The organism is Nocardia sp. NBC_01388, assembly GCF_045040085.1.
In the GTDB taxonomy this organism is placed as follows: Bacteria; Actinomycetota; Actinomycetes; order Mycobacteriales; family Mycobacteriaceae; genus Nocardia.
This window is the reverse complement of record NZ_CP109553.1, coordinates 1,894,896-2,009,120: the sequence shown is the minus strand read 5'-3', so window position 1 is coordinate 2,009,120 and position 114,225 is coordinate 1,894,896. Positions and strand designations below refer to the sequence as shown.

Annotated in this window: 111 protein-coding genes (2 of these 111 running past the window's edge); 45 read left to right on the top strand and 66 right to left on the bottom strand. The window is 66.8% G+C overall.

The features are described 5' to 3' along the window. On the bottom strand, window positions 1-58 hold the start of the coding sequence (locus OG716_RS09310) for an ArsR/SmtB family transcription factor (protein ID WP_405137249.1). Its footprint begins 299 nt before the window's first position; the window shows 58 of its 357 coding nt (coding positions 1-58); it begins with the start codon at window positions 56-58; its stop codon lies off the left edge, out of view. Window positions 59-210: 152 nt separating this feature from the next. Between OG716_RS09310 and OG716_RS09305 the strand changes: the two genes are divergently transcribed. Both OG716_RS09305 and OG716_RS09300 read left to right on the top strand, forming a co-directional pair. Further along, the gene (locus OG716_RS09305; protein WP_405137248.1) at window positions 211-891 is read left to right on the top strand and encodes a M23 family metallopeptidase; all 681 of its coding nucleotides are present in this window, start codon (window positions 211-213) and stop codon (window positions 889-891) included. Between the two features lie 205 nt (window positions 892-1,096). Further along, window positions 1,097-2,140, top strand: a complete 1,044-nt coding sequence (locus OG716_RS09300; RefSeq protein WP_405137247.1) for a hypothetical protein — start codon at window positions 1,097-1,099, stop codon at window positions 2,138-2,140. Here the strand turns inward: OG716_RS09300 and OG716_RS09295 are convergent. Then, window positions 2,091-2,417, bottom strand: coding sequence for a hypothetical protein (locus OG716_RS09295; RefSeq protein ID WP_355121557.1), 327 nt, complete (start codon window positions 2,415-2,417; stop codon window positions 2,091-2,093). The two genes, OG716_RS09300 and OG716_RS09295, sit on opposite strands and share 50 nt — an antisense overlap. 310 nt (window positions 2,418-2,727) lie before the next feature. Between OG716_RS09295 and OG716_RS09290 the strand changes: the two genes are divergently transcribed. Then, window positions 2,728-3,063: an RNA polymerase-binding protein RbpA gene (locus OG716_RS09290; RefSeq protein WP_297617393.1), complete on the top strand. Its 336-nt coding sequence runs from the start codon at window positions 2,728-2,730 to the stop codon at window positions 3,061-3,063. 66 nt (window positions 3,064-3,129) lie between these two features. Here OG716_RS09290 and OG716_RS09285 read toward each other — a convergent pair whose 3' ends face one another. The 9 genes from OG716_RS09285 to OG716_RS09245 all read right to left on the bottom strand — a co-directional run bounded on the left by OG716_RS09285 (window position 3,130) and on the right by OG716_RS09245 (window position 26,239). Further along, window positions 3,130-3,921, bottom strand: a complete 792-nt coding sequence (locus OG716_RS09285; RefSeq protein ID WP_355122579.1) for an ABC transporter permease — start codon at window positions 3,919-3,921, stop codon at window positions 3,130-3,132. A 77-nt stretch (window positions 3,922-3,998) separates the two neighbouring features. Then, window positions 3,999-4,991, bottom strand: coding sequence for an ATP-binding cassette domain-containing protein (locus tag OG716_RS09280; RefSeq protein ID WP_355121559.1), 993 nt, complete (start codon window positions 4,989-4,991; stop codon window positions 3,999-4,001). Beyond that, window positions 4,988-18,643 carry an amino acid adenylation domain-containing protein gene (locus OG716_RS09275; RefSeq protein ID WP_405137246.1) on the bottom strand — a complete coding sequence of 4,552 codons (13,656 nt, stop codon included), beginning with the start codon at window positions 18,641-18,643 and terminating at the stop codon, window positions 4,988-4,990. The genes OG716_RS09280 and OG716_RS09275 overlap by 4 nt, the downstream gene beginning before the upstream one ends. Window positions 18,644-19,033: 390 nt before the next feature. Beyond that, window positions 19,034-20,689: an apolipoprotein N-acyltransferase gene (lnt, locus tag OG716_RS09270; RefSeq protein ID WP_405139599.1), complete on the bottom strand. Its 1,656-nt coding sequence runs from the start codon at window positions 20,687-20,689 to the stop codon at window positions 19,034-19,036. A gap of 316 nt (window positions 20,690-21,005) precedes the next feature. Continuing rightward, on the bottom strand, window positions 21,006-22,601 hold the full coding sequence (locus OG716_RS09265; RefSeq protein ID WP_405137245.1) for an amidohydrolase: 1,596 nt from the start codon (window positions 22,599-22,601) through the stop codon (window positions 21,006-21,008). A gap of 78 nt (window positions 22,602-22,679) precedes the next feature. Beyond that, complete coding sequence (locus OG716_RS09260) at window positions 22,680-23,465, bottom strand: alpha/beta fold hydrolase (RefSeq protein ID WP_405137244.1); 786 nt, start codon at window positions 23,463-23,465, stop codon at window positions 22,680-22,682. 39 nt (window positions 23,466-23,504) lie between these two features. Continuing rightward, window positions 23,505-23,999 carry an FxsA family protein gene (locus tag OG716_RS09255; protein ID WP_355121568.1) on the bottom strand — a complete coding sequence of 165 codons (495 nt, stop codon included), beginning with the start codon at window positions 23,997-23,999 and terminating at the stop codon, window positions 23,505-23,507. 296 nt (window positions 24,000-24,295) lie between these two features. Beyond that, on the bottom strand, window positions 24,296-24,958 hold the full coding sequence (locus OG716_RS09250) for a response regulator (RefSeq protein ID WP_405137243.1): 663 nt from the start codon (window positions 24,956-24,958) through the stop codon (window positions 24,296-24,298). Window positions 24,959-24,985: 27 nt separating this feature from the next. Then, window positions 24,986-26,239: a sensor histidine kinase gene (locus OG716_RS09245; RefSeq protein ID WP_405137242.1), complete on the bottom strand. Its 1,254-nt coding sequence runs from the start codon at window positions 26,237-26,239 to the stop codon at window positions 24,986-24,988. 568 nt (window positions 26,240-26,807) lie between these two features. Between OG716_RS09245 and OG716_RS09240 the strand changes: the two genes are divergently transcribed. After that, a complete protein-coding gene (locus OG716_RS09240; RefSeq protein WP_405137241.1) occupies window positions 26,808-27,575 on the top strand; it encodes a TSUP family transporter in 768 nt (255 codons plus the stop codon). Here the strand turns inward: OG716_RS09240 and OG716_RS09235 are convergent. Further along, window positions 27,572-28,585, bottom strand: a complete 1,014-nt coding sequence (locus OG716_RS09235; RefSeq protein WP_405137240.1) for a TetR family transcriptional regulator — start codon at window positions 28,583-28,585, stop codon at window positions 27,572-27,574. The two genes, OG716_RS09240 and OG716_RS09235, sit on opposite strands and share 4 nt — an antisense overlap. 187 nt (window positions 28,586-28,772) lie before the next feature. Here OG716_RS09235 and OG716_RS09230 point away from each other — a divergent pair, with 187 nt between their 5' ends. Both OG716_RS09230 and OG716_RS09225 read left to right on the top strand, forming a co-directional pair. Beyond that, window positions 28,773-30,299, top strand: coding sequence for a TldD/PmbA family protein (locus tag OG716_RS09230; protein ID WP_405137239.1), 1,527 nt, complete (start codon window positions 28,773-28,775; stop codon window positions 30,297-30,299). Window positions 30,300-30,315: 16 nt separating this feature from the next. Then, window positions 30,316-31,719 carry a metallopeptidase TldD-related protein gene (locus OG716_RS09225; RefSeq protein WP_405137238.1) on the top strand — a complete coding sequence of 468 codons (1,404 nt, stop codon included), beginning with the start codon at window positions 30,316-30,318 and terminating at the stop codon, window positions 31,717-31,719. Here OG716_RS09225 and OG716_RS09220 read toward each other — a convergent pair. The 5 genes from OG716_RS09220 to OG716_RS09200 are packed head-to-tail and all read right to left on the bottom strand — an operon-like array spanning window position 31,703 to window position 36,896. Then, complete coding sequence (locus OG716_RS09220; protein ID WP_405137237.1) at window positions 31,703-32,110, bottom strand: MerR family DNA-binding transcriptional regulator; 408 nt, start codon at window positions 32,108-32,110, stop codon at window positions 31,703-31,705. The genes OG716_RS09225 and OG716_RS09220 overlap by 17 nt on opposite strands. A gap of 43 nt (window positions 32,111-32,153) precedes the next feature. Beyond that, a complete protein-coding gene (locus OG716_RS09215) occupies window positions 32,154-33,407 on the bottom strand; it encodes a glycosyltransferase (protein WP_405137236.1) in 1,254 nt (417 codons plus the stop codon). Beyond that, complete coding sequence (locus tag OG716_RS09210; RefSeq protein WP_405137235.1) at window positions 33,404-34,675, bottom strand: condensation domain-containing protein; 1,272 nt, start codon at window positions 34,673-34,675, stop codon at window positions 33,404-33,406. The genes OG716_RS09215 and OG716_RS09210 overlap by 4 nt, the downstream gene beginning before the upstream one ends. Window positions 34,676-34,686: 11 nt before the next feature. Beyond that, window positions 34,687-35,895 carry a GNAT family N-acetyltransferase gene (locus tag OG716_RS09205; RefSeq protein ID WP_405137234.1) on the bottom strand — a complete coding sequence of 403 codons (1,209 nt, stop codon included), beginning with the start codon at window positions 35,893-35,895 and terminating at the stop codon, window positions 34,687-34,689. Beyond that, complete coding sequence (locus OG716_RS09200) at window positions 35,892-36,896, bottom strand: LLM class flavin-dependent oxidoreductase (protein ID WP_405139597.1); 1,005 nt, start codon at window positions 36,894-36,896, stop codon at window positions 35,892-35,894. The genes OG716_RS09205 and OG716_RS09200 overlap by 4 nt, the downstream gene beginning before the upstream one ends. A gap of 333 nt (window positions 36,897-37,229) precedes the next feature. Between OG716_RS09200 and OG716_RS09195 the strand changes: the two genes are divergently transcribed. After that, the gene (locus OG716_RS09195; protein WP_405137233.1) at window positions 37,230-38,033 is read left to right on the top strand and encodes an alpha/beta fold hydrolase; all 804 of its coding nucleotides are present in this window, start codon (window positions 37,230-37,232) and stop codon (window positions 38,031-38,033) included. A gap of 24 nt (window positions 38,034-38,057) precedes the next feature. Here the strand turns inward: OG716_RS09195 and OG716_RS09190 are convergent, their stop codons facing one another. From OG716_RS09190 to OG716_RS09175, 4 genes are all read right to left on the bottom strand, one after another. Beyond that, complete coding sequence (locus OG716_RS09190) at window positions 38,058-38,447, bottom strand: hypothetical protein (RefSeq protein ID WP_405137232.1); 390 nt, start codon at window positions 38,445-38,447, stop codon at window positions 38,058-38,060. A gap of 3 nt (window positions 38,448-38,450) precedes the next feature. Continuing rightward, window positions 38,451-39,104 (bottom strand): hypothetical protein, encoded by a 654-nt coding sequence (locus OG716_RS09185; RefSeq protein ID WP_405137231.1) that lies wholly within the window; start codon window positions 39,102-39,104, stop codon window positions 38,451-38,453. A gap of 122 nt (window positions 39,105-39,226) precedes the next feature. Further along, complete coding sequence (locus tag OG716_RS09180; protein ID WP_405137230.1) at window positions 39,227-40,054, bottom strand: alpha/beta fold hydrolase; 828 nt, start codon at window positions 40,052-40,054, stop codon at window positions 39,227-39,229. 16 nt (window positions 40,055-40,070) lie between these two features. Then, window positions 40,071-40,682: a TetR family transcriptional regulator gene (locus OG716_RS09175; protein ID WP_405137229.1), complete on the bottom strand. Its 612-nt coding sequence runs from the start codon at window positions 40,680-40,682 to the stop codon at window positions 40,071-40,073. 150 nt (window positions 40,683-40,832) lie between these two features. On the opposite strand from OG716_RS09175, the gene OG716_RS09170 reads away from it, so the two are divergent. From OG716_RS09170 to OG716_RS09155, 4 genes are all read left to right on the top strand, one after another. After that, window positions 40,833-41,753 (top strand): NAD(P)H-dependent flavin oxidoreductase, encoded by a 921-nt coding sequence (locus OG716_RS09170; protein ID WP_405137228.1) that lies wholly within the window; start codon window positions 40,833-40,835, stop codon window positions 41,751-41,753. A 14-nt stretch (window positions 41,754-41,767) separates the two neighbouring features. Next, on the top strand, window positions 41,768-42,091 hold the full coding sequence (locus OG716_RS09165) for an AMP-binding protein (RefSeq protein ID WP_405137227.1): 324 nt from the start codon (window positions 41,768-41,770) through the stop codon (window positions 42,089-42,091). Window positions 42,092-42,161: 70 nt separating this feature from the next. Next, complete coding sequence (locus tag OG716_RS09160; RefSeq protein ID WP_405137226.1) at window positions 42,162-42,389, top strand: hypothetical protein; 228 nt, start codon at window positions 42,162-42,164, stop codon at window positions 42,387-42,389. Between the two features lie 259 nt (window positions 42,390-42,648). Continuing rightward, window positions 42,649-43,581, top strand: coding sequence for a S1C family serine protease (locus OG716_RS09155; RefSeq protein ID WP_405139595.1), 933 nt, complete (start codon window positions 42,649-42,651; stop codon window positions 43,579-43,581). Window positions 43,582-43,593: 12 nt separating this feature from the next. Here the strand turns inward: OG716_RS09155 and OG716_RS09150 are convergent, their stop codons facing one another. Further along, window positions 43,594-43,869 carry a helix-turn-helix transcriptional regulator gene (locus OG716_RS09150; protein ID WP_355121602.1) on the bottom strand — a complete coding sequence of 92 codons (276 nt, stop codon included), beginning with the start codon at window positions 43,867-43,869 and terminating at the stop codon, window positions 43,594-43,596. A gap of 77 nt (window positions 43,870-43,946) precedes the next feature. Here OG716_RS09150 and map point away from each other — a divergent pair, with 77 nt between their 5' ends. The 3 genes from map (at window position 43,947) to OG716_RS09135 (ending at window position 46,443) form a co-directional block, all read left to right on the top strand. Then, the gene (gene map / locus OG716_RS09145; RefSeq protein WP_405137225.1) at window positions 43,947-44,714 is read left to right on the top strand and encodes a type I methionyl aminopeptidase; all 768 of its coding nucleotides are present in this window, start codon (window positions 43,947-43,949) and stop codon (window positions 44,712-44,714) included. Window positions 44,715-44,948: 234 nt separating this feature from the next. After that, window positions 44,949-45,641: a hypothetical protein gene (locus OG716_RS09140; RefSeq protein WP_405137224.1), complete on the top strand. Its 693-nt coding sequence runs from the start codon at window positions 44,949-44,951 to the stop codon at window positions 45,639-45,641. Between the two features lie 106 nt (window positions 45,642-45,747). Further along, window positions 45,748-46,443 (top strand): TetR/AcrR family transcriptional regulator, encoded by a 696-nt coding sequence (locus tag OG716_RS09135; RefSeq protein WP_405137223.1) that lies wholly within the window; start codon window positions 45,748-45,750, stop codon window positions 46,441-46,443. Window positions 46,444-46,458: 15 nt separating this feature from the next. Here OG716_RS09135 and OG716_RS09130 read toward each other — a convergent pair whose 3' ends face one another. Further along, window positions 46,459-47,169 carry a glyoxalase gene (locus OG716_RS09130; protein ID WP_405137222.1) on the bottom strand — a complete coding sequence of 237 codons (711 nt, stop codon included), beginning with the start codon at window positions 47,167-47,169 and terminating at the stop codon, window positions 46,459-46,461. Window positions 47,170-47,280: 111 nt separating this feature from the next. Between OG716_RS09130 and OG716_RS09125 the strand changes: the two genes are divergently transcribed. Beyond that, window positions 47,281-47,664 (top strand): PPOX class F420-dependent oxidoreductase, encoded by a 384-nt coding sequence (locus OG716_RS09125; protein WP_405137221.1) that lies wholly within the window; start codon window positions 47,281-47,283, stop codon window positions 47,662-47,664. Window positions 47,665-47,685: 21 nt separating this feature from the next. Here OG716_RS09125 and OG716_RS09120 read toward each other — a convergent pair whose 3' ends face one another. Continuing rightward, window positions 47,686-48,225 carry a winged helix-turn-helix transcriptional regulator gene (locus tag OG716_RS09120; protein WP_405137220.1) on the bottom strand — a complete coding sequence of 180 codons (540 nt, stop codon included), beginning with the start codon at window positions 48,223-48,225 and terminating at the stop codon, window positions 47,686-47,688. A 116-nt stretch (window positions 48,226-48,341) separates the two neighbouring features. Here OG716_RS09120 and OG716_RS09115 point away from each other — a divergent pair, with 116 nt between their 5' ends. After that, window positions 48,342-48,854, top strand: coding sequence for an SRPBCC family protein (locus OG716_RS09115; protein ID WP_405137219.1), 513 nt, complete (start codon window positions 48,342-48,344; stop codon window positions 48,852-48,854). After that, window positions 48,854-49,900 (top strand): LLM class flavin-dependent oxidoreductase, encoded by a 1,047-nt coding sequence (locus OG716_RS09110; protein ID WP_405137218.1) that lies wholly within the window; start codon window positions 48,854-48,856, stop codon window positions 49,898-49,900. The genes OG716_RS09115 and OG716_RS09110 overlap by 1 nt, the downstream gene beginning before the upstream one ends. On the opposite strand, the gene OG716_RS09105 is transcribed toward OG716_RS09110, so the two are convergent. The 3 genes from OG716_RS09105 to cobN form a co-directional block, all read right to left on the bottom strand. Beyond that, on the bottom strand, window positions 49,897-50,277 hold the full coding sequence (locus OG716_RS09105) for a PPOX class F420-dependent oxidoreductase (protein WP_405137217.1): 381 nt from the start codon (window positions 50,275-50,277) through the stop codon (window positions 49,897-49,899). The two genes, OG716_RS09110 and OG716_RS09105, sit on opposite strands and share 4 nt — an antisense overlap. Window positions 50,278-50,443: 166 nt before the next feature. After that, window positions 50,444-50,983, bottom strand: coding sequence for a hypothetical protein (locus OG716_RS09100; RefSeq protein WP_405137216.1), 540 nt, complete (start codon window positions 50,981-50,983; stop codon window positions 50,444-50,446). Between the two features lie 327 nt (window positions 50,984-51,310). Continuing rightward, window positions 51,311-54,919 carry a cobaltochelatase subunit CobN gene (gene cobN, locus OG716_RS09095; RefSeq protein WP_405137215.1) on the bottom strand — a complete coding sequence of 1,203 codons (3,609 nt, stop codon included), beginning with the start codon at window positions 54,917-54,919 and terminating at the stop codon, window positions 51,311-51,313. 273 nt (window positions 54,920-55,192) lie between these two features. On the opposite strand from cobN, the gene OG716_RS09090 reads away from it, so the two are divergent. From OG716_RS09090 to OG716_RS09080, 3 genes are all read left to right on the top strand, one after another. After that, entirely contained in the window at window positions 55,193-55,480 is a 288-nt protein-coding gene (locus OG716_RS09090) for a hypothetical protein (protein WP_327139700.1), read from the top strand. A gap of 37 nt (window positions 55,481-55,517) precedes the next feature. Further along, a complete protein-coding gene (gene cobG / locus OG716_RS09085) occupies window positions 55,518-56,717 on the top strand; it encodes a precorrin-3B synthase (RefSeq protein ID WP_405137214.1) in 1,200 nt (399 codons plus the stop codon). 171 nt (window positions 56,718-56,888) lie between these two features. Further along, complete coding sequence (locus OG716_RS09080; protein WP_405137213.1) at window positions 56,889-57,437, top strand: hypothetical protein; 549 nt, start codon at window positions 56,889-56,891, stop codon at window positions 57,435-57,437. Here the strand turns inward: OG716_RS09080 and ddaH are convergent. Further along, entirely contained in the window at window positions 57,406-58,281 is an 876-nt protein-coding gene (gene ddaH / locus OG716_RS09075) for a dimethylargininase (RefSeq protein WP_405137212.1), read from the bottom strand. The genes OG716_RS09080 and ddaH overlap by 32 nt on opposite strands. Before the next feature lie 158 nt (window positions 58,282-58,439). Between ddaH and OG716_RS09070 the strand changes: the two genes are divergently transcribed. From OG716_RS09070 to OG716_RS09055, 4 genes are all read left to right on the top strand, one after another. Then, the gene (locus tag OG716_RS09070; protein ID WP_327139704.1) at window positions 58,440-58,877 is read left to right on the top strand and encodes an Lrp/AsnC family transcriptional regulator; all 438 of its coding nucleotides are present in this window, start codon (window positions 58,440-58,442) and stop codon (window positions 58,875-58,877) included. Window positions 58,878-58,939: 62 nt separating this feature from the next. Then, window positions 58,940-59,575 (top strand): precorrin-8X methylmutase, encoded by a 636-nt coding sequence (locus OG716_RS09065; RefSeq protein ID WP_405137211.1) that lies wholly within the window; start codon window positions 58,940-58,942, stop codon window positions 59,573-59,575. Beyond that, entirely contained in the window at window positions 59,572-61,593 is a 2,022-nt protein-coding gene (cobJ, locus tag OG716_RS09060; protein ID WP_405137210.1) for a precorrin-3B C(17)-methyltransferase, read from the top strand. The genes OG716_RS09065 and cobJ overlap by 4 nt, the downstream gene beginning before the upstream one ends. Window positions 61,594-61,607: 14 nt before the next feature. Beyond that, a complete protein-coding gene (locus OG716_RS09055) occupies window positions 61,608-62,174 on the top strand; it encodes a PadR family transcriptional regulator (protein ID WP_355121674.1) in 567 nt (188 codons plus the stop codon). Here the strand turns inward: OG716_RS09055 and OG716_RS09050 are convergent. Beyond that, complete coding sequence (locus OG716_RS09050) at window positions 62,171-62,956, bottom strand: cobalt-precorrin-6A reductase (RefSeq protein ID WP_405137209.1); 786 nt, start codon at window positions 62,954-62,956, stop codon at window positions 62,171-62,173. The genes OG716_RS09055 and OG716_RS09050 overlap by 4 nt on opposite strands. Before the next feature lie 170 nt (window positions 62,957-63,126). Here OG716_RS09050 and OG716_RS09045 point away from each other — a divergent pair, with 170 nt between their 5' ends. After that, window positions 63,127-63,279 carry a hypothetical protein gene (locus OG716_RS09045; protein WP_405137208.1) on the top strand — a complete coding sequence of 51 codons (153 nt, stop codon included), beginning with the start codon at window positions 63,127-63,129 and terminating at the stop codon, window positions 63,277-63,279. Window positions 63,280-63,304: 25 nt separating this feature from the next. On the opposite strand, the gene OG716_RS09040 is transcribed toward OG716_RS09045, so the two are convergent. After that, window positions 63,305-63,742: a hypothetical protein gene (locus OG716_RS09040; protein ID WP_405137207.1), complete on the bottom strand. Its 438-nt coding sequence runs from the start codon at window positions 63,740-63,742 to the stop codon at window positions 63,305-63,307. A 371-nt stretch (window positions 63,743-64,113) separates the two neighbouring features. On the opposite strand from OG716_RS09040, the gene OG716_RS09035 reads away from it, so the two are divergent. Both OG716_RS09035 and OG716_RS09030 read left to right on the top strand, forming a co-directional pair. After that, a complete protein-coding gene (locus tag OG716_RS09035; RefSeq protein WP_405137206.1) occupies window positions 64,114-64,659 on the top strand; it encodes a hypothetical protein in 546 nt (181 codons plus the stop codon). A gap of 191 nt (window positions 64,660-64,850) precedes the next feature. Beyond that, a complete protein-coding gene (locus OG716_RS09030) occupies window positions 64,851-66,050 on the top strand; it encodes a hypothetical protein (RefSeq protein WP_405137205.1) in 1,200 nt (399 codons plus the stop codon). Here the strand turns inward: OG716_RS09030 and OG716_RS09025 are convergent. Next, entirely contained in the window at window positions 66,047-66,220 is a 174-nt protein-coding gene (locus OG716_RS09025; RefSeq protein WP_405137204.1) for a hypothetical protein, read from the bottom strand. The genes OG716_RS09030 and OG716_RS09025 overlap by 4 nt on opposite strands. A 388-nt stretch (window positions 66,221-66,608) precedes the next feature. Continuing rightward, complete coding sequence (locus tag OG716_RS09020) at window positions 66,609-67,121, bottom strand: hypothetical protein (protein WP_405137203.1); 513 nt, start codon at window positions 67,119-67,121, stop codon at window positions 66,609-66,611. A 235-nt stretch (window positions 67,122-67,356) separates the two neighbouring features. Here OG716_RS09020 and OG716_RS09015 point away from each other — a divergent pair, with 235 nt between their 5' ends. Further along, window positions 67,357-67,626, top strand: coding sequence for a DUF2277 domain-containing protein (locus OG716_RS09015; RefSeq protein ID WP_405137202.1), 270 nt, complete (start codon window positions 67,357-67,359; stop codon window positions 67,624-67,626). 18 nt (window positions 67,627-67,644) lie between these two features. Here OG716_RS09015 and OG716_RS09010 read toward each other — a convergent pair whose 3' ends face one another. Continuing rightward, window positions 67,645-68,679 (bottom strand): alpha/beta hydrolase, encoded by a 1,035-nt coding sequence (locus OG716_RS09010; RefSeq protein WP_405137201.1) that lies wholly within the window; start codon window positions 68,677-68,679, stop codon window positions 67,645-67,647. Between the two features lie 422 nt (window positions 68,680-69,101). Between OG716_RS09010 and OG716_RS09005 the strand changes: the two genes are divergently transcribed. Then, on the top strand, window positions 69,102-70,070 hold the full coding sequence (locus OG716_RS09005) for a hydrolase (protein ID WP_405137200.1): 969 nt from the start codon (window positions 69,102-69,104) through the stop codon (window positions 70,068-70,070). Here OG716_RS09005 and OG716_RS09000 read toward each other — a convergent pair. The 3 genes from OG716_RS09000 to OG716_RS08990 are packed head-to-tail and all read right to left on the bottom strand — an operon-like array spanning window position 70,067 to window position 72,748. After that, a complete protein-coding gene (locus tag OG716_RS09000; RefSeq protein ID WP_405137199.1) occupies window positions 70,067-70,933 on the bottom strand; it encodes a DUF6081 family protein in 867 nt (288 codons plus the stop codon). The genes OG716_RS09005 and OG716_RS09000 overlap by 4 nt on opposite strands. A 29-nt stretch (window positions 70,934-70,962) precedes the next feature. Continuing rightward, window positions 70,963-72,000: an LLM class flavin-dependent oxidoreductase gene (locus OG716_RS08995; RefSeq protein ID WP_405137198.1), complete on the bottom strand. Its 1,038-nt coding sequence runs from the start codon at window positions 71,998-72,000 to the stop codon at window positions 70,963-70,965. A gap of 25 nt (window positions 72,001-72,025) precedes the next feature. Then, window positions 72,026-72,748 (bottom strand): SDR family NAD(P)-dependent oxidoreductase, encoded by a 723-nt coding sequence (locus OG716_RS08990; RefSeq protein WP_405137197.1) that lies wholly within the window; start codon window positions 72,746-72,748, stop codon window positions 72,026-72,028. A gap of 187 nt (window positions 72,749-72,935) precedes the next feature. On the opposite strand from OG716_RS08990, the gene OG716_RS08985 reads away from it, so the two are divergent. Then, on the top strand, window positions 72,936-73,361 hold the full coding sequence (locus tag OG716_RS08985; RefSeq protein WP_405137196.1) for a nuclear transport factor 2 family protein: 426 nt from the start codon (window positions 72,936-72,938) through the stop codon (window positions 73,359-73,361). Between the two features lie 18 nt (window positions 73,362-73,379). On the opposite strand, the gene OG716_RS08980 is transcribed toward OG716_RS08985, so the two are convergent. The 3 genes from OG716_RS08980 to OG716_RS08970 are packed head-to-tail and all read right to left on the bottom strand — an operon-like array spanning window position 73,380 to window position 75,782. After that, window positions 73,380-74,381, bottom strand: coding sequence for a zinc-binding alcohol dehydrogenase family protein (locus tag OG716_RS08980; protein ID WP_405137195.1), 1,002 nt, complete (start codon window positions 74,379-74,381; stop codon window positions 73,380-73,382). Between the two features lie 13 nt (window positions 74,382-74,394). After that, window positions 74,395-74,928, bottom strand: coding sequence for a hypothetical protein (locus OG716_RS08975; RefSeq protein ID WP_405137194.1), 534 nt, complete (start codon window positions 74,926-74,928; stop codon window positions 74,395-74,397). Beyond that, a complete protein-coding gene (locus tag OG716_RS08970) occupies window positions 74,925-75,782 on the bottom strand; it encodes an SAM-dependent methyltransferase (protein WP_405137193.1) in 858 nt (285 codons plus the stop codon). The genes OG716_RS08975 and OG716_RS08970 overlap by 4 nt, the downstream gene beginning before the upstream one ends. Before the next feature lie 195 nt (window positions 75,783-75,977). On the opposite strand from OG716_RS08970, the gene OG716_RS08965 reads away from it, so the two are divergent. From OG716_RS08965 to OG716_RS08955, 3 genes are all read left to right on the top strand, one after another. Continuing rightward, entirely contained in the window at window positions 75,978-76,913 is a 936-nt protein-coding gene (locus OG716_RS08965) for a TIGR03619 family F420-dependent LLM class oxidoreductase (protein ID WP_405137192.1), read from the top strand. A 31-nt stretch (window positions 76,914-76,944) separates the two neighbouring features. Then, window positions 76,945-78,426 carry an MDR family MFS transporter gene (locus OG716_RS08960; protein WP_405137191.1) on the top strand — a complete coding sequence of 494 codons (1,482 nt, stop codon included), beginning with the start codon at window positions 76,945-76,947 and terminating at the stop codon, window positions 78,424-78,426. Between the two features lie 243 nt (window positions 78,427-78,669). Further along, on the top strand, window positions 78,670-79,470 hold the full coding sequence (locus OG716_RS08955) for a BTAD domain-containing putative transcriptional regulator (protein WP_405137190.1): 801 nt from the start codon (window positions 78,670-78,672) through the stop codon (window positions 79,468-79,470). A gap of 3 nt (window positions 79,471-79,473) precedes the next feature. On the opposite strand, the gene OG716_RS08950 is transcribed toward OG716_RS08955, so the two are convergent. Together OG716_RS08950 and OG716_RS08945 are read right to left on the bottom strand one after the other, a co-directional pair. Beyond that, window positions 79,474-80,151: a TetR/AcrR family transcriptional regulator gene (locus OG716_RS08950; protein WP_405137189.1), complete on the bottom strand. Its 678-nt coding sequence runs from the start codon at window positions 80,149-80,151 to the stop codon at window positions 79,474-79,476. Window positions 80,152-80,203: 52 nt separating this feature from the next. Next, on the bottom strand, window positions 80,204-81,091 hold the full coding sequence (locus OG716_RS08945; protein WP_405137188.1) for an NmrA/HSCARG family protein: 888 nt from the start codon (window positions 81,089-81,091) through the stop codon (window positions 80,204-80,206). Window positions 81,092-81,262: 171 nt separating this feature from the next. Between OG716_RS08945 and OG716_RS08940 the strand changes: the two genes are divergently transcribed. Further along, a complete protein-coding gene (locus OG716_RS08940) occupies window positions 81,263-82,393 on the top strand; it encodes a hydrolase (protein WP_405137187.1) in 1,131 nt (376 codons plus the stop codon). A gap of 7 nt (window positions 82,394-82,400) precedes the next feature. Here the strand turns inward: OG716_RS08940 and OG716_RS08935 are convergent, their stop codons facing one another. The 6 genes from OG716_RS08935 to OG716_RS08910 are packed head-to-tail and all read right to left on the bottom strand — an operon-like array spanning window position 82,401 to window position 87,573. Then, a complete protein-coding gene (locus OG716_RS08935; protein WP_405137186.1) occupies window positions 82,401-82,892 on the bottom strand; it encodes a flavin reductase family protein in 492 nt (163 codons plus the stop codon). Between the two features lie 17 nt (window positions 82,893-82,909). After that, window positions 82,910-83,830 (bottom strand): MBL fold metallo-hydrolase, encoded by a 921-nt coding sequence (locus OG716_RS08930; protein ID WP_405137185.1) that lies wholly within the window; start codon window positions 83,828-83,830, stop codon window positions 82,910-82,912. Then, window positions 83,827-84,780 (bottom strand): aromatase/cyclase, encoded by a 954-nt coding sequence (locus tag OG716_RS08925; RefSeq protein WP_405137184.1) that lies wholly within the window; start codon window positions 84,778-84,780, stop codon window positions 83,827-83,829. The genes OG716_RS08930 and OG716_RS08925 overlap by 4 nt, the downstream gene beginning before the upstream one ends. Then, window positions 84,777-85,037, bottom strand: a complete 261-nt coding sequence (locus tag OG716_RS08920) for an acyl carrier protein (RefSeq protein WP_405137183.1) — start codon at window positions 85,035-85,037, stop codon at window positions 84,777-84,779. Before OG716_RS08920 ends, OG716_RS08925 begins: the two co-directional genes overlap by 4 nt. A gap of 38 nt (window positions 85,038-85,075) precedes the next feature. Next, window positions 85,076-86,308, bottom strand: coding sequence for a ketosynthase chain-length factor (locus OG716_RS08915; protein ID WP_405137182.1), 1,233 nt, complete (start codon window positions 86,306-86,308; stop codon window positions 85,076-85,078). Further along, window positions 86,305-87,573 (bottom strand): beta-ketoacyl-[acyl-carrier-protein] synthase family protein, encoded by a 1,269-nt coding sequence (locus OG716_RS08910; protein WP_405137181.1) that lies wholly within the window; start codon window positions 87,571-87,573, stop codon window positions 86,305-86,307. The genes OG716_RS08915 and OG716_RS08910 overlap by 4 nt, the downstream gene beginning before the upstream one ends. A 185-nt stretch (window positions 87,574-87,758) precedes the next feature. Here OG716_RS08910 and OG716_RS08905 point away from each other — a divergent pair, with 185 nt between their 5' ends. Next, complete coding sequence (locus OG716_RS08905; RefSeq protein ID WP_405137180.1) at window positions 87,759-88,559, top strand: SDR family NAD(P)-dependent oxidoreductase; 801 nt, start codon at window positions 87,759-87,761, stop codon at window positions 88,557-88,559. A 42-nt stretch (window positions 88,560-88,601) separates the two neighbouring features. On the opposite strand, the gene OG716_RS08900 is transcribed toward OG716_RS08905, so the two are convergent. Genes OG716_RS08900 through OG716_RS08890 form a run of 3 tightly spaced genes read right to left on the bottom strand, consistent with a single transcriptional unit; the run spans window position 88,602 to window position 90,837 of the window. Beyond that, entirely contained in the window at window positions 88,602-89,027 is a 426-nt protein-coding gene (locus tag OG716_RS08900; protein WP_405137179.1) for a hypothetical protein, read from the bottom strand. 59 nt (window positions 89,028-89,086) lie between these two features. After that, window positions 89,087-89,911 carry an SAM-dependent methyltransferase gene (locus OG716_RS08895; protein WP_405137178.1) on the bottom strand — a complete coding sequence of 275 codons (825 nt, stop codon included), beginning with the start codon at window positions 89,909-89,911 and terminating at the stop codon, window positions 89,087-89,089. A gap of 32 nt (window positions 89,912-89,943) precedes the next feature. Next, window positions 89,944-90,837 (bottom strand): helix-turn-helix transcriptional regulator, encoded by an 894-nt coding sequence (locus OG716_RS08890; RefSeq protein ID WP_355121705.1) that lies wholly within the window; start codon window positions 90,835-90,837, stop codon window positions 89,944-89,946. Window positions 90,838-90,992: 155 nt separating this feature from the next. Between OG716_RS08890 and OG716_RS08885 the strand changes: the two genes are divergently transcribed. The 3 genes from OG716_RS08885 (at window position 90,993) to OG716_RS08875 (ending at window position 94,119) form a co-directional block, all read left to right on the top strand. Then, entirely contained in the window at window positions 90,993-92,435 is a 1,443-nt protein-coding gene (locus tag OG716_RS08885; RefSeq protein ID WP_405137177.1) for a hypothetical protein, read from the top strand. Window positions 92,436-92,683: 248 nt separating this feature from the next. Next, entirely contained in the window at window positions 92,684-93,565 is an 882-nt protein-coding gene (locus tag OG716_RS08880; RefSeq protein ID WP_405137176.1) for a hypothetical protein, read from the top strand. Beyond that, on the top strand, window positions 93,562-94,119 hold the full coding sequence (locus tag OG716_RS08875; protein WP_405137175.1) for a hypothetical protein: 558 nt from the start codon (window positions 93,562-93,564) through the stop codon (window positions 94,117-94,119). The genes OG716_RS08880 and OG716_RS08875 overlap by 4 nt, the downstream gene beginning before the upstream one ends. Window positions 94,120-94,216: 97 nt before the next feature. Here OG716_RS08875 and OG716_RS08870 read toward each other — a convergent pair whose 3' ends face one another. Next, complete coding sequence (locus OG716_RS08870) at window positions 94,217-94,345, bottom strand: hypothetical protein (protein WP_405137174.1); 129 nt, start codon at window positions 94,343-94,345, stop codon at window positions 94,217-94,219. Between the two features lie 132 nt (window positions 94,346-94,477). Between OG716_RS08870 and OG716_RS08865 the strand changes: the two genes are divergently transcribed. The 4 genes from OG716_RS08865 to OG716_RS08850 all read left to right on the top strand — a co-directional run bounded on the left by OG716_RS08865 (window position 94,478) and on the right by OG716_RS08850 (window position 97,809). Next, window positions 94,478-94,774: a hypothetical protein gene (locus tag OG716_RS08865; protein ID WP_405137173.1), complete on the top strand. Its 297-nt coding sequence runs from the start codon at window positions 94,478-94,480 to the stop codon at window positions 94,772-94,774. Beyond that, window positions 94,774-95,772: a phosphotransferase family protein gene (locus OG716_RS08860; protein ID WP_405137172.1), complete on the top strand. Its 999-nt coding sequence runs from the start codon at window positions 94,774-94,776 to the stop codon at window positions 95,770-95,772. The genes OG716_RS08865 and OG716_RS08860 overlap by 1 nt, the downstream gene beginning before the upstream one ends. A gap of 8 nt (window positions 95,773-95,780) precedes the next feature. Further along, on the top strand, window positions 95,781-97,043 hold the full coding sequence (locus tag OG716_RS08855; protein WP_405137171.1) for an acyl-CoA dehydrogenase family protein: 1,263 nt from the start codon (window positions 95,781-95,783) through the stop codon (window positions 97,041-97,043). 142 nt (window positions 97,044-97,185) lie between these two features. Beyond that, window positions 97,186-97,809 carry a class I SAM-dependent methyltransferase gene (locus OG716_RS08850; RefSeq protein ID WP_405137170.1) on the top strand — a complete coding sequence of 208 codons (624 nt, stop codon included), beginning with the start codon at window positions 97,186-97,188 and terminating at the stop codon, window positions 97,807-97,809. A gap of 12 nt (window positions 97,810-97,821) precedes the next feature. Here the strand turns inward: OG716_RS08850 and OG716_RS08845 are convergent, their stop codons facing one another. Then, on the bottom strand, window positions 97,822-98,376 hold the full coding sequence (locus OG716_RS08845) for a hypothetical protein (RefSeq protein WP_405137169.1): 555 nt from the start codon (window positions 98,374-98,376) through the stop codon (window positions 97,822-97,824). A 674-nt stretch (window positions 98,377-99,050) separates the two neighbouring features. Between OG716_RS08845 and OG716_RS08840 the strand changes: the two genes are divergently transcribed. Beyond that, the gene (locus OG716_RS08840) at window positions 99,051-99,785 is read left to right on the top strand and encodes a YoaK family protein (RefSeq protein ID WP_405137168.1); all 735 of its coding nucleotides are present in this window, start codon (window positions 99,051-99,053) and stop codon (window positions 99,783-99,785) included. A gap of 110 nt (window positions 99,786-99,895) precedes the next feature. Here OG716_RS08840 and OG716_RS08835 read toward each other — a convergent pair whose 3' ends face one another. Both OG716_RS08835 and OG716_RS08830 read right to left on the bottom strand, forming a co-directional pair. Continuing rightward, window positions 99,896-100,726: an SAM-dependent methyltransferase gene (locus OG716_RS08835; RefSeq protein ID WP_405137167.1), complete on the bottom strand. Its 831-nt coding sequence runs from the start codon at window positions 100,724-100,726 to the stop codon at window positions 99,896-99,898. Then, window positions 100,723-101,640 carry a DUF5753 domain-containing protein gene (locus OG716_RS08830; RefSeq protein WP_405137166.1) on the bottom strand — a complete coding sequence of 306 codons (918 nt, stop codon included), beginning with the start codon at window positions 101,638-101,640 and terminating at the stop codon, window positions 100,723-100,725. The genes OG716_RS08835 and OG716_RS08830 overlap by 4 nt, the downstream gene beginning before the upstream one ends. A gap of 145 nt (window positions 101,641-101,785) precedes the next feature. Between OG716_RS08830 and OG716_RS08825 the strand changes: the two genes are divergently transcribed. Further along, the gene (locus OG716_RS08825) at window positions 101,786-102,001 is read left to right on the top strand and encodes a hypothetical protein (RefSeq protein WP_355121726.1); all 216 of its coding nucleotides are present in this window, start codon (window positions 101,786-101,788) and stop codon (window positions 101,999-102,001) included. Window positions 102,002-102,031: 30 nt separating this feature from the next. On the opposite strand, the gene OG716_RS08820 is transcribed toward OG716_RS08825, so the two are convergent. The 9 genes from OG716_RS08820 to OG716_RS08780 all read right to left on the bottom strand — a co-directional run bounded on the left by OG716_RS08820 (window position 102,032) and on the right by OG716_RS08780 (window position 111,016). Then, complete coding sequence (locus OG716_RS08820) at window positions 102,032-102,652, bottom strand: TetR/AcrR family transcriptional regulator (protein WP_405137165.1); 621 nt, start codon at window positions 102,650-102,652, stop codon at window positions 102,032-102,034. A gap of 98 nt (window positions 102,653-102,750) precedes the next feature. Next, window positions 102,751-103,752, bottom strand: coding sequence for an NADP-dependent oxidoreductase (locus OG716_RS08815; RefSeq protein ID WP_405137164.1), 1,002 nt, complete (start codon window positions 103,750-103,752; stop codon window positions 102,751-102,753). Window positions 103,753-103,793: 41 nt separating this feature from the next. Then, complete coding sequence (locus OG716_RS08810) at window positions 103,794-105,017, bottom strand: acyl-CoA dehydrogenase family protein (RefSeq protein WP_405137163.1); 1,224 nt, start codon at window positions 105,015-105,017, stop codon at window positions 103,794-103,796. A gap of 29 nt (window positions 105,018-105,046) precedes the next feature. Further along, window positions 105,047-106,156 carry an acyl-CoA dehydrogenase family protein gene (locus tag OG716_RS08805; RefSeq protein ID WP_405137162.1) on the bottom strand — a complete coding sequence of 370 codons (1,110 nt, stop codon included), beginning with the start codon at window positions 106,154-106,156 and terminating at the stop codon, window positions 105,047-105,049. Further along, window positions 106,153-107,346 (bottom strand): acyl-CoA dehydrogenase family protein, encoded by a 1,194-nt coding sequence (locus OG716_RS08800; protein WP_405137161.1) that lies wholly within the window; start codon window positions 107,344-107,346, stop codon window positions 106,153-106,155. Before OG716_RS08800 ends, OG716_RS08805 begins: the two co-directional genes overlap by 4 nt. After that, the gene (locus OG716_RS08795) at window positions 107,343-108,383 is read right to left on the bottom strand and encodes a phosphotransferase family protein (protein WP_405137160.1); all 1,041 of its coding nucleotides are present in this window, start codon (window positions 108,381-108,383) and stop codon (window positions 107,343-107,345) included. The genes OG716_RS08800 and OG716_RS08795 overlap by 4 nt, the downstream gene beginning before the upstream one ends. Before the next feature lie 20 nt (window positions 108,384-108,403). After that, entirely contained in the window at window positions 108,404-109,165 is a 762-nt protein-coding gene (gene fabG / locus OG716_RS08790; protein WP_405137159.1) for a 3-oxoacyl-ACP reductase FabG, read from the bottom strand. A gap of 49 nt (window positions 109,166-109,214) precedes the next feature. Further along, window positions 109,215-109,967 carry an SDR family oxidoreductase gene (locus OG716_RS08785; RefSeq protein ID WP_405137158.1) on the bottom strand — a complete coding sequence of 251 codons (753 nt, stop codon included), beginning with the start codon at window positions 109,965-109,967 and terminating at the stop codon, window positions 109,215-109,217. A gap of 221 nt (window positions 109,968-110,188) precedes the next feature. After that, entirely contained in the window at window positions 110,189-111,016 is an 828-nt protein-coding gene (locus OG716_RS08780; RefSeq protein ID WP_405137157.1) for an SDR family oxidoreductase, read from the bottom strand. Between the two features lie 234 nt (window positions 111,017-111,250). Here OG716_RS08780 and OG716_RS08775 point away from each other — a divergent pair, with 234 nt between their 5' ends. Then, complete coding sequence (locus OG716_RS08775; RefSeq protein ID WP_405137156.1) at window positions 111,251-112,183, top strand: alpha/beta fold hydrolase; 933 nt, start codon at window positions 111,251-111,253, stop codon at window positions 112,181-112,183. Window positions 112,184-112,202: 19 nt separating this feature from the next. On the opposite strand, the gene OG716_RS08770 is transcribed toward OG716_RS08775, so the two are convergent. The 3 genes in view from OG716_RS08770 to OG716_RS08760 are tightly spaced (at most 51 nt apart) and all read right to left on the bottom strand, a layout consistent with a single transcriptional unit that may run on beyond the window. After that, a complete protein-coding gene (locus OG716_RS08770) occupies window positions 112,203-112,706 on the bottom strand; it encodes a thioesterase family protein (RefSeq protein ID WP_405137155.1) in 504 nt (167 codons plus the stop codon). 38 nt (window positions 112,707-112,744) lie between these two features. Then, complete coding sequence (locus OG716_RS08765; RefSeq protein WP_405137154.1) at window positions 112,745-113,425, bottom strand: TetR/AcrR family transcriptional regulator; 681 nt, start codon at window positions 113,423-113,425, stop codon at window positions 112,745-112,747. Between the two features lie 51 nt (window positions 113,426-113,476). Beyond that, window positions 113,477-114,225, bottom strand: partial view of an alpha/beta fold hydrolase gene (locus OG716_RS08760; RefSeq protein ID WP_405137153.1) — the 3' portion only. It continues 28 nt past the right edge of the window; 749 of the gene's 777 nt are visible here — the last part of the coding sequence; its start codon lies beyond the right edge, outside the window; it ends in the stop codon at window positions 113,477-113,479.

Sequence of the window (114,225 nt, the reverse complement as noted above, 5' to 3'; positions counted from 1 at the left end):
TCAGTACCGCGACTCCATTAGCGACCACTTGAACAGGGTGTCCATCGCCGATGATCATGTCAATACACGCCGAGTGGCCCATCGCCGAGGTCATACCACAATTACCCGCGTGTCGTTACCTGCCCGTAACCTGCGAACTGGGCTTTCAGGTCGACGTGACGGCGATTACACGGTTTCTCGACTGGTTATAACCTCCCGTACGTTCGGTCCATGCCCGTAACCGTTCCGTTATCCAGAAGCCGTCAGGCCCGCCGGTACCGCGCGGCGGCCACCCGTGCAGTAGCCGTTACCGCGGTCGTCGGCGCCTCCATGGCGGCGCTCGCCGCCGCCGACCCGCACGCCGATGCGAATACCGATACGGTCGCCGCGAATGTCGCCGCGACCCACACCACGGAGTTCACCGCCTTCACCCCGCGCGAAGCGCAGATGCCGCAGACCGTGCCGCCGGAGGTCCTCGACTTCCTGAAGAACCTGGGCATCGAACAGGCCCGCCCGAAAACCGTTCGCCCGGTGAGCGGTCCGCTGACCTCCGGCTTCGGGGTCCGCTGGGGCGCCATGCACGCCGGCATCGATTTCGGCGAGGGCTTCGGCACGCCGATTCGCGCGGTCACCGACGGCACCGTCATCGAGGCCGGTCCGGCCTCCGGCTTCGGCCTGTGGGTGCGCGTGCAGCAGGACGACGGCACCATCGGCGTCTACGGCCATATGCAGGACATCCTGGTGCAGACAGGCCAGCAGGTGCGCGCCGGCGACGAGATCGCCACCGTGGGCAATCGCGGCTACTCCACCGGACCGCACCTGCACTACGAAGTGCACACCGCCCCGGGCTCGGCCATCGACCCGCTGCCCTGGCTCGCCGGGCGCGGCATGGATGTCGGCCAGGCCGGCTGACACACCGCCGGGCCGACCGGCACACCGAAGCTCAGGCGCCGCAACGACAATCGATGAGGGGTTGTCACTGCGGCCGTGCGCCACGAGCACGCTGACAGCCTCGCCCGGAGCACTCCGGACGGGGCCGTTGCAGTACTCGGGTACTACGTGCGAACCACACCTTCGGGGGACGTGGCCGCCGCAATCGCGCCCATAACGTCGGGATATGACCACCGCTGCCCTCGCCCCCGCCCTTCGACGGCTGCATCGCCCCCTGCTCGTCACCTCCGCCGCCATGATCGCGCTCGCCGTATTCTCCTTGTGCGCCATGCTCTTCGACGATCGCATGCTGCTGCACGAATCGGTCTGGCTCAAACCGCTCAAATTCGCCGTCGCCTTCACCCTCTACACCGGCACGCTCGCCTGGCTACTGTCCTTCCCGCACCGGGGGCAGCGGCTGACCTGGTGGATGGGCACTCTCTTCGCCCTGACCGCCTTCGTGGATGTCGGATTCATCGCCGTCCAGGCCGCGCGCGGCACCTTCAGCCACTTCAATACCCAGACCGATCAGGTCAACAGCATCGGGCAGATGGTCTTCGCCTCCGGCGTGCCCGGCCTGTTCGTCGCGAATCTGGTGATCGCACTGACACTTTCGTGGCAGCACATCACCGATCGGCCCACCACGCGCGCCATTCACGCCGGACTCGGGATCGCCGTGGTCGGAATGGGCCTGGGCTATCTCATGGGTTTCACCGGTAAGCAGGAGACCACCGACGCCTACGGCCATCCGGTGGAGCTGGCCGCCGGGCACACCGTCGAGCACGGCCGGCCCTTGGTCCGCGACGGGGTCGGCGGCATACCGGTCACGCACTGGAGCACCGTCGGCGGCGATCTGCGCATCCCGCATTTTGTCGGCCTGCACGGCATCCAGATCCTGATCGTGGCCGCCTTCGTCCTGACCCGACTCGCGCCCCGGGTGCCGTGGCTGCGTGCCGAACGCGTACGCGCCGACCTGATCTGGGTCCTGGCCCTCGGGTATGCCGGACTGCTCGGGGTGCTGCTGTGGCAGGCACTGCGCGCCCAGCCGCTCACGCACCCCGATGCCGCCACCCTCACCGGATTCGGCGCGGTCGCCGCCGTGGTGGCGGCGGGCACCGGCCTGGTCTACGCACTGCACCGCCGCGACAGTTCCTCGAGCGAGCCACTCACCACGCAGCTGCCTAGCGCAACCGCTCGGCCTCACGTGTCAGCTTCACCAATATCGCAGTGAGATCGGACAGTTCGATGGAATCGGCGCCCTCGGCGACGGCGGTGGCCACATCCTCGGCCGCACACCGGGCCGCGAACCAGCGGTCGGACAGATCCGCGACCTCCCCGGCCGTCAGCACCACCGAATCCTCCGGAATACCGGTGCCCTTCACACTGTTTCGATGCTCGTAGGCCCGCTGCCGGCAGGACTGGCGGCAATAGCGCCGACGGCGCCCGACCTCGGAATCGGCGATCTCTCTGCCACACCATTGGCAGGGCGGCGTCAGGCGGCGCGACATGACCGGAGACATTAGCGACGACCGGGGCGCTGCGTGCGAGTGGCACGCCGAAAAGGGCGGACAACCCTGGTGTTCGGGGCCCGCCCGGTTCTGGACTGACGGAGCAGAGGAGCGAAGCGGAGGAGCGGAGGAGGGAAGAACCGGGTTACGAGGGCCCCGAACCGCCGGAGCGAAGCGGAGGCAAATTAGACACAGAGTAGAATGGCTGGGTTCTCCCCACGGGAACGGAAGCCTGCGCTTCTGCGTTCACAAGGTAGAAGCGTTGAACTGAAGTCAAGACGTTGCCGATAGGCGAGAAGGGACCGCACTCATGGCAGATCGCGTACTCCGTGGCAGTCGGCTCGGAGCGGTGAGCTACGAGACCGACCGCGACCACGACCTGGCTCCCCGTCGGATGGCGAAGTACCGGACGGACAATGGCGAGGAATTCGATGTTCCCTTCGCCGATGACGCCGAGATCCCCCCGACCTGGCTGTGCCGCAACGGCCAGGAGGGCATCCTGCTCGAGGGCACCACACAGGAGCCCAAGAAGGTGAAGCCGCCGCGCACGCACTGGGACATGCTGCTGGAGCGTCGCAGCAAGGAGGAGCTCGAGGAGCTCCTGCAGGAGCGGATGGATCTGATCAAGAGCCGTCGCCGGGCGTAATTCCGCCGGACATACACGAAACGAGCCCCTTCCCGATCCGGGAGAGGGGCTCGTTTCGTGGTGTTGCTAGTGGCTGGCGACCTTGCGGTAGCGCAGCAGCGACAGCGGCACGGCAACGGCGAGGATCGCGAGCGAGCACAGCACCGAGTACTCGATGCAGTGGTCGGCGGGCCAGCCCGTGGCCGCGGTGAACCCGGGCGGGGAACCGTTGGCGAAGAGCTTGCGCCCGGCCGCCGAGACGGCGGTGATGGGATTCCAGGCCGCGACGGTGCGCAGCGGCCCCGGCAGCGTCTCCCCCGAGATGAACGCCGAGGAAATGAAGGTCACCGGGAACAGCCAGATCAGGCCCGCGCTCTGGGCCACCTCGACGCTCGGTGACAGCAACCCGGTGAGCGCGCCGATCCAGGACATGGCGAAGGCGAACAGCAGGATCACCGCGAAAGCCATGACGGCATCGATGATCCCGCCATTGATCCGCCACCCGACCGCGTACCCGCAGCCGACCATGACCGCCAGGGCGAGAATATTGACCACCAGATCCGACAGCGTGCGGCCCATGAGCACCGCCAGCCGCGACATGGGCAGGGTGCGCATGCGGTCGATAATGCCCTTGTGCAGGTCATTGGCCAGGCCGACGGTGGTGAAGGCCGCATTGAAAGCCACTGTCTGCGTGAAGATTCCGGCCAGCAGGAATTCGCGGTACTGCCCGCCGCCCAGGGACGCCCCGAAGATGTAGGCGAACAGGAACACGAACATGAGTGGCTGGATGGCGGCGGTCACCAGCAGCGTCGGCACGCGCAGGATGGTCAGCAGATTGCGGTAGGCGACGATGGCGCTGTCCCGAATGGCCCTGGGCAGCAGGACGGGCGAGGCGCCGCCGGGTTCACGCTGCCTGTCCTGCGCCGCCGCGGTCTCGGGGGCGGGAGCGGTGGTGGTCACGAGAGGATCTCCTCTTGCACGGTGTCGGTGCGTCGGGCCGCTGCTTTGCGGTCCGCGGATTTGCCGGTGAGAGAAAGGAATACGTCGTCGAGGCTGGGCCGGTGCACGGTGGCGTCGACCACGCACACGCCCGCGTCGTCCAGGCGGCGCAGTGCTTCGACCATGGTGCGGGTGCCGTCGCCCACGACGACGGTCACCTGATCGATGTCGGCGTCCGTGCTGGGCTCGCCGAGGCCGACCTGGGCCAGAATCTGCTTGGCGGGCTTGGGATCCTGACCCGCCGCGAGGGTGACGGTGAGTTTGTCGCCGCCGATGGAGGTCTTGAGCTCATCGGCCGATCCGCGGGCGATCACCCGCCCGCGGTCGATGACGGTGATGCGATCGGCGAGCAGATCGGCTTCCTCGAGGTACTGGGTGGTGAGCAGCACGGTGGTGCCGTCGTCCACCAATTCGCCGATCACCCGCCACATATCGATGCGCCCGCGCGGATCGAGGCCGGTGGTCGGTTCGTCGAGCACCACCACCGGCGGACGGCACACCAGTGCCCCCGCCAGGTCGAGCCGGCGCGACATACCGCCGGAGTAGGTGCCCGCCTGCCTGCCCGCCGCATGTTCGAGCCCGAGCGCGGCGAGCAGTTCGGTGGCGCGTTCGGCGGATTTGCGGTGGCTCATGCCGTACAGCCGTGCCACCATGCGCAGGTTCTCGAAGCCGGTCAGATTGGCATCGACCGCCGCGTACTGCCCGGACAGGCCGAGCCGGGTCCGGGCGCGGGCCGGATCCTTCAGCACGTCGATGCCCGCCACCCGGACGCTCCCCGCGCTCGGGGCCAGCAGGGTGGTGACGATCCGGACCGTGGTGGTCTTCCCGGCGCCATTGGGCCCGAGCAGGCCCATGACGGTGCCGGACGGGATCTCCAGATCCACCCCGTCCAGCACTCGGACCTTGCCGTAGTACTTGACCAGGCCGTCCACTTCTACCGCGAGGCTCATCGGCTTCCCTCCCGCTGGGTGCGTGAAACGTTGGTGGACAGGTGATCCCGCAGCACTGGTCCGATCACCGCGAGGGATTCGGGCGTGGTCATGCCCGAGTGCCGGCAGCGCACGAGCTGATCGCGCACCACGCCGGTGATGTGGGGATCCCAGGCCGCGGCGCAGCGGTCCGGATCGGCCCGGTTGATCTCGTCGTCGGCGGCGGTGAAGAAGAGCAGATCGCCGATGAAGACGCGGGGGTCGAAATTGTGCGCGAGCACCGCGCCATTGGCATAGCCGGTGTAGAGCCGTTCCAGATGGTCGACGGTGAGGGCCGCGAACGGTCCCGGCCGGCTGCGCAGGAATTCCGCCGCCTCCTGCAGGCTCATGCGCGGATCCACATCGGTGGTGCCGCCGAGCAGGTCGCTGCCGAATTCGCCGATGATATCGGCGACGCTGGGCACCGCCTCCTCGAGCCACTGATCGGAGAGCTGGTAGCTGTCCATGAGCGCGAGCAGCGCCACCTCCTCCCCGGCTTCCTGCAGCTGCACCGCGATCTCGTGGGCGAGCAGACCGCCCAGCGACCAGCCGAGCAGATGGTAGGGACCCTGCGGTTGCACCGACTTCATATGCGCCACATAACTTCTCGCGGCCTCGGCGACGGTGCGGTGATCATTGTCGCCGCTGACGTGCGGCGCCTGCAGACCGTAGACGGGCCGATCGGCGGGCAGGTGCGCGAGCAGTCCGGCAAAGCACCAGGCCAGCCCGATCGCCGGGTGTACGCAGAACAGCGGTGGCACACCGGCTTCGGTGATCGGCCGCAACGGCAGCAGCGGTTGCAGTGCGACGGCCAGGGCGGCCCCCGCATCACCGTCGGCGTCGGCGAGGCGGCGTGCGATGGCGGCGGGGGTGGATTCGCCGAACATGGCCTGCACCGGCAGGTCGACGCCCGCCGCCCGCAGCTGCGAGACCACCTTGGTGGCCAGCAGCGAATTGCCGCCCAGTTCGAAGAATCCGTCGTCCACCCCGACCTGCTCGACGCCGAGCACTTCGGCGAAGGCGGCGCACAGTGCCGCTTCGGTCGCCGTGCCGGGCGCCCGGTAACCCTCGCGGGCCGCGAAGACCGGTTCGGGCAGGGCATCGCGATCCAGCTTGCCCACCGGTGAGAGCGGCACCCGGTCCAGCAGCATGATCGACTGCGGGACCATGTAATTGGGCACCAGTTCCGCCACATGCGCGGTCAGGGCGTCCGCGGAGGGCGCGGTCCCGTTGCGCGGCTTCACATAGGCCACCAGTGCGGTCGCACCGGCCGGCGTGCGGTGTCCGATGGTGGTGGCGAACTCCACCTCCGGATGCCGGGCCAGGGCCGCGTCGATCTCGCCGAGTTCGATGCGGAAACCGCGAATCTTGACCTGATGGTCGGTGCGGCCCATGTACTCCAGATCCTGCACGCGGCCGCCGCGCTCGATCCAGCGCACCAGATCGCCGGTGCGGTACATGCGCTCGCCGGGCTTGCCGAACGGGTTGGCCACAAAGCGCTGTGCGGTGAGCCCGGGCCGGCGCAGGTAGCCGCGCGCCAGTGCGGCGCCGGACAATTGCAGTTCACCGGTGACCCCGGCGGGGACCGGGTGCAGCCGGCCGTCCAGGACGGTGGCGTGCACACCGCGGATGGGTCCGCCGATGGTGATGTGGCCGCCGGGGTTCATCGGCTGCGACATGACCGTCACGATGGTGGTTTCGGTGGGCCCGTACACGTTGTAGAGCTTGCGGCCCGGCGCCCAGCGGGTGACCAGGTCCGGCGGCAGCGCCTCACCGCCGACGAGGACATGCCGCAGCGCGGTGACACCGGCCGGATCGACCGTGCCCAGCGCTGAGGTGGTGATGAAGGCGTGGGTGATGCCCTCCTGCATGAACACCTGGCCCAGTTCCGCACCGCCGACCACACCGGGCGGGCTGATCACCAGGGTGGCGGCGCCGCCCAGTGCGAACAGCAGATCCAGCATGGCGGCGTCGAAACTCGGTGTGGCGAAATGCAGTACCCGGCAGCCGGGACCGACCTCGAAGCGCTGCGCGGTTTCGGCGGCGAAGTTGGACAGACCGCCGTGTGTGACCACCACGCCCTTGGGGATGCCGGTGGAGCCGGAGGTGTAGATCACGTACGCCGGATTGTCCATGCGCAGCGGGCCGGTGCGCTCGTCATCGGTGATGGGCGCGTCCGAGGCCGCCAGCACCCGGCGCCGGAACGAAGGCGCGTCCAGCACAGTCCAATTCGCGCCGTCGGGCATGCGCTCGCGGTGTGCGGCGAGGGTGATGCCCACGGCCGCACCGGAGTCCAGCAGCATATGGCTGATGCGCTGCTCCGGGTAATTGGGATCGACGGGCACGAACGCGGCGCCGGCCTTGGCGATGGCCAGGGTGACGGCCACCGATTCGGCCGAGCGCGGAATACCCATGGCGACCAGGGTTTCCGGGCCGACGCCGTAGCTGATGAGCGTGCGCGCCAGCCGGTTGGTCCAGCGGTCGAGTGCGTCGTAGGAGATCTGGGTGCCCGCCGCCCGCACCGCGATGGCCTGGCGGTTGAGATTGGCCGCGGCTTCGAACACCTCGGGGAAGGTGATCGGCAGCCCGGCTTCGGCGCCGCGGACCGGCGCCAGCGCCGACCATTCGCCGGAATCGAGCAGTGCCAGATCACCCACGGCGGTGGCGGGATTCGCCACAGCCGCACCGAGCAGTCGCACGAACCGGTCCGCCAGGCGCTGCGCGGTGTGCTCGTCGAACAGGTCCGTCGCATAGTTCACCGAGACCGTGATGCCGTCGGGCTGGCGACCCGGCGTCCAGGATTCGGTGAGCGTGAACTGCAGATCGAATTTGGCCAGACCCGGATCGGCGTCGTCGGCCTCGATGCGCAGACCGGGCAGTTCCAGCACCTGCGCGGGCTGGTTCTGCACCGAGAGCATGACCTGGAACATCGGGTGATGTGCCTGGGTGCGTGCGGGATTGAGCACCTCGACGAGCCGTTCGAACGGTACGTCGGCGTGTGCGAAGGCCTCCAGATCGGTATCGCGGACCGCATGCAGCAGATCGCCGAAGGCGGCGTCGCGGTCGAGCCGGGTGCGCAGTACCAGGGTGCCGACGAACATGCCGACCAGTTGATCCAGCGCCGGATGTCCGCGTCCGGCAATGGGTGTGCCGACGGTGATGTCGTCACCGGCGGTGAGGCGGTGCAGCAGGGCGACGAGCGCGGCGTGCAGCACCATGAACATGGTGACGCCGTGTTCGGCTGCCAGGGACTGCAATTCGCGGTGGGTGAGGGCGTCGAGAGTGCAGTCGACGGTGCCGCCGCGATAGGTGGGCACCGGCGGGCGCGGGCGGTCGGCGGGTACCGAGAGCAGTTCGGGACTGCCGTCCAGGGCCCCGCGCCAGTAGTCGAGCTGCTTGCTGATGACCGAATCCGCATCGCTTTCGCGGCCCAGCACATCCTGCTGCCACAGCGTGTAATCGGCGTACTGGATGGGCAGTTCGGGCCAGTCCGGTTCCTGCCCGCCGGCGTGTGCGCTGTAGGCGGTGGCCACATCGACCGCGAGCGGGCGCAGTGACCAGCCGTCCATGGCGATGTGGTGCACCACCAGGACCAGGACGTGTTCGTCGCCTTCGGCACCGGCGGCACCGGTCAGGCGCAGCAGGGTGGCGCGCAGCGGCACCGCGGTGGCGAGGTCGAATCCGGCGGCGGCGATCCGGCGGATCTCCCCGGGGACGTCCGCGGCCGCGACGGTGCAGACCGGCAGCGCCACCGCGGCTTCGACCGCGTCGAGCACGTGCTGGCACGGCTCGCCGCCGACCTCGGGGAAGACGGTGCGCAGTGTTTCGTGACGCGTTTGCACCGCGTGCAACGCCGCGCGCAGGGCCGGAACATTCAGTTCGCCGCGCAGGCGCAGGGCCACCGGAATGTTGTACGCGCCCATGGCTTCCGCATTGGCGCCGGAGGCATTGAACTTCTCCAGGAACCACAGTCGCCGTTGTGCGGCCGACAGCGGAATCTGCGGCGGCCGGGTGCGGCGCCGCGGTTCGGGTCGCAGATCCGTCGAGGCGGGTCCGGCGTCGAGCTGTGCCGCCAGTCCGGCCACGGTGGGTGCGGCGAAGACGGCACGCACTTCGAGGCGGACCCCGGTGGCGGTCGCCAGGCGGGCCACCAATTGGGTGGCGAGCAGCGAGTTTCCGCCGACCTCGAAGAAGCTGTCGTCGGCGCCGAGCTGCCGCGCGCCGACCAGTTCGCCCATGACCTCCGCGACCAGCAGTTCGGTGTCGGTCTCCGGATCACGGGAGATATGCGCGAGGACGGCCTGGGGTTGCGGCAGTGCGTCGCGATCGAGCTTGCCGACCGGGGTCAGCGGAATGTGGTCGAGCAGTGTGAGACTGCTCGGCACCATGTGCACGGGCAGATGCTCGGCGCAGTGCACCCGCACCTGCTCCAGGTCGAGCTCCGTCCCTGCGGGCAGCACATAGGACACGATCCTCCTGGTGCCCGCGATATCGCGGACCTCGGTGTGCGCGAAGCGGATTGCCGGATGCGAGGTGAGCACCGCGTCGATCTCGCCGAGCTCGATACGGAAACCGCGCACCTTGACCTGATGATCGCTGCGGCCGAGGTAGACCAGGTCGCCCGCGCCGTTCCACCGCACCACATCTCCGGTGCGGTACATGCGCGAACCCTCCGGCCCGTACGGATCGGCGATGAATCGCGCTGCGGTGAGGTCGAATCGGTCGATATAGCCGCGTGCCGTGCCCTGACCGCCGACATACAGTTCGCCGGGCACCCCGACGGGCACCGGGCACAGGCGTTCGTCGAGCACCAGCGCACGGGCGCCGCGCACCAGGGTGCCGATGGTGACCGGCACCCCGGGCTCCATGGGTCCGGCGATGGTGACGACCACTGTGGCCTCGGTGGGCCCGTATCCGTTGAACATCAGGCGTCCTGGCGCCCAGCGCGCCACCAGTTCCGGACCGCAGGCCTCACCGCCGACCACAACCGCGCGCAGATGCGGCAGCTCCCAGCGCTCGCGATCGATGGTGGCCAGTGCGGCCGGGGTCAGGAACGTGTGGCTGATCTGCTCCGCCTCCATGAGCGCGGCCAGTTCGTCACCTCCGTAGATATCGGCGGGCACGATGACCATGGTGGCGCCGGAGCCGATCGCGAGCAGCAGATCGAAGATGGCCGCGTCGAAGCTCGGCGAGGAGAAGTGCATGGTGCGCGAATCCCGCTCCACGCGCATGCGATCACGAATCTCGTCGGCGAAATTGGAGAGTCCGCCGTGGGTGACGGCCACACCCTTGGGCCGCCCTGTGGAACCGGAGGTGTAGATGACATAGGAGAGGTCACCGGTCCACAGCGTGGAGATGCGGTCCACATCGGTGATCGGACTGTCGTCGAGCACCTCCAATTCCTCGATCAGCTCGGGATTGTCGAGCAGCATCCACTCGATGGGGTGGTCGCCGGCCGCGGCGTGCAGTCGCGGCGCGTGCTCGGTCATGCTGATGCCGACCCGGCAGCCGGAGTCGGCGAGCATGTGCCGCACCCGATCCGCCGGATAGCCGGGATCGACCGGGACGAAGGCCGCCCCGGATTTGGCGACCGCCAGCACCGACAGCACCGACTCCGCCGAACGGGTGAGACCGAGGGCGACCCGATCGCCCGGGCCGATGCCCTGGGCGATGAGCGCCCGCGCCAGGCGGTTCGAGTACACATCCGATTCCAGATACGTCAGCGCGGTCTCACCGAAGCGCAGAAATTCGCGCTCGGGATTCAGATGCGCGGTGGCCGCGAAGTAGGCCGCCAGACTGCACTGCGGTTCCGGCGCCGGTCCCCAGGCGGGAGTGAGCAATTCGCGTTCGACATCGGTGCGCGCGTCGATGGCGCGAATGCGCACCCGCGGATCGGCGGTGACGGTGTCGAAGATCCGCACCAGGCGCTCGGCGAGCACCTCGATGGTCGGCTGGTCGAACAGCTCTGCGGCATAGACGAATTCGTAGGAGCGCTGATCGGCCTCGGGACGGTCGCCGGGCAGCACCCGCAGTTCGAGGTCGAATTTCGCGAGGGCGATATCGAGCTCCTCGGCCTGCAGACCCAGGCCCGGCAGCTGCAGCGCCGGCAGCGGCGTGTCCTGCACGGTGAGCGCGACCTGCAGCAGCGGGCGCATGGCCCCGGCGCCGCTGCCGAGCTCCTCCACCACGCGTTCGAACGGAATCTCCGCATTGGCCATGGCGGCCAGTTCGGTATCGCGGTCGGCCTGCAGCAGTTCGGCGAAGCTGCGGTCCGGATCCACCTCCGAGCGCAGCACCAGGGTATTGACGAACATGCCGACCAGCTCGTCCAGACGCGTATCGGTGCGACCGGCGACCGGGGTGCCGATGACGATGTCGCGGCCGCCGGTCACCACGCGCAGCAGGATCGCCAGGGTCGAGCGCAACATCATGAACATGCTCACGCCATTGGCGCGGGCGGTGTCGGCCAGGCGGTGCTGCAGGGCCTCGGGCACCTCGAAGCGCACCACGCCGGAGCGCTGGGTGGCCTCGATCGGGCGCGGCCGATCGTAGGGCAGCGGCATTTCCTCCGGCAGGTCCGCCAGCGCGGTGCGCCAGTAGGCCAGCTGGGTGGCGGCCGAGCTCTCCGGATCGTGCTCCTGACCGAGGCATTCGCGCTGCCACAGGCTGAAGTCCGCGTACTGCACCGGAAGTGGCGTCCACTTCGGCGCGACGCCGCCGTGCCGGGCGCTGTAGGCCAGCGCCAGATCGCGGGTCAGCGGGCCCAGCGACCAGCCGTCGGCGGCGATGTGGTGCAGCACGATGCCGAGCTGATGCCGCCGTTTCCCGGTGCGCAGCAGGGTGATTCGCAGCGGGATCTCGTGCGCCAGATCGAAGCCGCGCCGGGCCAGCGAGCGCAGTGCGGTACGGGCGCCCACATCGTCGGTCTCGACGGCCTCGAGCACCGGCAGGCAGCGGGCGGTGTCCAGCAGCACCTGGCTGGCGCCGTGCTCGTCCTCGGGGAAGACGGTGCGCAGCACCTCGTGCCGCTCGATCAGGTCGGACAGGGCCGCCTGCAGGGCCGCCACATCCGGATCGCCGTCGATTCGCAGCACGAACGCAATGTTGTAGGCGCTGGATTCGGGGGAATATCGATTCAGGAACCACAGTCGCTGCTGCGGCAGCGACAGTGGAATGCGCTCCGGACGCGGGGTGTGCACAGCCAGCGCTGCCCGCTGCGTCCGGGGCGCTTCCTGCAGTCGCACGGTCACACCCGCTACGGTCGGCGCCTCGAAGATGGCACGGACCGGCAGTTCCACCCCGAATTCGGTGTGCAGGGCCGCGGTGAGCCGGGTGGCCAGCAGCGAATTGCCGCCGATCTCGAAGAAATTGTCTTCCGCGCCTTGTACTTCCGCGCCGAGCACGGTGCCGAACACCTGCGCGACCTGCTGCTCCATCTCCGATTCCGGGGCGCGCGAGGGCGCGATGGCCGCGAAATCCGGTGCGGGCAGCCCCTTGCGATCGAGCTTGCCGGACGGGGTGACGGGCATGGCGTCGAGCACGGTCAGCGCCGAGGGCACCATGTACCCGGGCAGCCGGCCACGTGCGGTCTCGAGCACCGCGGCGATATCCAGCTCGGTGTCGGCCGTGAGATAGGAGACCAGACGGCCGATTCCGCGTTCGTCATTGTGGACGACGGTGAGCGCGAAGGTGATTCCCTCGTACGAGCGCAGCACATGATCGATCTCGCGCAGTTCGATACGGAAGCCGCGAATCTTGATCTGATCGTCGGCGCGGCCCAGGAAGCGCAGCTGCCCGAGACCGTCGGAGACCACCAGATCGCCGGTGCGGTACATGCGCTCACCGCGCCGGCCGTGCGGATTGGCCGGGAAGGACTGCGCCGTCAGGCCGTGCCGTCCGAGATAACCGCGTGCCAGGCCGGGCCCGGACAGGTACAGCTCACCCGCGACACCCGGCGGCACCGGGTGCAGGCGGGCGTCGAGCACGAACAGTCGCATACCGCGCACCGGCAGGCCGATGGGCACGGGACGGCCCGCGATCATGGGTCCGGTGGCGGTGGCCGCGACCGTCGCCTCCGACGGGCCGTACATATTGTGCATGCGGCGCACCGGCAGTTGCGCGGGCCGCGACTGCGGATCGGTCCAGACCCGGACCAGTTCCTCGGGGCAGGCCTCGCCGCCGACGATGACCGCTTCCAGATCGGGCAGGTCCTCGGCCGGGACGGTGCCGAGCGCGGCGGGGGTGACAAAAGCGTGTGTCACCCGCTCCTCGCGCAGCAGTGCCGCCAGCTCCGCGCCGCCGAAGATACCGGCCGGCGCGACGACCAGGGTGGCCCCGGAGGCGAAGCCGAGCAGCAGCTCGAGCACCGAGGCGTCGAAGCTCGGCGATGAGAAGTGCAGGGTGCGTGCGGAATCGGTGACCCGGAACAGATGCATCTGCTCGCGGGCCAGCGAGGCGATGCCCGCATTGGTGACCACCACGGCTTTGGGCTTACCGGTTGAGCCGGAGGTGTAGATGAGGTACGCCGGTCCGGCGGTGCGCAATGGATGGTGCCGGTCGGCATTGGTCACGGGCGACAGCGGGTGCCGCGCGCATTCGTCGGCCAGCTCCTGCGAGCCGAGCAGCAGCCAGTCCACATACGTCTTGCGGTGCCGCCCGCGGTTTCCCGGCCAGTCCGGCATTTCCGCATGCCGGTCCGGGCTGGTGAGGCCGAGCATGGCTCCGGAATCGGAGAGCATGTGCGCAATGCGGTCGGCAGGGTAGTCCGGATCGATGGGGACGTAGGCGGCGCCGGTCTTGGCCACCGACCACACCGCGAGAATGCAGTCCAGACTGCGCGGCAGCGCCACCGCGACCACGACCTCCGGACCCGCGCCGTGCTCGATCAGCACCCGCGCCAGGCGATTGGAGCGCTCATCGAGTTCCCGGTAGGTGGTATCCCGGCCGAGGTAGCGCACGGCCACCGCATCGGGCAGCCGCTCGGCGGTATCGGTGAGCAGGCGGGCGAGGGTGCTGGAGGGCTCGGCCGGAGAACCCGTGATGGGCACCAGCTTGGCGATCTCCCGGGCATCCAGCAGCGGCAGATCGCCCACCGGGATGGTCGGGTCGGCGACGGCCGCGGCCAGGATCGCGCCGAAGCGCCGGGCGATGGCCTCCACCGTGCTGTGGTCGAAGACGTCTGCGGCATAACCGAATTCGGCGGTCAGCGGCATATCCTCGGAGGCGATGCCGAGCGGTTCGTGCACGGTCAGCTGCAGATCGAATTTGGCGATGTCCACGTCCATGGACTGCACCGTGGCGAGGACGCCGGGCAGCTGGATGCTCAGCTCCGGAGTGCTGTCGTAGGACAGCATGACCTGGAACAGCGGATGCCGGGCGGCGGACCGCTCCGGATTGACCACCTCCACCAGGCGCTCGAACGGCACATCGGCATTGGCGAAGGCATTGAGATCGGTATCGCGGACCTCGGCGAGCATGCGATCGAATCCGGCGGCCGGATCCACGCGGGTGCGCAGGACGAGAGTATTGACGAACATACCGACAAGCTCGTCCAGCGCCGGATCACTACGGCCCGCGATGGGCGTGCCGATCGCGATATCGACCGTATTGCACAGGCGCGCAAGCACTGTCGCCAGCGCGGCGTGCAGCACCATGAAGGTACTCACGCCCCGCTCGGCCGCGACGGCGGCGAGCCGGCGGCGGATATCGGCGGGAATGGTGAATTCCACTCGGCCACCCTCGGTGGAGCGCTGCCGCGGGCGCGGGCGGTCCAGGGGCAGATCCAGCTGATCGGGCAGATCGGCCAGGGCCGCCCGCCAGTAGGCCAGCTGTTTGGACAGCGCGCTGGCCGGATCGGCTTCGTCGCCGAGCAGTTCCCGTTGCCACAGTGCGAAATCCGCGTACTGCACCGGCAGCGGCGTCCAGGCGGGGGCCGCGCCCTCGGCACGCGCGGCGACGGCGACCATGATGTCGCGGGTCAGCGGTGCGATGGACCAGCCGTCGCCGCTGATGTGGTGCAGCACCATGAGGAACAGGTACCGCTCGGGTCCGGTCTCGTACAGCGCCACCCGGACCGGGGCCTGACTGCGCAGATCGAAACCGTATCCGGCGAATTCCATGGCGAGGGTGCGGACATCGGCCTCGGTGGCATCGATCGGATCGAGGGTCAGCGGGATCTCCGACGCCGGATGCACCTCCTGGCACGGGCCTTCGGGAGTATCCGGGAAGGTGGAGCGCAGGCTTTCGTGCCGCTCCAGCACATCGACGAGACCGGCCCGCAGCGCCGCGATGTCCAGTGGCCCGGCAAGTTCCACCGCGAGCGGCATGTTGTAGGCGGCGGCATGTTCGGCGAAGCGGTTCAGGATCCACAGCCGCTGCTGTGCCAGCGACAGCGGAATGTGGTCGGGACGTTGCGCCGCAATGAGTTTCAGTGAGGCGGTTTCCCCCTGCAGGCTGTCGAGCCGACCGGCCAGGGCGGTGACGGTGGAGTATTCGAACAGGTCGCGAATGGTGACGGTCGCATCGAGGGCGGCGTTCACCCGGGCGATGGCCCGCGCGGCGGTGAGCGAATTGCCGCCGAGGTCGAAGAAATTGTCGGTGACGTCGATGTCCTCGGTGCCGAGCATCTCGGCGAAGACGGCCGTGATCTGCCGCTCGACCTCGGTGCGCGGGGCGGCGACGGTGCGGGCGGGGCGGCGCGCGGCCACCTCCGGATCGGGCAGTGCCTTGCGGTCCACCTTGCCGTTGGCGCTGAGCGGTAGTTCGTCGAGCACCATGATGACCGGCGGCACCATATAACTGGGCAGGACGCGGCGCAGACCGGTGGTGAGTTCGGCCGGATCGAGCGGTGCGACGCCGGGGGCGGCCACCGCGTACGCGGCGAGTTCATCGCCGCCGCGCCCGCGCCGGGCCACGCAGACCGCACGCGCGATCCGCCTGTCCGACAGCAGGGCGGCCTCGATCTCGCCGAGTTCGATGCGCAGGCCGCGGATCTTGACCTGGAAATCGCTGCGGCCCAGGTATTCCAGGACGCCGGTCCGCCCACCGCGCCAGCGCACCAGATCACCGGTGCGGTACATGCGGGTGCCGGGGGTGAAGGGGTTGGCCACGAAGCGATCCGAGGTCAGCGCGGGGCGGCCGAGGTAGCCGCGCGCCAGCTGCACACCCGCCAGGTACAGCTCACCCACCACGCCGGGCGCGACCGGCTGCATGCGGGCGTCCAGCACATAGGTGCGGGTGTTCCAGATGGGCGCGCCGATGGGCACTTCCGTCACACCGGGGGTGCAGTGCCAGGCGGTGACGTCGACAGCCGCCTCGGTGGGGCCGTAGAGATTGTGCAGCTGCGGGGCGCCGGAACCGGTGCCCAGCGCGGCGTGGAATTCCGCGACGGTGGCGGCGGGCAGCGCCTCACCACTGCAGAAGACCCGGGCCAGGCCGGTGCAACCGGCCACATCGGTATCGGTGAGGAACACCGACAGCATGGACGGCACGAAATGCGCCGTGGTGACGCCCTTGTCGGCGATGATCCGGGCCAGATAGCCCGGATCGCGATGCCCGTCGGGGGCGGCGATGAGCAGGCGCGCGCCGATCTGCAACGGCCAGAAGAACTCCCACACCGACACGTCGAACGTGGCGGGGGTCTTCTGCAGCACCACATCGGTGCTGTCGAGCGGATAGGCGTGCTGCATCCAGCGCAGCCGGTTGACGATGGCCGCGTGAGTGACGCCGACACCCTTGGGCTTACCGGTGGAGCCGGAGGTGAACAGCAGATAGGCCAGGTGATCGGCGCGCAGCGGGGCGAGGCGATCGGCATCGGTGATCGGGCGCCCGCCGTATGCGGACAGATCAGCGGTGTCGATATCGAATCTGGTTGCCTGCGCGGGCAATTCGAGCTTGTCGCGGGAGGCGGTCAGCACGCACACCGGATGCGCCTGCTCGAGAATCTGCTCGAGTCGCTCGACCGGGTGATCCGGATCCAGGGGCAGATAGGCCGCACCCGCCTTGATCACGGCGTACATGCCGATGAGCAGGTCGAGGTGCCGGCGGATGGCCAGGCCGACCACCGTGTCCGGACCGACCCCGCGTGCGATCAGTTCGCGGGCAAGGCGATTGGCGCGCTCGTCGAAGGCGGCGTAGGTGAGGGTCTCACCCTCGAAATCCAGGGCCACCCGGCTCGGGCACATGGCGGCCCGGTCGGCGAAGAGCCCGGCCAGGGTGCCCTCCTGGCGGGCGACCTGGGTCGAATTCCATTCGTGCAGTACGCGTTCGCGCTCGAGATCGGTGAGGGCGGGCATATCTCCGACGGCGGACTGCGGGTCGGCGCGCAGGAAGCGCTCCAGGAAATCGAGGAAACGGCCGTGGTGCATGGCCAGTTCGGCATCGCCGTACAGGCGCGGGTTGGCCTCGAAGTCGATGTGGATGCGGTTGCCGCCGCCGTTGTAGAGATTGATGGAGAGGTCTTCGACGGGGCCGGTGGAGACCACATTGAGCGAGCCGACCAGGCTGCCGAACTTCAATTCACTGTGGAACAGCATGAGATTGACCATGGGTCCGAAGAACCCGCGGGCGTCCCGGGAGTAGCCGCAGTCGCGGCGGATGTCATCGCTGCGGTAGCGCTGATGCCGCAGCGCACCGGTGATCTGCAGTTCGACGGCGCGCACGGTATCGGCGACGGAGACCGAACCCTCGAAACGCACCCGGATCGGCACCACATTCGACACCACGCCCGCGGAACGGCGCAGCGCCACGGTGGTGCGCGCCGAGACCGGCAGGCTCAGCACCACATCCTGGTTGCCGGTGACCGACCGCACGTAGCAGGCCAGGGCTGCCACGAAGAGCGCGGAGGTATTGGAGCCGAAGGTGGTTGCCGCGGTCTGCACGGCGGCCTCGACCTGTTCGCTCAGCATCGCGGTGGCGCAGCGGCGGCCCACATCGGAGGAGGCGGCGGCAATGCTGCTGGCGGACAGGGTGATCGGCTCGCTGACGCCGTCGAGCTGTTCGCGCCAGTAGTCGCCGTCATTGCGGAAACGGCTGGTATCGCGGTAGCGGATCTCATCGCCGTAGATGGTGGACAGCGGCGTCGCGCGGGAAACCACCGGCTCCGTATGACTTTCGAGCGCCGTGTAGATCTCGGCGGTGCGGGTGGTCGCGTTCATGGCGCCGTACCCGTCGATGACGATGTGGTGGCCGCGCGTGTACCAGATGTAGGCCGAATCCCCGGTCCGCAGCACCACATTGATGGTCAGCGGATCGTGTTCGATATCGATGGCGGAATTGGCGTGGTCGTTCATCCACGCCAGGGCCGCGGCGCGCGGATCCGGCTCCTCGCGCAGATCGATGCGCGCCCAGCCCGGCCGCCAGGTGGGATCGACCACCTGGTGCGGCACCCCGTCGAGCTCCAGCAGCCGCACATGGCCCACCTCGGTCTCCGCGCCGAACCGCTCGATGGCGTACAGCAGCCGGCCGACATCCAGATCGCCCTGGATCTCTACGTACTGGGCGATGGTGAGCGGAATATCGGGCCGGATGCGTTGCGCGTACCAGAGGGCCGATTGCGCGGGAGACAGCGCGAAAGGTTGAACCGAGAATTCACCCGAAGAACATTGGTCGACACGATCGGTGGCCAATGAACTCATCAAACACTCCTTCTGCCGCTGTAAGACGCAACTCCCCGAACCCCGGCGGGCCGTCCTCCCGGATTTCGCGCACGCGCGATCCGTAGGACGTGATCCACGCCCTATGATTCGGAGCCTCCCGCCGAGTGGACGGGTGTTGATCTCGAGTTGCTCTGCGGCGAACAGTGTTGGCGGAGCTTATTTTTCGACAGCTACCTCAAGGCAAACCTCACGATTGTGGCTTAACTCGCAAAAGTAGCCATTGGGAATCTGGGCATATCGGTCAGACGACAGACCGCAGCTAAATATTGGCGAACATGTATCGCCGAAGCGGGACGGCCCTCGTCACACGTGCCCGCTATGTTCTACACCGAATACTCACGGTGTTCTACACCGAATACTCACGGTGTCCTACACCGACTGCGTACCGCCGGTTCCCTCCGCATCGACCGGCGCCGCAGGGGTGCGCGGCCGCCGTCGAATCACCGCCGCCACTGCGACGGCCGCGGCCAGGATACACAGAATGCGCTCCGGCGCGGGGCCCAAACGGGTGGCGAGTGTCGTGTCCGTGCGCAGCGGCAGGGTGGCCACCAGCGCGGCCGGCACGAACTGCGGCGTCTGCTGCTGAATGGTGCCGTCGGCGGTGATCATGGCGCTGACACCGGTGGTCACCGAAACCACCACGGCGCGACCGTGCTCCACCGCGCGAATGCGCGACATGGCCAGCTGCTGATAGGTCATCTCGCTGTGGCCGAAGGTCGCATTGTTGGAGGGCACCGTCAGAATCTGCGCGCCCGCCTGCACGGCCTCCTCGAAGGCGCGATCGAAGGCGACCTCGTAGCAGGTGGCCACGCCGATCGCGACGGGTGCGCCGCCGCTCGCGGGCTGCGCATGCACCACGCCGTCACCCTTGCCTGGGACGAAATAGCCCGCCCGGTCGGCGTATTCGGAGAAGTGCCGGAAGAAGCCGCGATACGGGAGGTACTCACCGAACGGCTGGATGATCTTCTTGTCGTGCCGTTCGCCCGGACCGTCGGCATCCCACACGATGACCGAATTGGTGGTGGTGCGATCGTCATTGACGAGCACCGCGCCGACCAGGATGGGCGCCTTGATATCTCGCACGGTCTGCGTGATGAGGTCGTAGGCGTCGTCATTGCGGAGTGGATCGATATCGGACGAATTCTCCGGCCAGATCACCACATCCGGCTGCGGGGCCTGCCCGGCCGCGACGGCCTTGGCGAGTTCCTCGGTGCGCTTGATGTGATAGTCGAGAACCGCACGGCGCTGGGCATTGAAGTCCAGTCCCAGCCGCGGCACGCTGCCCTGGATCGCGGCGACCGTGATCGGCCGGTTGCCGTCCTCCGGGCGGGGCAGCGCGGTCCGGAGGATCACTCCGGTGATCGGAACTATAGCGACAAGCATTGCCGCAGCAACAATCCGGTTCCACGATGTGAGACGTTGCACGCCCCATCTGGGACGATTCGGCTGCACCGCGTACGCCGCGCGCGCGGACGGCAGCAACCACACCGCGAGCGCCGCCAGCCCACCACCGGTGAGCGCCACCAGAAAACTCACCAGCGGTGCCCCGCCGACCATGGCAAACGGCAGATACCACCCATCGGCCTGCCCGAAAGCCAGCCTCCCCCAAGGAAATCCGCCGAACGGAAAACTCGACCGCCCCCACTCGGTCAGCGACCAGCCCAGCGCCACCCACACCGGCCACCCCGGCAGCCGCCCCACCAACCGGACGAACACCCCGAACAACCCCACATACACCGACAGCGCCGCAGACAGCGCAATCCACGGCACCGGCCCCACATAGATGCCCGTCCACGGCAGCAACGGCAGAAAGAACGCCAGCCCCGCCAGCATCCCGTACCCGAATCCGCCACGCAGCCGCCCACTCCCACGCACGGTCAGCACCAGCACCGCAATCCCCACCGGCGCCAGAAACCACAGCGTCCGCGGCGGAAAACTCGCGAACAGCAACAACCCCGCGATGACCGCGGTCACCGTCCGCGCGAGCACCGGACGCTTACGCAGCAACTCCACGAACCTGGCCATGAACTGGGTCACACCCGCGCGGTGCGCATCGCCATGATCGACTCCGGCATCGTCACTTCCAGCTGGATCAGCGTTTTCGACCGTCGATTCACCCACAACCCCAACACCTTCCGACGCCACACTCATCGCGCCCGATTCTCCCCGCGCGGGGCTGATCGCGCCGCCCGGCCCGTCAGCTTCGGGCAGCGCGGCGGCGCCGACGTGCGCAGATCCCTCGACGGCGTTGTCACTCACAGCGCGACCGGGCGAATCGGCACCCGGCTCCGTGTCCGGCGAGCCGGGAAGTGCTGGAGGAGAGGTGTTTTCGGGGGTGGGCTCAGAGGGCATGGAGGGTCGTCCCGCGGTGCACGGTGGTCAGGCAGCGGGGCAGGGGTGCGCCGGAGGTGAGGGGTGGGAGGCCGGGGACTCGGGAGCGGGGGTCGGTGGACCAGCGCTGGACTTTGTCGGAGGCGGCGGCGACCACGAGGTCTGTTGCTTCCCAGACGGCGTAGGAGGCGGGGGCGCCGGGGACCAGGGTTCCGGCGACGCCGTCACGGACGCCGCCGGCGCGCCAGGCGCCGCGGGTGGCGGCGGCGAAGGCGGCGCGCGGAGAGATCTGGTGGCCGGGGGTGCGGTGATTCGCGGCGGCGCGCAAGGCTTCCCACGGGTTCAGGATCGTGACGGGGGCGTCGGAGCCGATGGCGAGGGAGATGCCGGCGGCGGCCATGGCGGAGAAGGGGTTCAGGGTGGCGGCGCGGTCGGGGCCGAGGCGGGTGGCGTACATGCCGCCGGGGCCGCCCCAGGTGGCGTCGAAAGCCGGTTGGACGCTGGCGATTACGCCCCAGGCGGCGAGCTGGGCGATCTGGGCGGCGTCGAGCATTTCGGCGTGTTCGATGCGATGGCCGCGTGCGGCGAAGGCCGGGCCCCCGACCTGGGCGACCACGCGTTCGAAACCGGTGACCACCGCATCCATGGCGGCGTCGCCGATCACATGGAATCCGGCCTGGATACCGGCCTCGGTGCAGGCCAGGACATGTGCGGCAATGGCATCGGCGTCGAGGTAGGCGGTGCCGGTGCTGTCGTGGTCGGCGTAGGGATCGCGCAGCCAGGCGGTGTGCGAGCCGATCGAACCGTCGACGAACAGGTCGCCGCCGAGGGCGTGCACGCCGAGTTCCTTGATCAGGGTGCGGGCTTCGTCCGCGGTGCGCACGGCCTGACCCCAGTAGGCACGCACCTCCACACCGTGCTGGAACTCCAGCAGCTCACGCACATCGGTTTCGCCCGAGATATCGGGTCCGGCGCATTCGTGCACGGCGGCAATGCCATTGGCGGCCGCGGCATCGAGGGCGGCGCGGCGGGCGCGGTCACGCTGCGCCGGAGACAGTGCGCCCAGTGCGGCGGCGCGCACCCGGTGATGCGCCTCGCTGCGCAGCGGCTCGCCGCGAGTGAAGCCGGTCGCCTCGGTGATCGCCTCGACCGCATCCAGCAGCGGGGTCGAGACAACGGCCGAATGCGCGTCCACGCGAACCAGATACACGATCCGCCCGGGCGCGGCGGCATCGATTTCGGCGAGGGTGGGCGCACGCCCCTCGGCCCAGTCGGTCTCGTCCCAGCCATCGCCGAGCACCGGCCCGTCCGGATGCGCGGCCGCGTAGGCGGCCAGCAGCTCCAGACATTCGGCGAGGGAACCGGCCTGCGACAGATCGAGTCCGGTGAGCTTCAACCCCAGCGCCGTCACGTGCACGTGCGGATCCACGAATGCCGGTGCGACGAAGGCTCCGTCGAGTTCGATGACCTCGGCTTCGGGATGCAGCGCCCGCCCGGTGCGGTCCGCGCCGACCCACACCACGGTGCCGTCGGTGACCGCCATGGCCGTGGCGTCGGGATTACTCGAGCTGTAGATGCGACCGCCGACAAGCAACTGGGTACTCACGGATTTCAAGTCTGCCCCACACCCTCGCCTGGACCGCAACCGCACTCCACACACCGGACGTAGCTCACGCTCCGGGCGCTATTTCGGTTGCTGAACCTGCTTGGACAGGGCATTGATGGCGGCGGCGATATCGGCCGGGTGACTGAAGGGCAGTTTGTGATTGCCTTCGATCCACTGCACGGTGATGTCCGGATCGGCGACCTGCAGCACCTCGGCGCCCTCACGCCAGGTGCGGTTCACCCGCTCTGCCTTGGCATCGTGTCCGGTGGCCGTATCGGTCGCCAGCAGCATGGAGACCGGGCAGTCCAGCGCGCGATAGGTATCGAGCAGATGATGCTGACGGCGCTCGTCGACCTCGAGGGTGAGATCGGCGAAGGCATTGCCCGGCATCGCATAGCGGTAGGGGGTCAATCGCACGAGCAGCATGGCGAGCTTGGTGCCGAGACTGGTGACCGATGCCCGCATGGCCTTCGCATCGGTGACCAGCGGCTGCTGAATCGGCACCGCACCGTCGACGAGTACCAGCCCCGCCACGGTTCCCGGATGCGCCGCGGCATAGGCGAGCGCGAGATCGGCGCCCAGCGACCAGCCGATGAGAATCGGCCGGTCCGCCTGCACCTCGGCCAGCACGGCCTCGACGTCGGACAGGAAGTCCGCGACCTTGTATGTGCTTGCGGTGGAAGCTTTTCCGTGGCCGCGCAGATCGAAGGTGATGCTCTCATAGCCGGGCACGGCGGCAATGACTGCTTTCCACGCGACCTGGGTCGCACCGGCGCCGTTGATGAATACCAGCTGCGGGCCGGATCCCGAGCGCGTCACCGGCAAGGTGACATCGCCATGGGACACGGTCGTATCGCTCGACATGGAGTTATCTGTCCTTCGAGGTATTTCCGGGGTCTGTGGTCAGCGAGGATCGATGATCCGGTGGGCAGTGCCCTGGCCATCGTCGTAATACTCGGACACGACAGTAGCGTCGATGACTTCACCGTCGGGGTCGATGACCACATTGCGGTATCCGTTCGGACCGACCGCCATGGCCACCCGATTCAGGCGGCGCGCGGCGAAAGCGGCCACGACCGGGCGCACCAGGAACCGTGTGAACGGCACCAGGGCCACCAGACCGACCAGCGAGGTGAGCAGACCGGGCACGAACATCAGCACCGCGCCCACGGTGACCAGCGCGCCGTCGGCGACGGCGGTGGAAGGCTCGATCTCACCGCGCGAAGCCTTGCGGAAGTTCTCGAACACCCGGCGCCCCTGCGAGCGGACCAGGATCAGGCCCATGGCCGACCCCGCGATGAGCAGCAGAATCGTGGGAAAAACGCCGATGAGGTGGCCGAAGAACACCAGGGTGGCGATCTCGGCGATGAAGTACGCGGCAAACAGTAGTGCGGGCATGTGGCGATCCTTTCGGCGATCTACCCGTAGCAACGCCCGACCCCCCGATTTTTCTCCCGGCTGCGGCGTCGGTCACAGCGTAAGCGTGCGCAGCGCATCCGGCAGCGCCCGGTGCCGGGCCGTGCCGAGCGGGGCGAGGAACCGCGATTCCGCCGCCGTGCGCAGCACCTCGGCGGCGGTGAGCAGTTCGGTGCCGGTCGCCGCGCGCCCTATCCGATCGAGGTCGGGTCCTGGCTGCCGGAACAGATCATCGCCCCGATCCGCGAACAGACCCCGGCCCGAAGCAGCGGATCCGGTCAGGCGCTACCGGGCCTGACCAGGCCGGTTTCGTAGGCGAGGACCACGGCCTGGACGCGGTCGCGGAGGCCGAGTTTGGTGAGGACGCGGCCCACGTGGGTTTTGACGGTCGCTTCGGAGAGAAACAGGGTCGCCGCGATTTCGGCATTGGAACGGCCGACCGCGATGTGCTCGAGGACTTCACGCTCGCGGGCGGTCAGGGCGTCGAGGATGGCCGGGTCGCGTCCGGCAGCCGGATCGTCGGCGATGAGGCGGTCCAATAGTCGCTTGGTGACCTTCGGGGAGACGACGGCGTCTCCGGCGGCGACGCTGCGGATGGCGGAGACGAGGTCCTCGGGCGGGGTGTCCTTGAGCAGGAAACCGCTGGCCCCGGCGCGCAGTGCGCCCAGCGCGTGCTCATCGAGATCGAAGGTGGTCATGACGAGTACCCGGCTGCCGCAACCGGATTCGATAATGCGGGCGGTGGCGGTGACACCGTCGGTGACCGGCATCCGCACATCCATGAGCACAACGTCGGGGCGCAGTTCGGCGGTGCGGGAGATGGCGGTCGCGCCATTGTCGGCCTCCCCCACCACCTCGATGTCGGGGTGGGCGCCGAGCACCATCTTCAGCCCCGCGCGCATGAGTTCCTGATCGTCGACTACAAGTACGGTGATCGGCACGGGAACCAATCTATCGGTCGGGCAATCTCACTCACCGGCGGTGCGGTCGAGCGGGATGCCGGCGTGCACGGCCCAGCCGCCGGTAGCGTTCTTGCCGGTACTGAGGGTGCCGCCGAGCACGGCAATGCGTTCGCGCATGCCGACCAGGCCGAGTCCGCTGCCGGGGATGCGCGCTTCGGGACCGGAGGGTCCATCGACCCACGCACCCGAGCCGTTGCGCGGCACTCCCGGCCCGCACGCCGACGGACTCGAATCGGCGGCGGGCGCGGCCGGAGTGCCGCCGAAGTCGACGATATCGATCAGCACCTCGGTAGCACCGCGCGTGACCCGGACCTGGGCGCGCGGCGCGGGACCGGCGTGCCGGAGGGTATTGGTCAGCGATTCCTGCACGATCCGGTGGATGCCCAGGCTGACCTCCGGACTGACGGTATCGAGTTCCCCGCGCAGTTCCAGGGTCACCTCGAGCCCGGTATCGCGCATCATCTGCACCATTTTCGCAATGCCCGCGGTGCCGTGCTGCGGAAGTTCTTCCGGCGCATGCTCGATGCGCAGCAGTTCGACGGTGCGGCGCAGTTCGCGCAGCGCATCGCGACCGGTCCCGGCAATGATGGTCAGCGCCTTCTCCGCGGAATCCGGATCATGCCGCAGCGCATACCGCGCCCCGTCGGCCTGCACGATGATGACGCTCACCGCATGCGCCACCACATCGTGCAGCTCACGGGCGATGCGGGTGCGTTCGGCGGCCACCGCGTCGTGTGCGCGCCGTTCCCGGTCGTAATCGGCGACGGCCAGCCGCGCGGCGACCTCATTGTCGTACGCGTGCCGCGCGCCGACGAATTCGGCGAAGGTCCAGCACAGGGCGTAATACAGCGCGGTGAACGGGATATCCGTGCCGCCGGGCTTCCCGATCATCGCGTAGGACAGCAGGCTGTCGAGCAGCAGCGCGCCCAGATACCAGAGTCCTTCGCGGCGGCCCACATACGCGACCAGCGTGTAGAGCATGATGCCCAGCCCGAGCAGCGCCGGATGCACCGCCGTGTCATCCCCCGCGCCGTGCACCAGACTGGTGCTCATCGACAGCACCACCAGCACGATGGCCGCAGCCCGCGGATGTGTCCGCCGGAAGATGATCGGCAGCACCAGCGCCACACCCAGCACCAGATACGTGATCTTGTGCCGGCTCTCGCTCACCGCCAGCACATCGATGATCAGCAGCCCCAGCGCCAATATCGAATCGGCGATGAGCGGCTTCCCCCGCAGCCACAGACTGAACCGACGCATCTCCCCACCCTAAAGCCCAGCCCAGCCCCCGCCCGCCCCGCGTCGGTGACACCCACAGCACTCGCACAGCGCTCCTCGATACGCCGCAACCCCTGCCAGAGCTGCACGGACATACCCTGTGCGATCCGAACAAACGCGGCGTGTGTGATCGCACAGCGCTCGTCTGTACGCCGCAACCCGGGTCAGGGGCTGCGCGACGCGGACACACGCTGTGCGATCCGGACAGCTCGGCGTATGTGATCGCACAGCCTTCGTCTATGCGCCGCAACCCGGGTCAGGGGCTGCGCGACGCGGACACACGCTGTGCGATCCGGACAGCTCGGCGTATGTGATCGCACAGCGTTCGTCTATGCGCCGCAACCCGGGTCAGGGGCTGCGCGACGCGGACACACGCTGTGCGATCCGGACAGCTCGGCGTATGTGATCGCACAGCCTTCGTCTATGCGCCGCAACCCGGGTCAGGGCTGCAGGACGCGGACACGCGCTGCGCGATTCGGACAGCGCGGCGGCAATCACAGTGGCGGCCTCGCGGTTTGCCGGGTGGTGTCCGGTCTGATTGGGTCGCGGGATGGGTGTCGGTGACTGGGCGGTGTTGCTGAGTGCGGCTACGGCGGCGGGGTGGGTCGATGCCGTGGTGGGCGGGGGCGGGTTGATCGTGTTGCCGATGCTGTTCGTGGTGTTGCCGGGGCTGGCGCCGCAGACGGCGCTGGGCACCAACAAGATTGCGGCGTTCTCGGGGACGAGCGTGGCGGTGATCACCTTCGCGCGGAAGGTGCCCATCCGGTGGAAACTGCTGCTGCCGGGCGCGGTGCTCGCGGCGATCGCGGCGGCGTGCGGGTCGGCGGCGGTGGGGCTCATCGATCGGAAGTACTTCGTACCCATCGTCATGGTGGTGCTGGTCGGGGTCGCGATCTTCGTGACGCTGCGGCCCGCGATCGGCCTCACCATGGCCACCCATCCGCCCACCCGGCGCAAGACCCTGCTGGTGGTGGGCCTGGCCGCCGGGCTGATCGGCCTCTACGACGGCATTCTCGGCCCCGGCACCGGGACCTTTCTGATCATTACCTTCGCCACCCTGCTCGGCACCGAATTCGTGCGCGCCGCCGCGATGGCGAAGGTCATCAATTGTGGTTCGAATCTGGGTTCGCTGATCTTCCTGGCCTCGACCGGTCATGTGCTGTGGGGGCTGGGCCTGTCCATGGCGGTCGCGAATGTTGCCGGGTCCGTGGTCGGTTCACGCATGGCCCTGGCCCGCGGCGCGGGTTTCGTGCGTGTGGTGCTGCTGGTTGTGGTGGTGGCCATGGTGATTCGACTGGGCTGGCAGCAATTCGGTTAGACCAGAGACTTTTCCGAGGTGCGTAGCTCGTGTTCCTCGGGACGATAGGACTCGGCACGCTCCCCGTGGAACGTCTCGGTGCGCCGCAGGACCGCCGCACCGAGATGCCGGACCGGAACATCGTTGCGCGGCAGCCCATATGCCTCGCGCGGGGCGGCAGCGGTCTCGCGCGGGGCAGTAGCTGTCTCACGCGGGGCAGTAGCTGTCTCACGCGGGGCAGTAGCTGTCTCACGCGGGGCAGTAGCTGTCTCACGCGGGGCAGTAGCTGTCTCACGCGGAGCGGCGGCCGTCTCGCGCGGCGCGGCGACCATCCGGCCCGCAGGACTGTCGGGTACGACGGAAAGTTCCGCGCTGCCCGCCCGGATCCCACGATTGCCGTCGGCGTCCGCGGGCGCGGTCAGCCACGGCGCCAGCACCTTCGAGGTGGTCTCCTGGATTTTGCGTTGCAGCAGTTCGGGATCGTCGATGGCGCCGGTCTGGAACAGCACCGTGAGCGCACCCGAGACCGCGCCGATAACAGCGCCGACCAGTGCGGCCGAACCCACGTCGTCGAGCTCCTCCGGAAAGGCTGCCCGCAAATGTTTGGCAATCTCCTGCTGCGCGGCCAATTGCGCATGGGCGGCACGTCCGCTCACCGCCGGCACAGTGCGCGAAACCTGGGCGCGCAGTACCGCGATGCGGGCGGGCAGGGCGTCGCCGAGGTGTTCTCCCGGATTGTCACCGGCCGCACGCAGCGCGCGCAGCAGCACCTCGACCGGTCGTTCGCCCGGTCGTCTGGTGGCGATGGCCTGCGCCGCCGACTGGACCCGTTCGTCCGGTTCGGGGAACAGCAGTTCCTCTTTGCTGGCGAAGTAGTTGAAGAAGGTTCTGGTCCCGACTTCGGCCGCGGCGGCGATATCGGCGACGGTGGTCGCGTCATAGCCTCTGGCCTCGAATAGTTCGACGGCGGCCTCGAAAAGGGCGCGGCGGGTGCGTTCTCGTTTGCGGTCGCGAAGCGCGGATGGCGGCACGCGGGCAGACGCTACGGCATTCGAGCCCGAAAACGTGGCATGTACTGGGCTTGTCGCGTGCGTTTCCTGGTGTGCTTCTTCGCACTTCGTGCATCGTTGCAGCGTGTGCAGGTTTGCACCGTGCGAATTCCATAGGGCGGCAGCGTGTTGTTGATCGGCACCTGGGCCACCCTCTAGCGTGGTCGGGGTGAGCATCGCAACCAAGGTCGTGGACGAGCAGTTCCGCGCACTCCCCCTGGCAGCGCTTGCCGAAGCCGCCCTGTCGGCGGCGCGCGCGGCCGGGGCCGACTATGCCGATCTGCGGGTGCATCGACTTGCGCAGCAGTCCATCCGAATACGCGACGGCCGCGTCGAATCGGTGCGCGACAGCACCGATCTCGGCTTCGCGGTACGCGTCATCGTCGACGGCACCTGGGGTTTCGCCTCCCATGCCGACCTCACTCCGGAGGCGGCCGTGGAGGTCGCCCGGCGCGCCGTAACGGTTGCCAGCACGTTGCGGGCACTGAATCGCGAGCGGGTGGAGCTTGCCGACGAGCCCCGCTACGTCGACGCCGAGTACGTCTCGGCCTACGACGTCGACCCCTTCGCGGTCCCGACACCGGACAAAGTGGCACTGCTGCTGGACTATTCGGAGCGGCTCGGGGCCGCCGACGGCGTGGATCACGTGACGGCAACCGTGCTGCAGGTCAAGGAGCAGACCTACTACGCCGACACCCTCGGCTCGCGCATCACCCAGCAGCGGGTGCGACTGCATCCGCAGCTGGAAGCGATCACCGTCGACCCCTCGGCGGGCGTGTTCGAAACCATGCGCACCCTCGCCGCTCCCGCCGGGCGCGGCTGGGAGTACGTGACCGGCGCCGACGGAACCTGGGACTGGCACAGCGAACTCGCGCAGATCCCGGAGTGGCTGGCCGAGAAGGTGAAGGCCCCCACCGTCACCGCCGGACCCACCGATCTGGTCATCGATCCGACCAATCTGTGGCTGACCATTCACGAATCCATCGGCCACGCCACCGAGTACGACCGAGCGATCGGCTACGAATCCGCCTACGCCGGAACCTCCTTCGCCACCCCCGATCAGCTGGGCACCCTGCGCTACGGCACGCCGATCATGCATGTCACCGGCGACCGCACCCAGGAGCACGGCCTGGCCAGCGTCGGCTGGGACGATGAGGGCGTGGCGGGGCAGCGCTGGGATCTGGTGCGCGAGGGCACACTCGTGGGCTATCAACTCGATCGGGTGTTCGCGCCGCGACTGGGCCTGGAGCGTTCCAACGGCTGCTCCTACGCCGACTCCGCGCACCACGTGCCGATCCAGCGCATGGCCAATGTGTCCCTGCAACCCGATCCCGAGCGCGATACCTCGACCGCCGAGCTCATCTCCCGGGTGGAGAACGGCATCTATATCGTCGGCGACAAGTCCTGGTCGATCGATATGCAGCGCTACAACTTCCAGTTCACCGGCCAGCGCTTCTTCCGGATCCGCAACGGCGAGCTCGCCGGACAGCTGCGGGATGTCGCGTACCAGGCCACCACCACCGACTTCTGGGGATCGATGGAGGCCGTCGGCGGCCCGTCCACCTGGCAGCTCGGTGGCGCGTTCAATTGCGGTAAGGCACAGCCCGGCCAGGTCGCGGCGGTCTCGCACGGCTGCCCATCAGTCCTGGTGCGCGGCATCAATATTCTCAATACCCGCGCCGAAGCCGGGCAGTGAGGAAAGGACCGACACGATGAGCGTGCTCCCCGCCCCCGAGGTCGTCGACCGCGCGCTGCGTTCCTCGCGCGCCGATGAGGCCATGGTCATAGTCACCGACGCGCACGAGGCGTCACTGCGCTGGGCCGGAAATTCCATGACCACCAACGGTTCCTCGATCGCCCGGGACTGGGCGGTGGTGTCGGTGCTGCGCGATGGTTCCGGTGCGGCCCGCGTCGGCAGCGTCAGCTCCACCAGTGTGGACCCGGCCGATATCGAGGCCGTGGTGCGCGCCAGCGAGGAGGCCGCGCGCACCGCCGAACCGGCGCGCGACGCCATGCCGCTGCTCGATCCGGACAGTATCGACAAGGCCACCCTGGATTGGACGCTGGCGTGGGACGGCGCGCCCGGCGCCACCGATATCGCGGTATTCGCCGAGCTGGCACGCGATCTCGCGCCCGGCTTCGACGGCGCCGATCAGCTCTACGGTTTCGCCCATCACCAGGTGCACTCCACCTGGCTGGGCACCTCCACGGGAATTCGGCGTCGCTGGGTGCAGCCCACCGGATCGGTGGAGATCAATGGCAAGCGCGGTTCCGGCGAGGAGCTGGCCAGCGCCTGGGTCGGCACGGGCACCAGCGACTTCCAGAATGTCGATGTCCCAGGGCTGCTCGCCGAACTCTCGCGCCGGCTCGATTGGAGCAAGCGCCGGGTGGAGCTGCCCGCCGGCCGCTACGAGACGTTGCTGCCGCCCTCGGCCGTCGCCGATCTCATGATCTATCTGTCCTGGACCATGGAGGGCCGCGGTGCGCACGAGGGCCATACCGCGCTCTCCCGCGCGGGCGGCACCCGAATCGGTGAGCGGCTCAGCGATATTCCGCTGACCCTCTACTCCGATCCGAGTGCGGCCGGTCTGGAGTACCGCCCGTTCGTGGCCACCCCGGCGTCCTCGGAATCGCTGTCGGTCTTCGACAACGGCCTCAGCGCCCGGCGCGCCGACTGGGTGCGCGAGGGTGTCATCGAATCACTCGTCTACCCGCGCGCCACGGCGGCCGAATTCGATGCTCCCGTCACGCTTCCCGGTGAGAACCTGCTCATGACCGGTGGCAGCGACGCCTCGCTCGCGGAGATGATCGCGAATACCGAACGCGGGCTGCTGCTCACCTGCCTCTGGTACATCCGCGAGGTGGATCCGGCGACCCTGCTGCTCACCGGTCTCACCCGGGACGGGGTCTACCTGGTGGAGAACGGCGAGGTCACCGCGGCGGTGAACAACTTCCGCTTCAATGAATCACCGCTGGATCTGCTGCGCCGGGTGAGCGAGGCCGGACGCACCGAGATCACTCTCCCGCGCGAATGGAAGGACTGGTTCACCCGCACCGCCATGCCACCGCTGCGCATCCCGGACTTCCACATGTCCTCGGTCAGCCGGGCGACATAGCACCGGCGGGAACCGGCGATTCCGCTTGCACGCGGCGCACTTCCGCGACGTACCGGGCGACGGCGTCGCGATTGCGCTCCAGCACGTGAATGCGCTCGGTCATGCTGTCCCGCTCGAGTTCGAGCGTGGCCAGCATCTCCGGCGTGACATCGAAGGAGTGGATGGCGCGCGGGGTGAGCAGGCACGGCAGGATCTGCTTGATGATCCGCGTGTGCAGCCCCGCCGCCAGCATGCCGCGAATCTGCGGCACCCGATCGACCAGTTCGTCGTCGTCGCGGTAGCCATTGGCCTCGCGGCTGGAGAAGATCAGCCCCTGCTCCTCGTAGTACCGCAGCAGGCGGCGCGAGGTTTCCGTGCGCTGTGACAGCTCACCGATTCGCAGGTAACCCACATCTCACTCATCAAGCCCTCCGAATATCGCCGAGCGCCCGCTGCTATTTCGGGTTCGAGACTGCGGTGAGCTGTGCCTCGATGATCTTCACCGCAGCACCGACACCGTCCTCCTCGGCGATGCGCGCGGCCAGCCGAGTCGCATTGTCGCGCAGACCGGTGTCGGTAGTCGCGATGCGGATAGCCGCGGCCAGGCGGTCCGCGGACAGTTTCGGATGGGGGATGGTCGCCGCGCTGACACCGAGTTCGGCCAGGCGCTTCGCCCAGAACGGCTGATCCGAATAGACCGGCACCGCGATCGCGGGTACCCCGGCGCGGATCCCCGCGGCCGTTGTGCCTGCGCCGCAGTGATGGACGACGGCCGACATGCGCGGGAACAGCCAATCATGCGGTACCTCGCCGATGGTCATCAGATCCTCGCCGCTCACCTCCAGCTGCAACCAGCCCGACTGGACTATCCCGCGCACCCCCGCCTGCCGCAGCGCATCGCCGACGATCTTCGATACCCGCGCACTGTGTTCAGCGCTGTCGACCATGCTGCCGAAGCCGACGAATACCGGCGGCGATCCCGCCTTCAGGAACTGCACCAGATCGGCGGGCGGCTCCCAGTCCGCAGGCCGGGGCGGCCACCAGTAGCCGGTCACCTCCAGGCCCGGCCGCCAATCCGCGGGCCGCGGCGCGACATTCGGCGAATAGCCGTGCAGCACCAGCCACTGCGCGGCGGTGCGGCGCCGGCGCAGTTCCCGCATGGAGACCTCCGGCAGACCCAGTTCGCGGCGGAAACCGGCGACCACCCCGCCGAAGACGCGGTCGATGATCCACGACCCGATACCGGCGGCCCACCGATTGCCGGTGGCGCCCAGGGAAACCGCGCCCATCGAGGCGGGCGGATGGTCGCCGGTCGAGGACATCGGCTGGAAGCGCAATCCGATGGCCGGAATGCCCTTGGCCTCCGCGAGCGCGAACCCCGCGAACTCGGTCAATTGGGCGAGCAGCAGTAGATCGGCGGGTTCATCGCGCAGCGCGGCGATCATGCCCTCCCCCATGCCCCGAACACCGCTGGGCGAGGCGAACTTCCACCCGGCCTTGCGCTTGTCGACATCGGGATCGGTCATATCGACGTCGACATTGGTCGCCATCTCCCGGAATTCGAGTCCGCACCCGGTGATCAGCTCGGCGAAGACCGCGTGCGCGGCCACCACCACCTCGTGCCCGGCCTCCCGCAGGCGCAGTCCGAGACCGGTCAGCGGTGCGATATCCCCGCGGCTGCCGATGCCGGCCATAATGATCCTGCTCATGCCACCTCCACCGTTTCCAGGATCGACAGCCACTGCGCCACAATCTCTTTCACCCGGTCGATGCCCATGCCACCGGCCGGCGAGTGCACCGAGTAGTGCACGCGGCGCACACCGTCGTTCTGGCTCGCGCCCAGGAACATGCTCAGGTCGAACACCGTCAGGCGCGCCTGTTCACGCGAGTGCGCGCCCGGAATCCACACCCCGACGTCACCGAGGAAATTGAAGTAGAACTTCGGGAAATTGAATTCGATGAGCCGCGACCAGCTTTCGGGGTGATGCCAGAACAGCAGGGTGAAGTCCTCCGGGTTCTTCGGGTAGGTGGCGATCGCATCGCGCATGCGGTCGCCATGACTGCCCGCCACCGGTCGCACCAGCCAGGGGTAGTCGTCCGAGAGCCAGGCGACGGTCCGGCTCAGGTCGGTGCCCGGGCGGAGCCGACTGTAGCGGCCGTGCTTCTGCACCTGCACGGGCCGCGCCACACCGGTGACGTCCTCGATGGCCAAACCCAGTGCCACCAGCAGGATCCGGGTGTAGGACGAGTCCAGCGCGACGGGCAGTTCGTCGAGCAGCCGTTCCGCGACCGCGCCTTCGATCACGCCGTCCAGGAACGCCGATTCCGGTGTGGCGGGGCGGTTCTCGATATTGGGTTCGCTATCGGAGGCGCCGACCCAGTAGTCCACATCCTCGGTGCGCGTCAGCGCGTACTCGTCCAGGAAGGCGGCCCAGTCCGAGCCGGTCGTCTGCTCCTGCGGCAGCGCGATGGTCTCCCCCGCTTCCCACTGCCGCACATAGGTCGCGACGTCGTCCCACATCACCCACATGGCGACGCCGTCGATGGCGATGTGATGGATGGTGAGCAGCAGAATATTGACATCCGCCGACCGGGTGAGCAGTGCCGCGGTCACCAGTTTGCCCGAGGGCGGATCGAGCCGCAGATTGCTCTTGGCGGTCTCCTCCTCCATCAATTGCGGCAGCATATTGTGGTCGAGGTTCTCGATATCGACGGTCCGCACATCGATTCGGGCGGTATCGATCACTCCACCGGAGGCGGGCTCGATGAGGCAGGCGGCCTCCATCCCGTAGCTGTAGCGGCTGCGCAGCGATTCGTGATTGTCGATGAGCGCATTGATCAGCTGCTGCGCCTGCTCCAGTCCCATGGAGACCGGAACGGGGCAGGGAATGGTGATTCCGAACAGGGCCGGATTCGGATCCCACATCAGGAACTTCTTGGCGGCGGCGGTCAGCCGCCCGGGGCGCAGGGTCGTCATGGGTGTCCTCGTCAGAAGGGAGTGATATTGAAGGGCCGCCGGGTCGGGGCCAGGGCCTGATCCAGGGCCGCGACCGCACCGGCGGTGAGTTCCTCGATCCGTCCGGCCCGGTGCAGCTCCAGGGGTGTGTGCGCGCCGAAGTAACTGCTGGCGAGCTCGACCGGGCCGAGGCGCAGATCCGCCTGCGCGTCACCGGAAGCCGGTTCCCAGCTGCCCGTGCCGTCGGTGATATCGAGGGTGAACAGCCCCGCGCTCATGCCGTATGGATCATCGACCCGGATCACACCGTGGAAGTCCGCCCGGTAGGTGCGCAGCCGGAAGGCCTTGGCGGCGTTCAGGATCCACATCCACACGCCGGTGTCGACGCCGGTCACCGCGGCGACCCGCGGATCCTCCAGCAGCAGCGGTGTCGGATCGTCCACCGCGGTGTCCATCAGGATCTCGTTGTACTCGCCGTGCCCCAGTAGACAGCGCAGCAGTTCGCGGTGCGCGGCCACGGTGAGTGCGCAGAAATCGCGCACCAGCACGGCATCGGCGACCAGATCGAACACCACGTAGCCGTCCGGGTGGACGATCACACACGAGTCGTCATCGAAGGTCGCGGGCCAGAAGAATTCCCCGCGACTGAGGGCCGCTGGATTCGCCTGCTGCCAGCGGTCGTAGATCTCCCGCAGGCGCGGTCGGGCCACGCTGGGGCGCAGCTCCCGCACCAGCGCCGAATCATCGCCGCCCGCACGCAGTTTCGCGCGCCGGCGGTCGATGCGCAGATGCCGGGTGTGGCTGGCCACCCCCACCGCGCCGTAATTGCCGCCCGGTCCCGGCATGGCGGCGAACACGTCGGCGCCGGTCTCCAGCGCGATGTACATCATCTCGGCCTGGATCTTCGAGTACAGCCCGCGCTTCTGATGGGTGGTGGCGACCATGCCCTGCGCGCAGGCCGCGACCTGCAACTGTGCGCCGCCGGGCACCGTGGTGCTCATGCGGATCACCGAGCCGGTGCCGACGATGAACGGTGCGTCCGGATCCGAAACATCCGCGGCCACAATGATATCGCTGAGCAGGAACTGCCTCTTCCAGCTGTCGAAGTCCCGGGTCCGCACCCCGCCGAAGGCGCGGGAGTAGCAGTCGCGCAGGGCATCCCAATCGTCCTCGCGGGCCCGGCGGATGATCAGGCCGTCGACGGCGAGGCCCTCCCGGTAGGACATGAGCTCGGAAATCACGCGGGCACGCCTTTCGTAGTGCGGGAATCGGTGTGTGCCGAGCCCTGCGCGGCCTCGATGCGGGGCAGCACCTCGTCACCGAGCAGCCGCAGGCAGGCCCAGCCCGCCTCCACCGGCAGGCCGCCGATGAGCGGGTTCACGATGATTTCGGTACGGCCACCGGCGATGTGGGCGAGCAGCTGCTCGGGGGTCAGGATTTCGGCGTATCCGTGCGCCCGCACCCGTTCGACGGAGTCCACCGAGGCCTCATTCGGGCGTGGCAGTCCGGCCCGGCGCCACGACCCGTATTCGCGGGCCTCATTGAGGATGTACGGCCCGAACTCCGTCCAGGCCGCATCCGGATTCTCGTGCAGCAGTGTGATTCTGCTGCCGGGTTCGGGGCGGTGCACAAAGCCCTGGTGGCCGTGCACCTCCAGCTCCCGCAGGTACAGCGCCTCGAGCGAGGGCATGGACATGGGCGGGGAGTAGGGCAGTCCGAACCGGGCGGCACGGCGGGCCGCCGCCGCGGTCATCCCACCGACGAACAGCAGCGGGTGCGGTCTCGTGCAGGGTTTGGGGGTGACGTTGATCAGGGTGCCGTTGTACTCGAACGGCGCATCCCCCCAGGCCGCCAGCATGACCTCGAGCGCGGTATCCATGAGCTGCCCGCGCTGAGCCCAGTCGCGGCCCATGGCGGCGTATTCCGCTGGCCGGTAACCCATTCCGGCGACGATGGCCAGCCGCCCACCCGAAAGGTTGTCCAGCACGGCAATGTCCTCGGCCAGCCGCACCGGGTCGTACAGCGGTATCAGCAGAGCGCTGATGCTCACCCCCGCCTGACGGGTGCGGGCCGCTATCGCCGCGGCCAGCAGCAGCGGAGACGGCAGCCAACCGGTACCGGAGAGATGATGTTCCTCGCAGCTGATGGCGGCGAACCCGTGCCGGTCGGCGTACTCGGCCATATCCAGCGCCGCCTGGTACCGCTGCTGATGCCCGGCGGCGGGTTCGTCGATATTGGTCATATTCAATCGGAGCGCGGTCACCACGGGCGACGTCGAATTCACCTCGCAAATATTGAATGCGCAGTGGCGCTTGGCAAACGCTCGAATACCCCAGTCACTAGCTCGCCGGCGGCGCGGTACCACCGGGCGGATATCCGCCGCCCGGTGGTACCACCGGCAGGGGCACCGTGTGCACCGGCGTACCTTCGCAATGCCGCCGCGGCGGCGCGCCCGACGCGGTTTCGACGCTGAAATTCCGCGAAAAGTGCTCTGCCGCGCGATGATTCCTAGGTATCGGCCCCGTCTGTACTGGTAAAGCCCCTCTTCAGTGTTCGCACACTAAGGATTCCCGCCATGAGCACCTCGACCGTGATCTCCAAGGACGGCACCGTCATCGCGTACGACAGGATCGGCAGTGGCCCCGCCGTCGTCCTCGTCGACGGTGCGTTCTGCTACCGCGATATGGGCCCGTGTACCGCTGTCGCGCAGGAACTCTCGGATCAGTACACCGTGTACACCTACGATCGGCGCGGGCGCGGCGAGAGCGGTGACACCCTGCCCTACGATCAACAGCGCGAGATCGAAGACCTTGCCGCCGTGACCGCCGAGGCTGGCGAGCCGGTCGCCCTGTGTACCTTCTCCTCGGGTGTCGGGCTGGTGCTGGCCGCGGTCGAGCACGGCCTCGCCGTCGGCAAGCTCGCTCTGTACGAATACCCGCTCATCACCGATGATTCCCGCAAGCCGGCCCCGCCCGGGTATCAGGATCACATCACCGAACTCATCGCCGCCGGCAAGCCCGGCGCCGCGATCAAATACTTCATGCACGCGGGCGTCGGCCTGCCGAGCGCGCTGGTCGCCCTGTTCCCGCTCATGCCCGGCTGGTCCAAGATGAAGAAGACGGCCTTCACCCTCACCTACGACCGCTACTTCATGCAGGATGTCCTCGACGGCCGTCCGATCCCGGCCGGGCGATACGACTATGTCTCCGTACCCACAACGGTTTTCGCCGGCTCCAAGAGCCCACAGTGGATGCGGCACGGCAATGTCGCGCTCGCCCACGCCATTCCCGGGGCGAACTACGTCGAGCTGCCCGGCCAGACCCACCAGGTGAAGGCGAGGCTCTTCACGCCCACTCTGAAGAAGTTCCTCGCGGCTTAGCGTCCCGGATCAGTATTCGACGGCTCAGTATTCGAGGGCGTCGACAGCCCCATCGGTGGTGGTGACGAGTGCGTCCTCGGCCTTGACGGGATGGCGGCGGGCCCACAGACCCGCCGTCAGCACCACCGCGGACGCGATCAGAATGTGCGCCGCGAGCAGCACCAGCATCGGCAGCACGAAACCCTCATCGGTGAGCGCGCCGCGCTCACCCACGCAGTACAGCGTGTAGTTGGTCGAGGTCCCCTCCGAGTCGTGCGTGGTGTCGGACACCACCATCGGCTCGGTGAAGGGGGCCGAACAGAACAGCGGCGCAGTGAGTTTCGCCTCCCCCGGCCAGATCGCGACCGGCACCACGGAGCTGAGGACACCCGCTCCGGCCGCGGTCGAGAACACGGTCACCAACAATCGGCTCATGGCTCACACCTGCCGCATTCGAAGAAACGCGCCCGTACGATCGAACTCCGCGACCACCTCCGACCGCGGCGACACCACATTCGCCACCATCCGGATCTCACTCCCGAACCGGCTCACCACGATCACCGTGACCTGCCCATCGGCCAGTGCACTACGCGCCAAGGCCGTATCCACAACCTCCTCGAGCCGCCCCAGACCAGTCACCTCACTCAGGCTGAAGCATTCGCCGTCGAGATCGTCGTACGCCGAAACCCGAACCGGCTGCGCAGAGCTGAGCGCACCGAGCATGTACGAATAGTCGTCGAGCTCCCGCGACCTCTCCGGATGACGAACCCGCACACGGACGGTGGGCGCACTGGCGGTCATGTCATCATGGTCGCCCAGAAACCTGCTCGCCTGTGCCGGTTGATCATTCAACACCAGCCGAAACTGCGTCGAACTCGGCGCCGTCAGCACCATGACATCGGCCTGCACCTCGGCATCCCTCAACCGCTGCGCCAGCGCGGTAGCCGCCCCCTGCGGCAACGCACTCACCAACCCGCCCCCACGCGTACGAATCTGCTGCTCGAAATCCGCACGATCCACCGCCCCGATACACCCACTCGTCCCGAGCACGGCCAGACACAGTGCGACTCGAAACCATCCAACCCCGCGCATACCCCGAATGCTAAAGCCGCACAGCCACACACGACCGACTACCAGAAGTCGTCCCCATGATCCCTTCATGATCGGCAACCGAACCGCATCCAGCAATCCGGGCGCAATCACACTTCGGTGCGTCAGCTCGCCGTGCGGATCGCGGTCGCGTGAGCGGTCCATTCGAGGATGGTTCGGGCCACCAACTCTGGGTTGTCGTACATCGGGACGTGGCCGACATCGGGCAGCGTGCGCCATGTCGCGGACGGGGCGTAGCGGCGCCAGTTTGCGGCGTAGTGGTCGGCGGGGAGGATGCGGTCCTCTTCGCTCCAGGCGATGAGGACCGGGATGCCGAGCATTCCGTAGGGCTCGTACTCGGTGGCGATCACCGATGGGAAGTCGTCGAGGGCGGTGCAGCACAGTGCGTTTCGGGCGGCGAGGACGGCCTGGTCGGCGGTGAGGCGGTCGCCGTGCTCGCAGACGGTGCGCAGCAGGGCGCGACGCAGCGAGGGCGGCCGCATGACCAGAGGTAGCACGGGTGCACCCAGTCGCTGCTGGGCGTGCATGATGCGGAAGATCCTCGGCACCCGAGTCTCGGTGGTGGACCAGGCCCCGGCGGGCGAGAGCGCGATCACGCTGCGCGCCCGGCCGCGCCGTGCGAGCTCCATGCCCAGCCAGCCGCCGAGCGAGTTCCCGGCAATGTGTGCGGTCTCGAATCCTGCCTCGTCCATGGTCTTTTCGAGCCAGTCGACGGCCTTGGCGATGGTGTACGGCCGCGGCAGATCCGGCATACCCGCGTGCCCGGCCATGGTCGGGGCGAAGACATCGTGATCGTCGAAGAGCAACGGCGCGACCGACTCCCAGCAGTGCCAGGAGCTGGTGCCACCGTGCAGCAGCAGGAGTGGTTCGCCGTTTCCGGCCCGCAGCGAGGTGGCCGAGCTGGGCGGGAGGCGATCATCGAGGTTCGTCATCATTGACGATTCCTTTCTAGGGCGGATCGAGCAGCGCCAGGCGCATAAGCTGCCCGAGCGAGCGCGCGGTGCGCTCGGGGGTGCCGGTGGACTGGACCAGATGGCTGAAGAGCAGGCGGACCAGGCTGTCGGCGAAGAACTCCAGATCGATGCCGGGGCGGAACCGGTCGCTCCAGTGCTCTTCCATGCGTTGCAGTGCGAGCTGGGCCGCGGCGGCCACGAACGGGCCGGATCCGGTGGTGATCATGGACAGCATCTCGTCCGGCGCCTCCGGCGCGGCGTGCAGCACCACCGCCGCCAGCGGATCCTCGGCAATCGTGCGCAGCACGAATTCGGCGATCGCCGTCACCGCCGCGACCGGATCGTCGATATTCTCCTCGAACACCGCCGCCGAACCGGCGAGGTAGCGTGAAGTGTTCTGCCACGACATCGCCTCCAGCACAGCGGCTTTGGAGCCGAACTCGTTGAACACCGTGCGCCTGCTCACCCCCGCCCGGGTGGCGATGTCGACCATTCGGACCGCATTCCAGCCGGTACTGCCCGCCAATTCGATGGCGGCGTCGACAATGCGCTGACGGGCCAGGGTGCGGGCGGCCGCGCGCAGGGAGGGCGTCTCGCTGCTTTTCACGATCCACATCCTTCCCTGCCGGCACGATCGCCCATCCCTTCGCCTCGCGGTTGACACCGGACCACCGCAACCTGGATAGTTGCACTCTACTTGATTCAGAGTGCACTTAACGCACTTTCATGTCAACAGGATGCACATTTCGGAGGATTCGTGGCACTACCCGCAGACTGGGCCGACCGGCTGACGCTCCCGCTGATCGCCGCCCCGATGACCGGCGTGTCCGGCCCGGAACTGGTGGCCACGGCCTGCCGAGGTGGCGTGATCGGCTCCTTCCCGACACACAATGCGGCGACTCCCGAGCTGCTCGACGAATGGCTGACCCGGATCGCCGCCGATCTGACGCCCGAGGCCGCGCCGATCGCACCCAATCTGGTGGTGCACCGCACCAATGCGCGCCTGACCGCCGACCTGGATCTGCTCATCGCGCACCGCATCGAACTGGTCATCACCAGTGTCGGCTCCCCCGCACCCGTCATCGAACCGCTGCACCGGGCGGGCTGCCGGGTCTTCGCCGATGTCGCGACCCTGCGCCATGCCGAACGCGCGCTGGCCGCGGGCGTGGACGGCCTGATCCTGCTCACCGCGGGCGCGGGCGGCCAGACCGGATCGGCCAATCCCTTCGCCTTCGTGCGCGCGGTCCGCGAAAGATTCAGCGGCCCCCTCGTGCTGGCCGGCGGCATCAGCGACGGCCACGCCCTGCTGGCCGCCCAGGCGCTGGGCGCGGACCTGGCCTATATGGGCACCGGATTCATCGCCACCCCGGAAAGCCTGGCGCGCGAGGACTATCAGGCCGCGGTCGTCGCCGCCACCCTCGATGATGTGCGCGAGACCGCGCACATCGGCGGATTGCCCGCCAACCTCCTCACCGAATGGCTGGACGCCCATGCCGCCCAGCAGGTTTCGGCGGGCGACTTCCAGACCGAGAGATTGCTCGGCGGGCAGACCGTGTGGAGCGCCGGGCATTCGGTCTCCGGTGTGCACGGCGTGATCCCGGCCGCCGAGGTCATCGCCCGCGTGCGCCGCGAGTACCACCGGGCTCGCGCCGCACTTCTCGAAACCGCCTGCAAGTGAACGGAACAACTGCCATGACGGATCAGAACTCACTGTGGGGCCCGGTCACCCGCCTGCTCGATCGGGCCTGCACCTACCACTCCGACCGCACCGCCCTGATCGCCGGTGACCGGTCGCTGACCTACACCGAGCCGCGGTCGGCGACCACTCGCATCGCCAATGGTCTACTCGCCCTGGGCATTACCCCGGGTGAGCGCGTGGGCCCGCTCATGCCGCACACCCTGGAGTTCGTTCCCACCCAGTACGGCATCTGGAAGTCGGGCGCGGTGCCCGTGCAGATGGCGGCGAAGGCGTCCGCCGACGACCACCGCTACTTCCTGACCGAATCCGGCACCTGATGCTCACCATCCGAAACTCGCTGCCGCAGAACTGTCCTCGCTGAGTACGGTGATCTACGCCGGTTCGCCCATGGCCCCGGAGAAACTGCGCGCCGCCATCGAGGCGCTCGGCCCGGTGTTCGTCCAGACCTACGCGGGCACCGAACCGGGCTTCCTGAGCTGCCTGCGCAAACAGGACCACGTGCTCGATGATCCCGCCGCCCTCGCGAGACTCGGCTCGGCGGGTCGCAGTCACAACGACATTGCGCCACCAGCGAACAGGGCGCCGTGCCGCCCATGTGCGGGCATCCTGGGATAAAGCACCGTAATCATGTAAGCGGGTGGTCGACGTGAGTGATGAACCAGCCCTCTCGCCTGCGGCGAGACCCGATGACGCCGGGCGCGAGCCCGTCCCCGGCACCGAGCCTTCAGAAAACGGGCGACACCCCGCCGAACCCGGCGTCGAAACGAACGCCGACGGGCGCGCCGGCCCTGTGGGGATTGCCCCGGAGAACGGCTCCGGCCCAGACGGAATCGGCGTGACGGGCGACAGATCCGCCACCGAGAACGGCGTGCGGATCAGCGGGGCGGCAGCCGAAGCCGCTGCACTCGATGCGTACTCACGGACGGTGATCGCGGTGGCCGCATCGGTGACACCCCACGTGGCGAGCGTGCAGACCCGGCGCGGTGGCGGCTCCGCGGTGGTGTTCACCGATGACGGCTCACTGCTGACCAATGCGCATGTGGTGGGGTCGGCCAAGAACGGGGTGGTCGTCTTCGCGGACGGCGTGGAGTCGAGATTCGATGTGGTGGGCGTGGATCCGCTCTCGGATCTGGCGGTGCTGCGGGTGCGCGGTGGTGCGCCGGCGGCGGTGTCGATGGGTGATGCCGACACCCTCGTGGTCGGGCAGCTGGTCGTGGCCGTGGGCAGTCCGCTGGGCCTGGCCGGATCGGTGACGGCGGGCGTGGTGAGTGCGCTCGGACGCTCGGTGCCGGTGGGCAACGGCCGGGCGGCGCGGGTGATCGAGGATGTGATCCAGACCGATGCCGCCTTGAATCCGGGCAATTCCGGTGGGGCGCTGGCGGATTCGGCGGGCCGGGTCGTCGGGATCAATACCGCCGTCGCGGGAATCGGCCTGGGGCTGGCGATTCCGATCAATGTCACCACGCGCCGGATCATCACCACCCTGCTGCACGAGGGCCGGGTGCGGCGGGCCTATCTCGGCATCGTCGGGGTGCCCGCTCCCCTGCCCGCGGGGGTTGCCGAACGCACCGGGCAGAGTGCCGGGCTGCGCATTGTGGAGGTGGTGCGCGGCGGCCCCGCCGACCAGGCCGGACTACGTCGCGGCGATCTCGTGCTGAGCGCCGCCCGCCGGGAAGTGCGTGACGCACAGGGCATTCAGCGCCAGCTGTTCGGTGATGCCATCGGCCGCGCCATGCCGGTCACGGTGCTGCGCAATGGCGCCATGGTCGATGTGATCGCCGTACCTGGGGAACTCACGGCCGACTGACCGCATCGGGGGTCAGGACGCGGTGCGCCGGGCGGTCTCGGGCAGCGCGGGCTGCCAGTTCTCGGCCAGCTCCTCCAGCGAGATACCGAGGGCACGACTGAGCGCGACCACCGTGCCGAAGGCCGGGGTCGGCATCCGCCCGGATTCGATTTTGCGCAGCGTCTCCGGCGAGATGCCCGCCGCCAGGGCCACCTCGGCGAGTTCACGCTCGGCCCGGGCGGTACGCAATGCGGCGCCCAGCCGGGAACCCGCCTGGACCTGGGCCGGAGTCAGGGGAAGTCGAACCATGCCCGCCACCCTACGGTTGGTATAAAAATACCGCAACCCGCTATGGTCGGTATTAAAATACCGATACGGAGGTTGTCATGGTGGAACTCAAGACCGCGGCGGAGATCACCCGCATGCGGGTGACCGGCGAATTCGTCGCCGCGGTACTCGCCGAGCTGCGCGCGAAGGCAGCGATCGGGGTGAACCTGCTGGAGCTGGAAGCCCATGTGCGCGAACGCATTCGCGAGCGCGGCGCTACCTCCTGCTACTGGGACTATGCGCCGCCCTTCGGCCGAGGCCCGTTCCGCAATACCGTCTGCCTGTCGGTGAACGACGCCGTCCTGCACGGCCTTCCGTTCGACTACGACCTGCGCGACGGTGATGTGCTCACCATGGACCTGGCCGTCGATATCGACGGCTGGGTCGCCGACTCGGCCACCACCGTCATTGTCGGCACGGCCGATCCGGCGGACGCACGACTGGTGCGCGCCACCGAAATCGCCCTCGACGCCGCCATTTCCGCGGCACAGCCCGGTAATCGCATCGGCGATATCTCCGCGGCCATCGCAGGGGTGGCACACGATCACGGCTACCGCGTGAACACCGAATTCGGCGGCCACGGCCTGGGCCGCACCATGCACGAGGACCCGCACGTCTCCAATTCCGGCCGCCCAGGCCGCGGCTACCCACTGCGCCCCGGTCTGACCATTGCCATCGAACCCTGGTTCGCCCGCACCACCGATCGGGTGATCACCGATCCGGACGGCTGGACCATTCGCTCCGCCGACGGCTCCCGCACCGCACACTCCGAGCACACCATCGCCATTACCGCCGACGGTCCGGAGATCCTCACCCGCACTGCTTGAATCCTTGCAGAGCGCCCGCAATAATGCCGCCGTGTTCGATACACGGTGGCATTGCTGTCTCAAATAGCCCTCTCACCTCGAACTTTGAATACCCGCTTGACCAGGGAATGTGATCCAGCTAACGTTCCGGTCACTAAGCGCCCGCTTAGTACATTCCAGTGACTGGCGACACAGCTTCGTGCTGTCGCCCGGTTCGGCACCTGACTTCAGGTGGAGCTCATGAGAAGGACAAAGATGAGGAAGATCGCCGCCACCTCCGCGCTGCTGATCGGCACCGCCGTCATCGGTTGTGGAACGGCTCATGCCGCCCCCGCCCCCATCGCACCCGTGAACTACACCGCGAAGACCCTCGACAATGCGGCGCTGATCTCCACCGACAACGGCTCCCTGGTTGTCGAGGACGGGGCGCTGAAGATCAAGGCGGCCGACGGCAGCACCGTCGCGGGCACCGAATTGTCTTTTCGCGTCGATGATTTCGTCTTCCCCGTCGCGGCCGATATCTCCGGCCGCACCGCCACCCTCACCCCGCAGTTCGATCTCGCGCACGCCGTCTACCAGCCGGTGGCGTTTGTGCTCGACGATGCCGGCCAGCGCGAAGCCCTCGCGTGGCAGCGCCTGACGAGCACCATTCTCGCCGGTGCGGCGGTCGGGACCGCGATCGGCGGCATCGGCGGCGGCGCTATCGGCTGTGTGCTCGGCGGTGCGGCCGCCGGGGCCGGGGCCACCCTCGCCACCGGCATTATCGGCGGCCTGTTCTCCTTCCTGCCCGCCGCCGCGGTCGGCTGCATCGCGGGCGCCGCGGCACTGGGCGCCCTGGGCACTCTTGTGGGCACCCTGCTGGTCACCGCACCGGTCATGCTGGCCGCGGCGGCGCAGTACTTCACGACCATCAACGCGCCGCTGCCCGCTCCGCGCCCGGCCAGCTGAGGCATCGGCCGGTGAACGCATGGAGCACGCCCGGCGACCACGATCCCGGGCGTGCTCCGCGACGGCCGCCGCGCACCCGAAACCCGCTCCGCGCGATAATATTTCGATGGGTACAGACCACACACCGCCGGCCGACGCAGTTCCGGTCACCGGCGCCGGCCACCCGCCCGGCGGCGACGCGACGCTGGCCACCGCGCTGGCGAGCTTCGAGCCTTCCGAGCGCCGCTATCCGGAAGGGCAGCGCCGGGTCTTCCTCGCCGCCATCGAAGCCTTCTCCGAACGCGGTTTCCACGCCACCACCACCCGCGATATCGCCGCCCGTGCCGACCTCAGCCCCGCCGGGCTGTATGTGCACTTCCGATCGAAAGAGGATGTGCTGCACCGCATTTCCCTGTCCTCCATGCGGCTCACCGAACAGGTCGCCGCCACCGCCGCCGGTCGGGCGGGCAGTGTCGCGGACCGCCTGGCCGCGACCGTGCACGACCTCACGGTCTGGCACGCCGAGCACAACGCCCCCGTGCGTGTGGTGCTGCATCATCTGACCGACCTCACCCCCGAGCACCACGCCGAGGTCGTCGCCGTCCAGTACGCCATCTATCGCGTGATTCGCGATCTGGTCGCCGAGGGTGCGGCGGCGGGCGAGTTCGATACCACCGATCCCGGCTCGACCGCCCTGGCCCTGCTCTCCCTCTGTGTCGACACGGCCCGCTGGTATCGGCCCGGCTACCGCCGCACCCCCGAGCAGATCGGCGCCGATTACGCCGCCGTCGCCCGGCGCATGGTCGCCGCCCACCCCACCTGAGCCGGCGGCGCGGCGCTACCGCGCCAGCCAGCGCTGCAGTTCGGCGACAACGTCCAACTCGGCGACGACCACCGCGCGGTCGCCCGCCGACAGATCGATCGACTCGATCTCCGCGATCAATCGCTTCACCCGCACCGAATCATCGGCTGCCGCCGCGATTTCGGCGAGCATGGCCAGCGCGCGAGCGCGATCCACAGCGGCAGCGGTCACAGCGTGCCTGCGCAGACCGGTTTCGACGACCCGCGCTGCGGCGGCATCGTCATTTTTGGAGTCGCGCAACACCCGGGCATTGTCCAGCACTCGCGCCAGGCCCTCGAGTTGCTTCGAACCGCCGTAGTCCGGATCGGGTTCATCGCGCTGGATATAGATGACGGAATTGCCGACCGGATCCACCACGGTGAACCGGGTCTGCCCCGGCCGGAAGCGCGTGATGCGCGGAATACCGCGCGCCGGGATCCTGCCGTAGCGCGCCCGCAGCGCCGCGGTGAATTCGGTGTGCCAGGGCGCCACCTCATCGACGAGCACCAGGCATCCGATATTCGCCTGCTGCGCGTCCAGGTCCTTCGGCGTGGGACCGAAGTGCAGATCGAACCCGCTGCGGTGCACTGCCCCATAGGTATACGGCCGCGTCTGTTCGTAGGTGACCGTATATCCGAGCGTGCGATAGAAGTCGAGCGTCTCCGGTAGGTTCCCGCCCCAGAGCATCGGAACCGACGTTGCTGCCATGGAAAATCCCTCCCGCGGTCGTCGCCGACCAGCCTAGGAGCCCGCGGCGACACGCGCCTATAACCCGTCAGCGGATCTGCCGCCGTCCTCGCCACCGGATAGGCTGCGGGCGTGGATAATCCGTTCGGCCCCGCGGGGACCGCCAAGTACGTCCTGCTGACCACCTTCAAGAAGGACGGCACCCCCGTCGGCACGCCGATCTGGGCGGCGCTCGACGATGGCCGCCTCTACGTCTGGACGGTCGCCGACAGCTGGAAGGTCAAGCGCGCGCGGCGTAATCCGCAGGTCACGGTGCAACCGTGCGATGTGCGCGGCAAGGCCTCGGGTGAGATCGTGCAGGCCAAGGCCACCGTGCTGGACGGGGCGGGCAGCGAGCGAGTGCGCGGGCTGATCAAGCGCCGTTACGGATTGCAGGGCCTGCTCGTTGTCGGAGCCAGCACGCTGCGGCGCGGCAAGGACGGCACGGTCGGCATCGAGATCACCGCCGACGCCTGACGGTCGCTGTTCGACTCGTACTCAGCCGGCCGGGCGATTCGATTCGGCCGGCCGCGCAGCGTCGTCGAGCCCGAATCTGCGCCGAACATCGGGGCGCGCCAAGAGTTTAGGCGGATAGCCGGGTCCGGGCCGCGCTGTGACATCCGGCCATTCGAGGCGTTCCCCGCAGTGTGAGCAGACCACCTGAGCGCCGGCGTCGTGGCCGCAGCTCTCGTGCCGGGTGACGACGGGCGGACCCGCCTCCCCCGAGAGCCAGCGATCACCCCACGCCGTCATCGCCAGCAGCACGCCGTAGAAATCTCGCCCGGACTCGGTCAGCACATACTCGTGCCGGACGGGCATGGTCTCGTAGACCTGCTTCTCCAGCAGTCCCGCCTCGACCAGCCGGCGCAGCCGCTCCGAGAGCGTATTGCGGGCAATGCCCAATTCCTGCTGGAACTCGTCGAAGCGGCGAATACCGTAGAACGCCTCACGCAGCACCAGCGGCGTCCACCAGTCGCCGAGCAGATCCATGGTGCGCGCCACCGAGCAGGGCCAGTTCGCGAACGACGTGCGCTTCATACCGCCATCCTAGCGAGTCTCTCTTCGAGACTCAGCAGATAATACGTGTGGACAGCTATTGCCCCCGTGGGTCTATCTACGCAACTATGGACGTCAACGGATGGAAGGAGCTCGCTGTGGAATGGACCGGACAGGTGTACGCGGACACCCCGACAGTGGCGGCGCAGACGTACATCGAGGCCTCGCCGCGCCGGGTGTGGGAGTGCGTCAGCGATATACAGCTCATGCCCCGGCTGAGCGCGGAACTGCGGAGCGTGCACTGGCTCGACGAGGCGAGCGGACCCGCGCCGGGCGCCCGGTTCGCCGGGCAGAACGAGCATGACGCACTCGGTAGCTGGGAGACGATCAGCACGATCGTGACCTGCGAGCCGGAGCACAGCTTCGCCTGGGCCGTCGGCTCGCCCGAATACCCTTCCAGCATTTGGCGATTCACGCTCCGGCCGGAGGGCTCGGGGACCGTGCTGGAGCAGTGGACGCAAATGGGCCCGGCCCGATCCGGCCTCAGTTACGCCATCGATGCCATGCCCGATAAGGAGCAGAAGATCGTCTTCGTCCGCCTGCGCGAATTCGAGAGCGGTATGGAAGCCAACCTCGCCGCCATCAAGACCCTCATGGAGCAGGAGGCGTAATGCGCACCGCGACAACAATCGAAGGCTCGGCGGGCAGCTGGCGCGATCTCACCGACTTCGTGGTCGAGGCCGAGAGACTCGGGCTCGATATCTGCTGGGTGGCCGAGGCGTGGGGTACCGACGCACCCACGCCGCTGGGGTTTCTGGCGGCGCGCACAGAGCGAATCCTGCTGGGCTCCGGCATTATTCAGCTCGGCACCCGCTCCCCCGTCACCATCGCGCAGACCGCCATGACCCTGGCGCAGCTCTCGGAAGGCAGGTTCCTGCTCGGCCTCGGAGCCTCCGGACCACAGGTCATCGAAGGGCTGCACGGCGTTCCGTTCGCACGCCCGCTGACGCGCATGCGCGAAACCGTCGAGATCATTCGACAGGTGTTCACGGGCAATAAGATCAGCTACCAGGGCAGGCAGTTCACCATCCCGCTGCCGGGCGAGAGCCGCCCGATGCGCTCGAGCATGCCGCCGGTCTCGGTGCCGATCTACCTCGCGACACTGTCCCCGAAGATGCTGGAGCTCACCGGCGAACTCGCCGACGGCTGGCTCGGCACCAGCTTCGTTCCCGAGGGCGCGGACGCCTACTTCACCCATCTCGACGACGGGCTGGCCCGTTCCGGGCGCACCCGCGCCGACCTCGATATCTGCCAGGGCGCGGAGATCAATATCGTCGACGGTGAGGCACAGCTGGCCGAAATCCTCGGCAGCCGTAAGAAAGAGCTCGCCTTCTCACTCGGCGGTATGGGTTCCGGATCCACCAACTACTACAACAATGCCTACAGCCGCCAGGGCTGGGCGGATGTCGCCGAACGGGTCCGCGAACGCTGGCAGAGCGGTGACCGCGACGGTGCGGCCGCCCTGATCACCGACGATATGGTCCTGGCCACCACACTCATCGGCACCGAGGAGCGGGTGCGCGAACGCCTGCGGGTCTGGCGGGACACCGGGGTGGACACCGTGCGCCTCTACCCGGCCGGTGACACCCTGCACGACAAGCTCGACAACCTCGGCCGTGGCATCGACATGGTCCGCGAACTCGGCGATCGCGCCTAGCTCTGCGGAATGATCGCCAGGCCTACCGACCGGTCCGCGCCCAGCACGAGTTCGTGACCGCGGATGGCGAGCGTGCCGAGCAGGCCGTACTTGCGTCCCACCACGGTGCGTACGAGTTCGGTGCCCGCCGCGTCCAGGACCTCGGCGGTACCGGGCAGGATCTCCGCCCCGCGCGGCCGACCCCGGTTATCGCAGATCTGCACGGTCACCTGCGGATTGCGGCGAATTCGCTTGACCTTCCAGGTTTTCGGATTGGTCCACACCAGGATGCGGGCGCCGTCCGGGGCCACCCAGACCGGGGTCGCGACCGGGGTGCCGTCCTTCTTGTACGTGGTGAGCAGGGCGTATTTGGCCTGAGCCACATCGTTCCAAGTCATGATCGAACGGTATGCCCGCCGCACCGCGACGGCATCCGTCCGCAAGCGCACGTGCGGCTACGACCACAGTCGTACGGCGTCACGGTCGAACCGCCGGGCCGGTCGCCCGGTCCGGCGGTCCGCCATACGCACGGCCAGGTGCTGCCCTGGCACGGCCGTGCTCACCTCAGGGCTGATCTCCGGCGATGATCGCGCCGAGCAGGCCACCCACGCCGCAGCCGACAATGGCTCCGACCACGAAGAAGAAGAAACCGACCACGGCGCCGACGATGCAGCCGATGACCGCCCCGCCCACGATCGATCCGGCATTGGCCACGTTCTGTAGCGCGACCGTCTGCACCGTGGGCGCGGCGATATCGGCCGCGTTCGCGGGACGCACGGTCAATGTCGTACCGGTGGAGTCGATTTCGGGTACCACGTTCAGCGACCGATCGGCCAGCTGGTACACCAGCGGTAGCGATGCGATGGAGGCACCATCGGGTCCGATCACATTCACCGTCCCGCCGGCCAGTTCGAAGTGGCCACCGGCGAGAGTGGTGGTGACGGCGGAGCGATCGGGCGCCAGGCTGGTGGTGTACTCGACCCCTCGATCGACACCACTGATGCCCGGTTGCGCCAGGACCGGTTCACCATGGGCGGTGACCGTCGCGACACAGAGCGCGGCAATCGAAAGAAGTGTTGTAGCGGCGATTTTGGCGATTCTCATAATGACTACCTGCATTCGAAAGAGCCGATTCACCGCACGATCGAGTAGGCGCATTCCGTGTCATCGATGACACAGCGGACGCCGGAGACTACGACTCGATTGCGCGTACCGGATTCACGCGGCGAATCAAGGAATCCACATCTAATTATCAAACCCACTAGTGTGTTGGGAGTTCCCGGCGCCTCGGCTATCGATGCCTCCCCGAGTATGACGAGGGAACCATTCTTATGGTCCTCTCAGACTCACTCCGAGGGTAGAACAGGTGTCCGGGTTGTCCGCCGATGTCCTCTGCGGACAACCCGTCACACCGCGTGAAGCGGAATTCGCTTATTCCAGTTCGCCTTCGGTTTCCAGGTAGACCTGGCGCAGACGCTCCAGCGTATCGGCCTCCGGAGCCTCCCAGAGCTTGCGCTCGGCCGCCTCCAGCAAACGCTCTGCAATGCCGTGCAACGCCCACGGATTCGACTGCTCCATGAACTTGCGATTCACATCGTCGAATACATAACTCTCGGCCAGCTTTTCGTACATCCAGTCGGCGACCACATTGGTGGTGGCATCGTAGCCGAACAGATAGTCGACCGTGGCGGCCATTTCGAACGCGCCCTTGTAACCGTGCCGGCGCATGGCCTCGAGCCAGCGCGGATTCACCACGCGGGCCCGGAATACCCGAGCGGTCTCTTCGGACAGCGTGCGGGTGCGCACCGCATCCGGCCGGGTGCTGTCGCCGATATACGCCTCGGGATTCTTACCGGTGAGCGCGCGCACCGTGGCCACCATGCCGCCGTGGTACTGGAAATAGTCGTCGGAGTCGGCGATATCGTGTTCGCGGGTGTCGGTGTTCTTGGCCGCCACCGCGATTCGGCGATAGGCGGTGCGCATATCGTCGGCGGCCGGTGCACCGTCGAGATCGCGGCCGTAGGCGAAACCGCCCCAGGCCGTGTAGACCTGCGCCAGATCGTCATCGGTGCGCCAGCTCTTGGAATCGATGAGCTGCAGCAGGCCCGCACCGTAGGTGCCCGGCTTGGATCCGAAGATGCGGGTGGTGGCGCGGCGCTCATCGCCGTGCTCGGCCAGATCCGCCTGGGCATGTGCGCGAACGTAATTGGATTCGGCGGGCTCATCGAGCTCGGCGACCAGGCGTACCGCGTCATCGAGCAGCGCCAGCACATGCGGGAAGGCATCGCGGAAGAAGCCACTGATGCGCACGGTCACATCGATGCGCGGACGGCCCAGCTCCGCGAGATCGATCGCCGCCAGCGTGGTGACGCGGCGGCTGGCCTCGTCCCAGACCGGGCGCACACCGAGCAGCGCGAAAACCTCGGCGATATCGTCGCCGGAGGTGCGCATGGCGGAGGTGCCCCATACCGAAAGGCCCACGGAGCGCGGATATTCGCCGTGATCGGCGAGATAACGCGCCAGCAGCGAATCCGCCATGGCCTGACCGGTTTCCCAGGCCAGCCGCGAGGGGACGGCCTTGGGATCCACCGAGTAGAAATTGCGGCCGGTGGGCAGCACATTGATGAGCCCGCGCAGCGGCGAACCGCTGGGCCCGGCCGGAATGAATCCGCCATTGAGCGCGTGCAGAATACGGGTGATCTCGATACCGGTCTGGCGCAGGCGCGGAACCACCTCTGTCGCAGCGAATCCCATGACCCGGCGCACTGCGTCCAGGCGCGCGGCATCCTCGGTGCCGACCAGGTCCTCGGTGACGGCGTCGATGGAATCGACATCCCAGTCGACCTCCTGCATGGCCGCGACCAGTTCCCGGGCGCGGGCCTCGACGGTATCGACCCGCTCGCGCGATTCGTCACCACTTTCGCTGAGCCCCAGCGCTTCTCGCAGACCGGGCACATTCACCTCGCCGCCCCACAGCTGGCGGGCGCGCAGCATGGCGAGCACCAGATCGACCTCGGCCGCACCGGCGGGCGCCTGGCCGAGAATGTGCAGCCCGTCGCGGATCTGGACATCCTTGATCTCGCACAGCCAGCCGTCGACGTGCAGCAGCATATCGTCGAAGACGTCTTCGTCCGGTCGCTCGGCCAGCCCGAGGTCGTGATCCATCTTGGCCGCGCGCATGAGCGTCCAGATCTGCTGGCGAATGGCGGGCAGTTTGGCCGGATCGAGGGTGGAGATATTGGCGTGCTCATCGAGCAGTTGCTCCAAACGCGAGATATCGCCGTAGCTTTCGGCGCGCGCCATGGGCGGAATCAGATGATCGACCAGGGTGGCGTGGGCGCGGCGCTTGGCCTGCGTGCCCTCGCCCGGATCGTTCACCAGGAACGGGTAGATGAGCGGCAGATCTCCGAGCGCCGCATCGGTGCCACAGGAGGCGGACATGCCGAGGGTTTTGCCCGGCAGCCATTCCAGATTGCCGTGCTTGCCCAGGTGCACCATGGCATCGGCGGCGAATCCGTCGGGCGCGGCCAGCCAGCGGTAGGCGGCCAGATAGTGGTGGCTCGGCGGCAGATCCGGATCGTGGTAGATGGCGACCGGGTTCTCCCCGAAACCGCGCGGCGGCTGCACGATCAGCACGATATTGCCGAAACGCAGTGCGGCGATGACGATCTCGCCCTTCGGATCGGCGGAGCGATCCACATACAGCTCGCCGGGTGCGGCGCCCCACGCCTGCGTGACGCCCTCGCGCAGATCCTCCGGCAGCGTGGCGAACCAGGCGCCGTAGGTATCGGCGCCGATGCGAATCGGGTTGCCCTCCAACTGTTCCGCAGTCAGCCAGTCCGGGTCCTGGCCACCGGCGGCGATGAGCGCGTGGATGAGCTTGTCGCCGTCACCCTCCTCCAGGCCGGGGATCTCCCCCGGCTCGCCGAGATAGTAACCGGCGGCACGCAATTCATCGAGAATCCGGAGCACACTGGCCGGGGTGTCCAGGCCGACGGCATTGCCGATGCGGGCGTGCTTGGTCGGGTAGGCCGACAGCACCAGGGCAATGCGCTTGTCCGCATTGGGAATATGCCGAAGTCGCGCGTACCGCACCGCGATTCCGGCCACGCGGGCAGCGCGCTCCGGATCGGGCACATAGGTGGACAGGCCGTCGGCGTCGAACTCCTTGAACGAGAACGGCACCGTGATGATGCGGCCGTCGAACTCCGGCACCGCCACCTGGGTGGCGACGTCCAGCGGTGAGAGGCCGTCGTCATTGGCCTGCCACTGCTCGCGGCCGCTGGTGAGGCAGAGCCCCTGCAGGATCGGCACATCCAGATCGGCGAGCGCACCCACATCCCATGCCTCGTCATCACCACCGGCCGACGCCGTGGCCGGTTTGGTACCGCCGGCGGCGAGCACGGTCACGATGAGCGCGTCCGCCTGGCGCAGCTCCGCCAGCAGATCGGTCTCGGCGGTCCGCAGCGAGGCGCAGTACACCGGCAGCGCCCGCGCGCCCTTGTCCTCGATGGCCCGGCACAGCGCATCGATATAACCGGTGTTCCCGGCCAGATGCTGGGCGCGGTAGTAGACGACAGCCACCGTCGGCGCACCCTCGGCTACCGGGCGCGCATCCCGTTCCAGCCGGCCCCAGCTGGGCAGCTCCACCGGCGGCTCGAAACCGAATCCGGTGAGCAGCACGGTGTCGGAGAGGAAGTTGTGCAGCTGCAAGAGGTTTCCGGGCCCACCGGCCGCCAGATAGTTGTGCGCATCGGCGGCCACACCGCCGGGCACGGTGGAGCACTCCATGAGTTCGGCATCGGGTGCGATCTCACCGCCGAGCGCGACCAGCGGAGTCCCACTGGCGCGCACCGCCTCCAGACCTTCCTCCCACGCCCGTTTACCGCCGAGAATGCGCACGATCACCAGATCGGCGCCGTCCAGCAGCGCCGGCAGATCCTCCGGCAGCAGTCGCGCGGGATTGGCGAGCCGATACTCGGCTCCACTGGCACGTGCGCTCAGCAGATCGGTATCGGACGTGGACAGCAGCAAAATCACAGGTTTCGGCCTTCCTCGGGTGACGCGCCCAGCACGGTGTGGCGCTCGACGGGAAGGTCTGACTGTCACAGTGGCGCGACCGCACCGGAATTGCACCGGCTACTTCCGTCCGACGAGCCCGCCGATGCTATCGCGCCCTGATCACAGTGCGGCAAAGCCTGGTCGGCAATGCTGTTCCGCTATGAAATCCGCGCGTACGCTGCCCGTATGCCGAAAACTCCAGGATGGGTCAGGCGGAATCGATTCGCTGCCTGGTCAGGATATCTTTGCGCATTGGTTGCCTTCGCAATGCTGGGCATGACTTTGGTCGCCGCCGGCAGTGGCAATACGCGGTACGCGATGCTCGCGGGCATCATCTTCGCCGCCACGGCTCTCTTCGGGATCACGGTGCAGCTGACCACCGTGCACCGGGACCACCTCGATCACCACAACACCCCGAACCTGCTCCAGGACACCTGGGAAACGTCACCGGCCTTCGCGCTGCGCCGCGGTGTCCCGAGCTCGATCGAACCGCACCAGGCCGGTTGGCCGGAATGGCAAGCGCAGCACGGACCTCGATAAACTCCCGCACCGCCGGTCACCGTAGGCTTGACCGGTCATGACCCGAACAGATCCCGATTCCTGCCCGGGCGTGCTGCGTCTGCACAATGCCGCCGACGGGCCCCTCGCGCGTATTCGCGTGCCCGGCGGGCAGCTCGCCCCGCAGCAGTTGCAGGCGCTCGCCGAGGCGGCGCGCGAACTGGCCGACGGCAGTATCGAACTCACCTCGCGCGGCAATGTGCAGCTGCGGCGGGTACGCGATGCGAGCGCACTCGAAGCGCGGCTCACCGCGGCAGGGCTGCTGCCGAGCGCCTCGCACGAGCGGATTCGCAATATCATCGCCTCACCGCTGGCCGGGCGGGTCGGCGGCGCGGCCGATGTGCACGGACTGGTTGTTGCACTCGATGCCGGATTGCAGGCCGACCCATTGCTGGCGAAATTGCCGGGGCGCGTGCTGTTCACGCTCGATGACGGCCGCGGTGATGTCAGCGGGCTCGGCGGGGATATCGGTGTGCACGCGGTGGACGGCGACACCTATGCGCTGTTGCTGGCGGGTGCGGACTCCGGGGTGCGGGTGTCTGCCGGCGACGCGGTCGGCCTCATGCTCGCGGCCGCGCACGGCTTTCTCGAACTGCGCGACGGGCAGTGGCGGCTGCACGAGATCCCCGACGCCGGGCCCCGTCTCACCGATCGACTGCTGACCACTCGATCCGGACTCGATACCAGCGACGAATCCATCGAAATCGGTGTGCGGCACGAGATTCCGATCGGCTGGATGACCCAGGGCGATGATCGTGTGGCCTTGGGCGCGGGGGTGCCGCTCGGTTCCCTGCCCGCGCGCACCGCGGAATTCATCGCCGCCGTGGAGCGGCCGATCCTGCTGACCCCGTGGCGGAGTCTGGTGATCGCCGATCTCGACGAGTGGGCCGCCGAGCAGGTGGTGCGGGTGCTCGCGCCCATGGGATTGATCTTCGATGCGCACTCCCCCTGGCTGCTGGTCAGTGCCTGCGCGGGCATGCCGGGCTGCGCGAAATCCCGGACCGACGTACGCGCCGATGTGGCCGAGGCGGTCGAATCCGGCCGTGTAGTGCCCGCCGGAGCGCCCCAATTCGCCCGCGAAGGGCTGGAAGCCGCCGAAATCGTGGCGTCCGGCCGCCAGCACTGGTCCGGCTGCGAGCGCCGCTGCGGCCGGCCGCGCGGCGCGGTCACCGACATCATCGCCACCGGCGACGGCTACCGCATCGATCCGGCCGACTGAGAGCCCTGTTCGGCACGACTTCCCGGACATGTTCGGCACGACTTCCCGGTCGTAGGGGTGCGAAGTCTCCACCGCACTGTTCACGGCGATCTTTCCGGCGCAGAGTGGATGGTTCAGAGGGCGTGAAGTGTTGTCCGGATCAGGCATACGGATCGGGTGCAGGAGGTCGGCATGACCATTTCGAGAATGGGCGATGAGGAGATCGCGGCCATGTCCGATGTGGAGCGGCGCGAGCTCATCAAACGCTTGCGGGTGTGGGAGCCGCGGCTGCCCCGGCCCGAACTGGTGCGGTTGCATCGCCGTATTCGATTGACGCTCATGGTCGGTGGATGTCTCGCCATGATCCCCTGGCTCGTATACCTGGGCCTCACGCTGCCCGCCGACTATCACGCCCGCAACTGGTCGCTGACCTGGATCGGGTTCGATGTGCTGCTGGTGCTCATGATGGCCGCGACGGCCTACCTCGGGTGGCGGCGGCACGTCATGCTGGTACTGCCCGCCTTCGGCACCGGACTGCTACTGCTGGTGGATGCCTGGTTCGATATCGTCACCGCCGCGCCCGAGGATCTGTGGGTCTCGGTGACCACCGCGGTGGTCGCCGAGATTCCACTCGCCCTACTACAGATCAGTGGAGCGATCCTACTGCTGCGCTTCCTCGTGCAGGCGCATCCCCTGCACGATCCCGCGGTCAGTCCATGGAAGGCAACGCTGCCGTTCTGACCGCATGCTGTTCCAAGGTGCAGCACTTCACGCTGCCACCGGCCTTCAGCAATTCCGACAGGTCGATGCCCACCGGTTCATAGCCGCGCGTCCGCAACTGCGCCGCCAAGCCGGTCGCGCGCTCGCTCATGAAGACGTGGTAGCCGTCGCAGACGCCATTGAGGCCGAGCACATTCGCATCGTCCTCGGTGGCCAGGAGCGCGTCCGGGTACATGCCCGCGAGCAGGCGCGCACTCTCACCGCTGAAGGCCGCCGGGTAGTAGGCGATGGTGTCATCGAGCACCATGAGCGCGGTATCGAGGTGGTAGAAGCGCGGATCGATCAATTCCAGTGAGATGACCGGTAATTCGAAGAACTCCTGCACCTCCTCGTGTGCGGCGCGGGAGCTGCGGAATCCGGTGCCCGCCAGAATGCGGTCCCCGGCAATGGCGAAATCACCTTCGCCCTCATTGGTTTCGCGGGCGGCCAGCACCTGGGTGAACCGTTGTGCGGCAAGCCAATCGTGATAGGCCGGGCCTTCGGCGGCGCGCTCGGGATTGGCGAAGCGGGCCGACAGCGCCCGGTCACCGATCACCAGACCGCCATTGGCGGCGAACACCATATCGGGCAGGGCGGCCACACCCTCGACCACATCGACCACATGCCCGTGCCGTTCGTAGGTGGCGCGCAGGTTCTCCCACTGTGCCCGTGCCAGCGCACGATCCACGGGAGCGGAGGTGTCCATCCAGGGATTGATCGCGTAGTAGACGTCGAAGTGGTCGGGACGGCACATGAGGTAGCGGCGCGGAGTGGGACGGCGGATGCCTGCGGGTTCGGGGGCGCGAAGCGTGGCTACGGAGGTCAACGAGGCTCCTTCGGGAACAGCGCGGACAATGCTTGATCCCGAAGGTAAATGGCGTACCGTTGCGTTTGAAATAGCGAATCGTTGCGTAGATTCATGATTTCGCGGCGAATCATTGCGTCAGGGCGAAAAACACCACGCTTCCGCGAACGGAGAGACCGGTGGATGATCTCGATCGGCGAATTCTGGCCATTCTGCTGAAGCAGGCCCGCGCCTCCTTCCAGGAGATCGGCGCGATCGTCGGGCTCTCCGCCCCGGCCGTCAAACGCCGCGTCGACAAGATGGTCGCGGGCGGGCAGATCACCGGTTTCACCGCCCTGGTCAATCCCGCCGCCCTGGGCTGGCGCACCGAGGCCTACGTCGAGGTCTACTACCGCGACAACATCTCCCCCGCCGAACTGCGCCGCAGCCTCGAACCCATCCCCCAGGTGATCGGTATCTGGACGATTGCCGGCGAGGCCGACGCCCTCGTACACGTCATGGCCACCGATATGGCCGAAATCGAGGTCACCGTCGAGCGCATCCGCGAGAACGCCCGCGTCGGCCGCACCCGCAGCAGCATCGTCATGTCCCGGTTGCTGGAACGCCCGCGCACCTGATTTCCGCGAAGCGACACCACCCGCCCCCAGGTCACGCGTAGCGGAAATCTAGGGTGGACCCCATGTCCGACGTGCGCACCAGCTACCTCACCGACGGGGCCGAGATCTATCGGCGCTCGTTCGCGACCATTCGCGCCGAAGCGGATCTGGCCCGCTTTCCGGCGGACGTGTCGCAGGTGGTGGTGCGCATGATTCATGCCTGCGGGCAGGTGGATCTGGCCGGAGATGTCGAATTCAGCAACGATGTGGTGACCAGGGCACGGGCCGCGATGCGCGCGGGTGCGCCCATTCTGTGCGATGCGAATATGGTCGCCTCGGGCGTGACCCGGAAACGGCTGCCCGCCGACAATGAGGTCCTGTGCCTGCTCGGCGATCCGCGCGTGCCCGCTCTGGCGGCCGAGATGAACAACACCAGATCCGTTGCGGCGCTCGAACTGCTGCGCGATCGGATGGAAGGTGCGGTGGTGGCCATCGGCAATGCGCCGACCGCGCTGTTCCACCTGCTCGACATGCTCGACGCCGGCGCACCCGAACCCGCTGCCGTGCTCGGCATTCCGGTCGGCTTCATCGGCGCGGCCGAATCCAAGCAGGCCCTCGCCGAATACGGCGGCATCGAATTCCTGACCGTGCGTGGCCGGCGCGGCGGTAGCGCCATGACCGCCGCCGCCCTCAATGCGATTGCGAGCGAACAAGAATGAGCGGCAAGCTCTGGGGTGTGGGCCTGGGCCCCGGCGATCCGGAACTGGTGACGGTCAAGGCGGCGCGAATCATCGGCGCGGCCGATGTCATCGCCTTCCACAGCGCCCGGCACGGACGCAGCATCTCGCGCGCCATTGCGGCGCCCTATATGCGCGAGGGCCAGCTCGAAGAGCACCTCGTCTACCCGGTGACCACCGAGACCACCGATCACCCCGGTGGCTATCAGGGAGCCATCGACGAGTTCTACGAAACCGCCGCCGCGCGCCTCGCCGAACACCTGGCCGCCGGACGGTCGGTCGCCCTGCTGGCGGCCGGAGATCCGCTGTTCTACAGCTCTTTCCAGCACATGCACCGCCGCCTGGCCGACGACTTCGACACCGAGATCATCCCCGGCGTCACCTCGGTCAGCGCCGCCTCGGCCGCCCTGGGCACCCCACTGGTCGAGGGCGATCAGGTCCTCACCGTCCTGCCCGGCACCATGCCTGCCGACGAACTCACCCGCCGCCTCCGCGAGGCCGACGGCGTCGCCATCATGAAACTCGGCCGCACCTACCCCGGCGTCCGCCAGGCCCTCGCCGACTCCGGCCGCCTCGCCGACGCCTACTACGTCGAGCGCGCCAGCTCCACCCGCCAGCGCGTCCTGCGCGCCGCCGACGTGGACGAAGCCAGCGTGCCGTACTTCGCCATCACGGTGGTCCCCGGTCCCAAGCCCGCGACGCGAATCACCCTGACGGAAAGCGCCTCCGCCGCTTCATCGACCGATTCCACGCTGGCAGCTGCCGGAGCCGCGGGCACGGTCGATACGAACCGCCGCACCGCCGGCGGAGCAGACGCATCACAAACAATCACCGCGCGGGCCGCCACCGACTCGGCCACCGGTGCCACCGCAGCGGGAGCACCCGCCGCGGGTACCACCGTCACGACCACCAGCGTGACGAGTGCCGATACCACCACGGTGCGTGTCGCGCCATCGACCGCGCCCGCAGCCGACCCCGCTGCCACGACGACGAGCACAACAGCCGCCGACACCGTTGCGGCGCCTGCCGTTCCAGCGACCGCCGAGGTGACATGCGCGCCCTCAACGGATACCGCCGGCGCGACCATGAGCACGATTGTCGCCGACACCGTTGCGGCGCCTGCCGTTCCAGCGACCGCCGAGGTGACATGCGCGCCCTCAACGGATACCGCCGGCGCGACCATGAGCACGATTGTCGCCGGCACTGTCGCGGCCGTTGCCGTTGCCGCGAGCGCGGCCGCGGCGCAGGATGATTCGATCGGTGAGGTGGTGGTGATCGGGCTGGGACCCGGGGCCGCGGAGTGGACTACGCCGGAGGTGACGCGCGCGCTGGCCGAGGCTACCGATATCGTTGGGTACGCGACGTATGTGAATCGGGTGCCGGAGCGGGTGGGACAGCGACGGCATTCCAGTGACAACAAGGTCGAATCCGAGCGGGCGGCAATGGCTTTGGATCTGGCCAAGGGTGGTGCGAGGGTCGTGGTTGTTTCGGGTGGAGATCCCGGGGTATTCGCCATGGCGGCGGCAGTGGTCGAGGAGTCGGCCGATCCGCAGTGGCGCGATGTGCCGGTCCGAGTGCTGCCCGGGGTGACCGCGGCCAGTGCCGTGGCCAGTCGCGCGGGTGCACCGCTCGGGCACGACTTCGCCATGATCTCGCTCTCGGATCGGCTCAAGCCCTGGGAGGTGGTGGCCGGGCGGATCGCCGCGGTGGCCGCCGCGGATATGGCGTTCGCCGTCTACAACCCGGCCTCGTCACAGCGCACCTGGCAGGTGGCCGCCATGCGTGATCTCGTGCTCGAGCACCGCACGCCGGAGACCCCGGTGGTGATCGGGCGAGATGTGGGCGGTCCGGCCGAATCGGTGCGGGTGGTGACTCTCGCCGATCTGGACCCGGCCGAGGTGGATATGCGCACCCTGCTGATCGTGGGCGCATCGACCACCACGGTGTTCGACGCGGCCGGCGGGCCCCGGGTGTTCACTTCTCGACGGTACGGCGATTAATATTCCATAGTGGAATGCAGGCTGGAAGGAGTGTAGTGGCAGACGACAAGACGCGGCGCCCTCTCAATTCGACGGCCGCATCCTTATTGGGATTCCTCCATCAGGGCGATATGTCCGGGTGGGACCTGGTCGCCCAGGCGCAGGATCGCATCGGCGACTTCTGGACCATCACCCAGAGTCAGGTGTACCGCGAGCTGGCGACCATGCATCAGCACGGCCTCGTCGACAAAGGCGAGGCCGGAGCGCGCGACCGCACGCCCTATCGCATTACCGAGGACGGGCGGGAGGCGTTCGCGGAGTGGATCGCCCGCGACCCGGGCGCGGAGACCATCCGGGTGCCGCTGCTGCTCACCCTGTCGTTCGGCGAATTCGTCGATCCGCCACGCCTGGAACGCATTATCGCCGCCAATCGCCCACTGCACGAACAACGGCTGACCTCCTACCTCGCCGGACACGACGAGGAGCGCATGTCACCGTTCGAGCGCGCGACCGTGGATTTCGGCATTCGCTACGAACGCGCCGTACTGGACTGGTTCGACCGGCTCCCCGAGCTGCTCGACCCCAGCAGCCGGTTGTCCTAGGACTGTTGCCGCAGCCAATCCCGTACTGCGGCAACTGTTTCCACCTGCACCGCACCCGCCGGCAGCGACGGGCGGTCGATCATGACCACAGGCAGCGCGAGCGCACGGGCAGCGGCGAGCTTGGCCTCGGTCAAGGCTCCCCCGCTGTCCTTGGTCACCAGCACATCGATGCGCTGCGCGGCCAGCAGCGCGGTTTCGTCTGCGACGCTGAAGGGTCCGCGGGCCAGCAGCACTTCATGCCGCGCGGGCACCGCGCCCTCGGGCGGGTCGATGGCGCGAATCAGGAACCACTGCTCCGAGCCCGCGAAGGCCGCCACCCCTTGGCGGCCGATGGTGAGGAATACGCGCTCCCCCAGTCCCGCAACGGTTTCCGCCGCCGCGGCCAGGTCCGGCACCCGGATCCACCGATCCCCCACCTGCTCGCTCCAGCCGTGGCGGCGCACATGCAGCACCGGCAACCCGGACTCCGCGGCGGCCCATGCCGCATTGGCGGTAATACCCCCGGCAAACGGGTGGGTGGCATCGATCACAGCGCCGATCCCATTGCCGGCAAGCCACTTGCGCAGCCCGTCGGCTCCCCCGAATCCCCCCACGCGCACCGCGCCGACCGGAAGCACAGGTTCGCGCACGCGTCCGGCGAGCGAGGAAACGATCTCGAATCCACGCTCGCCGGAGGCAATATCAGCGATTTCCCGGGCCTCCCGGGTACCACCGAGAATCAGAATCTTCAGGACTGCCCACCGTCCCCCTGAGTGGTGACGCAATTTCCGGAAACTGCGCACTGCGAGTACTTCATGATTCTCCCGAAATTTGGACGTCCGTGCAGGATAGCGGCTCGGGCCAACAGTGTGCATACCCCCGCAGTTGCGAGACAAACCGTCGCCGAGCAGCCGCTTCCCCACCGGCCGAGTGTCTCCGCGGAAATCGAGGTGCTCCGTGCCATTGTTGAGCAATGCTGACACTCATCGGTATTCTGCTGATCATCTGGCTGGTCATGGCAGTGCTCGGCTTTGTCATCAAGGGCATGTTCTGGCTGGCGATCATCGGCATTGTGCTGTTCCTCGGAACGGCCGCCTGGGCAATGCTCTCCCGCAACAAGAGCTGAGCTCGACGAGCCAAGAGCCTGCGGTTCAGACCAGGCCTTCGTCCTGAGCGACGGAACGGTGCCCAATCCGTGCCGTGGTGTACACCTCCAGCAGAAAATCGTCGTCGCTGTAGCGGGCCAGCACCGTCAGACCTGGATGGCCGCCGCGAACGGCATGGACCTCGTCGCCGGTCAGTGGGTACTCGGGCACAGGATGCCGCCAGTGCACGCCGACGACGGTGCCGCCGGGGTCGAGATGACCGAGGAGTTCATCGAGAGCCGCGTGCAAGGCCGGGGCGTCGAGGTAGTAGCACACCTCACTGAGCACTCGCTCTTCCTCGGCCATGTGATCGCTGTTGGCCGGGTTCGCCGCCGCCACCGCCGCATACCAGTCGTCGGTACCGACCTGAACAGATGCCACAGCGGCGATCGCGTTCCGGATCTCATTGTGATCGTGGATCGCGTCGAGGGTCTCGTCCGCCACCCCGCCGCGTCGCCGGGCAGCAATACCAGCCTGCAGCAGTCGTGACCGAATCCACCATCGCTGCGCTGGTTCGCTGGTGAACGCGGCCGGGTTCCATCCGGGTTTCGGTCAGTTTCATTGCCCAGTAGGCGAATTCGAGTTCATCGACATCGGAATACGGATACGTTCGATCTCCGAAAGTGTTGGCCGCCATCGATATCGACGCCGCCTGACCGGCACCCACCCTTGGCGCCTTTGCGCCAAACCCGTTCCCCGACTCGAATGTAGTGTAATCACGGTTCGGACAAGTTATCTCGAACAGGGTTCCCCGCAAGCGTTCCCATACCGCTGCGGCTCAGCGTGAACCCTGTGCTAGGACGGAACAGGATTAAATGAGAATCACGAAGTTCGCTGCGACCGCAGTGTTGACCACCGCAGTCCTGGGTGCGACCGCGAGTACTGCCTCCGGGCAGGTGCCGGCCACGGATCAGGTGACCAGCTCTGTTTCCGGCGTCACCTACACCACCTCCTGGAAAGCAGATGGTTCCTCGGTCAGCACGGATCTGGTCAATGGGAAGTTCCAAACCACGGCCGATGGCGACACGCTGGCCGTGACGGCGTCCGACGGTGCGGTGATCGGCCAGATTCCGCTGGTCTACACGTCGGCGGGACAAAAGATCCGGCTGCAGCCGCAGATCAATAACGCAGGCACCAGCATGACGGTGCTCCGCCCCGACGCGGCGCCCGCGCAGCCGTCGAACTCCACCACGGCGCAGAATATCGACTTCGCGCTCAATGACCAGCAGATCATCGATATCGCGGTGGGTTGCGCGCTCGGCGCTGTCATCGGCGGGATCTTCCTCATCCTGCCCGCGATTCCCGGCTGCCTCATCGGCGGCGTCGTCGGCTACCTGTACGCCAACGGCCAGCTGCCGTAAATCACGCGGTATCGATTACGCACTCTGATCCGCTTCGCGCGCATGCCGGTACTTCACTCATGCTCGAGCGTGGGTGAACTACTGGCATCCGCTCGGGTGGTCGTGCGGGACGTGGACAGTTCGCTCATCCGGCATCGGTCGGCGCGGTCCGGAGGTAGCCTCGAAAGATCGGGTCGAACCAGGGGGCGATCATGACCGGTCGATGGCGAATATCTTCGCTGGCAGCGGTTTTCGTGGCTACGGGGTTGCTCGCGGCGTGCTCGATCGCCGGTACGCCGATCTCGAGGCCCATCGATGTGCGGGTACTGGATGTCGGTCCCTATCCGTTGACGCGCCACGACTACGATCGCCCGGCAGGGTCCTACGGTGCGCAGGTCGAGGGCATGCGGATGTCCGCGGCGCTGGTTCCGGACGTGCAGATCGATCCGATGCTCGCGGTGGGCCGGGCGGGCGGGGTGTTGAGCGATAACAACGCGGCGGTACAGCTGGGCGGTGTCCCCGCGGCCGCGAAAGCCGTACTGACGCGGGAAGGAATGCTGGTCGGCTATGCCGTGAACGGGTCCGATACACCAGGTTCCGGTCCGAATCCGGCCGAGACCGCGCTCACCTGCACACTGCTGCGGTTTCCCGATGCCGCGCATGCCGAGCGGGCGGCGACCGAACTGGAGGCCGCCGATCTCGCCTCGGCTCCGGACCAGAATCGCACGCTCACACTCACCGATTATGCTGCTGCGCAAGTTCATTGGCGTCCGGGCACACCCAGCATCGGAGCATATCTGGCACACGGCGAGTTCGTGCTCCGTGTCTCGGTGCGGCGGCCCGTGGCGGACGAGAACGATCTGCTCGGGTGGGTGCGGCGGGCCTTCGACATGCAGCTCGCCGCCGTGGACAAGTTCAAGCCCACTCCGGCAAAGGATTTCGCGGCACTGCGCATCGACGAGGAAGGCATGCTCGCCCGTTCCATGGTCGGGCAGCGCGACGATCGCAATCCGGACATCGAGGTCTTCGCCGTCTACAGCACGAACTACCTCACCGCCACCTCGACGGATTCGGTCACATGGCAGCGGATACTGCAGGACGCGGGGGCCGACGCGATGTCCTACCTGGAATACGACACATTGTTTCGCGTGCGCGACGCGCAAGCCGGCCATGGGCTTGTCGCCGCCGTGACTCTCCTGCGCCACACCCGATACCGGGACATGGACAGCCCCGCCCATGTCCCCGATGCCCAGTGTCTGGCGCTGGACCCGAAGGCGCCTGCCGCGGGTTTTCCGCCCTACAAGTGCTATCTCGCCTACGGCCGGTACGTCGATGTGCTCAACGACCACGACAAGACCAACATCCTGCATCGCACCGCCGCCGAGTACGCCCTGCTGGCCGACAGCTTCTAGCCGCCGTAGAGGCGAATGAAATCCTGGGTCGGGTCGACGGCGGGCACCGTGTAGCTCGACGAACTCCCGTCGATGTGGGTTTCCTCGACGTAGTGGGCAGGCTCGGCGGGCAGGTGGCGCCATCGGGCGCGCGGATCATCGACCTGCACCCTGTGATTATTCGACGACATGATGTCCCCCATCCAGAATCGTGTCACCACATACTACCTGGAGTTACACGCCGGCGAGGCATGCGTTGCGTCAAAGCCCAAGCCCGACTGGAGGTTCCAGGATGTGGCAGCCGGGCCGGGGCGGCTTCCGAAGTCGCGGCCGCCCCCGCCGGCTCGACCAGCCACCGGCCGGTGGGCAGGCCGGATCGCAGTTACCAGCCGACCGACTGATTGATGGCGATGAGGTTGCCGTCGGCGGCTTTGAGCACTGCCAGACGGTTTCCCGGCATATCGACGATGCCGGTCACCGGATCGCCAGCGATCAATGTACCGGCGGCCTCCGACAACAACACCCGTCAGCGCGACGAGCTGTCCGAAGCCTCGCACGTCATCGCTTCGGTGAGACTTCTCAAGCGGCGGAAGGGTTTTCGAGGACGATTGCGACTCCCTGACCGGATCCGATGCAGACTCCGATCGCGCCGTAGCGCGCATTGCGTTCCCGCAGTTCGGTGGCCAGGGTCAGGACGTAGCGGGCGCCGGTGGCGCCGAACGGGTGGCCGATTGCCACCGCGCCGCCCTTCGGTGTCAGCTTCTCGTCGGGGTCCCCCGCTGTGATCGCGTGCGCGATATTGACGGTCGCGCTCAGCGACGACCCGCAGAACCGGTTGATCGTCGCCCCGGCCACCGTGTCGGGGAATCCCGCCGCCAGCGCCGCCCACCGCGCGACATCACCCATCCCCTCGTGGGCCGGATCGACGCTGCCCGCGACAATGTCCTCGATCTGATCGAGACCCACGCCGACGCGCTCGCACGCACCCTTCATGGTCATCCCCAGCAGGTCGTCGGCACGAATGTGCGACAGCGAACCGCCGTACCGGGCGAAGGGGGTTCGAACGCCGCCGAGCACAAACGCTTCAGTCATCACGATCTCCTTCGACAGTGTCCTCGGATCGCAACGAGCGAGCCGTCGTTGCCGCTTCCGATCTTGCCCCGATTCCGAGGAAATCCGCTGCCTCGGCGCACAATCGGCGGCACCGGGACCTTCTCCCGACCGCACGGAGGTTCGCGGCCGCGAAAGGTCCTGACCAGCGCATTCAATCCCTCGCTCAGGCTCCGATTCGGCGGCCCCGTCGGACCCCGGGCGTAGGCTCACACCCATGTGCCGCAACATTCACACCCTGCACAATTTCGAGCCGCCGGCCACCGAGGAAGAGGTGCACGCGGCAGCCCTGCAGTACGTCCGCAAGATCAGCGGAACCACCAAACCCTCCCAGGCCAACCAGGCCGCCTTCGACCTCGCCATCGAAGAGGTCGCCGCCGCGACCGGCAAACTCCTCGCGGGCCTCACCACCAACGCCCCACCCCGGGACCGCGACACCGAGGCCGCCAAGGCCAAAGCCCGCGCCCTGATCCGCTACACCCGCTGATCCGAACGCCCGCCACCGTCACGCGGGCAGTCCCACGCCGTGCGCCAGCACCGGCCAGGAGGCGGCCAATTCGTCGTCCCAGTATCCCCAGGAGTGGGTACCGTACGGGCGCAGTTCGACGGTTGCCGGAATGTTCAACTCCGCCAATCGATGTGCCATGGCGCGCGTGCAATGGTCGACTGCGGCCTCGATGACACCGCCGACAACGATCTGGTTCGCCAGCGCGCCCACCCCCGCGTCGACGAGGTGCCGATCACGCGTCGTGTCATAGGGACCGGGCAGCCCGTTGCCGCTCGACAGATACAGGTCGAGACCGCGCAGCCCTGCCGCGTTCACATACGGATCATTGGCGGCCCACAGCGGATCATCGGGCGGTCCGTACATATTCTCCGCATCACCACCGCTGTAGGCCACCGTGAGACGGACGAAGGACTGGCCGGCGGGATCGGAGATCTGTGCACATCCGCTGTACGCGGCCACCGCCCGATACAGGCCCGGCTCAGCGATCGGCAATTGCAGCACCGAGGTGCCTGACATAGACACTCCCGCAATCGCATTGACACCATTGGCGCCGAGCGCCACGTCGATCAGCGGTGGCAATTCCTCGGTCAGGTAGGTCTTCCATTTCACGACGCCCAACAATGGATCCGGTGCCCGCCAATCCGCGTAATAGGACGCCGCACCACCGACCGGCTGCACCACATTGATGTCTTTGTCCGCCAGGAAGTCCCCGGCATGGGTTTCGTGATCCCATGACGCCGGCCCCTTTCCGCCGCTGCCCCCGCTGAGCAGATACAGCACCGGCCGCGGCACCGACACATCGGCGGGCCGCTGCACCTCCACCGTGAATTCACTGTTCATCGCAGCACAGAAAACCGTGAGAACCAGATGCCTGTCGCCATCGGCGCGGGTATTCACGATCCGCGAGCCATCCGGTGCGACCGCCGAACCACCCTGTCCGCCAGTCCCGGCCGCAGCCGAGGGCAGAAACGGCGCTGAGGTCAAGGTAGCGGCGAGGACGCCCGAGACAATCGCGATTGCCAACCTGCGCATAAACGAGCGAGAACGCACGGGCCTTGCTTGTCCTGCACCGCTCCCGGGGCATCGCACAGCCGAAATTTACTCCGGAAATCAATGCCGTCCCCGGCGCGAGAGATAGCGTGTCGGCTCGCGCCGCTGACGGCAACCACCATTCCGGAAGTCATCACCACTGATCGACCTCGTCGCACACCGATCGAGCTGGATTCGACTGTGGTGCGAGACGCATGGAGTGCTGTTGGTCCTGACCTCGGGCCGCACAGCAATATGCGCTCACCCCTCACCGGAAGGCCATCCTCGTGTCTGTTCCGACATCGTTCACGAACCCCAGGCAATCTCTGACGGCCGCCGTCGGTGATCGCCTGCTCGATCTGGCCGATCGCACCGCCGCGGTTGCCGAGCTCAATTACGGTCTCGATCAAGAAGTCGTCGAGGCCGTGATCGATGCCGGTTTCGCGCGCCATTTCGTTCCGGCCCGCTGGGGTGGACAGGCCGGCTCGTTCGCCGACGCGACGACTGCCGTGATCGAGGTCGCGCAGCGCTGCGCCTCGGCGGCCTGGTGTGCGTCCCTTACGGCGCACATCGGCCGGATGTGCGCGTACCTACCGATCGATGGCCAAGCAGCCCTATGGCATAACGGACCCGACACGTTGGTGGTCGGCGCTTTGATGCCGATCGGTAAGGCCGAGGCCACCTCTGGTGGCTGGCGGGTACGGGGCGAATGGCCCTACACCAGCATTTCCTTCGCATCGGAATGGGCGTTGGTGTGTGCCAACGTGATCGGACAGCAGCCCGAGGCCAGGTTCTTCGCGGTACCGCGAGCCGATTACGAAGTGGTCGAGACATGGCGCAGCATCGGTATGCGAGGTACCGGCAGCAATACTCTCGTCCTGCCAGAGGTGTTCGTACCGCAGGAACTCTCGTTCGACAGGTCGGACCTGCTCGCAGGTCAGGCACCGGCCGCCCTGGCGCCATGTCACCGGGCGCCCCTCAGAGCGGTCAACGGTCTTTGTTTCGGAGCGCCGGCACACGGGGCTGCCCGCGGCGGCGTAGCCGCCTGGATGGAATCTCTGGAATCCACAGGGGTTACGCAGGCGGCAGAGCTTCGATTGGCCCGATCGTCTGGCGAACTCGACGCCGCCTCATTGTTATTCGACCGCGTCGCGTCCGAGGCAGATGGCGAGCAGGCACACGCAGCTCGTGCCACCCGAGACTGTGCGCTGGCGACGGATCTGTCGCTGACCGCGATCAATCGTGTCTTCCGCAGCTGCGGCACCAGCGCTCATCTCGAAGCCAATGTCCTACAACGATTCTGGCGGGACGCGAACACCGCTGGCAGCCACGTCGTACTCCAACTCGATGCAGCCGCGAAGACCTATGCGTCCCAGGTATTGGCGCACCGTTAGCGCATCGTCCTGACGCGGGTACCGATCCGGACGCGGGCGGATCGAACCGTTACGCGCATTCCCTGACCCTGGATCGATTCGGCGAACATCCCGAAACCGAGAGCCAATCCACGAGGTCGAACATCATCGTCCGAGCCCCCGGTCGACCAGATCAGATAATCGTCCGAGGGCAGGCGGCGGCCGATCCGTTCGATCGCCTGGACCTCGTTCCCGTCCAGAAACCAGCGAACTGTGCCGGTTGCGCTGTCCACTGCGATAGTGCAGCGATAGGTGGTTCCCTCGATGTGATCGGCGACCGGAATCGCATAGGAGAAGGCGGCTCGATCACTGCCGGGACGCGGTAGCCGCTCGTAGAGGACGAAGACGTGCCGACGCGTCAATGCGATATCGAAGATCATGCCCGTTTCGAAATCGGCGCAGATCATCGCCGCCATTCCGGCATCGAGGTCATGGGCCGCGGTGCCGAGCGTCTCCGTGCGAGGAATCGGATCGGTGTTGAAGAACTCGGCGCCGATCGCCAAATCCGCAGTGAAGGCAGCCCCTTCGCCGAGTTCGAATATCGAACCGGATGCCGGCGCAGCGGACAGCGCGAAGGCGGCCCAGCGCAGATGATTGCCCGCGGATGCGCCCGAGCGCGATTCGGGGGTGAACGCGGGTTCGCCGGTCTGTGGATGCCGTGCGCCGGGTACGACCACAACGCCGCCGCTGTCGAGCAATGAGGTGATGCCATCGCCGGCCGGCAGCCCACCGGCCGGGCGCAACCGCCAGCGCGCTCCGGGGCCGTCGGCAAAGGAGCCCGACCGGAAGTCCTCCTCGAAAACGATCGACTCCTGTCGGGGCGCGGCAAATACGCTGTCTACCATGTCAACTCCTGATAGTTGGAAGAACGCGGTCAGTCGATGGCAGCCGACCGAAGCGCGGCGGCAGCTCCGCGCAGGATCTCGATCCGGCCATCGAGTGTGGTGTCCGCAGCGGACACCATGATTCCGAGAGTCGTCACGCCGGCCTCGGCGTACTCCCGCATTCGGTGGGACAGACGGGGAATGGGACCGATCAGCGCAGTCAGATCGATGAACTCGAGCGGAATTTCGGCCGCCGCCGCGGCACGATCTCCGGCGGAGAGCTTCGCTCGGAAACGTTCGATCTCCGCACCGAATCCGAGGTCCCGGGCCATGGCGCAGTAGACATTGTGCTCCTCCTCTCCGATGCCGAGGAGATAGACGTATTGGGCTCGAACGATGTCGGCAGCGGCCCGCACGCTCGGCGCGATCGCAGTCGGCAAGCTCACCAGCACTTCGAAATCCGCCACCTCCCGGTTCTGGCGCGACCTGCCGGTAACGATCTCCGCGACCGACTTGCGCACCCGCTCCGGGGAGCAGAACACTCCGATCCAGCCGTCGGCGATCTCGCCGGCCAGTCGCAGATTTCCCGATCCGACGGCGGCCAGATAGATCGGCAGGTCCGGTCGCGGATGATCGGTGCGCAGTTCCAGCGGTGCGCCGTCACGACGCCCACTGGGAAGCCGAACATGATCGCCGCGATAGGTGACAGGCCCGCCCGCAATCGCCTGACGGACGACATCCACATATTCCCGAGTGCGCGCGATCGGATGATCGAACTTGACGCCGTACCAGCCCTCGGAGACATCGGGATTCGAAACGCCGAGCCCTAATCGGAAGCGCCCGTTGCTGATCGAGTCCAGGGTCGCGGCGGTAAGGGCCGCGAGAGCCGGGGTCCGCGCCGGAATCTGCATGACCGCGGAGGCGAGACCGATACGCGAGGTGCGCCCGGCGACCAATCCCAGAATGGAAGGCGCGTCCGAGCGATAGCCCTCCGGGATCAACGCGACCTCGTACCCGAAGGCCTCCGCTGCCTCGGCAAGTGGGCCCGCACCCTGATGAGTCAGGTTGGCGCCAAGTCTCAAAGACATCGAACCTCCGTGGGTATCTCGATCGTCACAGCAGGTGTGCACCACCGTCGACGGAAAGCACGTGCCCGGTCGTGTACTCCGATTCGGCGAGCAGAACCACCGCTGCGGCGACGTCGTCGGGCTGTCCGACACGCCGCAGTGGTGTGGTCTCCCGTACTCGGGCCGCGATGGACGCGAAGAAATCATCAGACGTGGTCCACGCCGTCTCGATCAATCCCGGGGCGACGGCGTTGAACCGGACGGTGGGGCCGAAAGACGCTGCAAGCAAACGCGTCATATGTTCGACAGCGGCCTTGCTCACGGCATAGGGAATCGAACTGCCCGCCGGCCGGCTCCCCGCGATCGACGAGATATTGACGACCGCGCCGCGACCTGTGGCCTCGAGGTGCGGGATGGCGGCCACCGTTGTCTGCCAGGTACCGAAGACGTTGAGCCCGAATATATCCCGCCAGATATCCGGATACGCTGCAGCAATGTCGCGGTGCGGGATCGCGCGGGTGCGGCCGGCATTGTTGACGAGCACATCCAGCCGCCCGTAGTGGTCGACGCTCTTGGCGACGAGCTCGTTCGCCTGGTCGGCGTCGGAAATGTCGGCCTGAATATAGACTGCGTCTGGAAGAGACTGTGCCACTTGACGCCCCGCGTCCGCCGACGTCGCGGAATTGATTACGATCCGAGCGCCGCCGGCCGCGAAGCGACGTGCCACGGCCGCACCGATTCCCGATGACGAGCCGGTCACCAGCACCACTCTGCCGTCACCTGAAGAGTTCGTATCATGCGCTGACATCCATACCCCTGCTCTCTTTGCGACACCGAGCGTCGCAGCATCTACTCGAGATCGGCTCGAGCCGGAAATGAATTGCGCTCGAGCTGATTTCGACCGCCGTCGCAGAACCTTGGGAGCGCCGATAGCGGTCCGACGAAGGAATCCAGCCATGCCGACGAACGTCTCCCCCGAGCTCTACACCCGAGTGCAGCAGTTCTACGCCCGACAGATGCAGGCTCTCGACGATTGCCGATTCAAGGAGTACGCGGCGACGTTCACTCCGGATGGCAGTTTCCAGCATTCACCCGATGCCGAACCGGCGATCACGCCGGAGGGGATCGTGGCGGAACTGGAGAATTTCCATCGCCGATTCGACAATGATCCGGTCCAGCGACGGCACTGGTTCAACCACATCGACCTCGAAATGTGCGCCGACGGGAGCATTCGATCCACCGTGTATGCCCTGGTGGTTACCGTTCGGCCGAATTCCAAGCCGGAAATCGCGCCCAGCTGTGTCGTTCACGACGTACTGATCGACGAAGACGGTGCTGTCGCAGCGCGTTCGCGCCTGGTGACGCACGATCAAATCCGCTGACCAGCGCAGACCCGGCGATCAACGGCGATCGAGCTCCGGTAGTAGCACAACCCGTCCGCGGTGCAGCCGTTGTTCGACGAGGCGGTGCGCCGCGGCGGCGGCCGACAGCGGAAGCCTGGCGAACACGCTCGTATGCACCTGCCCCGAGCACAACCAGCGTGTCAGGTCGCTGACGGTATCGAGGTGCTCGGACGGCCTGGCGGTTCGCCAGGCCGTCAAGGAGAATCCGGATACCGACTTCAGCGCGACCAGATCCAGCACGGATACCTGCGGGATGACCGCGCCACCACCCGCTGATCCATAGAAGACCAAATGCCCTGCGGGAGCGAGCAAGTCGACACCCTGCAGCAGAACGTCCCCGCCGATACTGTCGAGAATCAAATCGACGCCACGTCCACCGGTCGCCCGCCTGATTTGTTCGGCCCACCCGGGACGGGTGTAATCCACCACGACATCGGCGCCCAGGCTACGGGCGAACTCGCGCTTGTCGGCGGCGCTTGCCGTCGCGATGATCTGGCCCGCACCCGCCACCTTGGCGAACTGCACCGCAAGATGCCCGGTAGCCCCGGATGCCGCATGCACCAGGACACTCATGCCCGGCCGGAATCCTCCCGTAGCCATGACTCCGGCGGCAATCTGCCCGGCGCCCGCCAGAATGGTCGCCTCGGCCGCATCGAGTTGGCCGGGGATCGGTATCAGCGACTCGGTATTCGCCACTGCCCATTCGGCGTATGCCCCGTGCATCAGGTATCCGCCGACTCGATCGCCCTCGTGAAAGCTCCCGGCGCCGGGACCCGTCTTCTCGACGACACCGATGACATCACCACCGAGCACTACGGGGAAGGTCGGATGCCAGAGCGGACCCGGGAATTCATTGCGTCTCATCTGAGTCTGCGCGAATCCGACGGCCACCGCTTCCACCGCGAGGAGCACCTGTCCGGGTCCCGGCCGCGGGATGTCCACCTCTTCGGTCTGCAATACTTCCGGACCGCCGTATCGGTGCAGCGAGACAGCGAGCATCTGGTCCTCCGGATCAGTTTTCGATCGCCACAGTGGCGAGAGATGGCTGGGCGCCGGTGGTCCGGCCCGTCACGGTCCCGGCCCAGCCTTTGGCGGACTGCTCCCACTGGTATTCCCACACAGCCCGGCCGGATTCGAGTCCGACCAGCAGTTCGCCGTAATCAGCAGTGGCACTGGCCGTTACGGTCGGCAGCACGAAGGGCGTTCCCAGCGGAATGGCGCCCGGAACCCACAGCACGAACCCGCCGGGCTGATCCTGGTCGGCCAGACCGACAGTTTCGATATCGCCTCCCGACAGGGAATACCGCACTCCCCGCACCTCGCCACGCGCCGCGATCCGCAGTCGAAGATTCCATATGCGACTGCTGAACTTGGGGTGGAAGAGAATCGGCCCGGCGGTGAGTTCGACGGTGAACTCCTGCCCGGGTCGAGCGGTTCGCGGTGCCCGGACGGAAAAGTCGAGCGAGTACGGAATGGTGTGCACGTCCCCGGCCGGCTCGGTGTAGACCACGCATTGCAGTCCGACAGTCATCACGAGTGCGTTCACATCGCCCTCCGCGCGTGCACCACACCGCTCGGCTGGGCCGCAATCTCGGGCGAAAGCTGCGCACCGCGTCCGTAACGCCCCGCCAGCTCACCGATCAGGGGCGAGTCGACAACCTCCCAGCCCCACGCAGTAAGCCAGGCCCAGGGCGCACTGTCATCGACGGCGTCCTGCCACTGGGCGTCGATCCCGACCAGAGTCTCTGCCATGGTCGTCGAATGCCGTTGCCTACTCGACACGTTGAGATGGTCGAGCGCAATCTCACTGCCGGGCACCGAGATTCGGGCGATCTCTGCCAGCAGCGCGTCGTTCTCGGCGCGAGTCAGGTACGGCAGCAGTCCCTCCACGAGCCATGCGGTCGGCCGCGACGGATCGAAACCCGCGGCCGCGAGCGGCGCGTACCACGGTTGCCGAAGATCGGCTTCGACCACGGCATGTTCGTCGCTGGTCGGCACGGCGCCGAGCCCCTCCAGAACCCGGCGCTTGAATCGCAGCAGATCCGGCAGATCGAGCTCGAATACATGCGTTCCCGCCGGCCAGTTCAACCGGAAGGCCCGGGCATCCAGTCCAGCCGCGAGGAGCACGATCTGACTGCAGCCGCGCACCCGCGCCGCGAGCAGCCGGTCGTCGAAGTAACGCGTTCGCACGGCAACGTAACCGGCGAACTCTCGCATCCGCCCGACCGGAGCCTCGTCGATCGCATCGACAAAGGCCTGCGCGAACGGATCGCTGAAGAGCCGATCTTCTCGAACGGTTTCCATGGCCCGCCCCACCGCGATTCCCACCGCCGTGAGGCTGACGCCCGAGGGCAGGGAACCGGATGGACCGGCAACTGGTCCGGACTTCGTCTTCGTCACAGGTTTGGTCCCTTCGCTGTGCATCACACCGGTCCTCGGTGTCGGTCTGGTACTCCCGCAGCATCGGCACCCGGTCTGGAGGCCCACTCGAATACCGCTGGGACCGAATTCGAGTGAGACTCGACCCGCCCTCGAGCCGAGCGTCGCCACTATGCAGTTCGCAACCGATTCCTCTTGTGAATGGAGTGAACTCGCATGGCCGACCAACAGCTCAGCGGAACCACCGGGCGTCAACTGAAGATCGGAGGCGACCTGCCGTATTTCGATACCCGCGTGGAACTGCGGGACTATGTACAAGCTTTCGAGGAACTGGGGTTCGATCACCTCGGGTTCGGCGAGCATGTGCTCACGGCCCGGGTGCCGGATTGGCCGGCGGGCATCTCCCCGTGCGAACCATGGCACGAGGCCTTCACACAGGCTGCCTTCGTCGCGGCCCTCAGCACCAGGTTGGAGATCGCCGCCTCGGTGCTGCTGCCGCTTCGATCCGCGGCACTGGCAGCGAAGCAGGCCGCGGAGATCGATATCTTCTCCGGTGGGCGGCTTCGGCTTTCGGTCAGCGTCGGCTGGAATCGCGCAGAGCTCAGCGCGTTCGGCGTTGATCCCGCGGACCGCGGCGCACTGCTCGAAGAACAGGTGCAGGTGATGCGGCTGCTGTGGACGGAACCGAATCTGACCTATCGAGGACGGTTCGTCCAACTGCCCGAGGTGGCGCTGAATCCGCGACCCGATCGACCGATTCCACTGTGGATGGGCGCCGGTGATTTCAAGACCGGAGGCGTACCCCGCGCCGTGCTGCTCGATCGCATCGCCCGGGTGGCCGACGGGTTCAAGTTCTTCGGGCCATTGATGAGAGAGCCCCAGAACGGGCTCGAGGTGGTTCGCAAACTCCGCGAACTGGTCGTCGCGCACGGCCGTCCGCTCGAACAGTTCGGCATCGAAGCGCGCATCCCGCTGCAACTGGTCGATGAACGAGAGTGGCTGGCCCTCTTGGACTTCTGGCAAGCGGCCGGTGTGACTCACCTCTGCCTGTCGAATCGCCGCGGTGCGGGCGGCGCGGACGCGGAGATCGAGCGACTGACCCGCTTCCGCAAGCTTCTCGACGAGCACTCAATTAATCATCCAATGGGTTGACAATCACATCTCATGGGATGACTATCGTCGTATGAGCGTGCGCGACGAACCGACAACCGACTCCTCGGCGCAGGATCCCAACCCCGGGACATCCACCCCGCCCGAACCACCTCCGGCACTCACCGCCGAAGCCAAACGGGTCATCGTGGTAGTGCTGCTCGGTGCGATCCTGGCCTTCCTGGACGCGACCGTCGTCAATGTCGCGCTACACAATCTCTCCGTAGACTTCGACGTCACCCTGGGAACCGTCCAGTGGGTGGTCACGAGCTACCTGCTCGCACTGGCAGCCGTGATTCCTATGTCCGCGTGGCTCATTCGGCGCTTCGGCGCCGCCCGGATGTACACGATCGCGCTGGCCGTATTCGTGGTCAGCTCGCTGCTCTGCGGCCTGGCGCACAATGTCGGCACACTCATCGCCTTCCGCGCCCTTCAGGGCATCGGCGGCGGATTGATGATGCCGGTCGGCCAGGCCATCCTCGTCGCAGCCGCGGGACAGCGCGGACTGGCGCGGGCCATGAGCGCCATCGGCATTCCCATGGTCCTCACCCCGGTGATCGGGCCCACCGTCGGCGGGCTGCTGCTGGCGCACGCCGGCTGGCAATGGATCTTCTGGATCAATGTGCCGATCGGGATCATCGGAATCGCGCTCGCCGTACGCATGCTGCCGCCGGACACTCCGCAGACCGGCGGACGACTCGACCTGGTCGGCCTGCTACTCCTGTCCGGCGGAGCGACCGCGCTGACCTATGGTCTGACACAGGCGAGCGAACGCGGCTCGGCCCGGCTCTGGCACGGCGTCGCCCCTGCGGTTGCGGGCCTGGCACTCATCGCCGCATTCGCGGTCTGGGCGCTGCGAGCGCGCAACCCGCTGTTGAACCTGCGCATCTACCGGAACGGCGTCTTCGCATCCGCTTCGGTAGCCGTATTCGCAATGGGTGCAGCCACTTTCGGCGGAATGATTCTGATGCCGCTGTACTACCAGGTGATCCGGCACGATGACGCGGTGACGACGGGCATGCTGCTCGCACCGCAGGGGCTCGGCGCAGCGGTGGCAATGTTCTTGTCGGGCAGGCTGTTCGAGAAGATCGGCAGCGTGACGGCTGTCGTCGGCGGGATCATCTGCGTTGCCGCGACCATCCCCTTCATAGTGATCGGGCCCGGAAGTTCCTACTGGCTACTGAGTATCGCCCTGGTGGTGCGCGGATTCGGACTCGGCATGGCCGGAATGCCGGCCATGACCGCGGCCCTGCGGGCCGTAGGACCCGACGAGGTCACCGATGCCACTCCGATCCTCAATATGCTCCAGCGTGTCGGCGGCTCGGTGGGCACGGCACTCTTCGTGGTCGTGCTGCAACAGCATCTGGACAACGCCGGCACGGATGTATCACAACAGGCGTCGGCATTCGGGACCGCATTCATCTGGGTGCTCGCGGCCACCGTCCTCGCCACGCTGCCCGCAGTCTTCATGGCACGCATCGAGCGCACGTCGATTTACACCACCCAGGCACAGTAGAGAGGATTCGACGACAACTCGATATACAAACCGCTTGGTGTGAAATGTAGTGCAATTCCATTGGACATTTCACTACTGGCCTATGCACAAATTACGTCACCAGTCCACACAATATGATAATCAATGTGACGCATATAACTTCGGTCGTTATACTTAACTGAGGTAACCTGTCATCGGAGTGCAAAGCAAGCTTTCGATGACAACGGCGTCATCTCTCAACGGGTGGGCATGAGAGTAGGCGTCATGGAAATAAAGCTGTTGGGTCCGATTGAAATCTCGGTCAATGAGGTGTCGATCGTCCCGAGCGCAAGCAAACCGCGGCAAGTTCTTGCACTGCTTGCAATCCGCCGCAGCCAGATTGTTCAAACCAGTTCGCTCGTCGACGAACTCTGGGATGAGCGACCACCGCGCAGTGCATCTACCACACTACAGACTTACATTCTGCAACTCCGAAATGGATTGGCGAAGACCGGAAACGCCAGATGCTCGCCGAAAGACCTGCTGGCGACTTGTTACGGCGGGTATCGATTGCTCACCGAGGAAGCGAACTCCGATCTCCAGAAGTTCGAAATCCTGGCATCGGCCGGCACCGATGCCAAGGATGCCGGGGACTACAAGACCGCATCCGAACGCTACGCACAAGCACTTGCACTGTGGCGTGGTCCGACACTCGTCGACGTGAAATGTGGTCGATTACTGTCCGTGGAAGCAGTCGGAATAGACGAGAAGCGCCGTCACGTCCTGGGGCAACGCATCGATATGGATCTCCATCTCGGCCGCCATTCGGCGCTGCTCGCCGAACTCTGCATGCTCGCCGCGGAGTGCCCCATGGATGAGGACCTCTGCGCACGGCTGATGCTGGCGTTCTATCGGTCCGGGAACGCCTGGCGCGCGATGGAGGCATACCACCGCACACGACGCGCGCTCGTGGACGGACTCGGCGTGGAGCCTTCGATTCCGCTGCGCCGGCTCCACCAGGCCATTCTGTCCAACGATCCTGGTCTCAACGGTCCGCAGGACGATCTGACCTGGCTTGTCGGCTGATTCTCAGTCCGATTGATGCGACGGGCGGTCACCCGTCGCATCAGGCCCGTGATCCTGCAGGTGCGCGATCAGCCGCTGCACCTGCTCACCGTACTTCGCCCGGAATTCAGCACTGCCGGGATCGTGTCCGAGTAGATGATGCGCACTCCGGGGCAGCACACCGGGAGCCATGATGATGCTCATCAGAACAAGCCGCACGAAGCCCGGATCCAGGTCCGCCGCGATCTCGCCCCGCGCTTGTGCGCGTTCGACATTCGCAACATCCTGATCCAGCATCTGATCTTCCAGTACATCCACATCGGCGTTCTCGAACTCCGCCGGATCGGTCAATCCACGCCACAGTGCCAAGCGAATATAACGAGGGTCCCGTAGTCCCGCATCGAGGTACTGCAGCGCAATTTCTTCGAGTGTCTGATCGGCGTCGGCGTCCACTTTCCCACGCTCGGCCGACCGGCGCTGTATCTCTCGATACAGCCCTTCTTTACCCCCGAAATAGTAACTGATGAGCTGCTTGTTCAAGCCCGCCCGGTTTGCAATATCCTGGACTCTCGTGCCCGCATAGCCCTTGGCGGAAAATTCACTCAGTGCCGCGTCAACCAGAGCGCGGCACGACCGTTCCGCATCGCGCACGCGTTCCTCGGATTGCGGCGAACGGCGTGACTTAGCCGCATCGGATGACATGGGCACAGCTTATCAGATCGCCCGAAGTCATCCGATTGCGTGCCTCGAATTTTCAGACTCGATTCACCGGCTCCACCAGCGTCCACTCGCGCATTTCCAATAGCTGCGAAAATGTGAGCATATCTGGATGCGCGGCCCGCAGCGCCGCGATATCTGCCCGGTAGCCGATATCATTGAACCATTCGAATGTCTTCGCCATCAGCGGGTCCTTCGCCCGCAGCTCGTCAATCGGGATCTCATCGAACGTGACAGCACTCCTTGTATGCCGGGCGAAGGCGGAGGCGATTTCCGGACCGGACAGCGCTTCACCGGCGATCTCCTCTGCTCGACCTATCCAGTGATCGGGATCACCGAAGGCATCCGCAACGAAGAAACCGATATCCTGCGACGCGATGACCTGCAGCTTCGTATGCGGGTACAGCGCCCGGCTGAATGCGAACGATCCGTCATTCCGGCTGACCGGCGGCCAATCCAGGAAGTTCTCCATGAAGTACACCGGTCGAAGGAAAGTGGCAGGCACACCGGATGCCCGCAGGTGCTCCTCGGCCTCCAGCTTCGCTACCCGCCAGATCACCCCACCCGGGTTCTCCACACCGCCGACCGAGCTGTGCACGAGGTGCTGTACACCGGCGGCCGCGGCCGCGTCCGCCAGCAGTTTCGCGTGGCGCACCTCCCCGTCCAGGCCATTGCCATGGGTCGGGGTGAAGACGGTGAATACGCCATAGGCTCCCGTCAGCGCTCGATGGACCGATGCGGGGTCGTCCAGGTCACCGCAAGCCAGCTCCGCGCCCAGGGCCGCGAGCTCCTTCGACTGCGGCTTGTCCAGATCCCGAACAAAGGCATGGACGCGCCAGCCGCTCTTCAGGAGATGCCGGGCAACGCTGCCGCCCTGCCTGCCGGTGGCGCCCAGCACCAGAATCCAGCGTTCGTCGTCGCTCATTGGTCAAGCCGTCCCTTCATCTACGTATCGACAATCCCAGCCTGGTGCGTGCCGGTCGAGATCCGCTCGAGGAGTGCAGGATTCGGCCGCGATCAGTGTCGAGCAGAACTCGAGGCGGGTCGTAGAGGCTGCAGGTGGAGCCAACGCCCAGCATCCGACGAAGGGGCATCCATGACATCGAGTACGACCGGACTGCTTTACGGTTCCGGACAATTGGCGAAGGTCGCCGGACAGCACGCGGTGCGGGCGGATCGAGATCGGCTGCTGCACCGAGACGTGATCACGACCGTCAGCGAGGCCGGGTTTCCTCGTCACTTCGTGCCGCGCCGGTGGGGTGGCGTGGCAGGAACATTCAGTGACTTTCTTTCCGCGGTCACAACTGTCGCGCAGGAATGCGCATCGACAGCATGGGTCGCGAGCCTTGCCGCGGGAGTTCCGCGGATGGCCGCCTACCTGCCCGAGGACGGCCAGGCCGAGCTCTGGCAGGACGGTCCCGATACTTTCATCGTCAGCGGCCTGATGCCGAGCGGCCGCGCCGTACCGGTGGCCGGCGGCTGGATGCTCAGCGGCCGATGGTCTTTCGTCTCGGCGGTGGACTTCTCGGACTGGGCGCTGCTGTGCGCGCATACCGAAGGAACCGACCCCACGCCGGCCGCCCTGCGATATTTCGCGGTTCCACGACGGACCTACACCATCGAGCAAACCTGGAACTCAACGGGCATGCGCGGCACCGGGAGCAATACCGTCATCGTCGAAAACGTCTACGTGCCCTCCGCACGCGTGTGCGCTCGCGACGAAGTGATGTACGGACGCGATGACCTCGAGTCCTGCTGCCACCGGGTACCGCACGTGGCGATCAACGGACTGGGATTCGCGGCGCCGGTGCTGGGCGCCGCCCGATCCATGCTGTCCGCCTGGTCGGCGTGGGCGGCAGAGCGCAATTCCCGCACCGCCGACGGCGATCCACAGCATGCGGACAATGCCAGGCGAAACGAGATTCTGGCGCAGGCGGCCGTCGAGATAGACACCGCAGATCTGCTGCTGCGCCGGCTCGCCCAGTTCGCCGATGACGACGTCGCCGACACATACCTGGCACGGACCGGCCGCGATGCCGGCTTCGCCGCGCAGCTGATATCCACTGCCGCGCAGCGCCTGTGGCAGTCCATGGGCACGTCCGCCCAGTCAGCGGGAAGCACGCAGGAACGGGCCTGGCGCGACATCAATATCGGAGTGACCCACCTCGCACTCCGATTCGACATAGCCGCAACCGTTTTCGCACGCCACGAACTGTCGCAACGCTGAGCCGGAATCACCGGAGGGGCCGGGGCATGGTCTCCGACGCACATACTCGCGTGAACCGGCGGTCCCAGTAGACCGCCGGATCTCGCCGTTCACCGAGATCGACCATCGTGACCGCGCCGACGATGATGGTATGGTCCCCCGCCGGATATTGTTCGTGCACAGTACAATCGAGCACCGCGACCGCCCCGTCCAGACTGAGTCCGCCCTGCGGAGAATGCCGGAACGCGCCCTCCGCGAATTTGTCGGCCGAACCGCTAGCGAAGGTTCGCGCCAGCACTGTCTGATCGGTCCCGAGAATGTTCACCGTGAACGCCGAGCTTGTCGAGAAGACCGGAAAGCACCTGGCGGAGTTGGCCAGGCACACGAGAATCAGCGGCGGATCCGCGGAGACCGAGCACAACGAGCTAGCGGTGAAGCCGTGCGGCCGCTGCCGTTCGTCGAGCGCGGTGACGATCGTGACGCCACTCGGGAACCGCGCCATAGCCTCGCGGAATACCATGCTGTCGAACGGTGTGCCTACGCCAGACATGTCGGCAACTTCCCGCCGTTGAGCTCGATCAGCTCACCGAAGACGGTGTCGACATCCAGCGGCCGGGCCGGTGGATGTCCACGGAGTTCGTCGTAGGCGCGATGCAGATTGGCGACGATGCGCTCGGAGTCGACCAGGTGCGCGAAGGAGCCGAGATCCGCGGCCCGCGCCACCTGCATGGGCGTCCTGTTTGCGCGCAGCCCCTCCGCGGCCAACTCCCATACCCATTCGAAGTACGTCCGGGTCTGCTCCAGCACTTCCGGGCCGGCGATCGGCCCGTGCCCGCCAATCACCGTTTCCGGCTCCAGCGCACGTAATTCCGCAAGGGCCTCAAGTGATCCGGAGATCGAACCGAAGAGCACGAAGGGTGTCACACCGGCCATGACAACATCGCCCGCGAACAAGATCCGCCGTTCTGGCAGCCATACGACCACATCGTTGGTCGTGTGCGCGGGCCCGACGTGGATCAGTTCCACGCGGTGCTCGCCGATATGAACCGCGATGCGATCCGCGAAGGTGACCGTGGGCAGGGTGACCCGCACCTGTCCCCATTGCACTCCCGGCCAGATGGCAGTGAGCGCAAGTCCGGTTTGCTGCATCTCGATGCGTGCCTGCTCGTGCGCGATCACGGTGGCCGCCCGCCCGAACTCATGGTTGCCGAAGTTGTGATCGCCGTGATGATGGGTATTGACGATGGTTCGCGCGGGTCCGGGCGCCAGCCCGTCGACGATCTCACGGAGTCGGCGTGCACGGGATTCGGTCGCGAGGGTATCGATGACCAGTGCGCCATCACCTCCGGCGATGACGCCCGCGTTGCTGACACACCACCCTCCGGGAGATTGCAGGTACGCGTGGACACCCGCGCCGAGATCAATTATTTGCTCGTCTACGTCGCCGCGAATTCTCATGCCGGGTACGCCGCCCGCGCGGCGTACTCACCAGCTGCGCTCATGGTCGTTCGACTGTTCGCGCCGAGCGCCCCGCGGATGTAGTCCCGAGCCGCTGCCAGAGTTGTTCCGGGCCCGAGCACGCCGTCGATCGCGGAGGGATCGACGGCGACGGTGTGGCGCGACGAAATCACAAGTTGTCCGGCAACATCCGCGAACTCCCACACCCCGCTGTGACCGGACAGCAGGTCCGGCAGGATCGTCTGCTTGTACACAATCCGCTCGCGCGGGAAGCACACGCGGATCGACTTCGTCGTATGCCGCAGCCCGTCCGGCGTGACCGTGTCCATCGTCATCTCCTGCACGCCGCCGGGTGATTCGCGCAGGTCGACATGATCCACATGCGGGAGCCGCTGCGGCCACAGGTCCGACCTGGACACGAAATCGTAGGCTCGGGCGGCGGACGCCCCCGGAATCTCCAGCCGGTCCTCGAAACTGAAGACGATATCGTCGACCGGATGGTCCAGCGCGGCCACCCTGCCCAGCGCATTCAGCTCCTGCACGCTGTTCCGATCGACAGCCGTGGTGATCCATTCGAGCGCGCCGGCATCATCGTCGACAGCCGAGAACCCGTGCTTCAGAAGCATTTTCGTGCGCTCATCGCCTACCGCGGGGAAGGACCACTCCCCCGACATGGCCGCGATCGGTGCGGCAGTGCGTTCCTGCCGGAAGGAAACTCGATGACCGGCCGCGTCCAGTACCCGGCGTGAGGTCCAGGACTTGACTTGCCCGTTGGTCTGCGCCCACAGCTCGATACGCTCCGCATCGTCGGTCTGCTCCAGGCGGCGCGCGTACACACAGGGTCCGAATATGACGGGCCAGCGTGTGACATCCGAAACCAGGTCGTACAGGCGTTCTGCCGGCGCATCGACCACGTCGGAATGCTCGACGTTGCGCAGCGACCAGCTCACGATTGAACCGCCTTCCCCGTGGCGTTCACCAGATCGGTCAGTTCTCGCGGAGTCTTGACCTGGGTGAGTTCCTCGTCCGGAACATTGATTCCGTACTCACGTTCGATCGCCGCCGCCGATTCCATCAGCGCAAGCGATTCGTACCCGAGATCCTCGAAGCTGGTATCGGCGAATTCGCCTTCGCCGACCTCGATCTCGGGCGCGCCGGCACTCGAGACAAGGATGCGGCGTAGATCTTCGAAACTGATGACTTTCATATCGATCCTTCGATCAGATGGTTGGGTCGGGAGCAACGTCAGAGGGCGGCGGGAGCGTGCCATTCCTGCACGACAACGGCCGAGTTGAAGCCCCACAGCCCACGCGCGAGTACCAGGGCCGTGGTGACATTCGCGGTGCGCGGCGCCGTGCGCACCAGGTCGAGCTCGTATTCATCAGGCACCGAGGTGGTCCCGGCCGTCGGCGGGATGACCCCATCACGGATCGCGAGCAGGGCGCCGACGATGTCCAGCGGCCCACCGCCCGAATAGGTACGTCCGGCAGCAGCCTTCGGGGCCGTCACCGGAACACCGAAGGGACCGAATACCTCACGTAAAGCCTTGGCCTCCAGGCGATCCAACTCCGGGACACCCACCGCGTCCGCGAAGACGACGTCGATGCCCGCACTGTCTATCCCCGCGTCGGACAGGGCGAGTTCGATCGCCCTGCGAAGACCGGGCTCGCCGCCCGATTCCGGCGCTGGATCGAAAGTTGTCGCGTATCCGGATATTTCCCCATAGATCCGAGGCGCGCCCCGCTGTACCGCTGCCTCTGCATCCTCGAGAACCAGCAGGGCGCCGCCCTCGCCGGGTACGAATCCGCGGGCATCCGCGTCGAACGGCAGATAGGCGCGGGCCGGATCCGAACACTCACTCAGTCGGCCACTCGCAATCTGCGATACCCAGCCCCACGGGTCGAAGGCCGAGTCCACTCCGCCGCTGACAACCAACGGTGTGCCTCGCCGAATGGTCCGTCTCGCATGGCCGATGGCATCGAGCCCACCTGCCTGTTCGGCCACGAGCGCACTGCTCGGCCCCCGCATACCGTGCCTGATGGAGATTTGCCCGGTATTGACCGCGTAGAACCACGCGAAAGACTCGTAGACACTGACTGCTTGCGGACCCTCGGTCCACAGCTTCCGGAACTCGCGGTGGGTAAAGTCGAAGCCGCCCAACGCATTTGCGGTCACTACACCCATGTCGTAGTCGTTCATCGCGGATGGGTCGACAGCCGCGTCCGCCAACGCCCAGGCGGCCGCAATCAGGGCCAGCCGGGTCGACGTATCGGTCTGTGGCAGCAACCGGCTCGGAAGGTGTTCGGCCGCATCGAACTCGCCTATCTCGCCCGCCACCTGCACCGGGTAGCGGCCGATCTCGAAACGCGACAACGCGCCGAAGCCGTGGCGTGCCTCCAGGGTCGCCTGCCAGAAGGCTTGTGTGCCGATACCATTCGGAGAAAGGACACCCAGTCCGGTGACAACGGTCGCGGTCATGCCCACGATCCCTTCGGTCGTTCCAGCACCATGGCGCTCTGAAAGCCGCCGAAACCGCTGCCGACGGTCAGCACGGCGTCTACCTGCCGCTCTCGCGCGGTCAATGGCACATAGTCCAAATCGCACTCGGGGTCCGGCTCGTGCAGATTGGCTGTCGGCGGAACCATCCCGTATTCGATGGCCAGCGCGCAGGCTGCGATCTCGATCGACCCGATCGCACCCAGCGAATGGCCCACCATCGACTTGATGGAGCTCACCGGTGTTCGGTAGGCGTGATCGCCCAGAGCGCGTTTGAACGCCGCTGTTTCATGCCTGTCGTTCTGCTTGGTTCCCGAACCGTGCGCATTGATGTAATCGATTGCGGTGCTGTTGATTCCGGCGTGATCAAGAGAGGCGCGAATCGCCTCCGCCAACTCGCGGCCCTCGGGCCGCAAACCGGTCATGTGGTACGCGTTGCAGCGTGTCGCATAACCGGACACCTCGGCGTAGATGTGCGCATCCCGACGCCGGGCATGCTCATACGTCTCCAGCACGAACATCGCCGCGCCCTCGGCGAGCACAAATCCGCTCCGGGAGCGATCGAACGGTCGTGATGCGGTCTCCGGTTCGTCATTGCGGGATGTCGTCGCCTTGATAGCGTCGAAACAGGCCAGGACGATGGGCGTGATCGGGGTATCGGCCGCGCCGGCGATCATCACATCGGCGCTGCCCTCTTGAATCTGCTGCATGGCATGTCCCACCGAGTCCAGGCCGGACGTACAGCCGTTGGACACCATGGCCACCGGCCCCTCCGCGCCGACTCGCCATGCCACTTCGGCCGGCATGACACTCGGCGCCAGATAGTCGAACATGTGCGGTGATAGCCAGTTCTGATCAACCAGCCAGTTCTTGCCCGAATCGGACAGCACCAGATACTCGCGCTCCAGGCTCGTGGCCGCGGCCACCGCGCTGCCGAGGGTCACACCGACCCGCGCCGGATCCAGCGCGGCGAAGTCCAGTCCACTGTCCTGCACCGCTTCGCCCGCACACACCACCGCAAACTGCGTCGCACGGTCCATACGGCGGATCTCTCGTTGACTCAGCCCCTCCCAGACGGGATCGAAGTCGGCTTCGCCCGCGACCTGCGACCGATAGGGAGAAGGATCGAAGAACGAAATCCGCCGTGTCGCGGTTCGCCCCTGGGTCAGCAGATCCCAGAATTCTTTGGTGCCGCGCCCACCCGGGGCCCGCACCCCGATGCCCGTAATGACGACGCGTCGGCTCATCGCGGGCTCCGGTCGGAGGTAATCATCCAGACGAAATACATCTACACATCCCTTTCTGGCGTTGTCTGCGGCCACTCTCCGCGAACTGCCCAGAGACACAATGGAATTCGACTCGAATTCGGCTCGGATCAGCGCTACAGCCGAATTCGACCGAGGCCCGAGCCCACTTCCGAAAACTGCCTGCCATGGCAGCAACAAATCAGGCACCCCCGGACCGGCGGGTAGCGGTGGTTACCGGCGCAACCAGCGGAATGGGCTTGGAGATCACCAAGACCCTGGCCCGCGAGGGCATTTCGGTCTATGTCTGCGCACGACAGTCCGATGCCGTGGCCGAGTTGGTCAAACAACTCCGGTCCGATGATCTGGACGTCGACGGCAGCACATGTGATGTCACCTCATCCGAGCAGATCCGCACCTTCGTCCAGGCCGCCCGCGATCGATACGGCGTCATCGACATTCTCGTGAACAATGCGGGCCGCCCCGGCGGCGGCGCCACCGCCGAGGTGTCCGACGAGCTCTGGCTGGATGTGATCAACACCAATCTCAACAGTGTCTTCCTCATGACCAAGGCAGTGTTGACCCGAGGCGGGATGTTGGACCGCGGCGCCGGCCGGATCATCAATATCGCATCCACCGGCGGAAAACAGGGCGTCGTCCACGCAGCCCCCTACACCGCTTCCAAGCACGGCGTTGTCGGCTTCAGCAAATCGCTCGGCCTGGAACTGGCCAAAACCCGGATCACTGTCAACGCCGTGTGCCCGGGCTTCGTCGAAACACCCATGGCAGAACAGGTTCGCGAACACTACGCGGACATCTGGGGCGTCGACGAGGACGAGGTGTTCGATCGCATCACCGCCCGGGTGCCCATAGGACGCTACGTAGAACCCCACGAAGTGGCAGCGATGGTTACCTATTTGATCAGTGGCGGTGCGGCAGCTGTGACCGCCCAGGCGCTCAATGTCTGTGGCGGCCTGGGCAACTACTGATATATCATCAGGCCCTGCCCGGTGTATCCCGCGGCGCCGCTCCTAATGTCGGAGTTCACCACTCGCGGGCAAAAGGAATGCCGAGCGCTCGAACTCGTTCTGCTTGACGGCCTGGACGAATGCGGAGTATTCGAGGTGGTCGAAGTACAGTCTGGCGGCTCCGACCGAGGACTCGCATTCGGGCGAGGCGCTGAATTCGTAGAGGCCGTCGGCGCCCTGCACGATGAGCAGAATCCGCCGGAGTGGCCTGCCCGTTCGCAATGCCTGCTGGATGACCTCGAATTGGTCGTGATCGAAGGTCAGGCACTGTTCGGCGGGGACACGCGATTCCGCGGTGTCGAACGAATCGGTGAGTTTGTCGTCCCACATCAGGGTTCGGTGATCGTCGCGGTAGACCATGACACAGGCCTGCTGCGGTGAGCTCGCGGCCGCTTTGAGGAATTGTCCGACAGTGGGTGTCCTCGGCATGGTGGATCCTTTCGAACTGCGCCGGCGACGTCGGCGGCCGCACGGCGCATCTGACTGCGCTAGGGAAGGCTTCCCACAGCGGCGAAGTTGCAGGAGCGGGCGTAGTCGTCGGTATCGACCGGCTGATCGGGGTGCCAGTCCGTGGCGTAGGTGATGCCCGGTTCGGCCATCGTCCAACCCTCGAAGAACGTCGCGAACTGGTTCCGGTTGCGCAGCGTGACCGGTGTGCTCGCGTCGGTGAAGACCGCCGCGCCGGCCGCTACCTGCTCTTTGATCTTCTGCCCTGCGTCTTCGAGTGACACATGTGTCATCGCGATGTGACTGCCGGGCGCAACCGCATCACGCAGCTGCTTGATCAGGGCTGCGGGCTCATCGGCGTCGGTCACCCAGGGCAGCACCGAGACCACCAGCAGGCCGACCGGTTCGGAGAAGTCGATAAGGCGTTGTGTGTCAGGGTGTTCGAGAATGCGCGCCGGATCGCGCAGATCGGCGTCGACCATCGCGGTGGTGTCGAGCACCTGTTCACTCTGCAGCAGATCGCGGGCCCGGTTGATGGCCTCTTCGTCATTGTCGACGTAGACGACGCGGGCGTCGGGCACGAGCTCCCGGGCGACCTCGTGCGTATTGCCCCCGGTCGGCAGGCCCGAACCGATATCGAGGAACTGGCGAATTCCCTTGCCCGCCATGTATCGCACGGCGCGGCCCAGGAACCGGCGATTGTGCTGGGCCCAGAGCGGATAGAAGGGGATATCGGCGTAGAGCCGGTGGATAAAGGGCAGATCCGATTCGAAGATCACCTCACCGGTGATCATGTGGTGGTAGATGCGTGCCGAGCTCGGCTTGTGCGTATCGAGTTGCCGTGGCTCGAAGTCATTGCTGGACATCGTGATTCCTATTCAGTTGAGCGGTTCGCGGGCTATCGATGCACAGTCGGCCGACTGCGCAGACCGCGGGCGAGGTGTTCGATGAACTGGCGGGAGTCGGCGGGACTGAGCGCGGTCATGGCGAGGCGGTTGAAGATCTTGTCGCGGATGCCGACCGCGGGCTTGTCGTCGATGTAGCGGATCTCGCCCTGCGCCTCCACCACCGCCATTTCGAGGTCGCCCGCGGCTCCCGGCGAGGGCACCCGGACCAGGATGTAGCGATCTTCCATGCCCGCGCCCGGCGCCTGGTGGGTGAACGGCATGACCTGGATCTGAATATTCGGGCGCTGGGACAGCTCGATGAGGTGCACGAGCTGATCGAGCATCACCGCATCACCGCCGTATGTCCGCCGCAGGCAGGATTCGGACAGGATCGTGTGGGATTCGGGTGCGTGGCGCTTGAACAGGATCTGCTGACGGGCGATCCGCGCCTCCACATAGTCCTCGACCGTCACCGCGTCCGGATCGTCCGGGTCGAGCTGCAGGGGTTCGTGCAGTGCGCGAATGTAGTTGGGGTGCTGCAGGAGTCCGGGCACGATCTCGGCACCGGTTTCCCGCAGCCGGTCCGCCACATCCTCGAGGTCGACCAGCAGTCGCAGCTCCTCGATATAGGCGCGGCGGTAACCCGAGGTCCAGAACCCGCGGCGATGGTTGTCACCGCGCAGATCGAGCACGATCCGGATGTAGGCCTCATCGACGACCCCGAGCTTGCGCGCCAGCTGTTCGAGATCGTCGGCACTGAGATTGCCATTGCCGGCGACCGCCGCCGCGATGCGCGACTGGCTGACCCCGATCAGCTTGCCCGCGTCGGCCTGAGTGGTGCGCGCGCGGCGCAACATCGCGTCGATTTCCCGTCCCAGGAGCACTTTTCGTGCGGTTCTCGCCATGGCTCCCCACCGTATCGGGCTGCGCTTCGGACGCCACTATTCCATAATTCTGATTATCAGGTTAGATTATCAGGCACGATTATCGCGCGAAAAGGCTAGTGGCCCAACGTCGTACCGCACCTGCGCTTTCAGCGAGCCGAAGAAGGGCGGGGACCATGGACGTCACAGACACCGAACCCGACCAGAGCGACCCCCAGGCCGCGGCCCTCAGCTCCTGGGGTCGATATCTGCGTACCTTCCGCCGCACGCAATTAGGGCTCAGCCGTAGCGATTTCGCCGAGCTGGTCAATGAGCAGGGCCGGCGGCAGGGCATCAATGTCGCCTGTTCCGAGCGGCATGTGGCGCGCTGGGAGCTCGGCGAGGTCAACCGGCCGAACAAAACCTATCGCGGCCTGCTGGCCGCCATCGGCGCACCGGATCCGGCGACCATCGGTTCGCCCACGCCGTCGAGTCCTCCCCCACCGCCACACCACACCGACCTGCGCCCGGAACCTGATGAGCGCGAACGGGAAACGACTCTGCTGGAAGCGCTCGCCACCGCGGTCGTCGGCTCTCCCGACATCCTCACGCCGTGGCTCCCACCGCTTGACCAGGGAGCGTCCGAAGCGCCCCTCGGCAATACCGGGCAGTTCGATCTCGACTTCGTGCGCAGCGCCACCGCCCGGCTGCGCGAGGTCGACCAGAGCCATGGCGGCTCCGCGGTGGCCGAATCTGCCGTCAACCTCCTGACATTGACGACCGCACTGCTGGCGCGGTGCCGTGGTGAAGCGCGCGAACATTCGATGCTGATCGCCTCCGCCGATCTCGCGCGTCTGGTCGGGTGGGCCTTCCATGATGTGGGCGACCAGTATCGCGCGCGCCAATATGCCACGCTGGCATTGTTTTTCGCGCGCCGGGCCGGTGCGGACAGCCTCGTCGCCTCCACGCTCTACGTCCTGGGTCGCATCAACCTGATCGAACATGATCCGCGCACCGCCCTGCGCATGTTCCAACTCGGCCAGATGCCCGCCCAAGATGCCGCCAGCAGTGGGGAATCGGCGCGGCTGTACGCCAATGAGGCTTGGGCGCACGCCATGATGGGCGATGCCAATCGAATGCGGTTCGCGCTGGGCCGCGCCGAGGACGAGATCGCCCGTGTGGGTGACCTCATCGACCCGTGGACCCGAGTGTTCTTCACCCCCGGTGAATTCACCGGTATGCAGTCGGTGATCCACAGCGAATACGCGCTCACCGCAAGCGGTCCGGCCGTCGAACGCTATACCCTCGCAGCGGTGGAAGGCGCGCAGGCATCGCTGGCCGCCTCCGCACCCGGACGACCCGCGCGCAGCATCCTTTTCGACAACATCACCATCGCCACCGGAGCCTTCCGGCTCGGTCAGATCGGCGAGGCCGTCTCCTTCGCCAATGCCTCGCTGGCATTGACCAGCCAGGTCGACAGCGGAAGAGTCGCCGACCGCCTCGGCCGGATGGCGCAGGCGGCCACCCTCTCCTCACCACGGTCCGACGTCAAGGATGTATGCCACGCGGTGCGACAGGCGCTCGATACCGGTACGCGCACACCGCATTCGCCGATCGAATACCAGCTCGCCACCGCATGAGAACTCCGAATGTCCTGATCGGGACCGCCGATGTCATCCTCATGGGCGGTTCCACCCGGACTGCCCTGTCGAATGTCATTGCCGCAGAATCTCTTCGACGATTGAATCAATACATGACCACCGGTGATGCGGATACCTACCTCACGATCGACTCGCGCTACCCCTCCGCATCGCTATCGGAAAGCAGACCCGCGCATCCCGACCGCAGGCGTTGACGCTCACCCAGAAACTAGCCCGGGAACATACTCATGTGGTTCGGATATGCCCGTACGGAACTGCTGCCGATCAATGTCCGCCGCGTCGTACTGCAAGCGTTTCGCGAGTACGCCGCCCGTTGCGAATTCGGGGAAGGGGAGGTGCTTTTCGAACCGATCGCTCCCGAGCTGCTGCTGCGCGAGATGGTCGCCGAGCTCGATCGGGACAGCAGTGCCGCGACGGTCCTGCCCCGCCTCCGGCAGACCGCGCAGCACTGGGGCATCGACCTCGATCGGGTCTTCGACACGCCGCGGCGCGCTGATGTGCTGTGGTACATCCTCGAGTCGATCGAGGATTCGAAGGGAGCACAACTCATCGTGCCCTCGCGCGAGCACCTGACCGACCTCGGGCCCTCCGAACGCGCGGCCGTCGCGCAGCTCGCCCGGACCGCGGTCGAGGTGCACTACCTCGACGCGACCTCCGCCCCGGCCGAGCCGCCGCGGCCCGCCGAATCCACCGATGCGCCCAGTGCGGACGATCAGGTGCTGGTGGAATCGCGTATCGGCTCTATTCCGGCTGTCGCCCAACTCGATGCGGCCACCGAGCTCAGTCGGCTCGGACGGCCGGAGCTCATCGAATACGTCGATGCGATCTATGTCGCATTGATCGAGGACGCCGCCACGACGGCAGCGGCCGGTGTCCTCGAATTCCCGCCGGATGCCGGACGGGCGGTCATCCGGCTGCTCGCGGCGGCGGTGACGGGGCGACTGATCGTAGAACTCGAGGAACCTCGCCACCGCCCGGATGCGGTTGCGGCGGAGCTGATCACCTTGTGCGAGAACACCCGGCGGTTCACCGATGGGACTCGGACGTTCACCCGCTGCACGCTGCCCGACGGGTACTCAGCGGACGCACAGTCGAGGGGCCGGGGATGAACGGAATAGCACGGGCCGCCAAGACATCTCAGGCGCCGACCCGCAATATCTGGGATCGCGAGCGCGTCCGACCGGCCGAGGGGCTGCTGGACGCTCGCGAACTACTGCTCGCCGTCGCGGGCAATCTCGAGGGCGGTTCCCCGTTGATCGGCTGGGCGCGCGAACTGGCCGACCTGCACTCCACCCTCACCACCGCGACCGTATCCCCGGCCCGGCGACCAGCCGACTTCGACGACCGCACTGTGCGCGGGCAGATCAGCGAAGTCATCGGCCGGATCGACGAGTGGTCGGCATTGCATCTGCCGCGCCCGACCGCCGGGCGCCGGCACACCCATTCCCTCGGCGAGGTGATCAGCCACATCGCCGCCACCTACGCGCAGATGCAGCGGACGCTGCGCCACAGTGGCAGCGCGGCCCACCAGCATCACGCGGCGATGCGGTTCGCACAGGTCCAGGAAGGTTATGCCGATCTGGTCGGTGAGATTCGAACACTGCGGGTGCAGCTCCCGCTGGGTGCGCAGGGCTCCGCGAAGACGCGATCTACGCCGGAGTGAATATGATGGGCGGCTGGCCGACTCGACAACCTAGCGCGACTCGACGGCTGGGCGGCTGGGCGGCTGGGCGGCTGGGCGGCTGGGAGCGACTCAACACCTAACAGCTGGGCAACTCGGAGCCCGACGGCTTAGTGGCCGGGGTGGCCGGGGTGGCCGGGGTGGCCGGGGTGGCCGGGGTGGCCGGGGTGGCCGGGGTGGCCGGGGTGGCCGGGGTGAAAACTAGCACGCTCGGACGTCTATGTAGCACGCGCGGACGTCTTTGCGTGACATAATATTTCACGCCTCGCGGCGGTCAACCGGTGTGCGGAGCGTGGCCTTCGTGCAATGCTGAGCACGGTGTCCAACGAGGGAGTCGCCCGTGCAGAATCGACCGTCGGCAGCCGAACTGCTGGAGTCACTGGCCGAACTTCTGGAGGGCACCCTGCTGCCGGCGTTGCCGCCCGCGCTGCATCATCGCGCGCGGGTCGGGGCGAATCTGGCCAGGGTTCTCAGTCGCGAGGTCACGCTCGGGCCGGAGGCACACCGCCGCGAAATCGAGTTGCTGGCAGCGGTTCCCGACGGCGACGAGCAGGCATTGTGGCAGGCGTTGACCGAGGTGGTGCGCGCTGATCTGGCGATCGCGAAGCCGGGGTACGACAGCTGGGAGGGTGAGTGATGACCGATCCGGTCGGGGGGCTCGCGGCCTTCCTGACGGAGACTTTCGGTACGACCGTGCGGGTCACTGAGGTGCAGGCTCTGTCCGCCGGTGCGCGCAGGCGCAATATCGCTTTCACCGCAGACATCGAGGGTGCGTCCGCACGCAGACTCGTCGCCACCCTCGTTCCGCCTGCGGTGCAGATCATCTCGGTCGATACCGAAGCGGCCGTGCGTGAACTGGCTCGAGCGCGCGGTGTTCCGGTGCCCGAGGTGGTGGCGGTGTGCGGCGACCTTCGCGCGGGCGAGCCGTTCGTGATCTCCGATCACGTGGACGGAGAGACCGTTCCGCGCAAGGTATTACGCCTGATCGAGGCAACGGGTCATAGCAGAACCGTGGCCCGGCAGTGGGGCCAGGCAATGGGCCGATTGCACACCATAGACCCGGGCGAGGCCCCGGACACCCTGCCCGCCGCCGGAGCCGATCCGGCCGCCGACACCCTCCGCACGGCGGAGCAGGGCGTGCGCACGCTACTGGGCGAACGGCCGGTCTTCGCGATGGCACTGCGCTGGCTCGAACACAGGCAACCCGCCCCGCCGTCGCGTATCGCGCTGCTGCACACCGATCTACGCAACGGCAACATCATTGTCGGCGAAGACGGTTTGCGAGCCGTGCTGGATTGGGAGGGGGCCCAGCGCTTCGGCGATCCGATGCGTGATGTGGCCTGGTCCGCGCTGCGGATGTGGCGTTTCCGCGAGGACGCGCAGGAATTCGGCGGTTTCGCCGACCGCGCGACCTTCGTCCGCGGCTACGAGTCCGCAGGCGGCGAATTCGACCTCGACCGGTTCCGCTGGTGGAAGGTCATGGGCACGCTCGCCTGGGGCGTCGGGCTGGCGTCGCAGGCCGCCGCGCACCTGGACGGGACCGTCAGAGACATTGTGATGGCCGCCAGCGGCCGCCGCGTATCGGAGATCGAGTGGGATCTGCTCATGCTGATCCGGCCCGGCGCGAAAGCCTAGGAGCGAGCGTGGATTTCGAACTGCCACACGAACTGACCGCGTATCTGCGGGAGCTCGACTCGTTCATCGAGGCCGAGATCATCCCGCTCGAACAGCAGCACGACAATATCCGCTTCTTCGACCACCGCCGCGAGGACGCCCGCACCGACTGGGACCGCAACGGGCTGCCGAGCGTGGAATGGGAGGAACTGCTCGCCCAGGCACGCCGGCGTGCCGACGCCGCGGGCCACTACCGCTACGCCTTCCCCGAGGAGTTCGGTGGCCGCAACGGCAATAACCTCGGTATGGCCGTGATCCGCGAACATCTGGCCGAACGCGGTCTCGGCCTGCACTGCGATCTGCAGAACGAGCATGCCATCGTCGCCAACAATGTCGGGCTGCTGCTCATGCTCGAGTACGGGTCCGAGGCGCAGAAGGCGCAGTGGGTCAACGGTTTGGCCGACGGCACCAGGTTCTTCGCCTTCGGAATCACCGAGCCCGAGCACGGCTCCGATGCCACCCATATGGAGACCACCGCCGTCCGTGACGGCGACGACTGGATAATCAACGGCGCCAAGACCTGGAACACCGGTGTGCACATCGCCGACGCCGACCTGATCTTCGCCCGCACCGCCGGCCAGGCCGGTGACGGACGCGGCATCACCGCATTCCTGGTGCCCACCGACGCTCCGGGCTTCCAGGTCGAGGAATACCTGTGGACGTTCAATATGCCCACCGATCACGCGCGCATCTCGCTGACCGAGGTGCGCGTACCGAATTCGGCCATCCTCGGGCAGGAGGGCCGCGGCCTCGGAGTCGTGCAGCACTTCTTCAACGAGAACAGGATTCGCCAGGCCGCCTCCAGTCTCGGTGCGGCGCAATACTGCATCGACCAGGCCGTCGCCTATGCCAAGGAGCGCAAGCCTTTCGGCACTCCCCTGGCCGCCAACCAGGCCATCCAGTTCCCACTGGTGGAACTGCACACCCAGTGCGAGATGCTCCGCGCACTGATCCGCAAGACCGCCTGGTCGATGGACACCTACGGCACTTTCGCTGTGTCCGAACAGGTCTCGATGTGCAACTACTGGGCCAACCGACTCTGCTGCGAGGCCGCCGACCGCGCGATGCAGGTCCACGGCGGCCTCGGCTACTCCCGCCACAAGCCCTTCGAACACATCTACCGCCATCACCGTCGCTACCGCATCACCGAAGGCGCGGAGGAGATCCAAATGCGCCGAGTGGCCGGATACCTGTTCGGCTTCATGGACCGGGCCGCGGTGAAGGGCGTGTGACCGCGCGCCGCCGCCGCACTCCGCCGGCTACCGAACCCCCGGGCGAAGACGAGTAGTCCTCACCAATGTTGTTGCCGCACAGAGCTAACAGTCGACCGCTCGATCTGCCCCACATGCAGGACCAGTCGATTAGCTTGGTCCCATGGGACTTTCTGCCGCCGAGGTGTTCGACGGACTCGGCATCGATTACGAGAAGGCGTTCGCCGGGCTGACAGCGCACCGCGAGGAACTCGAGTGGCTGCTGACCGAACTGCCGGACAACTCGAAGGTACTCGACGTCGGTTGCGGCACCGGCCGGCCGACAGCCGAGGTACTGGTCGCCGCAGGCCACGACGTCACCGGTTGCGACATCTCCCCCGGAATGATCGAGATCGCCCGCAACCAGGTCCCCCGCGCCCGATTCGAAGTCGCAGACCTTCGAACACTGTCGTATCCGGCCGAGAGCTGGGACGCAGTGACAGCATTCTTTCCCCTGCTCCAACTGACCAGAGCCGAAATCGACGCCGCACTGGTGAAATTCGCCGATTGGCTGACGCCCGGCGGCATCTTCCTACTGGCCACGGTCCCCGCGGACGTCGAGAGCCTCGACATCGAATTCATGGGAAAGCCCGTCACCGTCAGCAGCTATCCCCCAGAGGAATTCACCCGCCGACTAACCACCGCAGGCCTCGAGGTCCTCCACCACCGAGTAGTCGAATTCCACCCCGACCACCCACACGCCATCCCCGAACACGACCTCTTCCTCGCCGCCCGCAAACCCTCCTGAGCAGTAGTCGCGCTAGACCGCCTGCCTCCGTTGCGGCCGGCCCTGCCACCACGCCGCCCTGTTCGCATCGATCTCGTCGGCGTGCACGTAGTCCCGGAACAGCTGGGTTGCCCGGTAGCCTGCGCTGCCCGCGGCACGTTCCAGCTCGGTGATGTCGTGCCAGCGGTGCGCGCGGTCGAGCAGTTCCGCGGCGAGCAGGGACAGTACGGGTAGCGGGCCTGCGGTGGCGGTGGCGATCAATGCGTCCGCGCCGAGGGTGCCGGTCCATACTGTCCGGAGCTCGTCGGCGTCACAGCGTTGGACGAATTCGAGGACAGTGCGGGGTTTCATATCGTCAGGACTGTCCATCACCAGGCGGATCGCGAGCGCACGCTGCTGATGTGCGAGATAGTCGGTGATCGTCAGGGCGGGTGGGATCGCGTCGGCCACCGGATGGGGATGGCGCGCAGCCGCTCCCGAATACGGGCTGCCGACCGGGCCCCTGTAATCGAGCATCTTCTGCAGCTCCGACCCGGTCAGCGTGAACACCCACGCGGGCAGCCGCGCGCACACCTTCCTGGACGGCATCCGCAAAGTCAGAGGCTCTCCACTACTCCCCCGACCTACCGGATTCGCGTGTTCAACACCGGGTACCGGCGAGTCGCCATCGGGTACCGGCGAGTCGTGCAAACCCAAAATATCGGTGGTACGCCGCAGCGTCTGCCGCAGCCGGGCTAATCGAGAAGCGTTGTCGGACATGTCGAGTACTCCCTCGAACCAGACCTCGGCACACATGCCTCGGAATCTCCACGGTAGCGACGAAACCCCTCACCGCCCACCGAGTCAGGCCCCCCGACTCACGATCGATATGCGGCACATCCCCATACCCGCTCCGCCATCCAGCCACCAACACTCCTCCAGCTAAGTGCCCGCCGAAGTCCCGCTAGTCTTCTTGGGCCGGTAACGCAGCACTACAACGTCATTGAGCACAGCGGCATCGAGGAATTCCAATCGACGCCGTGACCCGCTTCGGGAAAGGCGGCGCGCTCGTGTTCCGGGCTTGTTTGCTGTTTGGCGGGTTCGACATTCGCGCCTTACATTGTTAGATGCGCATATTTCCATGTTCATACTCTTGAGCCATGCGAATGGCAAGGAATGGCATATTTCGACACCGGGCGGCCTACGGGTTCGCAGTTCCCCTCGGCAAAATAGGCTTGCGGGCTTGGTGGCGGCACTCCCCTATGACGACAGGAGCCTCAGGTATGAAGCAGCATCTGATCGCCGCGCGGGAGTTGATTGTGCCGCCTCAGGGGCATGCGCATGGGCCGCTGCCGCCGATGTTGCTCGGGTTGACGGTTGTCACCGGGGTGGTTGATGCGTTCAGTTATCTCGAGTTGGGGCATGTGCTGGTGGCGAATATGACGGGAAATGTTGTGTTTCTGGGGTTTTCCGTCGGGAGGGCACCGGGGTTCGTGTGGTGGGCGCTGTTGCTGGCGGTGGTTGTTTTTCTGATGGGGGCGGTGAGTGGTGGCCGGTTGCATACGCATCTCGGCGCGCATCGGGGGCGCCATCTCTTCGGGGCGGTGGCGACTCAGCTGGTGCTGATCACCGCGGCGTGGGTGGCTGCGGTGGTTATCGATCACCCATACCGGGGGTGGGGGCTGGCGGTGCTTATCGTTTTCCTCGCGGCCGGTTTGGGGCTGCAGAATGCGACTGCTCGGGCGCTGGCCGTTCCCGATCTGACGACCACGGTGCTGACGCTCACGCTGACCGGGATCGCGGCTGATAGTGCGGCGGCCGGTGGGAGTGGAAGCAAGCTGGGGCGCAGGGTGATTCCGGTGGCCGCCATGTTTTTGGGCGCGGCGATCGGCGCCGCGCTGGTTGTGCACGATCACGGGGCGGCAGCGCTTGCCGTGGCGGTGATTCTGCTCGCGGGTATCACCGTGTTCGCCTATCGGGCAGCGAGATCGACCGAGGCCTGGACCAGCAAGCCTTGACGTAATCCGCCTGACTCGGCGACCAGTGCGTGCCTCGGGAGATAGACGCTGGCGGGCAGCCGAACCCACCGCACTTCGGCGGCGAATCGGCTGCCCTGCGACCCGAAGAGTCAGGCCTTGCGGCCGATACCCGCCCAGTACCAGGCACTTTCGGCTTCAGCGACGGCGGTGGGCTTGCTGGTGAGGTCGGGGCGCCATGCGGCAACGGGGACAAGACCCGGATCGATCAGGGTGGTGCCGGTGAACAGCTCGCTGGTATCGGACTTGCTGCGGGGATGGAAGGTGATGCCGGAGCTTTCGGCGGCTGCGGCGACTCCTGCCATCGCTTCTGGCGCGAAATCCGCTGTGGGGTGGGTTATTACGATGTAGCTGCCGGAGGGGACCGCGTCCAGGAGCGTGGCGATGATCTCCTGCGGGTGGTCGCTGTCGCGGAAGTACATCATGATCGCGACGAGCATGATGGCGACGGGTTCGGACAGATCCAGGGTTCCGGTGAGATCGGGATTGCTGAGGATCGAATCCGGTTCGTGCAGGTCGGCGTGGATGAAGCGGGTGCGGCCCTGCGGGGTGCTGTCCATCAGCGCGCGGGCGTGGGCGAGCACGATCGGATCCTTGTCGACATACACGACACGCGCGTTGGCATCCAGACTCTGGGCCACCTCGTGGGTATTTCCGGCGGTCGGAATTCCGGTGCCGATATCGAGGAACTGCGTGATCCCGGCCTCGGCGACCAGGTAGCGGACCGCACGGGACAGGAAGGCGCGGTTGGCGCGCGCCATGGTCTTGATGGTGGGGACGTGCTCGGCGATCGTATCGCCCAGCGCCCGGTCCGCCGGATAGTTCTCCTTGCCGCCGAGCCAGTAGTCGTAGACGCGGGCCTCGTGCGGGATGGTGGTGTCGATCTCGGTCGGTAATTGGGTGCCGAAAGCGTTGTCGGTCATCGGATCTCTGTTCTGATCGGGTGGGTGATGGCGAGCGAGTCGAGGGCTTCGGCGGTGCGCTGAGGCGAGGTGGCGCAGACGCACAACCGGTCCCAGAGTGCGTTGAAGCGATCCAGATCGACGGGTTTGTCGAGGAACTGGGGACCGGTGGGGTGCGGGAAGTGGACGATATCGCTCAGCTCGGGAGCAGCGAACCGCAGCATGGTGAAGGCGGTGCCGCTGATGGCGGGGCCGCCGATGTGATCGGGCAGCACCTGCACGGTGATATTGGGATGTGTTGCCATCTCGGCCAAATGGCTCAACTGCCCCTGCCATACCTCGTGCCCGCCGAGCGGGCGGCGCAGCGCCGCCTCCTCCACGACGAACCACGCCCTGGGCGGATCGGTGCGGGTGAGCAGCCGCTGCCGGCGCACCAGCGCCTCCACACGGCGCTGGATATCGGCCGCCGGCTCACGGTCGGCGATCGCGAAGACCGTATGCGCGTAGGACGGCGTCCACAACAGCTCGGGAACCAAACCCGGTGCATAACAACGGATGAGCGCGGAAGCATCCTCCAGTGCCGAATAGGTGTCCGGTCGCGCGGTCGCCAGATCCGGACCGGCCTGCCAGCGTCCGACGGCATTGGCGCGCTCGGCCAGCTGCAAGAACTCGGCCCGGGTGCCGGAGTCACGCACGCCGTAGGCGGTCAGCAGATCGGCAATATCCTTGGCGCGGAAGCTCACTCGCCCCGCCTCCAGTCGGCTGATCTTCGAGTGCGAGGCGCGGATCACCCGGCCGGCCCGGTCCCCGCTGATGCCGGCCGTCTCGCGCAATCTGCGCAAACGCACTCCGAGGACGCGGCGGAGCAGTGCCGGATCCTCGCTCGGTTCTTCGGCGATGCAACTACTCCCGACGCTGGTCAAGTCCTCGATCACGGCCACTCCTGTCGGCATTACCCATGCGAACCAGAGTGTGCCACAACCTATTACAACTCACACATCGACATCCAGCACGTGCAAATGCACGTGCGAGGAGTTATGGTTGGGCGGGAGTCAGCAGGTATTCCCATTGGGGGCCGCGATGAAGAAGAGCGATACCACTCGAGCATTCGGGTCCGATCCCTACCGGATCGGGATCACCGATGTTGTCAGCAACTACGGACTGGACGCGGTGCAGCGCAGGATCGAGCAATTGCGCATCACCGGACTCCACTACGCCGCAACGGCGATCGAAAGCGAACTCGCGATCGCGCGGGTCAGCGAATCGTCGGTGCTGCTGCGGCGCCAGTCGGCATAGCACCGGGTCGCCGGGAAGACAGCGCCGAAGTTACTGCTTCGCCTGTTTTTCCGGATGACCGGCGCCGACAATGCGCAGGGCGAGGTCGACGTAGTAGTCACCGAGTTGCTCGGGCGACCAGGCGCCGTCCTCGCGATACCAGCGTGCGATATCGATACCGAGCGACAGCACCGCGACCGCCGCGATGTGCGGATTCGGATTGTCGAACGACCCGTCGGCCACACCGTGCTCGATCAGGTTGCGGACCTCGGCATCGATCGTGTGGCGAATATCCTTGACCTCACGCTGATGCTCGGGACTGAGCGCGGCGAGTTCATAATTGATGACGCGGGCGACGGTGTGCGCGCGGGCATGGTGGATCGCGAAATCCCGCACCAGCGCCACCAGCTGTTCGGTGGGTTCCGTCGAGGACGCGATCGCGGCCTGGATGCGCTCCAGGGTGTCGAGGTGGCCGGTACGCGAGATCTGGTAGAGCAGTTCCTCTTTGGAGCGATGATGCACATAGATCGCCGCGGTGCTCAATCCGGCGATCGAGGTGACGTCACGGGTGGTGGAGCCGTGGAATCCGCGGTCGGCGAAGGCGACCACGGCGGCATCGAGCAACCGTGTTCGAGTCTCGTCCGCACGTGAGCGGTCCTGCGCTTCGGCCACCTGGACAGTCTCCCATTCATTCGGACCGTGGCATGCCGGGCACCCGTCGGCAGCCCTCGCGCACCCGGCCCGGTGAGAGGCCGGGTGCGCGCCATTTCTCAGACCGCGAGCACAAGCTTCCCGGTGTTCGCACCGGTGAAGAGCATGTTCAGGGTCTCGCCGAAGCGCGCCACCCCACCTTCGACCACGTGTTCGCGGCTCTTGATCTTGCCCTCGGCCAGCCATTGCGCCAGCTGCGCGCCGGCCTCGGCGTAGCGATCTGCGTAGTCGAAGACCACAAACCCGGTCATGGAGGCCCGGAACACCAGCAGCGACATGTACCGCGACGGTCCCGGCGGCGGCTTCTCCTCGTTGTAGGCCGAGATCGCGCCGCACAGCACGATGCGCGCGCCGCGGCGCAGGTTGGCCAGCGCGGCGTCGAGGATCTCACCGCCCACATTGTCGAAGTAGACATCGATGCCGTCGGGGGCGGCGGCACGCAGCTGCCGCAGCACATCACCGGCGCGATAGTCGATGGCCGCGTCGAATCCCAGCTCCTCGGTGAGCATCCGGCACTTGTCCGGACCGCCCGCGATACCGATCACGGTGGCGCCCTTGGCCTTCGCGATCTGCCCGGCCACACTGCCGACGGCGCCCGCGGCGGCCGAGACCAGCACGGTCTCCCCCGCGCGCAGCTTCCCGACCTCGAGCAGGCCGAAATACGCTGTCATGCCGGGCATTCCGAGCGTACCGAGCCAGGTGGGGCCCGATGCGACGCTCAGATCGACCGGTTGCACGCCGCGGCCGTCGCTGATGGCGTACTCGGTGACGCCGAAGATGCCGCTGACCGTGTCACCGACCGCGAAGTCCGGATGATTCGACTCGACGACCGTCGCGATATCCAACGACCGCATCACCTCCCCGATCCCGACCGGCGGCACATAGGAGCGAACATCGTTGAGCCAGCCGCGCATGGCCGGATCCAGGGAGATGAAACCGACCTTGACCAGGATCTCGCCCGGTCCGAGCTCGGGCAGCTCGGTGGTCGTCACATTCCAGGTGGCGGCGGTAGTCAGACCGGTCGGCCGTGCGGCCAGGCGTACCTGCTGGGTTTTCGTCATGCACCACTCCTTCTCGAACTGGTCGAATTCATTTGCGTGTATCAGGCTTTCCGGCCCCAGGACGGATCCCGGCGGCGCAGTTCCATATGCGCGATGGTCCGCTTGTGCACCTCGTCCGGACCGTCGGCCAGCCGCAGCGTCCGCGCGTGCGCGTACATGCTCGCCAGCGGGAAGTCGTCGGAGACACCGGCGCCCCCGTGCACCTGGATGGCCCGGTCGATCACCTTCAGCGCCATCTGCGGCGCCGCCACCTTGATGGCGGCGATCTCGGTGCGCGCGTTCTTGTTTCCCACGGTGTCCATCAGATACGCGGCCTTGAGGGTCAGCAGCCGGACCATTTCGATCTCGATGCGGGCCTCCGCGATCCAGTCCTGGATATTGGCCCGGTCGGCCACCGGCGCCCCGAAGGTGGTGCGCGACTGGGCCCGATCGATCATCAGGTCCAGCGCCCGCTCGGCCATGCCGACGATCCGCATACAGTGATGGATGCGGCCGGGACCCAGCCGCGCCTGGCTGATCATGAACCCGTCGCCTTCGGCCGCCAGCAGCGCGGTGCTCGGCACCCGGACATTCTCGAATACCACCTCCGCGTGGCCTTCTCGGTCCTGATAGCCGAATACCGGCAGCCCGCGCACGACGGTCACGCCGGGCGTATCGAGCGGGACCACCATCATGCTCTGCTGCCGATGCTTCGGCGCGTCGACATCGGTCTTGCCCATCACGATGAGCACCTTGCAGTTCTTGTGCAGCGCATTTGACGTCCACCATTTGCGGCCGTTCAGTACGTAGTCGTCCCCGTCGCGATCCATGCGCAGCTGGATATTGGTGGCGTCGGAACTCGCGACCGCGGGTTCGGTCATGGCGAACGCGGACCGGATATCACCCGCGAGCAGCGGCGCCAGCCATTCCCGCTTGTGCTCCTCGGTACCGAAGAGCGTCAGCACCTCCATATTCCCGGTGTCGGGGGCACTGCAGTTGGTGACCTCCGGCGCCAGATGCGCACTGCGGCCCATGATTTCGGCCAGCGGCGCGTATTCGGAATTGGTCAGCCCCGGACCCCACTCCGGATGCGGATGGAACAGATTCCACAGCCCGCGCTTGCGGGCCTCGGTCTTGAGTTCCTCCACGATCGGCGGCTGGAAGTGCGGATCGCCGGACTCGGCCATCTGCGCTTCGTAAATCGATTCCGCGGGGTAGACGAGCTCATCCATGAAGGCGAGCAGATCGTCCCGATAGCGGAGGGCCTTGTCCGAGAGCTCGAACATCTCTACTCCTGACTGTCGTTTGTGTGAGGTCACTTGCGGCCGAGCGGCAGATCGATCAGCCCGGCGAGCACGGACCGGTGGTAGGCGGGACTGCCCAGCCCGATCTGATCGGCCTTGGCCCGCTTGAGGTACAGGTGCACCGGATACTCCCAGGTCATGCCGATGCCGCCGTGCAGCTGCACGGCTTCCTCGGCGGCATGCACCGCGATATCGCCGCAGTACGCCGCGGCGACGGCGGTGGCGATCGCGGCATCCGGATCACCGGCCGCGATCGCGCCCGCCGCGTATCGAGCTGTCGCACGGGCGGATTCGAGCTCGACGTACAGATCGGCGAGCCGATGCTTGAGCGCCTGGAACCCGCCGACCACCCGCCCGAACTGCCGCCGCACCTTCAGATACGCCACGGTCGTGTCCAGGCACCATTCCGCGATTCCAGCCTGTTCCGAGGCCAGCAGGGCCGCGCCGATCGCCAAACCCGCACGCAGCGCGGGCAATCCGGCCCCGGCCTCCACGACCACCCGGCCGGGAGCGGAGTCGACGGTGATATCGGCGAGCGGCCTGGTCATATCGAGGGAGACCACCGGATCGGCCGTGACGGCGGAGGTCGCGAGCGCATGCACCTCGGTGCCCGCCGGCGTCTGCACCGCCGCGAGCAGCACATCCGCTTCCAGCGCTCCCGCCACGCTGGTGACCCGGCCGGACAACCTGCCGTCCGCATCCTTTGTCAGCGTGGGGATCTGCTCGGCCGTCGCGGCCGAGAACGGTGCGAGCAGTGCCGCGGTGCATTCGCCGGTGGCGAGTTGAGCGACGAGTTCGGAGTCGCCTGCCAGCAGTACCGTCGCGGCGATCACACTGCTGGTCAGGAATGGTACCGGAGCGGCATAGCGACCCAACTCCTCCAGCACCACCGCGGCGTCACGGGCGGAACCGCCTGCGCCACCCCGGTTTTCGGGGATCAGCAACCCGGCCAGTCCCAACTCGGTGGTGATCGGTTTCCACAGTGCGCGGGTCAGCGACCGGTCCCCCGCATAGGCCGCCAGCACCGCCGCGGGATCGCACCGCTCGTTCAGCAGGCTCCGCACCGCCGCGCGCAGCGCCGTCTCGACATCGGTATCGAGCAGCAGGATGTCCTCGCTCATCGGATGAGGTCCTTCCAGGCGATATCCTTGTCCCCGCGCGCTTCCGACGGCAGGCCCAGCACCCGTTCGGCGACGATATTGCGCATGATCTCGGAGGTGCCGCCCTCGATCGAATTGCCTTTCGCGCGCAGATAGCGATAGCCCGCTTCGCGCCCGGCGAAATCGACGCGATCGGGACGGACCATGGTCCAGTCGTCGTAGCGCAGCCCGTCCTCGCCGAGCATCTCCACTTCGAACCCACTGAGCTGCTGATTGATTCGCGCGAACGAGAGCTTCAGCGCCGAGGTCTCCGGCCCCGGCTGCCCGCCCGCGACCCGCTGCCGCAGCCGCGTGCCCGCCAGCCGCGCGGCCTCGGCATCGACCCACAGTCGCAGCAGCCGGTCATGCAGTTCCGGTGTGTGCTTATCGGCGTTATTGCGCCAGGTCCGGGTCACCGCGCCCAGCAGCCCGCTCTCGCGGGGCACGGGACGCCCGCCGATGGATACGCGCTCGTTGTTGAGCGTCGTATTGGCCACCCGCCAGCCCTCGCCCTCCTGGCCGAGGCGATTCGCATCGGGGATGCGCACATCGGTCAGGAAGACCTCGTTGAATTCGGCCTCGCCGGTGATCTGGCGCAGCGGCCGCACCTCCACGCCCGGATCGGTCATATCGCAAACGAAGTAGGACAGTCCGGCATGTTTCGAGCGGTTCGGATCGGTGCGGGCCACCAGAATCGCCCGCTGCGCCTTGTGCGCGACCGAGGTCCAGACCTTCTGCCCGTTGACAATCCAGTCGTCGCCGTCGCGCACGGCGCGGGTGCTCACCGCCGCCAGATCCGATCCGGCGCCCGGTTCGCTGAACAGCTGGCACCAGATCTCCTCCCCCGCCCAGAGCGGCCGCAGATAGCGCAGCCGCTGTTCGGGTGTGCCGTAGGCGAGGATGGTCGGCGCGGCCATGCCGAGGCCGATGCCGTTGAGCTCGGGACTATTGCCCGGCGCTCCGGCCTGCTCGAACAGGGCGTCGACAAAAGGTTGCAGTTCCCGGTCCACTCCCAGCCCGCCCACGCCCTCCGGGTAGTACACCCAGGCCAGGCCCGCATCGAAGCGGGCGCGGTGGAAGGTCACCGGATCGGTGGTAGCCGGGTCGTGCTCAGCGAGCAGGGCGGCTACGCGCCCGCGCAGATCCTCGCGTACCGCTTCGGGATTGGTCATCTGTCCTTCTCCTGGAAAGCGGCGATTCCGGCGCGCAGCAGCGGATCCACCATTTCTCCCACGCCGTCGAAACCCGAACCCACGGTCTGGCCGTGGATGAAGCGGTAGTAGATGCCCTCGGCGATCACCGCGAGCTTGAACGAGGCCAGCGCGACGTAGAACCCGACGTGCGTCAGATCGCGCCCGGCGAGCCGGGCGTACCGGTCGAGCATCTCGTCTTCGGTCAGGAAGCCCGGCGCCGCGGCCACATCGGTCACGCCGGGTACCCGGCGCTGACCCATTCGCTGATAAACGAGCAGCAGGCCGATATCGGTGAGCGGATCACCGAGGGTGGCCATCTCCCAATCGAGCACGGCCGCAACCTGATCGGCCGCATCCACCAGAACATTGTCGAGGCGGTAGTCACCGTGCACGATACGCGCCGCCGATTCCGGCGGCTGCTGTTCGGCGAGCAGGCGGTGCAATTCGACAGCGGCGGGCAGATCCCGGGAGTACGAGGCGTCGAGCTGTTTCTTCCAGCGCCGCACCTGGCGTTCCAGGAAACCCTCCGGTCGCCCGAAGTCCCCCAGCCCCACCGCATTCGGATCGACGGTGTGCAGGGCGGCGAGCGTATCGATCAGATCGGCCGACACCGTGGCCGTCCGCACCGGACCCAGCACCTCGAGTTCGGCGGCGGTGCGGTACGGCGTCCCGACCACCAGTTCCATCAAATAGAAAGGCGCACCGAGGATTTCCGTGTCTTCGCACAGCGCATAGGTTTCGGGCACCGGCACGTCGGTGCCCGCGAGCGCGCTGATCACGCGATGTTCCCGGGACATATCGTGCGCGGTCGCCAGCACATGGCCGAGCGGCGGCCGGCGCAGCACGAACGACGTGGTGCCGTCGCTGATTTCATACGTCAGATTGGATTTGCCGCCGGCGATCAGGCGGCCCCGCAGCGGCCCCTTCGCCAGATCGGGCCGGTGGACGGCCAGCCAGTCGGCGAGCCGGTCCAGATCGAGGCCCGGTAGATCGCCCAGGCCCTCGAATGTGTTCATCGCCTTCGGTCCTTCCCTATTCAGTTCTTGGGTCCGCCGGCCACATAGATCACCTGGCCGGAGACGAACCCCGCGCCCTCGCTGACGAGGAACGAAATGGTGTGCGCGATATCCTCGGGCTGCCCGGCGCGCGCGACCGGAATCGTGGACACCACAGCCTTTTTGAAGTCCTCGAACGGAACGCCCACCCGGGCGGCGGTGGCCGCGGTCATCTCGGTTTCGATGAAGCCCGGAGCGACGGAGTTGGCGGTGACGCCGAACTTGCCCAGCTCCAGCGCCAGCGTCTTGGTGAAACCCTGCAGACCGGCCTTGGCCGCGGAGTAGTTGACCTGGCCGCGATTACCGAGCGCGGAGGTGCTGGAGAGGCTGACGATGCGGCCCCACTTCTGCTCGATCATGTGCCGCTGCACCGCCCGCGACATCAGGAACGAACCGCGCAGGTGCACGTTCATGACGGTGTCCCAGTCGTCGACGGACATCTTGAACAGCAGATTGTCGCGCAGCACGCCCGCATTGTTGACCAGAACGGCCGGCGCGCCCAGTTCGGCGGCGACACGATCCACGGCCCGGTCGACGGCGGCCTCGTCGGACACATCCGCACCGACGGCGAGCGCCCGCCCGCCGGCCTTCTCGATCTCCTCGACGACTGCGCCGCAAGCCTTTTCGTCCAGATCGAGCACGGCGACCGCCATGCCGTCACTGGACAGCCGGCGGGCTACGGCCGCGCCGATGCCGCGCGCCGCACCCGTGATGATCGCGATTCGCTGGGGCTGATTGCTCATAGGTGTCTTCTCCTCGGAAGAGTGATCAGGGGTCGATGTCGGTGGCGGGTCAGACGCCGCCGGTCAGCGTGACGCCACCGTCGACGACCACCAGCTGCCCGGTCATCCAGCTCGCGTCCTCGGAGAGCAGGAAGGCCACCACGCCGCCGATGTCCTCCGGGACGCCGAGCCGCTTGAGCGGATAGTTCGCGGCCACCTCGTCCTCGTGGCCTTCGTAGAGCGCGGAGGCGAATTTGGTCTTCACCACGGCGGGGGCGACGGCATTGACCCGAATGTTCGGTCCGAGTTCGACCGCGAGTTCCTGGGTGATGTGGATCAGCATCGCCTTGCTGGAACCGTAGAACCCGATGCCGGGAGCCGGTTTGGTGCCCGCGACCGAGGAGATGTTCACGACCGCGCCGCCGTGCTCGTTCATCCACGACTTGTAGATCTGCTGCACCCAGGACAGCGCGGCCAGGCAGTTCACCTCGACGATCTTGCGGGCCGCGGCCAGGTCCAGCTCGACCATCGGGCCGAAGACCGGGTTGATGCCGGTGTTGTTGACCAGCAGATCGGCACTGCCGAAGGTGGTGATCGCGCGCTCGATGGTCTCCGCCTGATGCGCGGTGTCATCGGCCCGACCGGCGACCGCCAGGGCGTGGGCGGAACCACCGAGGATCTCGACCGCTTCGTCGAGCGCCTCCTTCTTACGTGCGGTGATCACGACCTTCGCACCCTCGTCCACCAGGCGCTGGGCGATGCCCAGCCCGATACCCCGGCTGGCGCCGGTGACGATCGCCGTCTTTCCTTCGAATCTGTTCACAGAGTGGTCCTTTCGGAGTTCGGGCGATCCGTGCACCAGGAACTGCTGAGTCCCTCGGCGGCAACTTACTAAGCGCTTGGTAACCCAAGGCCACCATGCGGGACGCAGGCCGCACAGGTCAAGTGATCCAGTTTCCGACGCTACTGTGACTCGCAACACACTAGCGTGGATGCGACGTCCCCACCAGGCATGACAACCGCAATATCGAATCCGGATTCAGATTATCCGGACTCGGCGACGCCCTTCAGCAACTGCCCCTGATACCGCCTCATCCCGGCCAGCCAGCGGTCGTAGTCGGAACCTTTATGCCGGTACATGTCCAGGACCTCCGGGTGCGGCAGGATCAGGAATCGCTCGTCGTCGACGGCCGCCATGACCACCTCGGCGACCTCCTCCGGGTTCAGTACCGCGCCCGCCGAGGTGACCGCCCGGGTCGCGGCCTCGCCGATCGCGTCTCCGGAATTCTCGCCCGCGCGCAGCAGCTTGGTCTCGACGCCCATCGGGCACAGGCAGCTGACCCGGATCCCGCGGTCGCCGTAGGTCACCGACAGCCACTCCGCGAATCCGACAGCCGCGTGTTTGGTGACCGAGTATGCGGCCGAACCGATCTGGGTGAGCAGACCGGCCGCGGATGCGGTGCCGATGAAGTAGCCCTCACCGCGCTCGAGCCAGCCTGGAACGAGCAGGCGGGCGGCGCGCACATGCGCCTGGAGGTTGACATCGATGGTCGTCAGCCAGTCTTTATCGGCGCCGAGGCCGACTGGTCCGGCGACGCCGGCATTCGCGAAATACAGGTCGACCGGGCCGAACTCCGCTTCCGCACGGGCGATGAGCGCCTCGATCTGCGCAATGTCGGAGACGTCGGCGCCCATGGCGACTGCCGCGCCGGGATGGTTCTCGCCGATCGCCGCGACCACGCTCGCGGCGGCTTCGGCATCCAGGTCGGCGACCACCACCCTGGCTCCGTCGCGCACCAGCCGCGCCGCGAGCGCACCGCCGATTCCGCCGCCGCCACCGGTGACCACCGCGATCTTTCCCGCGACCTGCACAGGATCTCCTTCCGAGTCCGAGACTCGAATCCCCTGGATTCGAGTGGATAATCTCGCCTGTCTACTCGCCTCGGGTGCCGAATTTCAAGGCCCGAATGTCCGCTCTGCGCTCATCGCGATGTCTAACTCACTGCAGCACATACCATTTCGACCAATAGTTGAACTCAGCGTCACTTTTGCATAGCGTGTGTTCCAGCCGGGACCGGCAGCGCAGCATGTCAGGTGGAGGACGATATGACCGCTCGAGATCTGCTCGACGATTGGCAGCGGCTGGGCAGCCGTCAGGTGGCCACCAATGGCATCGAATTGCGCGTCGTCGAGCACGGCGACGGCCCCGCGGTGGTGTTCTGCCATGGCTTTCCCGAGCTCGGATTCTCCTGGCGGCACCAGGTTTTCGCGCTCGCCGACGCGGGTTTTCGCACCCTGACCCCGGATATGCGCGGCTACGGCGGCAGCTCCCGGCCCGATCCGGTCCAGGACTACGACCTGCTGACGGTGTGCGCGGATCTCATCGGACTACTGGACGCCCATGGTCTCGAGGATGCGATCTTCGTCGGGCACGATTGGGGCGCATCGGTGGTGTGGCAACTGGCCCGCGCCTATCCGGATCGCGTGCGCGCCGTCGCCGGGCTGAGCGTTCCGGCCACCCCGCGGTCCGCCGCGCCGCCGGTGCCCATCCTGCGTTCGCGGCTCGGCGACGATTTCTACATGTGCTGGTTCCAGGAGCCCGGGGTCGCCGATCCGGTCCTGGCGGCGGACGTCCGCCGCACGCTGCTGCAGGACGAGGTGCTCAGCTCGCACACCTTCCTCGACACCGAGAAGGCCGAGCCGCCACTGCCCGAATGGCTCACCCCCGCCGAATTCGACTACTACGTACAGACTTTCACCGCGACCGGCTTCACCGGCGGCCTCAACTACTATCGCAATCTGGACCGTAGCTGGGAGCGAACAGCCCACCTCGCCGATGTGAAGATCATGCAACCGTCGCTGTTCATCGCCGGGTCCGAGGACCCTGTCATCCGTTTCACGCCGCTGGCGAAAATGCCTGCGGTGCTGGCGGATCTGCGCGGTTCCCTCATCCTCGAGGGCGCGGGCCACTGGATTCAGCAGCAGCGACCTGCCGAAGTCAATGCCGCCCTCATCGACTTCGCTCGCGAGATCGGCTGATCAGCGGGAGATCGGCTGATCAGACCGCCGGCGCGGTACGCAATTCCAGCACACCGTATTCCGGGGTGATCCCGCAGGCCTCAGTCGCGGCGATGCGCCGGTCGAGCCGTTCGGCGATGTCCTCCGGGAACGGCGCCGGGCGCCGCGATTCCAGATCGATGTTCACGGCCAGGAATTCGAACGAGTTCGCGACCTCACTCGTCGTCAGATTGAGCAGGTACGACACCCCGCGCAATGCCTTGGCCGTCCGGCCGATATGACCGACGTGCACCGAAACCTCGTGCCCGACAAGCACTTCACGCAGATACTTGACGTGCTGCTCCTTCGCGAACGACCCGAACTTGCCCGCGTGCGCGCGGTATCCGAGGTCGCGGTGCGTCTGCCACAGACCTTCACCGTGCAGCCCGTAGTAGTGCATCACGTTCATATGCCCGTTCCCGTCCTCGAATTCCGGCGGGATGACCCGGCCGAATCCGCGAGGGAGTTCGAGCACCTGGGCGAAGGACGGCAGCAGCGCGACCATGAACAACCTCTCCTCGCCGGTGGCCTCGTCGCCACCGGTCAGCCGAGCCCGATTCCGGGGCCGGCTTCCGAGACCGAGGATAACTCGGGTTTCAGCTGCAGCCCATTGATCCACAGCTGGGTCAGGGTCGTCACCAGCTTCTCGAAGGAGATGCGCTGGTTCTGCACAAAAACGGTATAGGCCATCCGGCTCACCATGGCCGACAGCGCGTGCGCGGTGATCATGGGGTCGAGATCGGCCGCGGCCTGCCCGGATTCCTGGAGCGAACGGATCAGGCGCGCATTGCGCTGCACGAATGCCCGGCCGCGCTCGACCCGCATGCGCCGGAAGTTGTCATCGACATGCGCGACCTGCTCGAACAGCGCCATCAGACGCGCATTGCGCTTGTAGGACAACAGATAATCGCGATTCGCGGCCTCGATGAGCGCCCGCACATCGGTGATCCCGCTGCGCGCCTGCACATGCGGATGCAGCATCTCCTCCTGCACCTGCTCGACCAGCGCGGCGAAGATTTCTTCCTTATTGTCGAAATAGGTATAGAACGACCCCGACGCCATCCCCGCTGTCTTGGAAATGTCCACGATTCGCGCGTCCAGGTACCCGTCGCGTTCGAAGACTTCACGCGCCGCCGCGATCAGCGCGGTGCGTGTCCGTTCACCGCGCTGGGTCCGCGGCGCCATGCGTCCGGGCTCGTTCTCAGCCGCAATGGATTCGGACACCTGCGCTACTCACTGCCTGTCGATCGGCGGACATTCCGGTGGGCTACCGTATCACCGCCGCGGAAGCGCTCCGGTACTGGTGAGAATCGTTTCGGCGACGAGGGCCGGATTGTCGATCATCGGCACATGCGCGACGCCGGGCAGAATCTCGAAGCGGGCCTGCGGAATTCGTTCGCGGGCGATCCGGCCGTTGACGTCCACCGGGAGGATGGCGTCCAGGGCCGACCAGGCGAGCGTTATCGGGCAGGGCAGCGGGTCCAGCGGCGCGATCTCCTCATGGTTGCCGAGGAGGTCATCCGCGACCGTGCAACCGAGGAGGTCTCGTGCGGCCTCGAGGGCCTGCGCCGGTGACAGTCGCTCGCCTCGGACGGCGATATCGCGCAGCGCCAGCCGCCGGACGATCGGCGAGCGCATGGCGAGCGGTTGCAGTGCGGGTGTCAGCCGGGTGAGAGCGATCATGCGGCGCAGCTTCTTCACACCGGAGGTCTGGCCGGCCGCGCCCGCATCCCAGAAACCCGCTGGTGAAAGCGCACAGACACTTTCGGCGCGGCCTCGCCGCGCGAGTTCGACGGCCATCCAGCCGCCCAGTGAGTTCCCCGCCAGGTGGACCCGTTCCAGGCCGAGGTCGTCGAGTACCCGTTCCGCGTCATCGACCAGGTCGCCGACCATGGCCGGGCGCCGGACCGCCGGCGGGCCGCCGCGATGCCCGAGCGCCGTCAGCGCGACCACGCTGTGGTGGGCTGCGAGCAGCGGGGTGACGTCCTGCCATGCCCGCGCGGACATGGTGATGCCGTGCAGCA

Excerpts from the sequence above, each read along its gene's own strand:
- OG716_RS09305 (WP_405137248.1), top strand. The coding sequence starts at position 211 with ATGCCCGTAACCGTTCCGTTATCCAGAAGCCGTCAGGCCCGCCGGTAC.
- OG716_RS09300 (WP_405137247.1), top strand. The coding sequence starts at position 1,097 with ATGACCACCGCTGCCCTCGCCCCCGCCCTTCGACGGCTGCATCGCCCC.
- OG716_RS09295 (WP_355121557.1), bottom strand. The coding sequence starts at position 2,417 with ATGTCGCGCCGCCTGACGCCGCCCTGCCAATGGTGTGGCAGAGAGATC.
- OG716_RS09290 (WP_297617393.1), top strand. The coding sequence starts at position 2,728 with ATGGCAGATCGCGTACTCCGTGGCAGTCGGCTCGGAGCGGTGAGCTAC.
- OG716_RS09280 (WP_355121559.1), bottom strand. The coding sequence starts at position 4,991 with ATGAGCCTCGCGGTAGAAGTGGACGGCCTGGTCAAGTACTACGGCAAG.
- OG716_RS09275 (WP_405137246.1), bottom strand. The coding sequence starts at position 18,643 with ATGAGTTCATTGGCCACCGATCGTGTCGACCAATGTTCTTCGGGTGAA.
- lnt (WP_405139599.1), bottom strand. The coding sequence starts at position 20,689 with ATGGCCAGGTTCGTGGAGTTGCTGCGTAAGCGTCCGGTGCTCGCGCGG.
- OG716_RS09260 (WP_405137244.1), bottom strand. The coding sequence starts at position 23,465 with ATGTCGAGCGATACGACCGTGTCCCATGGCGATGTCACCTTGCCGGTG.
- OG716_RS09255 (WP_355121568.1), bottom strand. The coding sequence starts at position 23,999 with ATGCCCGCACTACTGTTTGCCGCGTACTTCATCGCCGAGATCGCCACC.
- OG716_RS09245 (WP_405137242.1), bottom strand. The coding sequence starts at position 26,239 with ATGCGTCGGTTCAGTCTGTGGCTGCGGGGGAAGCCGCTCATCGCCGAT.
- OG716_RS09240 (WP_405137241.1), top strand. The coding sequence starts at position 26,808 with ATGGGTGTCGGTGACTGGGCGGTGTTGCTGAGTGCGGCTACGGCGGCG.
- OG716_RS09225 (WP_405137238.1), top strand. The coding sequence starts at position 30,316 with ATGAGCGTGCTCCCCGCCCCCGAGGTCGTCGACCGCGCGCTGCGTTCC.
- OG716_RS09215 (WP_405137236.1), bottom strand. The coding sequence starts at position 33,407 with ATGAGCAGGATCATTATGGCCGGCATCGGCAGCCGCGGGGATATCGCA.
- OG716_RS09210 (WP_405137235.1), bottom strand. The coding sequence starts at position 34,675 with ATGACGACCCTGCGCCCCGGGCGGCTGACCGCCGCCGCCAAGAAGTTC.
- OG716_RS09200 (WP_405139597.1), bottom strand. The coding sequence starts at position 36,896 with ATGACCAATATCGACGAACCCGCCGCCGGGCATCAGCAGCGGTACCAG.
- OG716_RS09195 (WP_405137233.1), top strand. The coding sequence starts at position 37,230 with ATGAGCACCTCGACCGTGATCTCCAAGGACGGCACCGTCATCGCGTAC.
- OG716_RS09190 (WP_405137232.1), bottom strand. The coding sequence starts at position 38,447 with ATGAGCCGATTGTTGGTGACCGTGTTCTCGACCGCGGCCGGAGCGGGT.
- OG716_RS09185 (WP_405137231.1), bottom strand. The coding sequence starts at position 39,104 with ATGCGCGGGGTTGGATGGTTTCGAGTCGCACTGTGTCTGGCCGTGCTC.
- OG716_RS09180 (WP_405137230.1), bottom strand. The coding sequence starts at position 40,054 with ATGACGAACCTCGATGATCGCCTCCCGCCCAGCTCGGCCACCTCGCTG.
- OG716_RS09165 (WP_405137227.1), top strand. The coding sequence starts at position 41,768 with ATGACGGATCAGAACTCACTGTGGGGCCCGGTCACCCGCCTGCTCGAT.
- OG716_RS09160 (WP_405137226.1), top strand. The coding sequence starts at position 42,162 with ATGGCCCCGGAGAAACTGCGCGCCGCCATCGAGGCGCTCGGCCCGGTG.
- OG716_RS09150 (WP_355121602.1), bottom strand. The coding sequence starts at position 43,869 with ATGGTTCGACTTCCCCTGACTCCGGCCCAGGTCCAGGCGGGTTCCCGG.
- map (WP_405137225.1), top strand. The coding sequence starts at position 43,947 with ATGGTGGAACTCAAGACCGCGGCGGAGATCACCCGCATGCGGGTGACC.
- OG716_RS09140 (WP_405137224.1), top strand. The coding sequence starts at position 44,949 with ATGAGGAAGATCGCCGCCACCTCCGCGCTGCTGATCGGCACCGCCGTC.
- OG716_RS09135 (WP_405137223.1), top strand. The coding sequence starts at position 45,748 with ATGGGTACAGACCACACACCGCCGGCCGACGCAGTTCCGGTCACCGGC.
- OG716_RS09130 (WP_405137222.1), bottom strand. The coding sequence starts at position 47,169 with ATGGCAGCAACGTCGGTTCCGATGCTCTGGGGCGGGAACCTACCGGAG.
- OG716_RS09120 (WP_405137220.1), bottom strand. The coding sequence starts at position 48,225 with ATGAAGCGCACGTCGTTCGCGAACTGGCCCTGCTCGGTGGCGCGCACC.
- OG716_RS09110 (WP_405137218.1), top strand. The coding sequence starts at position 48,854 with ATGCGCACCGCGACAACAATCGAAGGCTCGGCGGGCAGCTGGCGCGAT.
- OG716_RS09105 (WP_405137217.1), bottom strand. The coding sequence starts at position 50,277 with ATGACTTGGAACGATGTGGCTCAGGCCAAATACGCCCTGCTCACCACG.
- OG716_RS09100 (WP_405137216.1), bottom strand. The coding sequence starts at position 50,983 with ATGAGAATCGCCAAAATCGCCGCTACAACACTTCTTTCGATTGCCGCG.
- cobG (WP_405137214.1), top strand. The coding sequence starts at position 55,518 with ATGACCCGAACAGATCCCGATTCCTGCCCGGGCGTGCTGCGTCTGCAC.
- OG716_RS09080 (WP_405137213.1), top strand. The coding sequence starts at position 56,889 with ATGACCATTTCGAGAATGGGCGATGAGGAGATCGCGGCCATGTCCGAT.
- OG716_RS09065 (WP_405137211.1), top strand. The coding sequence starts at position 58,940 with ATGTCCGACGTGCGCACCAGCTACCTCACCGACGGGGCCGAGATCTAT.
- cobJ (WP_405137210.1), top strand. The coding sequence starts at position 59,572 with ATGAGCGGCAAGCTCTGGGGTGTGGGCCTGGGCCCCGGCGATCCGGAA.
- OG716_RS09055 (WP_355121674.1), top strand. The coding sequence starts at position 61,608 with ATGCAGGCTGGAAGGAGTGTAGTGGCAGACGACAAGACGCGGCGCCCT.
- OG716_RS09045 (WP_405137208.1), top strand. The coding sequence starts at position 63,127 with ATGCTGACACTCATCGGTATTCTGCTGATCATCTGGCTGGTCATGGCA.
- OG716_RS09035 (WP_405137206.1), top strand. The coding sequence starts at position 64,114 with ATGAGAATCACGAAGTTCGCTGCGACCGCAGTGTTGACCACCGCAGTC.
- OG716_RS09030 (WP_405137205.1), top strand. The coding sequence starts at position 64,851 with ATGACCGGTCGATGGCGAATATCTTCGCTGGCAGCGGTTTTCGTGGCT.
- OG716_RS09025 (WP_405137204.1), bottom strand. The coding sequence starts at position 66,220 with ATGTCGTCGAATAATCACAGGGTGCAGGTCGATGATCCGCGCGCCCGA.
- OG716_RS09020 (WP_405137203.1), bottom strand. The coding sequence starts at position 67,121 with ATGACTGAAGCGTTTGTGCTCGGCGGCGTTCGAACCCCCTTCGCCCGG.
- OG716_RS09015 (WP_405137202.1), top strand. The coding sequence starts at position 67,357 with ATGTGCCGCAACATTCACACCCTGCACAATTTCGAGCCGCCGGCCACC.
- OG716_RS09010 (WP_405137201.1), bottom strand. The coding sequence starts at position 68,679 with ATGCGCAGGTTGGCAATCGCGATTGTCTCGGGCGTCCTCGCCGCTACC.
- OG716_RS09000 (WP_405137199.1), bottom strand. The coding sequence starts at position 70,933 with ATGGTAGACAGCGTATTTGCCGCGCCCCGACAGGAGTCGATCGTTTTC.
- OG716_RS08995 (WP_405137198.1), bottom strand. The coding sequence starts at position 72,000 with ATGTCTTTGAGACTTGGCGCCAACCTGACTCATCAGGGTGCGGGCCCA.
- OG716_RS08985 (WP_405137196.1), top strand. The coding sequence starts at position 72,936 with ATGCCGACGAACGTCTCCCCCGAGCTCTACACCCGAGTGCAGCAGTTC.
- OG716_RS08980 (WP_405137195.1), bottom strand. The coding sequence starts at position 74,381 with ATGCTCGCTGTCTCGCTGCACCGATACGGCGGTCCGGAAGTATTGCAG.
- OG716_RS08965 (WP_405137192.1), top strand. The coding sequence starts at position 75,978 with ATGGCCGACCAACAGCTCAGCGGAACCACCGGGCGTCAACTGAAGATC.
- OG716_RS08960 (WP_405137191.1), top strand. The coding sequence starts at position 76,945 with ATGAGCGTGCGCGACGAACCGACAACCGACTCCTCGGCGCAGGATCCC.
- OG716_RS08955 (WP_405137190.1), top strand. The coding sequence starts at position 78,670 with ATGGAAATAAAGCTGTTGGGTCCGATTGAAATCTCGGTCAATGAGGTG.
- OG716_RS08950 (WP_405137189.1), bottom strand. The coding sequence starts at position 80,151 with ATGTCATCCGATGCGGCTAAGTCACGCCGTTCGCCGCAATCCGAGGAA.
- OG716_RS08945 (WP_405137188.1), bottom strand. The coding sequence starts at position 81,091 with ATGAGCGACGACGAACGCTGGATTCTGGTGCTGGGCGCCACCGGCAGG.
- OG716_RS08940 (WP_405137187.1), top strand. The coding sequence starts at position 81,263 with ATGACATCGAGTACGACCGGACTGCTTTACGGTTCCGGACAATTGGCG.
- OG716_RS08935 (WP_405137186.1), bottom strand. The coding sequence starts at position 82,892 with ATGGTATTCCGCGAGGCTATGGCGCGGTTCCCGAGTGGCGTCACGATC.
- OG716_RS08930 (WP_405137185.1), bottom strand. The coding sequence starts at position 83,830 with ATGAGAATTCGCGGCGACGTAGACGAGCAAATAATTGATCTCGGCGCG.
- OG716_RS08920 (WP_405137183.1), bottom strand. The coding sequence starts at position 85,037 with ATGAAAGTCATCAGTTTCGAAGATCTACGCCGCATCCTTGTCTCGAGT.
- OG716_RS08915 (WP_405137182.1), bottom strand. The coding sequence starts at position 86,308 with ATGACCGCGACCGTTGTCACCGGACTGGGTGTCCTTTCTCCGAATGGT.
- OG716_RS08910 (WP_405137181.1), bottom strand. The coding sequence starts at position 87,573 with ATGAGCCGACGCGTCGTCATTACGGGCATCGGGGTGCGGGCCCCGGGT.
- OG716_RS08905 (WP_405137180.1), top strand. The coding sequence starts at position 87,759 with ATGGCAGCAACAAATCAGGCACCCCCGGACCGGCGGGTAGCGGTGGTT.
- OG716_RS08900 (WP_405137179.1), bottom strand. The coding sequence starts at position 89,027 with ATGCCGAGGACACCCACTGTCGGACAATTCCTCAAAGCGGCCGCGAGC.
- OG716_RS08895 (WP_405137178.1), bottom strand. The coding sequence starts at position 89,911 with ATGTCCAGCAATGACTTCGAGCCACGGCAACTCGATACGCACAAGCCG.
- OG716_RS08890 (WP_355121705.1), bottom strand. The coding sequence starts at position 90,837 with ATGGCGAGAACCGCACGAAAAGTGCTCCTGGGACGGGAAATCGACGCG.
- OG716_RS08885 (WP_405137177.1), top strand. The coding sequence starts at position 90,993 with ATGGACGTCACAGACACCGAACCCGACCAGAGCGACCCCCAGGCCGCG.
- OG716_RS08880 (WP_405137176.1), top strand. The coding sequence starts at position 92,684 with ATGTGGTTCGGATATGCCCGTACGGAACTGCTGCCGATCAATGTCCGC.
- OG716_RS08875 (WP_405137175.1), top strand. The coding sequence starts at position 93,562 with ATGAACGGAATAGCACGGGCCGCCAAGACATCTCAGGCGCCGACCCGC.
- OG716_RS08860 (WP_405137172.1), top strand. The coding sequence starts at position 94,774 with ATGACCGATCCGGTCGGGGGGCTCGCGGCCTTCCTGACGGAGACTTTC.
- OG716_RS08850 (WP_405137170.1), top strand. The coding sequence starts at position 97,186 with ATGGGACTTTCTGCCGCCGAGGTGTTCGACGGACTCGGCATCGATTAC.
- OG716_RS08845 (WP_405137169.1), bottom strand. The coding sequence starts at position 98,376 with ATGCCGTCCAGGAAGGTGTGCGCGCGGCTGCCCGCGTGGGTGTTCACG.
- OG716_RS08840 (WP_405137168.1), top strand. The coding sequence starts at position 99,051 with ATGAAGCAGCATCTGATCGCCGCGCGGGAGTTGATTGTGCCGCCTCAG.
- OG716_RS08835 (WP_405137167.1), bottom strand. The coding sequence starts at position 100,726 with ATGACCGACAACGCTTTCGGCACCCAATTACCGACCGAGATCGACACC.
- OG716_RS08825 (WP_355121726.1), top strand. The coding sequence starts at position 101,786 with ATGAAGAAGAGCGATACCACTCGAGCATTCGGGTCCGATCCCTACCGG.
- OG716_RS08815 (WP_405137164.1), bottom strand. The coding sequence starts at position 103,752 with ATGACGAAAACCCAGCAGGTACGCCTGGCCGCACGGCCGACCGGTCTG.
- OG716_RS08810 (WP_405137163.1), bottom strand. The coding sequence starts at position 105,017 with ATGTTCGAGCTCTCGGACAAGGCCCTCCGCTATCGGGACGATCTGCTC.
- OG716_RS08805 (WP_405137162.1), bottom strand. The coding sequence starts at position 106,156 with ATGAGCGAGGACATCCTGCTGCTCGATACCGATGTCGAGACGGCGCTG.
- OG716_RS08800 (WP_405137161.1), bottom strand. The coding sequence starts at position 107,346 with ATGACCAATCCCGAAGCGGTACGCGAGGATCTGCGCGGGCGCGTAGCC.
- OG716_RS08795 (WP_405137160.1), bottom strand. The coding sequence starts at position 108,383 with ATGAACACATTCGAGGGCCTGGGCGATCTACCGGGCCTCGATCTGGAC.
- fabG (WP_405137159.1), bottom strand. The coding sequence starts at position 109,165 with ATGAGCAATCAGCCCCAGCGAATCGCGATCATCACGGGTGCGGCGCGC.
- OG716_RS08775 (WP_405137156.1), top strand. The coding sequence starts at position 111,251 with ATGACCGCTCGAGATCTGCTCGACGATTGGCAGCGGCTGGGCAGCCGT.
- OG716_RS08770 (WP_405137155.1), bottom strand. The coding sequence starts at position 112,706 with ATGGTCGCGCTGCTGCCGTCCTTCGCCCAGGTGCTCGAACTCCCTCGC.